Source organism: Streptomyces sp. NPDC001770 (assembly GCF_053596135.1).
In genome coordinates this window covers 111,177-205,137 of record NZ_JBSFFN010000011.1, presented here as the reverse complement: position 1 = coordinate 205,137, position 93,961 = coordinate 111,177, and the positions used below count along the sequence as shown (strand labels likewise).

72 protein-coding genes are annotated in these 93,961 nt (G+C 73.0%); 46 read left to right on the top strand and 26 right to left on the bottom strand.

Features of this window, described 5'->3' with window-relative positions:
* Nucleotides 1–142 precede the first annotated feature (142 nt).
* Nucleotides 143–898 (bottom strand): hypothetical protein, encoded by a 756-nt coding sequence (locus ACWCSV_RS13095; RefSeq protein ID WP_451141498.1) that lies wholly within the window; start codon nucleotides 896–898, stop codon nucleotides 143–145.
* Nucleotides 899–1,055: 157 nt separating this feature from the next.
* The gene (locus ACWCSV_RS13090) at nucleotides 1,056–2,318 is read right to left on the bottom strand and encodes a nucleotide sugar dehydrogenase (RefSeq protein WP_451141496.1); all 1,263 of its coding nucleotides are present in this window, start codon (nucleotides 2,316–2,318) and stop codon (nucleotides 1,056–1,058) included.
* 277 nt (nucleotides 2,319–2,595) lie between these two features.
* Here ACWCSV_RS13090 and ACWCSV_RS13085 point away from each other — a divergent pair, with 277 nt between their 5' ends.
* The 6 genes from ACWCSV_RS13085 (at nucleotide 2,596) to ACWCSV_RS13060 (ending at nucleotide 15,803) form a co-directional block, all read left to right on the top strand.
* On the top strand, nucleotides 2,596–4,302 hold the full coding sequence (locus ACWCSV_RS13085) for a glycerol-3-phosphate dehydrogenase/oxidase (RefSeq protein ID WP_451141494.1): 1,707 nt from the start codon (nucleotides 2,596–2,598) through the stop codon (nucleotides 4,300–4,302).
* A gap of 226 nt (nucleotides 4,303–4,528) precedes the next feature.
* The gene (locus ACWCSV_RS13080; RefSeq protein ID WP_451141492.1) at nucleotides 4,529–6,595 is read left to right on the top strand and encodes a protein kinase domain-containing protein; all 2,067 of its coding nucleotides are present in this window, start codon (nucleotides 4,529–4,531) and stop codon (nucleotides 6,593–6,595) included.
* A 281-nt stretch (nucleotides 6,596–6,876) separates the two neighbouring features.
* Nucleotides 6,877–9,912 (top strand): protein kinase, encoded by a 3,036-nt coding sequence (locus ACWCSV_RS13075; RefSeq protein WP_451141490.1) that lies wholly within the window; start codon nucleotides 6,877–6,879, stop codon nucleotides 9,910–9,912.
* Between the two features lie 238 nt (nucleotides 9,913–10,150).
* Nucleotides 10,151–11,974: a protein kinase domain-containing protein gene (locus ACWCSV_RS13070; protein ID WP_451141524.1), complete on the top strand. Its 1,824-nt coding sequence runs from the start codon at nucleotides 10,151–10,153 to the stop codon at nucleotides 11,972–11,974.
* A 182-nt stretch (nucleotides 11,975–12,156) separates the two neighbouring features.
* A complete protein-coding gene (locus ACWCSV_RS13065) occupies nucleotides 12,157–13,863 on the top strand; it encodes a succinic semialdehyde dehydrogenase (protein WP_451141488.1) in 1,707 nt (568 codons plus the stop codon).
* 86 nt (nucleotides 13,864–13,949) lie between these two features.
* Nucleotides 13,950–15,803 (top strand): GMC oxidoreductase, encoded by a 1,854-nt coding sequence (locus tag ACWCSV_RS13060; protein WP_451141486.1) that lies wholly within the window; start codon nucleotides 13,950–13,952, stop codon nucleotides 15,801–15,803.
* Nucleotides 15,804–16,168: 365 nt separating this feature from the next.
* Here ACWCSV_RS13060 and ACWCSV_RS13055 read toward each other — a convergent pair whose 3' ends face one another.
* A complete protein-coding gene (locus ACWCSV_RS13055) occupies nucleotides 16,169–16,498 on the bottom strand; it encodes a chorismate mutase (protein WP_451141484.1) in 330 nt (109 codons plus the stop codon).
* Nucleotides 16,499–16,822: 324 nt separating this feature from the next.
* On the opposite strand from ACWCSV_RS13055, the gene guaA reads away from it, so the two are divergent.
* Both guaA and ACWCSV_RS13045 read left to right on the top strand, forming a co-directional pair.
* Nucleotides 16,823–18,418 (top strand): glutamine-hydrolyzing GMP synthase, encoded by a 1,596-nt coding sequence (gene guaA, locus ACWCSV_RS13050; RefSeq protein WP_327177538.1) that lies wholly within the window; start codon nucleotides 16,823–16,825, stop codon nucleotides 18,416–18,418.
* Nucleotides 18,419–18,634: 216 nt separating this feature from the next.
* Nucleotides 18,635–19,903 carry a hypothetical protein gene (locus ACWCSV_RS13045; protein WP_451141482.1) on the top strand — a complete coding sequence of 423 codons (1,269 nt, stop codon included), beginning with the start codon at nucleotides 18,635–18,637 and terminating at the stop codon, nucleotides 19,901–19,903.
* 35 nt (nucleotides 19,904–19,938) lie between these two features.
* On the opposite strand, the gene ACWCSV_RS13040 is transcribed toward ACWCSV_RS13045, so the two are convergent.
* Nucleotides 19,939–20,412 (bottom strand): hypothetical protein, encoded by a 474-nt coding sequence (locus tag ACWCSV_RS13040; protein WP_451141480.1) that lies wholly within the window; start codon nucleotides 20,410–20,412, stop codon nucleotides 19,939–19,941.
* Nucleotides 20,413–20,624: 212 nt separating this feature from the next.
* On the opposite strand from ACWCSV_RS13040, the gene ACWCSV_RS13035 reads away from it, so the two are divergent.
* Nucleotides 20,625–21,140, top strand: a complete 516-nt coding sequence (locus ACWCSV_RS13035; protein WP_451141478.1) for a DoxX family protein — start codon at nucleotides 20,625–20,627, stop codon at nucleotides 21,138–21,140.
* Here ACWCSV_RS13035 and ACWCSV_RS13030 read toward each other — a convergent pair.
* Both ACWCSV_RS13030 and ACWCSV_RS13025 read right to left on the bottom strand, forming a co-directional pair.
* On the bottom strand, nucleotides 21,047–21,310 hold the full coding sequence (locus tag ACWCSV_RS13030) for a hypothetical protein (protein ID WP_451141476.1): 264 nt from the start codon (nucleotides 21,308–21,310) through the stop codon (nucleotides 21,047–21,049). The two genes, ACWCSV_RS13035 and ACWCSV_RS13030, sit on opposite strands and share 94 nt — an antisense overlap.
* Nucleotides 21,297–22,751 (bottom strand): PspC domain-containing protein, encoded by a 1,455-nt coding sequence (locus tag ACWCSV_RS13025; RefSeq protein ID WP_451141474.1) that lies wholly within the window; start codon nucleotides 22,749–22,751, stop codon nucleotides 21,297–21,299. Before ACWCSV_RS13025 ends, ACWCSV_RS13030 begins: the two co-directional genes overlap by 14 nt.
* A gap of 121 nt (nucleotides 22,752–22,872) precedes the next feature.
* On the opposite strand from ACWCSV_RS13025, the gene ACWCSV_RS13020 reads away from it, so the two are divergent.
* Nucleotides 22,873–24,159: a PspC domain-containing protein gene (locus tag ACWCSV_RS13020; RefSeq protein ID WP_451141472.1), complete on the top strand. Its 1,287-nt coding sequence runs from the start codon at nucleotides 22,873–22,875 to the stop codon at nucleotides 24,157–24,159.
* Complete coding sequence (locus ACWCSV_RS13015; RefSeq protein WP_451141470.1) at nucleotides 24,156–24,854, top strand: LuxR C-terminal-related transcriptional regulator; 699 nt, start codon at nucleotides 24,156–24,158, stop codon at nucleotides 24,852–24,854. The genes ACWCSV_RS13020 and ACWCSV_RS13015 overlap by 4 nt, the downstream gene beginning before the upstream one ends.
* 64 nt (nucleotides 24,855–24,918) lie before the next feature.
* Here ACWCSV_RS13015 and ACWCSV_RS13010 read toward each other — a convergent pair whose 3' ends face one another.
* Nucleotides 24,919–26,001 (bottom strand): NlpC/P60 family protein, encoded by a 1,083-nt coding sequence (locus ACWCSV_RS13010; RefSeq protein ID WP_451141468.1) that lies wholly within the window; start codon nucleotides 25,999–26,001, stop codon nucleotides 24,919–24,921.
* A 369-nt stretch (nucleotides 26,002–26,370) separates the two neighbouring features.
* Between ACWCSV_RS13010 and ACWCSV_RS13005 the strand changes: the two genes are divergently transcribed.
* Nucleotides 26,371–26,724, top strand: a complete 354-nt coding sequence (locus ACWCSV_RS13005) for a hypothetical protein (protein WP_451141466.1) — start codon at nucleotides 26,371–26,373, stop codon at nucleotides 26,722–26,724.
* A 49-nt stretch (nucleotides 26,725–26,773) separates the two neighbouring features.
* Here ACWCSV_RS13005 and ACWCSV_RS13000 read toward each other — a convergent pair whose 3' ends face one another.
* A complete protein-coding gene (locus ACWCSV_RS13000) occupies nucleotides 26,774–27,937 on the bottom strand; it encodes an NlpC/P60 family protein (protein WP_451141464.1) in 1,164 nt (387 codons plus the stop codon).
* A 321-nt stretch (nucleotides 27,938–28,258) separates the two neighbouring features.
* Here ACWCSV_RS13000 and ACWCSV_RS12995 point away from each other — a divergent pair, with 321 nt between their 5' ends.
* Nucleotides 28,259–30,793: an ATP-dependent DNA helicase gene (locus ACWCSV_RS12995; RefSeq protein ID WP_451141462.1), complete on the top strand. Its 2,535-nt coding sequence runs from the start codon at nucleotides 28,259–28,261 to the stop codon at nucleotides 30,791–30,793.
* A 69-nt stretch (nucleotides 30,794–30,862) separates the two neighbouring features.
* Here ACWCSV_RS12995 and ACWCSV_RS12990 read toward each other — a convergent pair whose 3' ends face one another.
* Nucleotides 30,863–32,803: a peptidoglycan DD-metalloendopeptidase family protein gene (locus tag ACWCSV_RS12990; protein WP_451141460.1), complete on the bottom strand. Its 1,941-nt coding sequence runs from the start codon at nucleotides 32,801–32,803 to the stop codon at nucleotides 30,863–30,865.
* A 292-nt stretch (nucleotides 32,804–33,095) separates the two neighbouring features.
* Here ACWCSV_RS12990 and ACWCSV_RS12985 point away from each other — a divergent pair, with 292 nt between their 5' ends.
* Nucleotides 33,096–33,935, top strand: coding sequence for a barstar family protein (locus tag ACWCSV_RS12985; RefSeq protein WP_451141458.1), 840 nt, complete (start codon nucleotides 33,096–33,098; stop codon nucleotides 33,933–33,935).
* Nucleotides 33,936–34,086: 151 nt separating this feature from the next.
* Here ACWCSV_RS12985 and ACWCSV_RS12980 read toward each other — a convergent pair whose 3' ends face one another.
* Nucleotides 34,087–35,004, bottom strand: coding sequence for a lipase family alpha/beta hydrolase (locus ACWCSV_RS12980; protein ID WP_451141456.1), 918 nt, complete (start codon nucleotides 35,002–35,004; stop codon nucleotides 34,087–34,089).
* A 651-nt stretch (nucleotides 35,005–35,655) separates the two neighbouring features.
* Between ACWCSV_RS12980 and ACWCSV_RS12975 the strand changes: the two genes are divergently transcribed.
* Entirely contained in the window at nucleotides 35,656–36,069 is a 414-nt protein-coding gene (locus ACWCSV_RS12975; protein ID WP_451141454.1) for a cobalamin B12-binding domain-containing protein, read from the top strand.
* Nucleotides 36,070–36,249: 180 nt separating this feature from the next.
* Here the strand turns inward: ACWCSV_RS12975 and ACWCSV_RS12970 are convergent, their stop codons facing one another.
* Together ACWCSV_RS12970 and ACWCSV_RS12965 are read right to left on the bottom strand one after the other, a co-directional pair.
* Nucleotides 36,250–38,097, bottom strand: coding sequence for a DUF5691 domain-containing protein (locus ACWCSV_RS12970; RefSeq protein ID WP_451141452.1), 1,848 nt, complete (start codon nucleotides 38,095–38,097; stop codon nucleotides 36,250–36,252).
* A gap of 164 nt (nucleotides 38,098–38,261) precedes the next feature.
* Nucleotides 38,262–39,290, bottom strand: coding sequence for an SWIM zinc finger family protein (locus ACWCSV_RS12965; RefSeq protein ID WP_451141450.1), 1,029 nt, complete (start codon nucleotides 39,288–39,290; stop codon nucleotides 38,262–38,264).
* 128 nt (nucleotides 39,291–39,418) lie between these two features.
* On the opposite strand from ACWCSV_RS12965, the gene ACWCSV_RS12960 reads away from it, so the two are divergent.
* From ACWCSV_RS12960 to sucD, 5 genes are all read left to right on the top strand, one after another.
* On the top strand, nucleotides 39,419–40,726 hold the full coding sequence (locus ACWCSV_RS12960) for an AAA family ATPase (protein ID WP_451141448.1): 1,308 nt from the start codon (nucleotides 39,419–39,421) through the stop codon (nucleotides 40,724–40,726).
* On the top strand, nucleotides 40,723–43,188 hold the full coding sequence (locus ACWCSV_RS12955) for a DUF5682 family protein (protein WP_451141446.1): 2,466 nt from the start codon (nucleotides 40,723–40,725) through the stop codon (nucleotides 43,186–43,188). The genes ACWCSV_RS12960 and ACWCSV_RS12955 overlap by 4 nt, the downstream gene beginning before the upstream one ends.
* Nucleotides 43,189–43,290: 102 nt before the next feature.
* Nucleotides 43,291–44,511, top strand: coding sequence for a VWA domain-containing protein (locus ACWCSV_RS12950; RefSeq protein ID WP_451141522.1), 1,221 nt, complete (start codon nucleotides 43,291–43,293; stop codon nucleotides 44,509–44,511).
* Nucleotides 44,512–44,925: 414 nt separating this feature from the next.
* A complete protein-coding gene (sucC, locus tag ACWCSV_RS12945) occupies nucleotides 44,926–46,107 on the top strand; it encodes an ADP-forming succinate--CoA ligase subunit beta (RefSeq protein WP_266708215.1) in 1,182 nt (393 codons plus the stop codon).
* Between the two features lie 19 nt (nucleotides 46,108–46,126).
* Nucleotides 46,127–47,011 (top strand): succinate--CoA ligase subunit alpha, encoded by an 885-nt coding sequence (gene sucD, locus ACWCSV_RS12940; protein WP_266708217.1) that lies wholly within the window; start codon nucleotides 46,127–46,129, stop codon nucleotides 47,009–47,011.
* Nucleotides 47,012–47,148: 137 nt separating this feature from the next.
* On the opposite strand, the gene ACWCSV_RS12935 is transcribed toward sucD, so the two are convergent.
* Nucleotides 47,149–48,456, bottom strand: coding sequence for a helix-turn-helix domain-containing protein (locus ACWCSV_RS12935; RefSeq protein ID WP_451141444.1), 1,308 nt, complete (start codon nucleotides 48,454–48,456; stop codon nucleotides 47,149–47,151).
* A gap of 108 nt (nucleotides 48,457–48,564) precedes the next feature.
* Between ACWCSV_RS12935 and ACWCSV_RS12930 the strand changes: the two genes are divergently transcribed.
* Nucleotides 48,565–50,454, top strand: a complete 1,890-nt coding sequence (locus ACWCSV_RS12930; RefSeq protein ID WP_451141442.1) for a cell division protein PerM — start codon at nucleotides 48,565–48,567, stop codon at nucleotides 50,452–50,454.
* A gap of 132 nt (nucleotides 50,455–50,586) precedes the next feature.
* Here ACWCSV_RS12930 and ACWCSV_RS12925 read toward each other — a convergent pair whose 3' ends face one another.
* Both ACWCSV_RS12925 and ACWCSV_RS12920 read right to left on the bottom strand, forming a co-directional pair.
* Nucleotides 50,587–51,597: a glycoside hydrolase family 11 protein gene (locus ACWCSV_RS12925; protein ID WP_451141440.1), complete on the bottom strand. Its 1,011-nt coding sequence runs from the start codon at nucleotides 51,595–51,597 to the stop codon at nucleotides 50,587–50,589.
* A gap of 653 nt (nucleotides 51,598–52,250) precedes the next feature.
* Nucleotides 52,251–53,369: a hypothetical protein gene (locus ACWCSV_RS12920; protein ID WP_451141439.1), complete on the bottom strand. Its 1,119-nt coding sequence runs from the start codon at nucleotides 53,367–53,369 to the stop codon at nucleotides 52,251–52,253.
* Nucleotides 53,370–53,625: 256 nt separating this feature from the next.
* Here ACWCSV_RS12920 and purN point away from each other — a divergent pair, with 256 nt between their 5' ends.
* From purN to ACWCSV_RS12905, 3 genes are all read left to right on the top strand, one after another.
* Nucleotides 53,626–54,297 carry a phosphoribosylglycinamide formyltransferase gene (purN, locus tag ACWCSV_RS12915; RefSeq protein WP_451141437.1) on the top strand — a complete coding sequence of 224 codons (672 nt, stop codon included), beginning with the start codon at nucleotides 53,626–53,628 and terminating at the stop codon, nucleotides 54,295–54,297.
* Entirely contained in the window at nucleotides 54,284–55,837 is a 1,554-nt protein-coding gene (gene purH, locus ACWCSV_RS12910) for a bifunctional phosphoribosylaminoimidazolecarboxamide formyltransferase/IMP cyclohydrolase (RefSeq protein WP_451141435.1), read from the top strand. The genes purN and purH overlap by 14 nt, the downstream gene beginning before the upstream one ends.
* 244 nt (nucleotides 55,838–56,081) lie before the next feature.
* A complete protein-coding gene (locus tag ACWCSV_RS12905) occupies nucleotides 56,082–57,698 on the top strand; it encodes a DUF2079 domain-containing protein (protein ID WP_451141433.1) in 1,617 nt (538 codons plus the stop codon).
* A 116-nt stretch (nucleotides 57,699–57,814) separates the two neighbouring features.
* On the opposite strand, the gene ACWCSV_RS12900 is transcribed toward ACWCSV_RS12905, so the two are convergent.
* Nucleotides 57,815–58,453: an RDD family protein gene (locus tag ACWCSV_RS12900; RefSeq protein WP_451141431.1), complete on the bottom strand. Its 639-nt coding sequence runs from the start codon at nucleotides 58,451–58,453 to the stop codon at nucleotides 57,815–57,817.
* A gap of 229 nt (nucleotides 58,454–58,682) precedes the next feature.
* On the opposite strand from ACWCSV_RS12900, the gene ACWCSV_RS12895 reads away from it, so the two are divergent.
* From ACWCSV_RS12895 to ACWCSV_RS12865, 7 genes are all read left to right on the top strand, one after another.
* The gene (locus ACWCSV_RS12895; RefSeq protein ID WP_451141429.1) at nucleotides 58,683–59,561 is read left to right on the top strand and encodes a bifunctional methylenetetrahydrofolate dehydrogenase/methenyltetrahydrofolate cyclohydrolase; all 879 of its coding nucleotides are present in this window, start codon (nucleotides 58,683–58,685) and stop codon (nucleotides 59,559–59,561) included.
* 36 nt (nucleotides 59,562–59,597) lie between these two features.
* Nucleotides 59,598–60,200, top strand: coding sequence for a DUF3017 domain-containing protein (locus ACWCSV_RS12890; RefSeq protein ID WP_451141427.1), 603 nt, complete (start codon nucleotides 59,598–59,600; stop codon nucleotides 60,198–60,200).
* A gap of 421 nt (nucleotides 60,201–60,621) precedes the next feature.
* Nucleotides 60,622–61,140: a hypothetical protein gene (locus ACWCSV_RS12885; protein ID WP_451141425.1), complete on the top strand. Its 519-nt coding sequence runs from the start codon at nucleotides 60,622–60,624 to the stop codon at nucleotides 61,138–61,140.
* Nucleotides 61,141–61,445: 305 nt separating this feature from the next.
* Nucleotides 61,446–62,435, top strand: coding sequence for a malate dehydrogenase (locus tag ACWCSV_RS12880; RefSeq protein ID WP_451141423.1), 990 nt, complete (start codon nucleotides 61,446–61,448; stop codon nucleotides 62,433–62,435).
* A 306-nt stretch (nucleotides 62,436–62,741) separates the two neighbouring features.
* Nucleotides 62,742–64,658: a hypothetical protein gene (locus tag ACWCSV_RS12875; RefSeq protein WP_451141421.1), complete on the top strand. Its 1,917-nt coding sequence runs from the start codon at nucleotides 62,742–62,744 to the stop codon at nucleotides 64,656–64,658.
* Between the two features lie 32 nt (nucleotides 64,659–64,690).
* Complete coding sequence (locus tag ACWCSV_RS12870; RefSeq protein ID WP_451141419.1) at nucleotides 64,691–65,071, top strand: hypothetical protein; 381 nt, start codon at nucleotides 64,691–64,693, stop codon at nucleotides 65,069–65,071.
* A 3-nt stretch (nucleotides 65,072–65,074) separates the two neighbouring features.
* Nucleotides 65,075–66,106, top strand: a complete 1,032-nt coding sequence (locus ACWCSV_RS12865; RefSeq protein WP_451141417.1) for a serine/arginine repetitive matrix protein 2 — start codon at nucleotides 65,075–65,077, stop codon at nucleotides 66,104–66,106.
* 73 nt (nucleotides 66,107–66,179) lie between these two features.
* On the opposite strand, the gene ACWCSV_RS12860 is transcribed toward ACWCSV_RS12865, so the two are convergent.
* On the bottom strand, nucleotides 66,180–66,686 hold the full coding sequence (locus ACWCSV_RS12860) for a carboxymuconolactone decarboxylase family protein (protein WP_451141415.1): 507 nt from the start codon (nucleotides 66,684–66,686) through the stop codon (nucleotides 66,180–66,182).
* A gap of 47 nt (nucleotides 66,687–66,733) precedes the next feature.
* On the opposite strand from ACWCSV_RS12860, the gene pdxR reads away from it, so the two are divergent.
* Nucleotides 66,734–68,134 carry a MocR-like pyridoxine biosynthesis transcription factor PdxR gene (gene pdxR, locus ACWCSV_RS12855; RefSeq protein ID WP_451141413.1) on the top strand — a complete coding sequence of 467 codons (1,401 nt, stop codon included), beginning with the start codon at nucleotides 66,734–66,736 and terminating at the stop codon, nucleotides 68,132–68,134.
* A gap of 42 nt (nucleotides 68,135–68,176) precedes the next feature.
* Here pdxR and ACWCSV_RS12850 read toward each other — a convergent pair whose 3' ends face one another.
* The 3 genes from ACWCSV_RS12850 to ACWCSV_RS12840 form a co-directional block, all read right to left on the bottom strand.
* Nucleotides 68,177–68,803, bottom strand: coding sequence for an SMI1/KNR4 family protein (locus ACWCSV_RS12850; RefSeq protein WP_451141411.1), 627 nt, complete (start codon nucleotides 68,801–68,803; stop codon nucleotides 68,177–68,179).
* A gap of 201 nt (nucleotides 68,804–69,004) precedes the next feature.
* The gene (locus ACWCSV_RS12845; RefSeq protein WP_451141409.1) at nucleotides 69,005–69,199 is read right to left on the bottom strand and encodes a hypothetical protein; all 195 of its coding nucleotides are present in this window, start codon (nucleotides 69,197–69,199) and stop codon (nucleotides 69,005–69,007) included.
* Nucleotides 69,200–69,213: 14 nt separating this feature from the next.
* On the bottom strand, nucleotides 69,214–69,471 hold the full coding sequence (locus ACWCSV_RS12840; protein WP_451141407.1) for a hypothetical protein: 258 nt from the start codon (nucleotides 69,469–69,471) through the stop codon (nucleotides 69,214–69,216).
* Nucleotides 69,472–69,563: 92 nt separating this feature from the next.
* Between ACWCSV_RS12840 and ACWCSV_RS12835 the strand changes: the two genes are divergently transcribed.
* The 3 genes from ACWCSV_RS12835 to ACWCSV_RS12825 all read left to right on the top strand — a co-directional run bounded on the left by ACWCSV_RS12835 (nucleotide 69,564) and on the right by ACWCSV_RS12825 (nucleotide 71,282).
* Nucleotides 69,564–70,403, top strand: a complete 840-nt coding sequence (locus tag ACWCSV_RS12835; protein WP_451141405.1) for a helix-turn-helix domain-containing protein — start codon at nucleotides 69,564–69,566, stop codon at nucleotides 70,401–70,403.
* Nucleotides 70,403–70,612, top strand: coding sequence for a DUF397 domain-containing protein (locus tag ACWCSV_RS12830; protein ID WP_451141403.1), 210 nt, complete (start codon nucleotides 70,403–70,405; stop codon nucleotides 70,610–70,612). The genes ACWCSV_RS12835 and ACWCSV_RS12830 overlap by 1 nt, the downstream gene beginning before the upstream one ends.
* Before the next feature lie 229 nt (nucleotides 70,613–70,841).
* Nucleotides 70,842–71,282 carry a hypothetical protein gene (locus tag ACWCSV_RS12825; protein ID WP_451141401.1) on the top strand — a complete coding sequence of 147 codons (441 nt, stop codon included), beginning with the start codon at nucleotides 70,842–70,844 and terminating at the stop codon, nucleotides 71,280–71,282.
* A 28-nt stretch (nucleotides 71,283–71,310) separates the two neighbouring features.
* Here the strand turns inward: ACWCSV_RS12825 and ACWCSV_RS12820 are convergent, their stop codons facing one another.
* Nucleotides 71,311–72,135: an alpha/beta fold hydrolase gene (locus tag ACWCSV_RS12820; RefSeq protein WP_451141399.1), complete on the bottom strand. Its 825-nt coding sequence runs from the start codon at nucleotides 72,133–72,135 to the stop codon at nucleotides 71,311–71,313.
* Nucleotides 72,136–72,422: 287 nt separating this feature from the next.
* On the opposite strand from ACWCSV_RS12820, the gene ACWCSV_RS12815 reads away from it, so the two are divergent.
* On the top strand, nucleotides 72,423–72,800 hold the full coding sequence (locus ACWCSV_RS12815) for a VOC family protein (protein WP_451141397.1): 378 nt from the start codon (nucleotides 72,423–72,425) through the stop codon (nucleotides 72,798–72,800).
* 119 nt (nucleotides 72,801–72,919) lie between these two features.
* Here the strand turns inward: ACWCSV_RS12815 and ACWCSV_RS12810 are convergent, their stop codons facing one another.
* The 4 genes from ACWCSV_RS12810 to ACWCSV_RS12795 all read right to left on the bottom strand — a co-directional run bounded on the left by ACWCSV_RS12810 (nucleotide 72,920) and on the right by ACWCSV_RS12795 (nucleotide 77,089).
* Nucleotides 72,920–73,633 (bottom strand): GNAT family N-acetyltransferase, encoded by a 714-nt coding sequence (locus ACWCSV_RS12810; RefSeq protein WP_451141395.1) that lies wholly within the window; start codon nucleotides 73,631–73,633, stop codon nucleotides 72,920–72,922.
* Between the two features lie 189 nt (nucleotides 73,634–73,822).
* Nucleotides 73,823–74,785, bottom strand: a complete 963-nt coding sequence (locus ACWCSV_RS12805) for a RimK family alpha-L-glutamate ligase (RefSeq protein WP_451141393.1) — start codon at nucleotides 74,783–74,785, stop codon at nucleotides 73,823–73,825.
* A 222-nt stretch (nucleotides 74,786–75,007) separates the two neighbouring features.
* Nucleotides 75,008–75,241 carry a hypothetical protein gene (locus ACWCSV_RS12800; RefSeq protein WP_451141391.1) on the bottom strand — a complete coding sequence of 78 codons (234 nt, stop codon included), beginning with the start codon at nucleotides 75,239–75,241 and terminating at the stop codon, nucleotides 75,008–75,010.
* Nucleotides 75,242–75,559: 318 nt separating this feature from the next.
* Nucleotides 75,560–77,089: a sulfatase-like hydrolase/transferase gene (locus ACWCSV_RS12795; RefSeq protein ID WP_451141389.1), complete on the bottom strand. Its 1,530-nt coding sequence runs from the start codon at nucleotides 77,087–77,089 to the stop codon at nucleotides 75,560–75,562.
* A 489-nt stretch (nucleotides 77,090–77,578) separates the two neighbouring features.
* Here ACWCSV_RS12795 and ACWCSV_RS12790 point away from each other — a divergent pair, with 489 nt between their 5' ends.
* The 9 genes from ACWCSV_RS12790 (at nucleotide 77,579) to ACWCSV_RS12750 (ending at nucleotide 91,378) form a co-directional block, all read left to right on the top strand.
* Entirely contained in the window at nucleotides 77,579–78,913 is a 1,335-nt protein-coding gene (locus ACWCSV_RS12790; protein WP_451141387.1) for an ABC transporter substrate-binding protein, read from the top strand.
* The gene (locus ACWCSV_RS12785; protein WP_451141385.1) at nucleotides 78,910–79,995 is read left to right on the top strand and encodes a carbohydrate ABC transporter permease; all 1,086 of its coding nucleotides are present in this window, start codon (nucleotides 78,910–78,912) and stop codon (nucleotides 79,993–79,995) included. Before ACWCSV_RS12790 ends, ACWCSV_RS12785 begins: the two co-directional genes overlap by 4 nt.
* Nucleotides 79,996–80,155: 160 nt before the next feature.
* On the top strand, nucleotides 80,156–81,037 hold the full coding sequence (locus tag ACWCSV_RS12780; RefSeq protein WP_451141383.1) for a carbohydrate ABC transporter permease: 882 nt from the start codon (nucleotides 80,156–80,158) through the stop codon (nucleotides 81,035–81,037).
* 17 nt (nucleotides 81,038–81,054) lie between these two features.
* Nucleotides 81,055–82,368, top strand: a complete 1,314-nt coding sequence (locus ACWCSV_RS12775) for a GntR family transcriptional regulator (RefSeq protein WP_451141381.1) — start codon at nucleotides 81,055–81,057, stop codon at nucleotides 82,366–82,368.
* Nucleotides 82,365–83,393, top strand: coding sequence for a Gfo/Idh/MocA family protein (locus ACWCSV_RS12770; RefSeq protein WP_451141379.1), 1,029 nt, complete (start codon nucleotides 82,365–82,367; stop codon nucleotides 83,391–83,393). Before ACWCSV_RS12775 ends, ACWCSV_RS12770 begins: the two co-directional genes overlap by 4 nt.
* A 135-nt stretch (nucleotides 83,394–83,528) precedes the next feature.
* A complete protein-coding gene (locus ACWCSV_RS12765; protein WP_451141377.1) occupies nucleotides 83,529–86,429 on the top strand; it encodes a polysaccharide lyase family 8 super-sandwich domain-containing protein in 2,901 nt (966 codons plus the stop codon).
* Nucleotides 86,430–86,632: 203 nt separating this feature from the next.
* A complete protein-coding gene (locus ACWCSV_RS12760; protein WP_451141375.1) occupies nucleotides 86,633–87,109 on the top strand; it encodes a hypothetical protein in 477 nt (158 codons plus the stop codon).
* Nucleotides 87,109–88,395, top strand: a complete 1,287-nt coding sequence (locus ACWCSV_RS12755) for a WXG100-like domain-containing protein (protein ID WP_451141373.1) — start codon at nucleotides 87,109–87,111, stop codon at nucleotides 88,393–88,395. Before ACWCSV_RS12760 ends, ACWCSV_RS12755 begins: the two co-directional genes overlap by 1 nt.
* 391 nt (nucleotides 88,396–88,786) lie before the next feature.
* Nucleotides 88,787–91,378 (top strand): glycoside hydrolase family 9 protein, encoded by a 2,592-nt coding sequence (locus tag ACWCSV_RS12750; RefSeq protein WP_451141520.1) that lies wholly within the window; start codon nucleotides 88,787–88,789, stop codon nucleotides 91,376–91,378.
* A 48-nt stretch (nucleotides 91,379–91,426) separates the two neighbouring features.
* On the opposite strand, the gene rocD is transcribed toward ACWCSV_RS12750, so the two are convergent.
* A complete protein-coding gene (rocD, locus tag ACWCSV_RS12745) occupies nucleotides 91,427–92,635 on the bottom strand; it encodes an ornithine--oxo-acid transaminase (protein WP_451141371.1) in 1,209 nt (402 codons plus the stop codon).
* A gap of 310 nt (nucleotides 92,636–92,945) precedes the next feature.
* Here rocD and trpS point away from each other — a divergent pair, with 310 nt between their 5' ends.
* Nucleotides 92,946–93,959, top strand: a complete 1,014-nt coding sequence (gene trpS, locus ACWCSV_RS12740; RefSeq protein ID WP_451141369.1) for a tryptophan--tRNA ligase — start codon at nucleotides 92,946–92,948, stop codon at nucleotides 93,957–93,959.
* Nucleotides 93,960–93,961: the final 2 nt, after the last annotated feature.

Genomic DNA, 93,961 nt, shown 5'->3' with positions numbered 1-93,961 from the left:
GGTCGGCGGCGACGGCGGCGATGGCCTCGCCGTGGTGGCGCACCAGGTCGGAGGCGAAGACCGGGCCGGGGCCCTTCTCCGTAGGCCCGGACCACCAGGTGTGGTCGGGGCCCTTCTCCGTAGGCCCGGAGGCCGGCGCAGGTCAGTCGGAGATCTTCTTGGCGGCGGAGAACGACGCGAACGCGGCGATCGCGAAGAAGACGACGCTGAGGAAGTCGGAGTCGGCCTTCCACGCCTCCTGGAGCACACCGAAGTGCTCGAAGAACATCTCCGAGACGGAGACCGGGAGGTGCTTGGAGGCGATGATCGCCTCGCCGAGCAGCTGACCGAAGTAGACCGAGCCCAGGGAGAACAGGGCGGCGGCGAACGGCAGCACGGGGTTGCGGCCGCCGGCCTTGCCGGCGGCCCAGCCGGTGACGAGGCCGACGACCACCGCCGCGTAACCGAACTCGCGCTCGCTGGCCCCGATGATCGCGCCGTAGATCGCCCCGATCACGGCGGCGGCGCCGAGCGACGCGAGCAGCCCGAGGGCCAGGTTGTTGCGGACCGGGCCGGTGACCGGCGCGAACGGAACCCCGGGGAACTGGCCCGGCTGGCCCGGCTGCGCGGGCCAGGGGGTGCCGGGTGCGGGCGGCCCCGGCTGACCGGGCTGCGCGCCCGCGAAGGGGTTGCCGGTGGGCGCGCCCGGCGCGGGGGCGACCGGGGCTCCGACCGGCGGACCGGCCTGGGGCACGGGTGCTCCGGCGGGCGGGGCGACGGGCGCTCCGGCCGGGGGCGCCACGGGCGGTGCGGCCGGAGCCGGCGCCCCGGGCGCCTCGGCCGCGTACGGGTTGCCGGCGACGGGCCGGCCGTCCTCGGGCTGCTGGGGCCGGCTGGGCGGCGGCACGGGCTGGCTCATGGTGGAAATCCCCCCTGGGACGAATGCGCACGACGGTGCGACGGATACGCACGGCAGTGCGAAGGTGACGCCGCAGGCTAGCAGCCGCCTGTGACAGCGCCCACCGGGATTCCCGGACCGGGGACCGCCCCGCTCTCCGCACGGTTCCGGCCCCCGGTCACAGCCGGTGCGCGGCCCCCGCCGGGGTGGCCCCCCGGGTGTCGAGCAGCAGCTGCGCCTTCACCGCGAGGCCCTGGAGGTCGTACGTGCGGTGGTGCTGGAGGAGGAGCGTCAGATCGGCGGCGGCCGCCGCCTCGTACAGCGAGTCGGCGCGGGGGACCGGAACGTCGCGGACGCGCCAGTCCAGGACGTGCGGGTCGTGGTAGCCGATCTGGGCTCCCAGGTCCATCAGCCGGCTCGCGATCTCACGGGCCGGGGCCGCCTCCTGGTCGGCGCTGTCCGGCTTGTAGGTGACGCCGAGGAGGAGGATGCGGGCACCGCGCACCGACTTGCCGTGCTCGTTCAGCAGGGTGGCGCTGCGCCGGATCACATAGCTCGGCATGCGGTCGTTGATCTCCTGCGCCATCGAGACCAGACGCAGCGGCGGGCCGGGCGCGTGCCCGGCGTACGGGGCGCTGCCCGGGTCCAGGGCGACGCCGTGGCCGCCGACGCCGGGGCCGGGGCGGAACGCCTGGAAGCCGAAGGGCTTGGTCTCCGCGCACCGGATGACGTCCCAGAGGTCCACGCCGAGCTCGTGGCAGAGCACCGCCATCTCGTTGACGAGGGCGATGTTCACGTGCCGGAAGTTGGTCTCCAGTACCTTGGTCATCTCGGCCTCGCGCGGGCCCCTGGCGCGCACCACCTTGTCCGTGAGCCGGCCGTAGAACGCGGCGGCGGACTCGGTGCAGGCGGGGGTGAGGCCGCCGATGACCTTGGGGGTGTTGGCGTAGGTGTGGGTGCGGTTGCCGGGGTCCAGACGGCCGGGGGAGCAGGCCAGGTGGAAGTCGCGGCCCGCGCGCAGCCCGGACCCCTCTTCGAGCAGCCCGCGCAGGAAGTTCTCGGTGGTGCCGGGGGGTACGGGCGATTCCAGCAGCACGGTGGTGTGCGGGCGGAGCCGGGCGGCCAGTGCGCGCGCGGCGTCGCCGAGGGCGGTGAGGTCGACGGTGCGGTCGGGCCCGAGGGGGGTGGGGGAGCAGATCACCGCGGTGCGCACCCGGCCGAGTTCGGTGGCGTTGGTGGTGGGGCGGAAACCCCGGGAGAGCATCCTGCGGACCTCGGACGCGGTGAGCGAGCCTTCGACCGGGGTGCGCCCCGCGCCGAGATCCGCGTACGGACGCGGATCGGTGTCGTAACCGATGGTGTCGATACCGGCGGCGACCGCTGCCTGGGCGAGGGGCAGGCCGAGGTGACCGAGGCCGATGACCGCGAGGTCTGCGGGCATGCGAGGGCCGTCCTTCCCATAGGACCATGAGGACCGAAAGCGCAACTGCTGTGGACCGCGCGATGTCAGACTAGGCGTAAATATGACCTGTATGTCGCATTTATGTCGCACGGAATGATCGCTGTCATCTGTGGCGATCGGGAGCGTTGTCCACAGGCGGTGGCTGAAGTCGCGTTGCGCGGACAGAATCGGGAACGTGGGCACGGCCGCTCCGGCCGTACGGAACCCGGACAGATCGCCCGGTAGCCCGCCCACCCCGATCCACCGGGAGGCAGAGTTGAGGACATCGACACTGGGACCCGCCGAGCGCGCCGAGGCGCTCGCCGCGATGGCCGAGCGCGAACTGGACGTACTGGTCGTCGGCGCGGGCGTGGTCGGCGCGGGGACGGCGCTGGACGCCGCCACCAGAGGGCTCTCCACCGGACTCGTCGAGGCGCGCGACTGGGCCTCCGGCACCTCCAGCCGGTCCAGCAAGCTCATCCACGGAGGCCTGCGCTATCTGGAGATGCTCGACTTCGCCCTGGTCCGCGAGGCGCTCAAGGAGCGCGGCCTGCTGCTGGAACGCCTCGCCCCCCACCTGGTCAAGCCGGTGCCGTTCCTCTACCCCTTGCAGCACAAGGGCTGGGAGCGGCTGTACGCGGGCTCCGGCGTCGCGCTCTACGACGCGATGTCCCTCTCCTCCGGACACGGCCGGGGCCTCCCGGTCCACCGCCACCTCTCCCGCCGCCGCGCCCTGCGCGTGGCCCCCGCGCTCCGCAAGGACGCCCTGGTCGGGGCCCTCCAGTACTACGACGCCCAGATGGACGACGCCCGCTTCGTCGCCACCCTGGTGCGCACCGCCGTGAGCTACGGCGCGTACGCGGCGAACCGCGCGCGGGTCTCCGGATTCCTCCGGGAGGGCGAACGCGTCGTCGGCGCCCTGGTCGAGGACGTCGAGACCGGCGGCCGGTACGAGGTCAGGGCCAGACAGGTGGTGAACGCGACCGGCGTGTGGACCGACGACACCCAGGCGCTGATCGCCGAACGCGGACAGTTCCACGTCCGCGCCTCCAAGGGCATCCACCTCGTCGTACCCAAGGACCGCATCCACTCCTCGACCGGGCTGATCCTGCGCACCGAGAAGTCCGTCCTCTTCGTCATCCCGTGGGGGCGCCACTGGATCGTCGGCACCACCGACACCGACTGGAGCCTCGACAAGGCCCATCCGGCCGCCTCCAGCGCCGACATCGACTATCTCCTCGAACACGTCAACACCGTGCTCGCCACCCCGCTGACCAGGGACGACGTCGAAGGCGTCTACGCCGGGCTGCGCCCGCTGCTGGCCGGCGAGTCGGACGCGACCAGCAAGCTCTCCCGCGAGCACACGGTGGCGCACCCGGTGCCCGGCCTCGTCGTGGTCGCGGGCGGCAAGTACACGACCTACCGGGTGATGGCGAAGGACGCCGTGGACGAGGCGGTGCACGGGCTCGACCAGCGGGTCGCCGAGTGCGTCACGGAGGACGTGCCGCTGCTCGGCGCCGAGGGGTACCGCGCCCTGTGGAACGCCCGCGCCCGGATCGCCGCCGCCACCGGACTGCACGTCGTCCGGGTGGAGCACCTGCTCAACCGGTACGGCTCCCTCGCCGAGGAACTCCTCGCACTGATCGCCGAGAACCCCGCACTGGGCGAGCCGCTGCCCGCCGCCGACGACTACCTCGCCGCCGAGATCGTCTACGCCGCCTCGCACGAGGGCGCCCGCCACCTCGACGACGTCCTCACCCGGCGGACCCGCATCTCCATCGAGACCTTCGACAGGGGCACCCTCAGCGCCCGCGTATGCGCGGAGCTGATGGCCCCCGTACTGGACTGGGACGCGGACCGGGTCGACCGCGAGGTGGAGCACTACGAGAAGCGGGTCCAGGCCGAGCGGGAGTCGCAGCGCCAGCCCGACGACCTCACGGCCGACGCGGCCCGGCTCGGCGCACCGGACATCGTGCCGATCTGACGGCGTGTCGCGCGACTCCGGCGGCCGGGCATGGGAGGGCGAGGAAGGGGCACCCGCTCGTACACGGTGGGGGTGCCCGGCACCGGGGCGGAGGAGCCGTGCCTCACGCCCCGTAAGCCCTCTCCCCGGCCCCGCCGGGGCCGAGCGCGGACCCGGCACCAGAACCGGTCCCGGGGTGAGGGACAATGAACGCTCTGCCAGGGCGGGTTGATCGCAGAGGGGACGCATGTCGGAGGCGGAGCAGGCAAACGGGCCCCAACGGGACACCGAGGGACGTCTTCTCGCGGGACGGTACCGGCTCGGGAAGGTGCTCGGCCGGGGCGGTATGGGTACCGTCTGGCGCGCCGAGGACGAGACCCTGGGCCGTACGGTGGCGGTGAAGGAACTCCGGTTCCCCACGGCCATCGACGACGAGGAGAAGCGCCGGCTGATCACGCGCACCCTGCGCGAGGCCAAGGCGATCGCGCGCATCCGCAACACCAGCGCCGTCACCGTGTTCGACGTGGTCGACGAGGACGACCGGCCGTGGATCGTCATGGAGCTCGTCGAGGGCAAGTCCCTCGCCGAAGTGATCCGTGAGGACGGCACGCTGACGCCCCGACGGGCGGCCGAGGTCGGCCTCGCCGTCCTCGACGTGCTGCGCTCCGCGCACCGCGAGGGCATCCTGCACCGGGACGTGAAGCCGTCCAACGTGCTGATATCGCAGGAAGGCAGGGTGGTCCTCACCGACTTCGGCATCGCCCAGGTCGAGGGTGACCCGTCGGTGACCTCCACCGGCATGCTGGTCGGCGCCCCCTCGTACATCTCGCCGGAGCGCGCCCGAGGCCACAAGCCCGGACCGCCCGCCGACCTCTGGTCGCTCGGCGGTCTGCTCTACGCGAGCGTGGAAGGCAGCCCGCCGTACGACAAGGGCTCGGCCATCGCCACGCTGACGGCCGTGATGACCGAACCGCTGGACCCGCCGAAGAACGCGGGCCCGCTGAAGGACGTCATCTACGGCCTCCTCACCCGCGACCCCGAGCAGCGACTCGACGACGCCGGTGCGCGCGCCCTGCTCACCGCGATCGTCAACGCCCCGGAGAAGCCGCCCGCGGACGCCACCCAGGTGATGGCCGTACCCACCGGGGTGGGCCCGGCCCCCTCGGACGGCAGGAGCGGGCCCGCCGACGCACGGACGCCCGTCTCCTCCGGGACCGGCGAGGGAACCCGGGACCGGCTGCGCGGTGCCCTGCGCTCCGTACGGAACTCGAAGGCCGCGGCGGCCGGGGCAGCGGGAGCGGCCGGTGCGGCCGGTGCTTCGAGCGCCTCCGCCGCGACCCCGACGGGCACGCCCGCTGGCGGTCCTGCCGCGGGCGGTTCCACCGCCGCCCGACCCGCCGTTTCCACCGGAAAGGCCGCAAAGGCCGCACAGGCCGGCGCCCCGGGCACTGCCACGGCCTCGGCCTCCGGCGGAGTTCCGCCGCGCACCCCCGGCCCGTCCACCCGCGCCTCGCTCACCGATGTGGTGCCGCGCCGGACCCTCGCGGTCATCGCGGGGGTCGTGGTGCTCGCCGTCATCGGCACCGTGCTCGCGCTCAGCCTCGGCGGCGGGGACGACCAGGACGGCAAGGGCGCGGCCACCCAGGGCACCTCGGCCGGGTCCACCGGTGGGGCCGACGCCTCCGGCAAGGGCGACGACCGTACGGAGGGGCAGGGCAAGTCCGGCGACTCCGCGGCTCCGTCCACGGCCGGCACCCCGTCCGGCTCCGGCACTCCCTCGGCCTCCTCGTCCGGCAAGGGCAACGACGACAAGGACGACAAGGACGGCAAGGGCGGCAAGGACGACGGCGCGCTCCCGGCCGGGTACAAGACGGTCACCGACAGCCGTTTCCACTTCACCATGGCGATGCCCGCCGCCTACCGGCTCACCGCCATCGCGGGGTCCAGCTCGGGCGGCATCTACAACGCGTCGAAGGGCAGCTTCCCGCGCGTCCAGGTCGACTACAACAGCTCGCCCGGCAAGGACGCCGCCGCGGCCTGGTCGGCGGCGGTCGCGGGAGTGAGCGCCGCGAGCAACGGCTACAAGCACATCGGCATCAGGAAGGTCGAGTACAACGGCTACCCGACCGTCGCGGACTGGGAGTTCGAGCGGAACCAGAACGGCGAGCGGGTGCACGTCCTCAACCGGGGCTTCCGGGCCGACCCGACACACGGCTACTCGATCATGGTGAGCTGCCCGGCCGCCCAGTGGAACGAGGACGAGTGCCGCACCCTGCGGGAGACGGCGTTCGCCACCTTCGCGCCGAAGGACTGAGAAGGACTGACGTGACGACCGGCTGGACGGCCGGCGAAGGACCGGCGCAGGGCTGACGGTGACCGGGCGACCGCCCTCCGGGGCGGTCGCCCCACCGCTCCCGGCGGTCCGGTCCGCCCGGGTTGGCGCGACCCGGACACGCCGCCGCGTCCCGCCACGTATCGTAAGAGGTCGAGAACCGTTCGCAGCCGTGATGGCGCGTCATATGTACGGCAAAGTCCGTGACGTGACGGATCGTCCGGATCTCGTGACCGGGGGACCGTGCGCTCTGGGGAGGCGTCGTGGACGACTATGCGGGTCGGGTGCTTGCCGACCGCTACCGCCTTCCGCTGCCGCCGTCCGACGCCTACGAACTGGTCGAGACGCGCGCCTTCGACACCTACAGCGGCCAGGAGGTCCTGGTCCGGCAGGTTCCGCTGCCCGAGGTGGTCGACGCCGAGGTGCTCGACGGCGACGGCCGGCCGTCACCGGTGCGCCGGACCACCGGCCGGGCCGTCCGCCGCTCCTCGGACCCGGCGGTACGCCGGGCGATAGAGGCCGCGCAGGCCGCCGCCCAGGTTCCGGACCACCCGCGCCTCGACCAGGTCTTCGACGTGTTCGCCGAGGCGGGCTCACTCTGGATCGTCAGCGAACTGGTTCCCGCCCGCCCGCTCGCCGCACTCCTGGCCGAACGCCCCCTCAACCCCTACCGCGCCGCCGAGATCGGCTCCGACGTGCTCACCGCGCTGCGGGTGCTGCACGCGCACGGCTGGACCCACCGCAACATCACCGTGCGGACGGTGCTCGTCTGCGACGACGGCCGGGTCATGCTGACCGGCCTCGCGGCGGGCGCCGCCGAGGAGGCTCTCTGCGGGTACGTCACCGTGCCCCGCCCCGACCTGGACGAACCCGACGCCCCGCCCCGGCGCCACGAGCCCGCGAGCGACCAGGCGCAGGAGCATGCGCAGGAACACGCGTACGAGCACGGGGACGGACCCGACGGCGGCCACGGTGACGGCTACGACGAGCAGCGCGCGGGGTACACCCCCGAGCTGCCTGCCCTGCCCCCCGCCCCCGCCCCGCACACCCCGTGGGGCGAGCCCCGCGACCCGTACGCCGACCGGGAGCGGTACGCCGACCGGGAGGCGTACACCGGCCACGCCGACCGGGACTCCGCCGCGGTGCCGCTCCCGGCCGCTCCCGCGGCCCCGGCCCTCCCTCCCGTCCCGCAGCACCGGCCGCCGGCCCAGGAGGCGCCCCCGGGCGCGGACCTGCCGCCCGCCGACCCCGGCGCGGCGACCGCCGCCCAGCTGCGGGCCGCCCGGGCCGGAGCGATAGCCGCCTACCGTGCGGGTGCCCTCGCCGCCTCGGCCCGCGTCACCGAGGAGCAGCAGCGCGCGGAGGAGCAGCGCCTCGCGGAGGAGCAGCACAGGGCCGAGGAGCAGCGCAGGACCGAGGAGCAGCAGCGGTCGGACGAACAGCGCCGGGAAGAGCAGCGCCTCGCGGACGAACAGCGCCGCGCCGAGGAGCAGCAGCGCGCCGGGACTGCCGACGGGCCGGGGCTGCTGCCGCCGCCGCGCCCCGCGGCCGGGGCGCTGCCGCCGCTGCCCAGCGGCTGGGGCCGTTCCTCCGCCGATCTCTACCCCGACCTCTACGACGAGGAGGACGACGAGGAGGACGACGACCCGGACGACCCGGGCCCGGCCGCTCCCGGCCGCCGCGTCCACCTCGCCGGTTCCTGGGAGGACGGCCACTCCGGCCGTCCCGTGCCCGCCGGGGGCTCCGGCGCCGACGCCCTGCGGGCCGACTCCCGCCGGGAGACGCTGCCCGCCGCCCGTTCGGGCGCGGCCGTCGAACGGGTGCCCGCCGGCAGCTGGGACGCCGTCGTGGCCGCGGGCGACCAGGGACCCGTCTACCGGGGGCCCGCCACCCCGCTCGCCGCCGAACGCGCCCGACAGGCCCGTATCGCCGTCGTCGGTGCCGTCACCGAGCGGTGGGCGCCCGAACAGGCCGGGCCGGTCCACGAGAACTGGCAGCTCGCCCCGCCCATCGGCCCCGCCACCGACCTCTGGGCGCTGGGTGCGCTGCTCTACCGCGCGGTCCAGGGGCACGCCCCCTACCCGGAGGAGAACGCCGCCGAGCTCGTCCAGATGGTGTGCGGGGAGCCGCCCGCCTTCGCGGAGGAGTGCGGTCCGCTGCGGCCCGTCGTGGAGTCCCTGCTGCGCCAGGACCCCGCCGAGCGGCCCGACTTCGAGGAGCTGCGCGGCTGGCTGCGCTCCCTGATCCGGTCCGCCCCGGAGCCGGAGGCGGGTTCGGACGTCGTACCGCTCCCCGCCGACGACGCCGCCAAGCTGCCCATCGTCCGCCGCAAGGGCGAACTCGTCCGCAGGCGCCGCCGGTTCCGCTCCGCCTCGCAGGGCCGGCACCGCCAGGGCACGGCCGCCGGCCAGAGCGGCCGGGACGGCCAGGAGGCAGCAGGGCTGGAGGCCCTGGGGCTGCGCTCCTACCCGGAGGCCGACGAGCGGGAGTACCAGGAGCCCGCGTACGAGCCCCGGACCGCGCAGGAGCGCAGGCCGCCGCGCGGCCCGCGCGAGCCCAAGGTGCTGCGGGAGAACGGCAACCGGCCGCCGCGCCGCCTCGGCCGGCTGCTTCTGCTGCTCGTCCTGCTGGCGCTGGCCGGTGCGGTGGTCTACGCCCTGCTGTTCATGCCGAAGGACGACGCCGGTACGCGCACGGGCTCGGCCGCCACTCCGGCGGCCACCGACTCCGCCGCACCCGCAGGCTCCGAGCCGCCCGCCGAGAAGCCCTCCCCGTCCGCCTCCGGCAAGGCCTCGTCGGCGCCCGGGACCCAGGACCCGCAGACGAGCGGGTCCGCCGTGGCGCTTCCGCCCGGGTACACGCTCCGCAAGGACCCGGAGGGGTTCGAGGTGGGCGTGCTGAAGGACTGGCAGCGCAGCCCCGCCAACGCGGACCGCCAGATCCGTTACGGCAGCGACGGGTTCAGCCTGCTGATCGTGCCGGGCCGGGACACCGTGCAGGCCAACGGGGCCGATCCGCTGGCCTACCAGCGCGACAAGGAACCCGAGTTGCAGCCGTTCCGCGACTCCTCCTGGTCCACCGCGACCGGGCTCCGCCGGGTCGACGTCGGCCGGCAGGCCATGGCCGAGGGGCAGTACACCTGGCAGGACGTCAACGGCCGTGAGGTGTACGTACGCAACCTCGCGATGGTCGTCGACGGCCGCTACCACATCATCCAGGTCATCGGCCCGGTCAACGAGCGCGACCAGGTCACCAGCATCTACCAGCAGGTCATCTCTTCGTACCGGGTGACGTCCTGACGGTCCGGAATGTTCGGGTACGTCGCCGTCCGGGGTCATCACAGTGCGGTCTCATGGGCGGTGCGAGGTTCCCCGTCTCCGAGCCCCTCCGTAATCTGGCACCCGAGCAACGGGGCGGGGACGACACGTGGATCACTCATCGAACAGCGGCAGGCGCACCGACAGGGCCGCCGGAACGGCGCCCGGACTGGTACTCGCGGGCCGGTACCGGCTGGTGGACGTGCTGGGCCGGGGCGGCATGGGCAAGGTGTGGCGGGCAGAGGACGAGGTGCTCCACCGCACGGTCGCCGTCAAGGAACTGACCGCAGGCCTCTACGTCGCCGAGGCCGACCGGGTCGTGCTGCACGCCCGTACCCGCAAGGAGGCGCGGGCCGCAGCCCGGATCAGCCACCCCGGCGTCGTCACGGTCCACGACGTGCTCGACCACGACGACCGCCCGTGGATCGTCATGCAGTACGTCGACGGGCCGTCGCTCGCCGACTCCGCCAAGGAGAACGGCGAGGTCACCCCGCACGAGGCGGCCCGCATCGGGCTCGGCGTCCTCAGCGCGCTGCGCGCCGCGCACGCGGCGGGGGTGCTGCACCGGGACGTCAAGCCGGGCAACGTCCTGCTCGCCCGCGACGGGCAGATCCTCCTCACCGACTTCGGCATCGCCGCCATCGAGGGCGACTCGACGATCACCCGGACCGGTGAACTCATCGGCTCCATCGACTACCTGGCGCCCGAGCGGGTGCAGGGCCACGACCCCGGCCCGGCGTCCGACCTCTGGTCGCTCGGCGCCACGCTCTACGCGGCGATCGACGGCCGGTCGCCGTTCCGGCGTTCCTCGCCCATCGCGACCATGCAGGCGGTCGTCACGGACGAACCGTCGATACCTCCGGGGGCCGGCACCCTCGGCCCGGTGATCGCCGCCCTGCTGTGCAAGGACCCGGCCGGCCGTCCCTCGACGGCCGAGACCGAGCGGATGCTGCGGTCCGTGCTGACCGGCCGCGAACCGCGCACCGCGCAGGTGTACGTGGACACGCGCCACTACGCGGGCGAGACCCGGAGCGAGCCGGCCCCGCCGTACGGGCAGGAGGTACCGGTGAACCGGGCAGGGGCGACCGGACCCACCGTCGCCCGGGCGGCGGCCCCGGCGGCCGGACCGGATTCCGCGACGCCCGGGTACGGCACCCAGGCCGGGCAGGGCTCCCCCGCGCCGGGGTACGGCACCCAGACGGGGCAGGCCGCCACCCCGGCGCCCGGGTACGGCGCCCCCACGCCGCCGGTCGGGTTCCCGTACGGAACCCCGCCCGGCCACACCACCGCAGCGACCCCCACGGCCCCCCGGACGAAATCCGGGTCGCGGCGGCGCAACACCGTGGTGGCCGTGGTGGTCGCGGCGGTGCTCGGCACCGGGGCCGGACTGGGCGCGATGCACTACGCGGGCAGCGGTTCGGACGACGGGAACGGGCGCCCCTCGCCCACGGCCACCGCGCAGCGGCCCACCGCCACCGCGGAGCCCTCGGCGGGCGCCGCCGGCGGCACCTCGGACACCGGCGCCACCACCGGACCCTCCGACGCCGCCGCCCCGCCGACCGCGGGCTCGGCCGACTCCTCGATACCGGCCGGCTGGAAACGGGTGGAGGACCCGGCCGGCTTCAGCCTCGCCGTACCGGAGGGATGGGAACGCCGGACGGAGGGCACCCAGATCGACTACACCCCGGACGAGGGCGGTCACCGCCTCCGCATCAGCGTCGACGACGCGCCCGACTTCGACACCGCCTACGCCCACATGCAGTCCATGGAGGAGACCCTCAGGGACCGGCTCCCGGGCTACTCGCGCATCTCGCTGGACGAGAACACCTTCCGCGACCACTCCGGCTCGCTCTGGGAGTTCACCTGGACGGAGACCCAGGACCATCCGGGGGAGCGGCGCGGGATCGACCAGATGTACTTCGCCGGCACCGGTGGGCCGGAGTACGCGCTCTATCTGACCGCCCCGGTGGACGACTGGGAGGACACCCGGGAGCTGTTCGACACGATGCTCAGGAGCTGGCGCCCGCCCGCCCGGACGGAGTGAGCCGGCGGCGGTACGGGGGGCGGTGCCCAGGGCGGGCAGCCGCCCCGCATTCCCTCTGCCGCACCGGGAACCGCCCTGATCAGCGGTTATTCAGCCAGTGATCACTGGCTGAGTGTGGGGAGTGTGAAAAGGGTGTTACCCACGGGTACCCAAAGTCGCCCGGTGGACTTACTCTCGCCCTCATGACGGACTCGCAGGCAGCGGACTCGACGGCAGCGGCCCCCCAGGCATCGGACCCCGAGGCGGCGGACCCGCAGGCACCGGATCCGCACGCCCCCGACGCGCGGGCGGCGACGGCCGCCCCGGGCACCAACCCGGTGGCGGCGGCCCCCGCCGGTGTGCGTACGGCGGCCGACGTGGTCACCCCCGACCTCGTGGCCCGGCTGGTCCGCGGGGTCGTCGGCTCCGGGCGTACCGCCAACCACACCCCCCTCACCGGCGAGAAGCTGGCCGACCTGCCGGAGTCCACCCCCGAGGACGTGGCCACCGCCTTCGAACGGGCCCGCGCCGCCCAGCCCGCCTGGGCCGCCACCCCCGTACGCACCCGGGCCGCCGTGCTGCTCCGCTTCCACGACCTCGTCCTCCAGCGCCAGGCCGAGGTCCTCGACCTCATCCAGCTGGAGACCGGCAAGGCCCGGCTGCACGCCCACGAGGAGGTGCAGGCGGTCGCCGTCGCCTCCCGCCACTACGGGCGCAAGGCCCCCGCGTACCTGCGCCCGAAGCGGCACACCGGAGTCGTACCGACCCTCACCAAGGTCACCGAGCTGCGCCAGCCGCGCGGGGTCGTCGGCCAGATCGCCCCGTGGAACTACCCGCTGGAACTCTCCGTCGGCGACGCGCTGCCCGCCTTCGTCTCCGGCAACGCCGTCGTGATGAAGCCCGACACCGAGACCGCGCTGACCGCGCTCTGGGCCCGCGACCTGCTGATCGAGGCCGGACTGCCCGCCGAGGTCTTCCAGGTCGTGCTCGGCGAGGGCCCGGTCGTCGGCCCCGAGGTCGTCCAGCGCGCGGACTACGTCTCCTTCACCGGCTCCACCCGCACCGGCCGCGAGGTCGCCCAGGGCGCGGCTGCCCGGCTCGTCGGCGTCTCGCTGGAGCTCGGCGGCAAGAACGCCATGCTGGTGCTCGCCGACGCCGACGTGGAGAAGGCCGCCGCCGGAGCCGTCCGCGCCTGCTTCTCCTCGGCCGGCCAGCTCTGCATCTCCATCGAGCGGCTCTACGTCCACGCGTCCGTCGCCGACGACTTCGTGGCCCGCTTCGCCGCCCGCACCAAGGCGATGCGGCTCGGCGGCTCCCTCGCGTACGGCGCCGACATGGGCTCGCTCGCCGGGGAACGCCAGCTGGAGGCCGTCGTCCGGCACGTCGACGAGGCGGTCGCGAAGGGCGCCACCCTCGTCGCGGGCGGGAAGGCGCGCCCCGACATCGGCCCGCTCTTCTACGAGCCGACCATCCTCGAAGGCGTCGAGGCGCCCATGGAGGTCTGCGCCCAGGAGACCTTCGGACCGGTCGTCTCGGTCTACCGCTTCACCGACGAGGACGAGGCGATCGCCCTCGCCAACGCCACCCCGTACGGCCTCAACGCCAGTGTCTGGACCAAGGACGCCCGGCGCGGCCACCGGGTCGCCGCCCGGCTGCGCACCGGCACCGTCAACATCAACGAGGGGTACGCCCCCGCCTACGGCAGCGTGCAGTCCCCGATGGGCGGCATGAAGGACTCCGGGCTCGGCCGCCGGCACGGCTCCGAGGGCATCCTCAAGTACACCGAGGCGCAGACCGTCGCCCAGCAGCGGCTGATCCCGCTCGCCCCGGCCTTCGGGATGGACGACGAGAAGTACGCGGAGTTCATGAGCCGCAGCCTCAAGGCGATGAAGGCGTTCCGGCTGCGCTGATCCATCCGGCACGGGCCGGTCCGTGACCGCTGACGTTCGTACGTACAGATCAGAAGGTTCCACCGAGGTTCGCGACGAGGAGAGCCATGCCCGAGGACAGCCCTGCCCGCAACCAGGCCGCCAGCGGTGGCACCGCCTCCGAGACCGGCTCCGGCACTGCCTCCGAGACCGCCTTCGACTACGACGTCCTCGTCGTCGGCTCGGGGTTCGGCGGCGCCGTCTCCGCGCTCCGGCTGACGGAGAAGGGGTACCGGGTCGGCGTGCTGGAGGCGGGCCGCCGCTTCACCCCGGGGACGCTGCCCAAGAACTCCTGGGACCTGAAGAACTACCTCTGGGCCCCCGCCCTCGGCCTCTACGGCATCCAGCGGGTGCACCTCCTCGGCAAGGTCATGGTGCTGGCCGGAGCCGGGGTCGGCGGCGGCTCGCTGAACTACGCGAACACGCTGTACGTCCCGCCCGCCGCGTTCTTCGAGGACCGCCAGTGGGCCGCCATCACCGACTGGCAGGACGAGCTGCGGCCCTACTACGACCAGGCCACCCGGATGCTCGGGGTCCGGCTCAACCCGACGACGACCCCTTCCGACGTGCACCTGAAGGCGACCGCCGAGGCGATGGGCGTCGGCGACACCTTCCACCTGGCACCGGTCGGGGTGTTCTTCGGCGACGGCAGGGACGCCGACGGCACGGCGAAGGCGGAGCCCGGCGGCACGGTCGCCGACCCGTACTTCGGCGGCGCGGGGCCCGCCCGCAAGGCCTGCACCGAGTGCGGCGAGTGCATGACCGGCTGCCGCCACGGGGCGAAGAACACCCTCACCGAGAACTACCTCCACCTCGCCGAGAAGGCCGGCGCCGTCATCCACCCCATGACCACCGTGCTCGCCGTCACCGAGGACCCGGCCGGCGGCCACCGGGTCGAGACCGTGCCCACCGACCGCCGCCGCAAGGCCGCGCCCCGCACGCTCCGGGCCCGCCACGTGATCGTCGCGGCGGGCACGTACGGCACCCAGACCCTGCTGCACCGGATGAAGGACGAGGGGCGGCTGCCCCGGCTCTCGGACCGGCTCGGCGAGCTCACCCGTACCAACTCCGAGGGGCTGGTCGGCGCGCAGACCAGCGACCGCCGCTACCGCCGCAAGCACGGCGCGAAGCCCGACTTCACCAAGGGCGTCGCCATCACCTCGTCGATCCACCCGGACGCCAGCACCCACATCGAACCGGTCCGCTACGGCAAGGGCTCCAACGCCATGGGTGGCCTCACCATCCTCCAGGTGCCGTACGCGAAGCGGCGGGTGCGCGCCTGGCTCGCCGGCGTGGTCAGGCACCCCACCATCGCGGCCCGCTCGCTCTCCAACCGGAAGTGGTCCGAGCGGACCATCATCGGGCTCGTCATGCAGTCGCTCGACAACTCGCTGACCGCCTACCGCAAGCCGAGCGGCATCGGAAAGGGCCTGCTCACCGCCCGGCAGGGCCACGGGGCACCCAACCCGACGCAGATCGCCGAGGCGACGCGGAGCGCCACGCTGCTCGCCGAGGAGATCAACGGCTTCGCCGGTTCCAACATCGGCGAGCTGATGGGCACCCCGCTCACCGCGCACTTCCTCGGCGGCTGCCCCATCGGGGCGAGCGCGGCCGAGGGCGTCATCGACCCGTACCACCGGCTCCACGGCCACCCCGGCATCTCGGTCGTCGACGGCTCGGCGGTCTCCGCCAACCTGGGCGTCAACCCGTCGCTCACGATCACCGCGCAGGCCGAACGCGCCATGTCGTTCTGGCCCAACAAGGGCGAGCCCGACCCGCGACCGGCGCAGGGCGAGGCGTACCAGCGGCTGACACCGGTGAAGCCGGCTGCCCCGGCTGTGCCGGAGGAGGCGTTCGGCGCGCTGAAGCTGCCGTTCCTGGGCATCCCGGCCGTACCGCCGAAGCCGGCGCCGAAGGCCTGAGGGCCAGCCCTACGCGAAACACGGCCCGGGACAGACCAGTGGGGGCCGGCCCCGGGCGTCCCCGGAGCCGGCCCCCACACGGGTGACCGGGCTGCTGTCCCCTGCCGACCGGTCACATACGCCGGGACGCGGTCCCACGACGCACCTGAGATACGTCACACGTCCGAGCGGAGCCACGCGCTTCTTCCTGCCGATGCCGCCCCTGGCCGGTGCGGACACCCCGAACAACGAAGGCCGCTCCGGACCGGTCACGCTCCGTACGGGTGAGACCGGGACCGAACGGGGGTGCGGCCGTACAGCCCTGCGCGCAGGGGCACGCCGCCCGTACTCACCGCACTCCGCCCGTACACCGGGGTGCGCCGGGTTCACACCTGGCCGCGGCAGAGCTCCAGCAGCGTCATCGCGAGCGGGGTGCCGGGCTTCCCGAGCGCGTCCCGGAAGTGGCTGAGCACCTCCATCTCACGGGCGAGGTTCACCCGGCGGCCCCCGGAGGTGATCCTCGCCTCCTGGATGACCGCCGACACCGCCATCCGCTCCTGGACGAGGCCGATGATCCGGTCGTCCAGCGCGTCGATCCGCTCCCGGGCGCCGCCGATCAGCGCGGCGGCCTCCTCGGTGTGCGCACCGGTCGCCTCGGTCGCGGTCTTCGAGGGCTTCGCGGCAGACGTGGTGGCGGGGGTGGTGATGATGCTCATGGTCGGACTCCCGATCGGGGTACGGGCCCCGGCCCGACGGCCCCCGAACGCCAAGACGCCCCGGGCCTGTCGGCCCGGGGCGTCTGGAAGGTCGCTCGTCAGTTGCTCAAGCAGCACGACCATGACACCCGGCGGGCCGGATGCCATAGGTAAAGACGGAGATCGTGTACTGACGCATGGCAGCCAGTATGGACCCGCCCCCGCCCGGTACCCAACGGGGGGTCCGGATGGTGGGACGGCGGCGGGAACGGGACGCGGGAGGCCGCTTCGCCGCGGCCGGTAACATTGAAGGACCGACACCCCTCACCGCCGGAAGGCCGCCTCGTGCCAGCAGCACCCCCCGCCGCCCCCGACATGACCACCGACGTGGTTCTCGTCGTCGACTTCGGCGCGCAGTACGCCCAGCTCATCGCCCGTCGCGTCCGTGAGGCCCGGGTCTACAGCGAGATCGTCCCGTCCACCATGCCGGTGGCCGAGATGCTGGCGAAGAACCCCCGCGCGATCATCCTGTCCGGCGGCCCGTCCTCGGTGTACGCGGAAGGGGCGCCCTCGCTCGACCGCTCGCTGTTCGAGGCCGGGGTTCCGGTCTTCGGCATGTGCTACGGCTTCCAGCTGATGGCGACCACGCTCGGCGGCACCGTCGACGACAACGGGGCCCGCGAGTACGGCCGTACCCCGCTCAAGGTCACCAAGTCGGGCTCCACCCTCTTCGAGGGCACCCCCGACGACCAGGCCGTCTGGATGTCGCACGGCGACGCCTGCTCCGCCGCCCCCGAGGGCTTCACCGTGACCGCGTCCACCGACGTCGTCCCGGTCGCCGCCTTCGAGAACGACGAGAAGCGCCTCTACGGCGTCCAGTACCACCCCGAGGTCATGCACTCGACCCACGGGCAGCAGATCCTGGAGCACTTCCTCTACCGCGGCGCGGGCATCGAGCCGACCTGGACGACCACCAACGTGGTCGAGGAGCAGGTCGCGCTCATCCGCGAGCAGGTCGGCACCAAGCGCGCCATCTGCGGCCTCTCCGGCGGCGTGGACTCCGCGGTCGCCGCGGCCCTCGTGCAGAAGGCCATCGGTTCCCAGCTGACCTGCGTGTACGTCGACCACGGCCTGATGCGCAAGGGCGAGACCGAGCAGGTCGAGAAGGACTTCGTGGCCGCCACCGGCGTCCAGCTGAAGGTCGTCGACGCCGAGAAGCGCTTCCTCGACGCGCTCGCCGGGGTCTCCGACCCGGAGCAGAAGCGGAAGATCATCGGCCGCGAGTTCATCCGCGTCTTCGAGCAGGCCCAGGCCGAGATCATCGCCGAGGGTGCCGCCGACGGCGAGCAGGTCGCCTTCCTCGTGCAGGGCACCCTCTACCCGGACGTCGTCGAGTCCGGCGGCGGTACCGGCACCGCCAACATCAAGTCGCACCACAACGTCGGCGGCCTCCCCGACGACATCGAGTTCGAGCTCATCGAGCCGCTGCGCCAGCTGTTCAAGGACGAGGTCCGGATGGTCGGCCAGGAGCTCGGCCTGCCCGAGGAGATCGTCCAGCGCCAGCCGTTCCCCGGCCCCGGCCTGGGCATCCGCATCGTCGGTGACGTCACCAAGGAGCGCCTCGACCTGCTCCGCGAGGCAGACGCCATCGCCCGCGAGGAGCTGACGGCCGCCGGTCTCGACCGCGAGATCTGGCAGTGCCCGGTGGTCCTCCTCGCCGACGTCCGCTCGGTCGGCGTCCAGGGCGACGGCCGCACCTACGGCCACCCGATCGTGCTGCGCCCGGTGTCCTCCGAGGACGCCATGACGGCCGACTGGTCGCGCCTGCCGTACGAGACGCTGGCGAAGATCTCCACCCGCATCACCAACGAGGTCGCCGACGTCAACCGCGTCGTCCTCGACGTGACGAGCAAGCCGCCGGGGACCATCGAGTGGGAGTAATCCTCCCCACGACCCCCTGACGATGCCGCCGCTTCCCCCGTGGGAGCGGCGGCATCGCCGCGTCCGGGCCCCTTCGCCGCCCCTACGGGGGCACAGGTGCGCGAAACCGGGGTGCCGGGCCCGCCCCGATGCGGCCCGAAGGCGTCCGGTACGGCACAATTCACAAAAAACGTAAGTGAGTTGGCTGTACCGGGGCGGGAAAGGGCGGCACGGGTCGTGGCGTTGGACGAGGCGAGGGCAAGCAGGGCGCACGGCGGGGGCTGTACGTGCGGCGACTGCCCGCACGGAGCACGCGAAGGACACCGGCGCGCGGTCGCCGCCTTCCTCGCCAAACGGGACGAGTTCGCCGCCGGGAAGGGGCTGCCCCCCGGGGTGGCGCAGTCGCCCTCGGCCTCCCGGCAGTGGGTCTCCGACGAGCTGACCGGCGCCGCCCGGGCCGTCTCCGACCGCAGCCGGGAAGCCGGTGACGCCTGGCTCCACGACGTACGGCTGCGCACCCTCGCCGTCATCGCGGTCGCACTCGTCGCCCTCGTCCTCGGCGAGACCGCCACCGCGATCGGCCCGGGCTGGTCCACCGCCCGTACCGCCGGGCTGATCGCCGGACTGGTCACCGCCGCGCTGCTGGCCGCCGCCGCCTCGTACCACCGGGCACGCGGAGGCCTGCTCGCCCCGCTCATCGGCGAGGACAACCGGCTCTCCACCTCGCGGGCCGTCGCCGCCGCCTGGGTGCTGCTCGCCGTCTTCGCCGTCCTGGTGCTCTCCCTCCAGCTCGCGGGGGCCTCCGACCACAGCGAGCGCGACGCGCTCATCGAGGGGCTGGACCTGATGCGTTCGGCGGGGGTGCTCACGGTGCTCGCGCTGGTCTGCGCCGTCGCCGTCGTCGTCCGCCGGGTCGTCTCCGTACGCGTACTGGCGCAGCGGCTGCAGAAGATCCGGGCCGACCGGCCGCGCGCCGCCGACCTGCTGACCGACGACTCCGGCCGCGGCAGCTTCACGGACGTGCAGTACGTGCTGGTGAACGGCGTCGCGGTGCTCTTCGCGGCGGTCCGCCTCGCCCGCCGCCCCGAGCAGCTCCCGGACCTGCCGTGGGGGCTCGCGCTGCTGGTGGCGGTCTCGGCGGCGACCTACTTCGCGGGGAAGTACGCGGAGGGCGGCCGGCCGGTGGTCCTGTCGGTCGTCCGGGCCCGGGAGGCCGGCGACCTGGACGCTCCGATCCGTACGGGCGACGACATCGAGATCCGGGGCGCCGGATTCGTACCGCCCGGCGCGGGCGGCCCGGCCGGGCTGGCCCGGCTCGTCGTACGGATAGGGACGGTCCACGTCCACGTCCCGCTGATCCCGGTCCCCGGAGGCTTCGCCAATCCGACCGACACGGTCCTCACCGTGCCCGTCCCGGTGGAGGTCGAACCCGGCTCGGTCGACGTCCAGGTGGTCACGGCGGCCGGGGTGGAGACCAACAGCTGCCGGATCGACGTGACGGACTGACACCCGGGGGCGGACCGACACCCCGGGTGCCGCGCTCAGAACTCGGGCGCCGCCATGAACGTCGTGTAGAGGTAAGCGCCGAGGACCAGCCAGAGCAGGACCGCACCGGTCAGCAGGGCGCGCGCGACGGGCACGGCGGCGGGGCGGTCCCGGAGCGAGGCGACGATCCACCCGCACGCGGCGCAGAGGACCGGCACCCCGACGAGCACCAGCGCGTCGCGTTGCAGCCGGAGCTTCGTCTCGTGGTTGCCCTGCCAGTCGCTGATGCTCTTGTTCCGGATCGCCTCCTCTGCGGTGTACCAGAACCCGAGGACCAGCGGGACCAGGAGTACGGCGGTCACCACGAGGAGGACGAGGAGCGTGCGGCGTCGGGGCGGCCGGTCCGTGCCGTCCGAGTGGTCCGCGTCCTCGGGTGAGCCCGTGTCTTCCGCGTAAGCCGAGTCCACCAGGGCAGCCGCGTCCTCCGCGGCGTTCCGGGAGCGCTCCGGGGGGTGCTGGGCATCCGTCATGCGGGCATCCTCGGCGAGAAGTCCGGTGTTCCGCCACCCGTATCGCGTACGGCGACGGACGGGTTCGTGGCACGGACTCGACGCAGGTGTCCGGTCCGTCGCGTGTGTGCCGATGCGCACGCCCCCGTGCGCCGGAAGCCGCCCCCTTCCCCCACGTACGTGTGTTCTTACGTATGGTCTGTTGACGGGGCAACGGAGAGGTGGGGCAGTTCATGCAGGGCCACGGAAGCAACGGTTACGGACGCGTTCCCGGCGAACCGAAGGGGCTGAGGGAGCAGGCGCGCACCTACGCGCTGCTGCCGCTGCGGGTCTTCCTCGGCGTCACCTTCATCTACGCCGGGCTCGACAAGCTGACGGACAGCGCCTTCCTGTCGTCGAGCGGGGCCGGTTCGATCGGCGACCAGATGCGCGGGGTCCGCGACTCCGCCGGTGCCCCCTGGCTCGTCGACCTGGCACTGCACAGCCCGGTCGGCTTCGGGTACGCCATCGCGCTCGGCGAGCTCGCCGTCGGCATCGGCACCCTGTTCGGGCTCTGGGGCCGGCTCGCCGCGCTCGGCGGTGCGCTGATCTCGCTGAGCCTCTGGCTCACCGTGAGCTGGCAGGCGACCCCGTACTACTACGGCAACGACCTCGTCTACCTCATGGCCTGGCTGCCGCTGCTGCTCGCCGGATCGGGGCCCTTCTCGCTGGGCACGCTCCTGCCGCCGCGCCGCCGCCGGAGCCTGTAGGCGACCCAGGCGGCCACCGCGGCGAGGAACAGACCCCCACCGAGCACCGCGGCGAAGAACACCCAGGGCGCCTCCCAGGCACCGGCCCAGTCGGCCGCGTACCCGGCCGACAGGGCCAGCAGGGTCAGGCCGGCCAGCGCGCGGCCCGGCCGGAACTCATGAAGCAGCACGGGTGACCTCCACCTGTCCGAGACCGACTTCCAGGCGCAGCTCGATCGTGCCGGCCGGGTCCGCGCCCTTCGGGGGCGCGAGCGTGCGGGTGGTCTTCCGGTCCGGGGCGATGTCGACGTCCTGGCCGGCCGGGTCGCCGGGCAGGGTCACGTCCCCGAGCCCCACCTCCGCCCGTACCCGGACCGTCGCGTCCTGCGGGACGACCACCACCACGCGCCCGGCCCCCGCCTCCACCCGGGTGGAGAGGGAGGTCCCCAGCGGGACCGGCAGCCCGGACAGGTCGAGCCGCGCGGTACCGGCCCCGATGTCGTAGGACGGCCGCAGCTCGGCGGTGGTGACGGGACGCCATTCGGTCCGCGCCCACGTCGTCCCGATGTCCCTCGGCAGTACGGTCGACGCCGCGAGCACCCCCGTGACGATCAGCGCGAAGACCAGGGTGCCGAAACCGGTCCGGCCGAAGAACGAGGCGACCAGCATCCCCACCCCGAGGACGGCGAGCGCCGCGACCGCCCCGATCTGGAGGCTCTCGCCGAGCGGGTGCCTGCCCCAGCCGGGCCAGGCGGCGGCCACCCCGGCGACGATCGCCAGGAACCGCACCAGGCCCCCGATCGAGTGCGGCCCGTGCGTCTTCTCCCGCGGGTCGGTGGCGACCGGCGGTACGGACCCCGCGCGCACCCCGTGGTGCCCTGTGCCGTGGTGCGGTGCCCCGTGGTGCCCGCCGCGTGCCTTGCCCGGACCGGACGCGCCGTCCGCCGCGCCCGGCACCGCGTCCGCCGGGCCCCACAGGTAGCCCGCGCCCACCGGCCCCGTCGTGCCGTCCTTGACGATCGGGTCCCGCCACCACGACGGCCCGGCCGGCGCCGGGGGCGCCTGGACCTCCGGCGGCACCGAGCCCCGTCCGGAGGGCGCCGGCGCCGGGGCGGTACGGGGCGCGGACGGTACGGAGTCCCCGGCGGCCCGGTCGTCCCGGCCGTCCCGGTCCTGATCCTCGTCCGGGGCGGCGGGCCTGCCGTGCCGCGTCCACACCGCGAACCCGGCGACCGCCAGCACCAGCATCGCGGCGAACGCGAGGACCCCGCCGTTGTTGATCATCGAGAGGAAAAGCCCGCAGCCCACCAGCGCGAAGAGCAGCGCCACCAGCGGCGGCCCCTCCACCCGGCCGGAGAGCAGCCCGCGGAACTCGTTCTCCTCCTCGCCCTCCACCGGGAGCAGCAGCCACGCGAAGCCGTAGAGGATCAGCCCGGTGCCGCCCGCGACGGCGAGCACCCCGAGGACCACCCGGAAGATGACCGGGTCCACGTCGAAGTACCGGCCGAGGCCGCCGCACACCCCCGCCACCACCTTCTGCCGGGGACTCCGCCTCAGCTGCGGTTTCGGTGCGCTCTTCGGTGCGCCGGGGGGCGCCTCGCCGGGGGGCGCGGCGGACGGGGAAGCGGTCATGGCTCCATGGTGACGGCCCGGAGGCCCCCGCGGGACCCGCGGCGACCCTGGTCGTTCCCTGATATGGGAGTAGGGGCCGTCCCTGATGTCCCGGCCCACCCCGACGTGTGACGATCGGACCATGCCAACCGCCACGACCCGAGCCGCCGGTGCCCCGGCCACCGATCCGGAGGAGCCACCGGCGCGCAAGCTGTACCGCAGCGCCGAGGGGCGCATGCTGGGCGGCGTCGCGCGCGGCCTCGCCGGACACCTCGGGCTGCCGGTCGCCTGGGTGCGGCTCGTCTTCCTCGGCCTCTTCCTGGCGGACGGCCTCGGCGCGGTGCTCTACGCGGTGTTCTGGATCGTGGTGCCCCTCGGCGTCGGCGGCGTCGAGGCCTCGCGCTCCCTGTTCATCACGGCTCCGGACGGCAGCCGCCGGCTCCGCAAGCCCGACCGGGGGCAGGTCTTCGCGCTCGTCGGGCTCTTCGTCGGCGCCCTCGTCTTCCTCGCCAACGTGAACATGGGCAGCGGCGCCGACCGCTACATCTGGCCCATCCTCCTCATCGGAGCCGGCTCCGTGCTGGTCTGGCGGCAGGCCGACAACGCCCGCCGCGCCCAGTGGATGGAGGTGGGCCGCCGCCGGAGCATGCTGCACCTGGCGCGCGGCCTCGCCGGGGTCGCGCTCGTCGGCCTCGGGCTCGCCGCCTTCCTGGTGGTGCGCGGCTCGGCCGCCCAGCTCGGGAACGTCCTCACCGCAGCCATCGCGGTGCTCACCGGCATCGCGCTGCTCGCCGGCCCCTACCTCGTACGCATGACCCAGGACCTCTCCGAGGAACGCCTGATGCGCATCCGCGCCCAGGAGCGCGCCGAGGTCGCGGCCCACGTCCACGACTCGGTGCTGCACACCCTCACCCTGATCCAGCGCAACGCCGAGGACGCCGGAGAGGTCCGCAGGCTGGCTCGCGCCCAGGAACGAGAACTGCGGAACTGGCTGTACGACCCCGGCGGCACCGGCAAGGACGCAGGCGACGAGCCGGCCACCCTCGCCGAGGCCGTGAAGCGCGCCGCCGCCGAGGTCGAGGACAAGCACGGCGTCCCTCTGGAGGTCGTCGTGGTCGGCGACTGCCCCCTGGACGAGAAGCTCACCGCCCAGCTCCAGGCCGCGCGCGAGGCGATGGTGAACGCCGCCAAGTACGGTGGCGAGGGCGGCGCGGTCCAGGTCTACGCGGAGGTCGAGGGCCGGACGGTCTTCATCTCCGTACGCGACCGGGGGCCCGGGTTCGACCTGGATTCGGTCCCCGAGGACCGCATGGGCGTACGAGAATCGATCGTCGGCCGGATGCGGCGCAACGGCGGTACGGCCCGGCTCCGGTCGGTGCCCGGCGGCGGCACGGAAGTCGAGCTGGAGATGGAGAGGGCGGGCGAATGACCGAGAACACCGAGGCGACGACCCAGGAACCGGAGCGCCGGGTACGGGTGGTCCTCGTGGACGACCACCGGATGTTCCGCACCGGCGTCCAGGCCGAGATCGGCCGCACCGAGGAGACCGGGGTCGAGGTCGTCGGCGAGGCCGCCGACGTCGACCAGGCCGTCACCGTCATCACGGCGACCCGCCCCGAGGTCGTTCTCCTCGACGTCCACCTCCCCGGCGGCGGCGGCGTCGAGGTACTGCGCCGCTGCGCGCCGCTGATGTCGGCCGCCGAGAATCCGGTCCGCTTCCTCGCGCTCTCCGTCTCCGACGCGGCCGAGGACGTCATCGGGGTCATCCGGGGCGGCGCCCGCGGCTACGTCACCAAGACGATCACCGGCGACGACCTCGTCAACTCCGTCTTCCGGGTCCAGGAGGGCGACGCCGTCTTCTCGCCCCGCCTGGCCGGCTTCGTGCTCGATGCCTTCGCCTCCACCGACGCCCCGCCCGTCGACGAGGACCTGGACCGGCTCACCCAGCGCGAGCGCGAGGTGCTGCGGCTGATCGCCCGGGGATACGCGTACAAGGAGATCGCCAAGCAGCTCTTCATCTCGGTGAAGACGGTGGAGTCGCACGTCTCCGCGGTGCTCCGCAAGCTCCAGCTCTCCAACCGCCACGAGCTGACCCGCTGGGCGACGGCGCGCCGCCTGGTCTGACGGCCGTCATGCCCGCCGGGCCCGTCACGGTCGCGGCCGTCGTGGCCGGCGGCCCGATGGTTCGTCACGCCACCCGGGTCGCCCCCGCGAACGGCATCTCGTCGATCGGGGCGATCCGGATCGGCGCGCCCGGGTGCGGTGCGTGGATCATCTTGCCGTCGCCGACGTACAGGCCGACATGGCTGATCCCGGAGTAGAAGAACACAAGGTCACCGGGGGCGAGCTGGGAGCGGGAGACCCGCCGGCCGGCGTTGATCTGGGTGTAGGTGGTGCGCGGCAGCGAGACGCCCGCCGCCCGCCAGGCGGCCTGGGTGAGGCCGGAGCAGTCGTACGCGGACGGGCCGGTCGCCCCCCAGACGTACGGCTTGCCGATCGCCCCGTACGCGAAGGCGACCGCCTCGGCGGCGCGGGAGTCCGGGGCGGCGGCGGTACCTGAGGGGGCGCTGGTGCCGGACGTGCCGGTCGTGCTGTCGGTGCCGCTCGTACCGCCGGTGCCGTGCTCGGCCTCGTAGCGGGCGCGTTCGGCGGCGGTGAGGGTGTGCAGCAGCCGCCGGGCGTCGGTGAGGCTGGTGGTGATCTTCTTCTTGTGCCGTGCGAGTTCCGCCTCGCGGGTGGCGAGCACCGCCGACTCGTCCTCGGCGCGGGCCCGGACCTGGTCGATCCCGGTGATCTGGCGCTTGATGCCGCTGATGGTCCCGGCCTGGATGTCGCCCGCCTTCGCCACGTACGAGGCGCGCTCCAGGTACTCGTCGGGGTCGGAGGTGAGCAGCAACTGGAGCGCGGGGTCCAGTCCGCCCGAGCGGTACTGGGCGGTGGCGAGAGAACCCAGGGCGTGCCGGGAGTCGTTGAGGAGGCCGGTGCGGCGGGCGGCCTCGTCGCGCAGCGCTTCCACGGAGCGGGCGGCGTCGGCGGCCTTCTCCTTGGCCCCGTTGTACTGCTCGGTGGCGACCTCGGCGTCCTGGTAGAGCTGGTCCACCTTGGACTTGACCTGGGCCGCGGTGAGCGGGGGCTCCGCCTGGGCGGAACCGGTCGCGGCGGTCGCGGTGGCCGCCCCGGCGAGTGCCAGGGCGGCGGCGGAGCGGGCAGCAGAGCCGGTGAACAGGCGCTGCTTGGGCTTGCGGTGAGCTGCTTTCCGGTGCGCGGCCACGAGGGCTGCATCCTTCCTGTCGGCTGCCCGCCCGGCATACCGGCGGGCCCGGCGGACCCCGGCGGCGCGCGCCTCATGGGGGAGGGCGGGCACCACCGGGATCGTTCGGCCAGGTGACCGGTGCCACCCGTCAGGGGCGGCAAGGCGGGCCGATCACCTGGGAGGGACGCTAGCCCCGGGGCGGACCGAGAAGGCGCCATGATCGAAATTGACCTCCCGTGACGTTTCGCCTTCGGAGTGCGATCAGGACTACAGGGAGGTATCCGGTCACTTTCGGGCAGCTTCGGGAAAAGGGCGCCAGGGCGCAGCGGTAGGGGTAAGCCCCACCTGACCGGAGAGGGGTGGTGCAGCCATCGTTAGGCTGCGGACATGTCTGTACTCATCCATGTCTTCGTCGCCCTGCACATCATCGGCATCGCCTCCCTGCTGGGCGGCTTCCTGACGCAGATGAAGGCGATGGGTGCCGGCACCGCCCGGTTCGTCCCCGCGATGCTGCACGGCGCGCTCACCATGCTCGTCACCGGGATCGCCCTCGTCGGCTTCCACCAGGCCGACGACAACCCGGTCAACAACGTCAAGATCGGCATCAAGCTGCTGATCCTCGTCGTGATCCTGGCCCTCATCTATCTCAAGCGCGACGAGGAGAAGGTGTCCAAGGGCGCCTTCGCGGGGGTGGGCGGCCTGACCGTCGCCAACATCTTCATCGCCACGCTCTGGACCTGACCGGGCCGGGCGGGCGTTCCGGGGTGCGCCCGCCCGTCGACCTCACGCCTCAGCCCGGCCGGACGCTGCCGTAGATGGGCATGTAGTAGATCGACTCCTCGCGGACGTACGCACCCGGCTTCGGCGCGTGGACCATCATCCCGTCGCCCTTGTAGATGCCCACGTGGCTGATGTCGTCGTAGAAGAAGATCAGGTCCCCCGGCCGGAGGTCCGCCGTCGCGACCCTCGTCCCCACGTCGACCTGGTCCCAGGTGGTACGCGGCAGGTCGACGCCCGCCTCCCGCCAGGCCGCCTGGGTCAGGCCGGAGCAGTCGTACGACGCGGGGCCGGTGGCTCCCCACACGTACGGCTTGCCGATCTGGGACTCGGCGAACGCCAGCGCCTGCGCGCCCTTGGTGGACGCGGACGTGGTCGAGCCGGTGGCGGTGCCGGTGCCGGTGCTGCCGGAGGCCGCCGAGTCCGAGCCCGCGACGGCCTTGTCGGCGGCCTCCTTCTCGGCCGCCTCCTTCGCCGCGGCGGCCTGCTCGGCGGCGAGCTTCTCCGCCTTCTTCTTCGCCTCGGCTTCCTTCTTCCGCTCCAGCTCCGCCAGGCGCGCCTTCTCCTCGGCGGTCAGCTCCGACAGCAGCGTGCGCGCCTCGGACAGCTTGTTCTGCACGGTCTGCTTGCTGGTGCGCAGATCCGCCTGCGACTCGGTGAGCGCCTGCAGGTTCTCGGTGGCCTCGGTGCGCTTCTCGGCGGCGGCCAGCTGCTCGGTGCGGAAGTCGGCGACCGCCTTCTCCTGCCGGCCGGTGCGCCGCTCCATCAGATGGTCCTGGTCGAAGTACGACTGCGGGTCGTCAGCCAGGAAGAACGTCATCGTGGACGCCAGCCCGCCGCTGCGGTACTGGGCCGCCGCGTAGCTCCCCAGCGCGCGACGGGCCTCGTTGACCTTGTCCGCCCGCCTGGCCGCCTCCTCCAGCAGGGCGTCCACCTTGCCCTGCTGCTCGGCCGCGGCGTCCTTCGCGCGGTTGTACTCCTGCGTCGCGGAGCCCGCCTGGCGGTAGAGGTCGTCGACCTTCTTCCGTACGTCCTCGATGCTCGGCCTGGGCGCCGAGGGGGCGGCCGTCGCGCTCTGCGTGGAGAGCAGCGTCGCGGTGGCGAGCGCCACCGTGGTGAAGCCGACGGCCTGCGACGAGACACGCACCGGGGTGCGGGGTTTGCGATGCGATGCCACGACGGCATCTCCTTCCGTGGACCGCCCACCGGCCGGCCGGGCCGAGGTCGTCCGGCCTGCCGAGGTGGACGGGTCGTCCGGCTGAGCACGGTAGCCAAGCGGCGGGACGGCTGGGAAGGGCGATGAGCGATATGCCCGATACATTTTCGTGACCTTGGTCGCAGAGGTGCGCACCGGGGCCCCGGGAGGTGTCCGTACCGGGGCCGCGCCGGGAATTCCTTCGCGCGCCGCGCACGGTCCTTGACAGCCAGTGACGGCCGTCTGCCGACTCCGGCGAAGCCCGCCCGGACTGTCGGCCGGACACCCTAAACTCGACTAGCGATGAGCAGCCTCTTTGACGACAGCTTCCTGACCGGCCTCCAGCCCGTGGACGAGGGGCCCCCGCCGCCCCCCGAGGACCACGCGCCCGAGGAGGTGCCCGAGGGCCTCTTCGAAGGGCTCTTCGACGCGCCCCCGCCGCCCAGGGACGGCTACTACCGCGACGGCGCCCCGCGCCCGGTCCTCGACTCCGCCGCACTGCTCGACGGACTCAACACCGAGCAGCGCGCCGCCGTCGTGCACGCCGGATCCCCGCTGCTCATCGTCGCGGGCGCCGGCTCCGGCAAGACCCGGGTGCTCACCCACCGCATCGCCCACCTGCTCGCCGAGCGCGGCGTGCACCCCGGGCAGATCCTGGCGATCACCTTCACCAACAAGGCCGCCGGCGAGATGAAGGAGCGGGTCGAGCAGCTCGTCGGCCCCCGCGCCAACGCCATGTGGGTCATGACCTTCCACAGCGCGTGTGTCCGCATCCTGCGCCGCGAGTCGAAGCGGCTCGGCTTCACCTCGTCGTTCTCGATCTACGACGCGGCCGACTCCAAGCGGCTGATGGCCCTGGTCTGCCGCGACCTGGACCTCGACCCCAAGCGCTACCCGCCGAAGTCCTTCACCGCCAAGGTCTCCAACCTCAAGAACGAGCTCATCGACGAGGAGACCTTCGCCGGGCAGGCCGCCGACGGCTTCGAGAAGACCCTCGCCCAGGCGTACGCGCTCTACCAGGCGCGGCTGCGCGAGGCCAACGCCCTCGACTTCGACGACATCATCATGACGACGGTCCACCTGCTCCAGGCGTTCCCCGACGTCGCCGAGCACTACCGCCGCCGCTTCCGGCACGTGCTGGTCGACGAGTACCAGGACACCAACCACGCCCAGTACACCCTCGTGCGCGAGCTGGTCGGACCGGCGGGCGAGCAGGACGCACCCGGCGAGCTCTGCGTCGTCGGTGACGCGGACCAGTCGATCTACGCCTTCCGGGGCGCGACGATCCGCAACATCCTCCAGTTCGAGGAGGACTACCCGGACGCCACCACGATCCTGCTGGAGCAGAACTACCGCTCCACGCAGACGATCCTCTCGGCCGCCAACGCCGTCATCGAACGCAACGAGAGCCGCCGCCCCAAGAACCTCTGGACCAACGCCGGAACGGGCACCCGCATCACCGGGTACGTCGCCGACACCGAGCACGACGAGGCGCAGTTCGTCGCCGACGAGATCGACCGGCTCACCGACGCGGGGGACGCCAAGGCCGGTGACGTCGCGGTCTTCTACCGCACCAACGCGCAGTCCCGCGTCTTCGAAGAGATCTTCATCCGTGTCGGCCTGCCCTACAAGGTCGTCGGCGGTGTCCGCTTCTACGAGCGCAAGGAGGTCCGGGACATCCTGGCCTACCTCCGGGTGCTCGCCAACCCCGAGGACTCCGTACCGCTGCGCCGCATCCTCAACGTGCCCAAGCGCGGCATCGGCGACCGCGCCGAAGCGATGATCGACGCCCTCTCGCAGCGCGAGAGGATCTCCTTCGGGCAGGCGCTGCGCCGCGTCGACGAGGCGTACGGCATGGCGGCCCGCTCCACCAACGCCGTCAAGCGGTTCAACACGCTGATGGAGGAGCTGCGCACCGTCGTGGAGTCCGGCGCGGGCCCCGCGGTCGTGCTGGAAGCCGTCATGGAACGCACCGGCTACCTCGCCGAACTCCAGGCGTCCACCGACCCGCAGGACGAGACCCGCATCGAGAACCTCCAGGAACTCGCCGCCGTCGCCCTTGAGTTCGAGCAGGACCGGGCCCGCGCCGCGGCCGAGCAGGACGGGGGCGAGCAGGGCGGTGGCGAGGCGGGCGGGGGTGAGGGCGACGCCGATGCCCTTGTCGATGCCGAGGCCGAGGCGGCCGGGCCGTCCGGGACGCTCGCGGAGTTCCTGGAGAAGGTGGCCCTGGTCGCCGACTCCGACCAGATCCCCGACGAGGACGAGGACGGTTCCGGCGTCATCACGCTGATGACGCTGCACACCGCCAAGGGGCTCGAGTTCCCCGTCGTCTTCCTCACCGGCATGGAGGACGGCGTCTTCCCGCACATGCGGGCACTGGGCCAGGTCAAGGAGCTGGAGGAGGAGCGCCGCCTCGCGTACGTCGGGATCACCCGCGCCCGCGAACGCCTCTACCTCACCCGCGCCTCCATGCGGAGCGCCTGGGGCCAGCCCTCGTACAACCCGCCGTCGCGGTTCCTGGAGGAGATCCCGGACCAGCACCTGGAGTGGAAGCGGAAGGGGCCGATGGCGGCTTCGGCCGGACCCACCTCGGGGATCACCTCGTCGCTCTCCTCCTCCCGCGCCCGCTCCGGCCCCTCCGGCTTCGCGACCCGGCGCACCGGCGACAAGCCGGTGGTCACGCTGGTGGTCGGGGACCGGGTCACGCACGACCAGTTCGGCCTGGGCACGGTGACCGCCGTCGAGGGCTTCGGCGACCAGGCGAAGGCCACCGTCGACTTCGGCGACGAGCGGCCCAAGAAGCTGCTGCTGCGGTACGCCCCCGTCGAGAAGCTGTAGCAACCGGTCGGCCTGAACATGCGCAAGGCCGGGCCTCCTTGGCCCGGCCTTCCGTGAAAACCGCTGAATCTACTGCGGGTTGAGTCCGTGGCTCGCCAGCCAGGGCAGCGGATTGATCGCGGAGCCACCGCCGGGGCGCACCTCGAAGTGCAGGTGCGGGCCGGTGGAGTTGCCGGAGCTGCCGGAGTACGCGATCACGTCACCGGCCTTCACCGAACCCGAGCGGATCCTGGTGCTGCTGAGGTGGCAGTACCAGGTCTCGGTACCGTCCTCCATGGTCACGATCGCCATGTTGCCGTAGGCACTGTTCCACTGGGTGCGTACGGTGCCGTCGGTCGCGGCCATCACCGGAGTCCCGTACTGCACGGGGAAGTCGATCCCGGTATGCACGGACATCCAGTTGACCCCGGCCTGGCCGAAGTACGCGCTCAGTCCGTGTTGCGCCACCGGCAGCAGGTACTTGGGGCGGGCCGCCTCCTTGCGGGCGGCCTCCTCCTCGCGCTTCTTCTTCTCGGCGGCCTGCCGCTCCTTGAGGTCGATGCGCTCCTGCGTACGGCTGGCCCGGTCCCGGAAGTCCGCCCCTGCCGCGTCGACCCCGGCCAGCTGGGTGTCCAGCTTGGTGTTGGACGCGAGCGCCTTCACGACGGACGTGTCGGCGGCGGCCATCGTCGTCGTGTCGTCCTTGGACTCCTCGCCGCCACCGAGCCCTCCGACCGAAGCCGCCGCGATCCCCGCGACGCCCATCACGCACGCGGACGGAACCGCGATCGTCAGCAGCGCGGACCGCTTGGCGGGCGTACGGCGGCGGGCCCGGTTCCGGGCGGCGGAACGGCCCTCGGGCCGCCCCTCGGACCGCACGGCGGGGGTGTACGGGTCGGGCCAGGTGTCCGGGAGGCCGGCGGCCGGGTCCTCGGACTCCGGGTCGGGCTCCTGTACGGCGCCGGCAGCGGCGTTCCGCTCGGCATCGGGCGCGTGCGGGGCGTCGTTCCGTGCGGACCCGTGCTGTTCGGGCGCCCGGTGTTCGGGTGCCGCGTGTTCGGGTGCCGCGTGTTCGGAGGTCGGGTGTTCGGAGTCCGTCCGGTGCCGCTCGTCGGACCGGTAGGACATCTGTTCCGGGACGTACGCGGTCGTCCCGGGCGTGGCGTCCGGGTTGTCCGACGCGGTGTTCCAGGCCGTCGCATCGTAGGCACCGCTGTCGTACGCGCCGGTGGCGAAGGCGGTGGCCGAGTAGGCCGGAGTGCCGGAGGCGGGGGTGTCGTAGACCGGGATGCCGGAGGCGGGAGTGTCGTGGACCGGGGTGCCGTAGGCGGTGGTCTCGTAGCCGCCCGCGCCGAAGGTCCGGCTGTCGTAGGTGCCCGTGTCGAAGGTGCCCGTGTCGTAGGCGCCGGTCGCGTAGGCGGTGGGCCCGAAGTGCGGGGCGCCGGTTCCATAGCCGGAGGGGGCGGTGGCGTATCCCGTGCCGTCGTACCCGCCGTGGTTCTCGCCGCCGTGGTCCTCGTACGTACCGGTGGCGGTGGCCGCCTGGTACGTCCCCGTCTCGTAGAGGGCCGACTCGAAGGTGGTGGTGGGGAAGGCCCCGGTGTCGGTGAAGGCCCACTGGCCGGTCGTGGTGTGGGTCGCGGCCTGCTGCCAGCCGCTGGAGTCCCACTGCCCGGTCTGGTCGGGCGAACCGGCCGGGCCGGTGGTGTCGTACGGATGGTGGTGCGCGGCCTGGGACTCGGCCGGGTAGCCGGCGTACGTGCCGGGGTGCGCGCTGGTGTGTGTGCCGGTGGGTCCGCCGTCGTGCGGGCCGCTCTCCCAGGAGGAGCCGGCGGCGTAGGAGGTGTCCTGGCCGGGATACGTGCCGTGCTGGGCGGGCATGGGGACCGCCGCGAAATCGCTGTCGTATCCGGAACCGGGAGCGACGCCCTGCTCGCCGGGATAGGTCCCGTAGAGCGGATCGGCAGGGTAACTGCCTGTCTGTGACGCGTCGTATCCGGCGTACCCGGCGTGGGTGTGCTGGTCGTTCACCAACTTCTCTCTCGCCTCGGCAGCAGGAGCCAGTCCGGAGTTCAGTGGGGTGAGCCCCGGGGAAGCAGTGGCCGCGACTGTACCTGGCGGTGTGTGACGGCCACAATCTTCGGAAGGGTTTGGTCTCGGGGGAACCGGGCATTCGGGCGCCTTTCGGCGCAGCCCAGACCCGTTGTTGGCGTTACGTTCGAGGAGTCCGTTCTGATTTCCGTCGGCCACGGTGACGGAACGTAATCGCAGTGGTCGGTGCGGTGGGGAATCGGTGTTCGATCGGCGTGGAGGGGGAGATTCGGTGGACGGGACAGTGCGGGGCGGCGGAGGCGAGGGCTATGCCCTCAGGTCGGCCGAGGACGAGGGCGACTTCTGGGGCTTCGCGCACGGCATCGAGGGGCTGTTCACGCCGGTCGGCGAGGGGGCCGAGGCGGGGGAGGACGACGCGGGGGAGCGACGGGTGCTTCTCACCGGCTGCCGTCCGGAGGGCAGCCTGCTGAAGGCCCTCGACCACATCGGTGGCCGAGGGGCCGGGGCGGGGAACGCCTGGCTCTCCTTCCTCGCCCCGGACGGCGCGGCCATCGGGAGCTACTTCGTCGGCCGTGTGACCGTCACGGACACCCGGCCCTCCGCATACGGTGCCGGACTGCTCGACCTGACGGTCGAGCTGTGGTGCGACGACGCCGTGCCCGGGTCGGAAGCGGTGTGGGACCTTGTCCGAGCCGGTGGACCGGACCGCCCGGGCCTCTGGCACGGGCGGTCCACCGCCGGGCAATGGGCCTGGCTGTCCGTGGCGTTGTGGTCCCACGAGTGGCGTCGGCAGGGGAAGCCGGACGCACCCGAGGGGCGGACGGTCACCCTGGACGGCCGGTACACCGTCGACCGGAACAGCTTCTGGTGCGCGATCGGCGAGGCCGTCAACGGGCCTGTCGGGTACTTCGGTTGGAATCTGGATGCTCTGGACGACTGCCTGTGCGGCGGCTGGGGCGCCGCCCCCGGATTCACCCTCGACTGGGTGAACTCGGCCGACGCGCGGGCGCGGTTGACGGAGCCGGTGCCCTCGGGCGACGGGGAGGTCACGCTCTTCGACGTGATCCTGGAGATCTTCGAAGGGCGGGGCGTCACCGTCGTGCTGCGGTGAGGGTCGTGCTGCGGTGAGGGTCGTGCTGCGGTGAGGGTCGTACCGCGGTGAGGGGCGTGCTGCGGTGATGGTCGTGCTGCGGTGAGGGTGGTACCGCGGTGAGGTGGGCGGGGCCCGGTCCTCCCGGGCCGCGCCCGCGCCACCTGCTCCCTCAGGCCACGGTGGCGCCACCCGTCGCGCCGCCCGTGATCCCGGTGATGCCGCCCGCTGTGGCGGTGGAGCCAGGGGAGTCGAGCACCTGGCGGATGCGGGCGGCGACGGCCGGGTGCACGGGGAGCGCGAGGTGGCCGATGCCCGTGACCCGTACGTTCTCCGCGTCGAGATCCGGATGGTCGATGCACGCGGTGCGTACGGGCACCATCACCCGGTCCAGCTCGCTCCAGAACGAGACGAAGTGCGTCCGGCACCCGGGCGCCGGGGTGCGCAGCTCCTCGATGAAGTCGGAACCGGCGCGCATCTGCCGCACGATCGGGTGGGCGCTCGCCAGCGGGGCGACGGCGGTGCCGCCGTGCGGGGTGCCGAGGGTGACCAGCACGCGGACCCGGTGGTCACCGCCCAGGCGCTGTACGTAATACCGGGCGATCAGGCCGCCCAGGCTGTGCCCCACGATGTCCACCCGCCGGTGGCCGGTGCGCTCGCAGATCTCGTCGACGTGCCGCCCGAGCAACTCGGCGGCCGCACGGATGTCACAGGTCAGCGGAGAGTAGTTGAGCGATTCCAGATGGTGCCTGCCGTGCCGGGCGAGCGAGCGGCGGAGCAGTACGAAGACGGAGCGGTTGTCGATGAACCCGTGCAGCAGCACCACCGGCGGCCGGTCGTCCTCCCGGGCCGGGGGCAGCGCGGCCACGCCCGAAGGCAGCGCGTCGAGGTCCTGCTCGATACCGGGGGTGGTCCTGCGGCGCTCCGGGGTGAGGCCGGTCGGGTAGAAGAGCACGTGTCCGGCGAGAATCGCCAGATCCAGCGCGGTGGCCCTGAGCAGCGCCGACGAGGAGCGCAGGCCCTGCGGTGACGGCAGGCGCAGCAGACGTGGCAGACGCGGCAGCAGGGTGAGCAAAGGCAACAGATTCATGGCCGACCTCCTGCACCGGCACGCGCGAACGGCTTCGGTCCCGCGCGCCTTCAGGGGGTGCCGTGGCGAGGTCGCGACCGGCCCGGTCGGCCGCCGGCGAAAGCTCGTGCCGGTCGGACCGCTCTTCCGGTGCCCGGATCGCCTGGTGGGGGCCCGGGCGGCCGTCTGTTCTCTCTCGTCGCTTTCTCTGCGTCGCTCCGGTGGCTGGCGCCGGTCCGGAGCGGTCCCGGCGGCCGGGATTTCCGGCCTGCTGCCGTCCGTTCCCCCGGCGGCCCTGGTCGGACGGCCGGGGGACCGGACGCTCGCGGGGGCCGCACCTCCGCGCCGTGCGGCTGACGGCGCGGGTGTGCGGCGACCTCTGGCGGCTCCCCTTACGGCCGTCCCCAGGTGGCGGGTGTGCGCCTCTCGGTGTAGGGGGCGGGCGTATGGCGAACATGTCCCACAAGGAGATTTCCCCCCTCACGTCCTTCACGAAACGGGAGGCGACGGGGAAGGATGCTGAGGATAACGTTCGTTCACATCCGTGGAGCGTCGGCGCGGGCATCGGTGAGGGCGTCGGCGCGGGCGTCGGCTCGGGAACAGTGCGTCACGGCTCAGGACGTGGAGCAGTACAGCGCGACCGGCGGTGCGGGAAACCAGATGGAGGCAGTGATGGGTGTGTCCGGTCCGATTCGTGTGGTGGTGGCCAAACCGGGGCTCGACGGCCACGACCGAGGGGCCAAGGTGATCGCGCGGGCACTGCGGGACGCCGGAATGGAGGTCATCTACACCGGCCTCCACCAGACCCCGGAACAGATCGTGGACACCGCCATCCAGGAGGACGCCGACGCGATCGGTCTGTCGATCCTCTCCGGCGCCCACAACACGCTGTTCGCCAAGGTGATCCAACTCCTGAAGGAGCGGGAGGCCGAGGACATCAAGGTCTTCGGCGGCGGGATCATCCCGGAGGAGGACATCGCGCCGCTCCGGGAGCTCGGGGTCGCCGCGATCTTCACCCCGGGCGCGACCACCACCGCGATCGTCGACTGGGTCAACGCGAATGTCCCCCACCCGGCGGACGCCTGACACCGGCGGGTGCGCGGCGGCGTCCCGGCTGCCCGGGGCGGTCGATGTCCGGTGGTCCGGGGCGGTCGATGTCCGGTGGTCCGGCCCTCCGGGGAGGGCCGGACCACCGGCTGCCCGAGGTGTCCGGCCCTCCCGGAGGGCAGCCCGCGCCCCGCGCCCCTCTCCGTTTCCCGCTGCATGTCAGGGTCCGGCCGGGGTCAGCTCGGCCTCCATGGCGGCCCGCAGCCGGAGGGTGGAGACCAGACGCTGGAAGGCCTCCGACCAGTAGCCGCCCGCCCCTGGTGAGGCGTCCTCGCGCTCGTCCTCCGGGGTGGTGAGCACCTCCAGCCGGTCGGCCTCGCCGGGGTCGAGACAGCGCTCGGCCAGGCCCATGACTCCGCTGAAGCTCCAGGGGTAGCTGCCCGCCTCACGGGCGATGTCGAGCGCGTCGACGACCGCGCGTCCCAGCGGCGCCGCCCAGGGCACGGCACACACGCCCAGCAGCTGGAACGCGTCGGAGAGGCCGTGGGCCGCTATGAAACCGGCCGCCCACGCGGCGCGTTCCTCCCGGGGCAGCGTCGCGAGGAGCTTGGACCGCTCGGCCGGCGAGTCGGTCCCGGTGGTGTCCGCCGGGGGCGCGGTGGGGACACCGAGCAGCGCCCGCGCCCACTCCTCGTCCCGCTGCCGTACGGCGGCACGGCACCAGGCGGCGTGCAGGTCGGCGGCCCAGTCGTCGGCCACCGGCAGCCCCACCAACTCCCGCGCCGTGCGCCCGCCGAGTCTGGCGGGCCAGGTGGCGAGCGGCGTCGATTCCACCAACTGGCCGAACCACCAGGACCGTTCACCCTTCCCGGCAGGGGGTGCCGGGATCACCCCGTCCCGTTGCATTCCGGCGTCGCACTCGTGCGGTGCCTCTATGAACAAGGACGGCCCCCCGGACGCGGAGGCGGTCCCGCCGGGGACGGGCGGCGCGGTACCGCCGGACCTGCGGTCCAGGCTGACGCAGGAGACCGCGCGGGCGGCCATCCGCCGGCCCAACGCGGTGTCGGGCAGGGTGGAGAGGAGCTCGGCGGCGGTGGCGCGGACGTTGCGGCTGCGGTCGCCGAGCGCCTCCTCCAGGAAATCCTCGTCCGCCCCGGAGAGCTTGGCGCGGAGCGTGTCCAGAAACATCAGCCGGTCCTCCGCGCGCTCACCGGACCAGCTCCCGGCGAGCAGGTCCCGGGCCGCGTCCGGATCGCGGAGCCGTACGGCACTGAGCAGCGCGATCCGCTCCGTGAACAGCCCCTCCTCCCACAGCTCGCGCACCGCGCCCGCGTCGGCACCGCCGCCGGGCCCGCCCCGGAGCGCGGCCTGCGGAGCACCGTCGCGCAGCGCGAACCGCCAGTCCGTGTTCAGGGCCGCCAGCCAACGGCCGCGCGAACCGGCGAAGGCCAATGCGTGCGGTCGCAGATCGGTACGCGCCCGCGCCGCGTCCAGCAGGGGCGGGAGCAGCGCCGCCGGGGCGCGGTACCCGTGGCGGTTGGCGGCGGCCAGCCACTGCGGGATCAGCTCCGTCAGATCGGGCGCCGTACCCCGCCTGCCGGTGTGGGGGCCGCCCGCCCGGTCCGCGAGTAGCTGCGCGAGCCTGCGGCGGGCCGCCGGGGGCAGCGGTGGGCGGGGGTCCTCGGGGGCCCGGCCGGGGAACGCCCCGGCCAGGGCGGGGCGCAGTCCCGCCCGGCGGCGGACGGCGTGCACCGCAGCCGCGTCCAGCAGGGCGGCCGGTCCGCCGGACGCGCCGTCCGGGGGGTGCGGCGGGCGTCGGTCCGTACCGAGCAAGGCGCGGGTGACCAGCTCGTCCCACTCCACTCCCTGCCAGTGGGGTGGGGAGCCGGCCGGGTGCGAGGTGGGTCGGTGCGGGGCGGCCGGGTGCTCCGTGCCGGTGGGGTGGTTCGAGGCGCCGGCGGGGTTCGGGGCGTGCGTGCGGTCGGGGGCGTGCGTGCGGTCCGGGGCTTGTGGGTGGTGGCGGTCCGGGCAACCGGGCCTGGACGGGGGCGGGTTCGTGGCGGTCATGGTTCACCTCCGGCGGACGGGCAACGGGCAACGGGCAACGGGCAATGGGCAACGGGCAATGGGCAACGGGAAATGGGCAACGGGCAATGGGCAACGGGCATCGGCATCGGGCCCGGGTACGGCTTCGGGGCGGGGCGGCGGGCCTCCGGCTGCGCGCCCGTCGATCAGGCCAGGGCGACGGTCTCGCCCGGCCCGTCGCCGTCGCCGACGGACCAGGCCGTCAGCGGGGCGAAGCCGCGTGGGCCCAGCTCGCCGAAGACCGTGACCGGACCGCCGCCCGAGAGTGCGGCCAGCCGCCAGAGCCCCGGCCTGGAGCGCGGGTCCCCCGCCACCGGCAGGGCGCTCCCGGTCTCCTCGTCGGCGAGCTGCCAGTGGCCGGAGGCGGGTATGGGTATCACCGCGCCCAGCACCACCGGATGCCGCTCCGCCCACGGGTCCTCGCCCAGCGCGCGGCCGTATCCGGCGAGGGCCTCGGTGGGGCACACCCCCGGAGGAGGCGTGCGGGCGGGCTCCGGGGTGCTGAACACCGCCCCCAGTTCCGCCCGTCGGGCCGCACCCGGATGCGGCGTCACCTCCGCGTCCAGAACCGTGCCCACCGGGAGGGACAGCTCAGGAGCGCGGCCCCCCGGGCCGTAGGAGAGCAGCACCGCCGTGCGGCCGGACCCCTGTCCGTACAACCAGATACGGCGGGTGACGAGCTTGCCGTCCGACGTGTCGTACCGGGCGAGCACCTGCCAGTGGTCGCGCACCGGCGGGCCGTCCGGCGCCGAGGGAAGCCCCACCCGGGTGCGGACCGTCGCCGACAGCGGTGCGGGCAGCCGATCCCGCCCCAGCCAGGCGGTGTTGAGCAGATGGAGCAGCCCGCACTCCTCCAGCATCCGTGCGGGCCATCCAGGCCCGGACGCAGCCAGCGCGCCCAACTCGCGCACTCGCGCGGCCAGTCCGGGGGCCTGCGCGTCGACCATCCGGGCGGCGGTCTCCTCCCAGCGGTCGTGGCCGGACTGCCCGGACACCGCGAGGCCGGTGCGCAGGAGGTCGGCGAGACGCTCCTCCAACTCCCGTGCACCGTCGGTGATCCGGGCGGCCCTCCGCTCGGCGCGCCTGCGCGCCGCCTCGGCGTCGGCCGGGACGGCAGGGGTGCGTCCCGCCGGTTCGGCGGTCCGCGCGGACTCTCCCTCATGAGACAGCAGCATGGCAACGACGGTAGGGCCCCCCACTGACAATCACCCTGACCTGCGGTGACGGTGAGTGAGGGGCCGATTGTCAGTGGGGTGGTGCACGGTGGTGACACACATCGGACCGAGCGATCTGGAGGGGGACCATGACCGTGTACGAACGAGCCGGGGAATCAGCGGCCACCGGGCACGCGCCCGCGTCGGGCGGCACGCCGGACGGTGGAAGTGGGGGCGCCGACGCTCCCGCGGGGGCGCTGCCGGACGGCGCGGCGGCGCGCGGTGGGCGGCCGGACGGCGCGGTGCCGGACAGCGCATTGCCGGACGGTGCGTCGCCGGACGGTGCGTCGCCGGACGGTGCGTCGCCCGGCGCGGGCGTGCGGGCGCTCCGGCCGCACGCCGAAGACGCCTTCGCCGACGAACTCAAGGCGCTGGCCGCCGCCGACGACCGCCCCCGACCTGCCCGTTGGCGTCTCTCGCCGTGGGCCGTCGCCACCTATCTCCTCGGCGGCACACTCCCGGACGGCACGGTGATCACCCCCAAGTACGTGGGTCCGCGCCGGCTCGTCGAGGTCGCCGTGACCACCCTCGCCACCGACCGCGCCCTGCTGCTCCTCGGGGTACCCGGGACCGCCAAGACCTGGGTCTCCGAGCACCTCGCGGCGGCCGTCAGCGGTGACTCGACGCTCCTCGTCCAGGGCACCGCGGGCACGCCCGAGGAAGCGATCCGGTACGGCTGGAACTACGCGCAGTTGCTCACCCACGGCCCGAGCCGGGCAGCCCTGGTGCCCGGCCCGGTGATGCGTGCCATGGCGGAGGGGCGTACCGCCCGGGTGGAGGAGCTGACCCGCATCCCGGCCGACGTGCAGGACTCGCTCATCACGATCCTCTCGGAGAAGACCCTGCCCGTCCCCGAACTGGGCCAGGAGGTCCAGGCGGTCAAGGGATTCAACCTCATCGCCACCGCCAACGACCGCGACCGGGGCGTCAACGAGCTGTCCAGCGCGCTCCGCCGCCGCTTCAACACCGTCGTGCTGCCGCTCCCGGCGACGCCCGAGGACGAGGTGGGCATCGTCTCGCGCCGCGTCGACCAGCTGGGCCGCGCCCTCGACCTGCCGGCCGCCCCCGAGGGGATGACCGAGATCCGGCGCGTCGTCACCGTCTTCCGGGAACTCCGCGACGGCGTCACCACGGACGGCCGCACCCGGGTCAAGTCCCCCTCGGGCACACTCTCCACCGCCGAGGCGATCTCCGTCGTCACCCACGGCCTCGCGCTCGCCGCCCACTTCGGCGACGGCACCCTGCGCCCGGGCGACGTGGCCGCCGGAATCCTCGGCGCGGTCGTCCGGGATCCGGCGGCGGACCGGGCCGTCTGGCAGGAATACCTGGAGACGGTCGTCCGCGAACGGGACGGCTGGAAGGACTTCTACCGCGCCTGCCGCGAGGTCGCGCCATGACCGCGACGCCGGTGACCCCCACGCCCGCAACCCCGGAGCCCACGCCACCGGCGCGCACCGCTCCGGCCCACGGGGCCCCCGGGCCGCTGCTGCTCGGGGTGCGGCACCACGGCCCGGGGTCGGCGCGGGCGGTGCTGGCCGCACTGGAGGCGGTGGAGCCGCGCGCCGTGCTGGTCGAAGGACCGCCGGAGGCGGACGCGTTGCTGGCCTTCGCCGCCGACCCGGAGATGCGGCCACCGGTGGCGCTGCTCGCGCACGCCGAGGACGATCCGGGGCTGGCCTCGTTCTGGCCGATGGCGGAGTTCTCACCGGAGTGGGTCGCGATCCGCTGGGCGCTCGCGCACGGGGCAGCCGTCCGCTTCGTCGACCTGCCCGCCGCCCACTCGCTGGCGCTCGCGGCGGCCACCCAGGGCGAAGGGGACTGGGAGACCTCGCCCGCCCCGCCCGACCCGGTCGCGCTGCTGGCCGAAGCAGCCGGTTACGACGACCCCGAGCAGTGGTGGGAGGACGTGGTCGAACACCGGTCCTCGGCACCCGGCGCCGACCCCGTCGCCCCGTTCGCCGCGCTGGCCGAGGCGATGTCGGCGCTGCGCGAGACGTACGGCGACGGCGGGCACCCCCGCGACGCCGTACGCGAGGCGTTCATGCGCATCCGGCTCCGGGCGGCGCGGAAGGAGTTCGGCGACGAGGTCGCGGTCGTCTGCGGCGCCTGGCACGTGCCCGCCCTCGCCGCCCGGACCACCCTCACCGCCGACCGCGCGCTGGTGAAGGGACTCCCCAAGGTGAAGACCGGCATGACCTGGGTGCCCTGGACGCACCGGCGGCTGGTCCGCCGCAGCGGATACGGCGCCGGTATCGAGGCACCCGGCTGGTACGCCCACCTCTTCCGCGCCCCGGACCGGCCCGTCGAGCGCTGGATGACGAAGGTCGCGGGGCTGCTGCGCGACGAGGACCGGTTCGTCTCCCCGGCCCATGTCATCGAGGCGGTACGCCTCGCCGAGACGCTCGCCGCCCTGCGCGGGCGCCCGCTCGCCGGTCTCGCCGAGGCCACCGACGCGGTCCGGGCCGTCATGTGCGACGGCTCCGACGTGCCCCTCGCGCTCGTCCACGCCGGACTCGTCGTCGGCACCGCGCTCGGCGAAGTCCCCGACGGCGCACCGGCCGTGCCGCTCCAGCGGGATCTGGCCCGGCAGCAGCGCACCCTGCGCCTGAAGCCGGAACCAGCCGACCGGGAGGTGGAGCTCGACCTCCGCCGGGAGAACGACGCCGCGCGGAGCCTGCTGCTGCACCGGCTGCGGCTCCTCGCCGTTGACTGGGGCGAGCCGGTGGCGGGCCGGGGGAGCACCGGCACCTTCCGGGAGACCTGGCGGCTGCGCTGGGAGCCGGAGCTCTCCGTCAGGATCGCGGAGGCGGGCACCTGGGGCACCACCGTGCTCAGCGCCGCCACCGCCAAGGCCGAGTCGGAGGCTTGCCTGGCGACCACCCTCGGCGAGGTCACCGCACTCGCCGAACACTGCCTCCTCGCCGGCCTGCCCGGCGCGCTGCCGGTGGTGATGCGGGTCCTGGCGGACCGGGCCGCGCTCGACGCGGACGTCTCCCATCTCGCCGAGGCCCTGCCCGCGTTGGCCCGCTCACTGCGGTACGGGGACGTACGCGCCACGGACACCGCCGCCCTCGGCGAGGTCGCCGCCGGACTGGCGGCACGGATCTGCGTCGGGCTGCCCGCCGCCTGCACGGGCCTGGACGCCGACGGCGCGGACGCGATGCGCCGCGCGGTGGACGAGGTGCACGGGGCGATCGCCCTCCTGGCACCCCCGGACGAACCCGCGTACGGGCTCCGGGACCGCTGGGCGGCGGTGCTCGGCAGACTGTCGGCCCGGAACACGGTCGCCGGGGTCGTACGGGGCCGCGCCACCCGGCTGCTGCTGGACGAGGGCCGGCTCGGGGACGGCGAGGCGGCGCGGCTCATGGGCCTCGCCCTCTCGCCCGGCACCCCGCCCCCGCACGCCGCCGCGTGGATCGACGGCTTCCTCGGAGGAGCCTCCGGCGGCGGGATGCTCCTCGTGCACGACGAGCGCTTGTTCGCCCTGGTGGACGGCTGGCTGACCGGCGTACCAGACGACGCCTTCACGGACGTGCTGCCGCTGCTCCGCCGTACGTTCTCCGCGTACGAACCGGGAGTCCGGCGCACCCTGGGGGAGCTGGCCCGCCGGGGCCCGGCCGGAACCGGGCGGGCCCGGGGACCCGGCACCGGGGCGGCGCTGCCCGGCTTCGGCCCGGAGCTGGACGGGCCCCGCGCCGACGCCGTACTCCCGCTGCTCCGCCTCGTCCTCGGTGCCGAACGCGTCCCGGCGCGCATCGAGCACACCGAGCCCGACCGGACCGACCGGCCCCGGCCGGCCGAGACCGGGCCGGGCCGAACCGGACCGGACCCGACCGGCCCTCCCGCGTACAGGAGTTGATCGACCGTGACGGAACACGTTCCCGTACCCGGACGGGGCCCGAGGTCCCAACAGCCCCGGCCCGCGCGGGCATCCGGCGACGAGCGGGTCAGGCGGTGGCGGCTGGTGCTGGGCTCCGACAGCGCGGAGTCCACCGGCCACGCCCCCGAGGGCCGGGACGCGGCGCTGGACCGCACCCTCACCGCGCTCTACGGCGGCGGGAAGGGCCCGGGCGCCCGGACGCCAGGCGAGCGCGGGGCCGGACTCGGTGCGTCCGCTCCCGCCGCCGCCCGGTGGCTCGGCGACATCCGTACGTACTTCCCCGCCCCCGTCGTCCAGGTCATGCAGCGGGACGCCATCGAGCGGCTCGGCCTCGCCGCCCTGCTGCTGGAACCCGAGATGCTCGACGCGGTCGAGGCCGACGTCCACCTCGTCGGCACCCTCCTCCAGCTCGGCGGGGCGATGCCGGAGACCACCCGGGAGACGGCCCGCGCCGTGGTGCGCAAGGTCGTCGCCGACCTGGAGAGGCGGCTGGCCGGACACACCCGGGCGACGCTCACCGGTGCCCTCGACCGGTCCGCGCGGACCCGCAGCCCCCGCCACCGCGACATCGACTGGAACCGCACCATCCGCGCCAACCTCAAGCACTGGGTGCCGCTCCCGGGCGCGGACGGCGCGGACGGATCAGCCGGATCAGCCGGATCAGCCGGATCAGCCGGATCAACCGGATCAACCGGATCGATCGGATCAACCGGATCGATCGGCGCGGGCACCGTCGTCCCGGAGCGGCTCATCGGTTACGGCCGGGCGGGCCGGGCCGTCCGCAAGGAGGTCGTCCTCTGCGTCGACCAGTCCGGTTCGATGGCCGCCTCCGTCGTCCACGCGGCCGTCTTCGGGGCGGTCCTCGCCTCCATGCGTTCGCTGGACACCCGGCTGATCGTGTTCGACACCGCCGTGGTCGACCTCACCGACCAGCTGGACGACCCCGTCGACGTGCTCTTCGGCACCCGGCTCGGCGGCGGTACGGACATCAACCGGGCTCTCACCTACTGCCAGGCGCGCCTCACCCGCCCCGCCGACACCGTCGTCGCCCTGATCAGCGACCTCTACGAAGGCGGGATGCGCGACGGGATGGTCCAGCGGGTCGCGGAGATGAAGCGGTCCGGAGTGGAGTTCGTGGCGTTGCTCGCGCTCTCGGACGACGGGGCGCCCGCCTACGACCGCGACCATGCGGCGGCACTGGCCGCCCTCGGGGTCCCCGCCTTCGCCTGCACCCCGGACCTCTTCCCCGAGGTGATGGCGGCCGCCCTGGAGAAGCGTCCCCTGCCGGTCCCGGCGCGGTGAGGGGGCGCCGGGGACGTCAGCCGCCCGAACCTGGTGGGTGGTCCTCGGGCGGTTCCAGGGGTGGTTCCTCGGGTGGTTCATCTCTCACCGCTCCGACGGTTGGCCCGGCGCCCGTCCGGTCGTCGCCCCGCCCGTTCCGCCGCAACCCCCGCTGACCAGCGCCCCCGCAGGGGCGGCGGCGTGCCGATTTGTCCCCTGCACCCCGGTCACCAGGGGTATCTGTGACCGTAATCACCGCTCGTGCGGGATCTCCGATTTATGGTCGGGCGGAGCGCGGGGATAACCTGCCGGATGGACATGCCGCGTACTGGACACCGTGTACGCATTCCTTGGTGACAGCGCAGTCACGTTTGCCCCTCGCGGCACGCCCACGCATCAAACCAACCGCGAGACCACTAAAAGGGACGGACGCGCGTGGACCTGTTCGAGTACCAGGCGAGGGACCTCTTCGCCAAGCACGGTGTACCGGTGCTGGCCGGTGAAGTCATCGACACGCCTGAGGCAGCCCGCGAGGCGACCGAGCGGCTGGGCGGCAAGTCCGTCGTCAAGGCGCAGGTGAAGGTCGGAGGCCGTGGCAAGGCCGGCGGCGTCAAGCTCGCCGCCGACCCGGACGAGGCAGTCGCCCGGGCGACCGACATCCTCGGCATGGACATCAAGGGCCACACGGTCCACAAGGTGATGATCGCCGAGCTGTCTCCGGAGATCGAGGCGGAGTACTACGTCTCCTACCTCCTCGACCGCACCAACCGCACCTTCCTGGCCATGGCCTCGGTGCAGGGCGGCATGGACATCGAGGAGGTCGCGGAGAAGACCCCCGAGGCCCTCGCGAAGGTCCCGGTCAACGCCGTCGACGGCGTCGACATCGTCAAGGCCCGCGAGATCGTGGCCCAGGCGAAGTTCCCGGCCGACGTGGCCGAGGGTGTCGCCGAGGCCCTGGTGACCCTGTGGGAGACCTTCGTCGCCGAGGACGCGCTCCTCGTCGAGGTCAACCCGCTGGTGAAGACCAAGGACGGCCGCATCCTGGCCCTGGACGGCAAGGTCTCGCTCGACGAGAACGCCGACTTCCGCCAGCCCGAGCACGAGGCCCTCGAGGACAAGGCCGCGGCCAACCCCCTCGAAGCCGCCGCGAAGGCCAAGAACCTCAACTACGTCAAGCTCGACGGCGAGGTCGGCATCATCGGTAACGGTGCCGGTCTGGTCATGTCGACCCTGGACGTCGTCGCGTACGCCGGTGAGAACCACGGCAACGTGAAGCCCGCCAACTTCCTCGACATCGGTGGCGGCGCCTCCGCCGAGGTCATGGCGAACGGCCTGGAGATCATCCTCGGCGACACCGACGTCAAGTCCGTGTTCGTCAACGTCTTCGGTGGCATCACCGCCTGCGACGAGGTCGCCAACGGCATCGTCCAGGCGCTCGCGCTGCTCGAGAGCAAGGGCGAGAAGGTCGAGAAGCCGCTCGTCGTGCGTCTCGACGGCAACAACGCGGAGCTGGGTCGCAAGATCCTTTCCGACGCCAACCACCCGCTGGTCCAGCGCGTGGACACCATGGACGGCGCGGCCGACAAGGCCGCCGAGCTCGCCGCGGCTGCGAAGTAAGGACGAGGGACTCCACACCATGGCTATCTTCCTCACCAAGGACAGCAAGGTCATCGTCCAGGGGATGACCGGCGCCACGGGCATGAAGCACACCAAGCTCATGCTGGCCGACGGCACCAACATCGTCGGTGGCGTGAACCCGCGCAAGGCCGGCACCACCGTCGACTTCGACGGCACCGAGGTCCCGGTCTTCGGTTCCGTCGCCGAGGCGATGGAGAAGACGGGCGCCGACGTGTCCGTCCTCTTCGTGCCGCCGGCCTTCGCGAAGGCCGCCGTCGTCGAGGCGATCGACGCCGAGATCCCCCTCGCCGTCGTCATCACCGAGGGCATCGCCGTCCACGACTCCGCCGCCTTCTGGGCGTACGCGGGCTCGAAGGGCAACAAGACCCGGATCATCGGCCCGAACTGCCCGGGTCTGATCACCCCCGGCCAGTCCAACGCCGGCATCATCCCGGGCGACATCACCAAGCCCGGCCGCATCGGTCTCGTGTCCAAGTCCGGCACGCTGACCTACCAGATGATGTACGAGCTCCGTGACATCGGCTTCTCCTCCGCCGTCGGCATCGGTGGCGACCCGGTCATCGGTACGACGCACATCGACGCCCTCGCGGCGTTCGAGGCGGACCCCGAGACCGACCTCATCGTCATGATCGGTGAGATCGGTGGCGACGCCGAGGAGCGTGCCGCCGACTTCATCGCGAAGAACGTCACGAAGCCGGTCGTCGGCTACGTCGCGGGCTTCACCGCGCCCGAGGGCAAGACCATGGGCCACGCGGGCGCCATCGTCTCCGGGTCCTCCGGCACCGCCGCCGCGAAGAAGGAGGCCCTCGAGGCCGCCGGCGTGAAGGTCGGCAAGACGCCGACCGAGACCGCCAAGCTGGCGCGCGAGATCCTCGGCGCCTGATCACGGGCACCACGGCGGCCCCGCCGCCGCACCCCGCGTGAACGCGTCACAACGGCGTGGGCCCGTACCCCTGGCACCAGGGGTACGGGCCCACGCCGTTCTCGTACGGCCGGTGGAGCCGGTGGACCGGCGAACCGTCAGTGGACCAGCGGCACCAGGCGTTCCGGGCCGTGGGTGAGCTCCCCGCGCAGTGACTGCTGGAGTTCCAGGTCCTGCTCGGTCAGGTGCGGCGGGCCGCCGCGCGGGGGTACGCCCCCGACGCGTTGGGCGGGGGAGAGAGGTTCCTCGTACTGGGTGGGCGCGGTGTGCAGGGTGAAGGCGGTCGCGCCGATGAGCAGGGCGGCGAAGGCGATGGCCGCCCTGGTCCAGAGCTGGGCCTTGCGCTCGCTCCCGGCGCGTACGGCCTTCGGGGCGGGCAGGGTGGGCGGAGGTTCGAGGGCGGCCAGGGAGTGGAGCCGCTCGCGCAACCGGTCGGAGAGCTCCGCGGGCGACGGGGCCTCGGCCAGTTCGGGCAGCCGCTCGGCGAGCGCGGCCCGCGCGTTCACCAGCCTCCCGGCGGCGGCCGGAGTGCTCGCCTCCGTCTCGGCCGCCGTCTCCGGCAGATCGAGCCCGACCCCGTCATAGAGCAGGACCGTGCGGCGGGAGGACGGCGGCAGCGCGAGAAACGCGTCCAGCAGCGCCCGCCGCTCCGGATCGGCGGGCGGCGCGTCCGGGTGGCGGTGGGCGCGGCGCACCCGGTGCCAGGGCGACAGCGCGTACTCGTGAGCGGCGGCCCGCACCCAGCCCCCCGGATCCCGGTCCACGGCGACTTCCGGCCACCGCTCCCACGCCGTGTGGAACGCGCGCTCCACGGACTCCTGGGAGAGGTTCCGGCGCCCCGTCAGCAGAAAGGCCTGGCCGACCAGTCCGGGGGCGGTCCGCTGGTAGAGCGCGTCGAACGCCCCCTCCGGAGTCGGCCCCGAAGGCGCGTCGGGCACGTCGGGCTCGTCGGGCTCGTCGGGCACGCTGGGCACGTCGGTCGCGGTCGCGTCGGGCTCGGGCGGATCGGGCTCGGGCGGATCGGGTACCGGCGCGACCCCGTCCGGAGCCGGAGCGGAAGTGTGAGCCGGAGCAGGAGCGGAATCCGGAGCCGGAGCGGCCTCGGCGGTGGCTTCGACCACAGTCGCCTCCGCGGTGGCCGGTTTCGGACGGCGGCCCCTCGACCGGGCGGAGGAGCCCCGGCGGGCGGGCCGTTGGTCGGCGCACCCGATGAGCTGGGCGTACGCCTCGCGTTTGTGTCCCTGCGGGGCCGTACGCCCCGACTCCCAGGACCGGACGGTGGCCTCGGTGACCCCGAGCGCGGAGGCCACCTGCTCCTCGCTCAGCGACTTCGCCTCACGCAGCCTGCGCCGCTCCTTGGGGGAGGGCAGCGGGACGTCGGCGGTGCCGGTCGTACTTCCCGTCACGGATGGGCCTCCGTAGCACTACACCGGGTGAAAAAGCACATAAACGTATATTGGGCGACACGGCGCCCGTTCGCCCGTTACACGGATTCAGCGCGTGTCGTTGGCAGCATGGCGGGCGTGACCCAAGTGACCGATCGCAGCCCGATGTTGTCCTCCGGACGCGGCAGGGCTGCCGCCCTGGCCTCCGCACTGCTGCGCGGAGCGATCGCGGCCGGACTCGGTCTCGGCACGCTCACCGTCCTGCTGATGGGACTGTGGATCAGCTCGCCGTACTCCGACGCCGGACCCGGCCGGGCGGTCCGCACGGCAGCGGCCCTGTGGCTGCTCTCGCACGGTGCCGAACTCGTCAGGACGGACACCCTCAGCCACATCCCCGCCCCGGTGGCGACGGTCCCCCTGCTGCTGACGGTGCTCCCCGTGTGGCTGCTGCACCGGGCCGCCCGCGACGCGCTGGATGCGGCGGACCCCGTGGGCCCGGCGGACGCGACGGAGGACCGGCCGCCGTCGGCCGCCGCCATCTGGTACGCGGTGGTGACCGGTTACCTGCTGGTGGTCGCGGGAGCCGTGGCTTTCGTACGGTCCGCTCCGCTCCGCGTGGACACCGGGGATTCGGCCACGCTCGCGTTCCCTCTGGTGGCCGTGGTGGCGGGCGCGGCGGCGGCCGGGGTGTGGACGGCATCCGGCCGGCCGGTGGGCGCCACCCCGTCCTGGGCGCCGCTTCGGGTCCAGGAGGCGGTGGCCCGTACCCTCTTCCGCGACCGGGCCGAGGCGGCGACCCGGTCGGCGGTGGCCGGGATCGCGGTGCTGCTCGGCGGCGGCGCGCTGCTCGTCGCGATTGGGCTGGTACGGAACAGGGTCGCGACGGAGGAATCGTTCCTGGCGCTCTCCGACGAGGTGTCCGGGCAGGTCGCCGTCCTGCTGCTGGCCCTGGCGCTGGTGCCGAACGCGGCGGTGTGGGCGGCGTCGTACGGACTCGGACCCGGCTTCTCGCTCGGTACGGCGGCCACGGTCGCCCCCCTCGGCTTCTACGGGGACCCCGCGCTGCCCGGGTTCCCGCTGCTGGCCGCCCTGCCGGACCCGGGCCCCGGAACGGCGGTGAACGGAGCGGCCGGAGTGGTCCCGCTGATGGCGGCCTTCGCCGTCGCCTGGTTCACCGTACGGAGAGCGGCACCGTCCTGCGGAACCCCCGAGGACGCCTGGAGTCCGGGGGAGACCGCGCTGGTCACGGCGTTCGCCGCGGTCGGCTGTGGCGCGGGCACCGCCGCCCTCGCCGCTCTCTCCGGCGGACCGATGGGCACCCGGGAGCTGGCCGAGTTCGGCCCGGTCTGGTGGCTGACCGGCGCCGCCGCCGCGATCTGGACCGTCGTGCTCGGGGTGCCCCTCGCCCTGCTGATGCGGACCTGGCGCCTGCGGGACCGGGCCTGGGGCTGGCGGTGGGAAACGGCCGAAGAAGCGCGGGCGGCAGCAGGTGCGGGGGGCGCCGGGACCGGTGCGGCGAGGGCGGTGCCCGAGGTGGCCGCGGTGCCGGAGCGGCCGGCGTGGCCGACGCGCGGCCTCGGCTCCTGGCGGACCGGGACGGCCTCGCCGGACGGTGGCGCCGGGGAATCCTCCGGGGCGTCGTACGCGCGGCCGTCCGCGAAGAAGGATGCCGGAGACGCGCGCCCCTGGTGGAGCCCGCGCCTTCCCTGGCGGAAGTCCGAGGTGCCGGACGCCGGGACGGCCCCGGCCCGGGTGACACCTGTTCCGCCGGATTCCGCGCCTTCGGCGGCGGTGACGGACGCCGCGGACGGGACGGGGACCGTGGCCCCCGGGCGCCCCGTGGACGCGACCGCCGCTCGGGCCGTTCCCGTCCCTCCCGTCGAACCGGGTTCCGAGCAGTACGACTTCCTGCCCAGGTCGGAGCCCGCGAGCCGTCCCGAGGCGGAAGCGCCCCGGCAGACGGAGGCGCCCCGGCCGACGGAGGACCCCCGGACGACAGCGGACGGCGCGGCAACCTGAGGCTGCCGCGCCATCGCGCTGGTCGGGTACTGCCGCTGTGCGGTGCTGCTGTCCGTACGGGGAGCGCTGTCCGCAGGGGACCGCCGTCCGCAGCGGGACCGCCGCCCGTACGGGGACTGCCGGCGGTACGGGTCAGCTCGCCGTGCAGGTGACCGTTGGCCAGGTCCAGGTGCCGTTGGTCTGGATCGTCATGCCCCAGTTGTTGCCGCTGCCGTTCGGTTTGGCGACGAGCTGTTGGGCGCTCGGGTAGGTGGCGCCGATGTTCCAGGTGGAGAGGACCTTCTCCGGCGAGGGCACGTTCATCGTCACGGTCCAGTTGCTGGAGCCGCTGACCGAGACGTTGAGGTTGTAGCGGTCGCTCCACTTGTCCCCGGCGGAGAGCGTCGCGGTGCAGCCACTGCTCGTACCGCCGCCCGTTCCGCCGCCCGTGCTGCCGCCGGAGCCGTCGAGCGTGATGTTGGAGTTGCCGCTGCTCTGGTAGCCCTCGGTGGCGAGCACCATGTAGTGGTTGAACGAACCCAGGGTCATGCCCTTGCTCGACCAGGCGTCGAAGTGGTTGCCGGTGGTGATGGCCCCACCGGTCCTCTTGGACTGCCGGACGCTCCAGTACTGCTTGAACGTCTTGTTGTCCCCCTCGATCGACGGGGCGTTGGTCCGGGTCGTCTCGTAGATGTCGTACGTGCCGCCGTCGGTGGTCACCGTGCCCTTGAAGGTCCCGGTGGGCCGGTAGGTGCCCCAGTTGTCGACGATGTAGTACTCGACGAGCGGGTTGCTGGTCCACCCGTAAAGGGACAGATAGGCATTGCCCGACGGGTTGAAGGTGCCGGTGTAGTTCACCGTGCGGCGTCCACCGTTGCTCCACCCCTTGCCGGCGACGAAGTTGCCGACGTTGCTCCAGTTGGTGCTGTAATTCCCGCCGGAACCGAGGTTCATGGAGACCGATCCGCCACCGTCGGACCAGTACGAGTAGTAATAGCCGTTGTTGGTGCCGGTCTGGTTCGTGGTGATGGTCGTGTCGGCGTTGGCGGTGCCCGGCAGGATCAGCGCGGTCGCCGCCGCGGCCAGGGCGAAGGCCCGCCCGAGGAGCCGGAAGCGGCCGAGGCCGCGGCTCCTCGCACGAGTGGTGCCGTCCTTCGTGAACATGCTTCCTCCTTGTGCGGACTGGCCGGAGGCCAGGTGGCGGAAGACCTCCCCGGTCCGGGTCTGTCATGGACGCGTCAGAAGGTGAGCCGTGTCGGAGCAGGGGCCGGCACGGCGGGGTGGTGCGTTCCTGGCGCGGCCGGAGCCGGTGGGGCGGGTCGTGCGGGTGCCTCACATCGACAGGCTTTGAGGTCTGTCAGCGACGTCAGTGTTGATTCGGCGCTCTGGGGTGTCAATGGTTTCGGCACGCATCGCGAAAAACTTTTTTGAATCGGGAGAGGGGGTGGAGGATGTTCTCCCAGCTCAGTGTGAGTGTTATCCGGGATGGCGTGGTCGAGATCGAGGGAATCCCTTGATACGCGAAGCGATAAAGGGTCGGGGAAGGGTCGCCAATTCGAAACATTTCGAAAGTTTTTCGGTCGCGCAAAGGTGTTTCGGTATATGTATCCGCAGGGGTATTGGAGTGGCGTCGGTGCGCGGGTCGCGGAGGTGCGCCCCGGCTCCATGCGGCCGGGGCTGGCCGAAATTCGCCCCCTGGTCCGCCCCATGCGAACGGCCCGGCTCCTGGGGGAGGAGCCGGGCCGTGATCCGTACGCGGAGTCGGTCGGTGCCGGTCGATCGGTCGGTCCGTCAGCGGTGAAGGCCGCTCCGTGACGTCAGTTCTTGACGCCGAAGACCGGTTCGAGGGGGTCCGGCAGGAGGTCGTTGCAGGCCAGTGCGCTGTCACGGGTCAGGGCGTCGTCCACGCAGGTGTAGTAGTCCCGGTAGACCAGCTCGACCGTGAACGTCCCGGCCACCATCACCAGCGCCAGCAGTGCGGTCACCAGTCCGCTGACCGCCGCCGTGGTCTGCGGCTTGCCGCCGGTCCCCGGTACGGGCCGTCCGGGTCGGCCACCCGGCGGTACGGAACCCGGCGCTACGGAACCGGGTGCGGGCTGCCCGGCGGGGGCGCCGCCGGGCGTCGGGGCTCCGGCGGCGGGGGTCGCTCCGGTCCGGCCGGAAGCTGTCGTACCGTCGGCCGGGGCAGGCGGCTTCGGGTCCGCGCGCAGCGAGCTGATCGCCCAGTAGGTGCCGAGCGCGCCGAGCAGCAGGGCGATCTCCGGGAAGCCGAACAGCACGAAGAAGAAGGCCCACATGCCGCTGAGCACCGCGTAGCGGGCACGGCGCTGGGCGGGGTCGGTGGGGTCCCACCGCATGCCGCCCCGGCCTCCCGAGGGCTGCTCCGGTCCGCCGCCCGCGCCGGGGCGCCGGCCGAACTCGCCGTTCTCCCGGCCGGGCTGCCGGTCGCTCCACTGGCTGCCCCAGACCGGACGCCCGTCCGAGGGGCCGGGGGTGTTCCCGCCACCCTGACCGTGGCCGTCGCCCTGGCCGGTGCCGCCGCCCCGGCCGCTGTGGGCCGAGGGGTGGCGCGGGCGCCAGGCCTGGTCGGGCCGCCCCTCCGGGGGTGCCGCGAACGGGTTGTCGTCGGTGGGCGCGGCAGCGCCGGGGGTGCCCTGCCCGCCGGACTCACCCGCGGAGCCAGGCGTACCCGGGGCGCCGGACGGGCCCGAGGAGCCCGGCGTACCCGAGCCGCCGGTCGAACCGGTCGAACCGGTCGAACCGGTCGAACCGGTCGAACCGGTCGAGCCGGGCTGCCGTTCCCGCAGCAGGAGCGCCGGCGGTGCGGGCGACGGCACCGGCGAGGCGCCCTCGGTCAGCGGTGAGAGGCGCGGGTGGCGCGAAAGGTGCGATGGCTGGAAGGGGCGGGAGTCGGTGCGGCGGCGTCGGTCCGGCATGTGGTGAACGTCTTCCCCATCTCGTCGTTTCCGCCCGTCGGACGGTTCGCGTCCCCTGACGCTACCTCCCGGCCACGCCCCCGTCCCGTGGGGGCCGCAGGGTGTGCCGGTATCGTTGCCGACGACCGGTCCGTTCGTAGGGTCCCCCGTACCCGAGGGCGATCCGCGTTCGTAGGACCGCACAAAGAGTCCGTCCAGCACCAAGAGATCCGCCCGCGCGTCGCAGGCGCGTCACCACGCGAGAAAGGGCCCGTCCGTGGCCTCGCCCACCTCCGCCGCTCCGGCCCGTTCCGCCGGTCCGGCCCGTCTGGTCGTACTGGTCTCCGGCTCCGGTACGAACCTCCAGGCCCTGCTCGACGCCATCGACGCCGACCCCGAGGGGTACGGCGCCCGCGTCGTCGCGGTCGGTGCCGACCGCGAGGGCATCGTCGGTCTGGAGCGTGCCGAGCGCGCCGGCATCCCCACCTTCGTGTGCAAGGTGAAGGACCACGCCACCCGCCAGGAGTGGGACGCCGCGCTGGCCGCCGCCACCGCCGCGCACCGGCCGGATCTCGTCGTCTCGGCCGGCTTCATGAAGATCGTGGGCAAGGAGTTCCTGGCCGCGTTCGGCGGCCGGTTCGTCAACACCCACCCCGCCCTGCTCCCCAGCTTCCCCGGCGCCCACGGAGTGCGTGACGCACTCGCGTACGGCGTGAAGGTCACGGGGTGCACCGTCCACTTCGTCGACGACGGTGTCGACACCGGTCCGATCATCGCGCAGGGCGTGGTCGAGGTGACCGAAGAGGACACCCCGGAGGGCGAAGCAGCTCTCCATGAACGCATCAAGGAAGTCGAGCGCAAGCTGCTCGTCGAGGCCGTGGGGCGGATCGCCCGTGACGGCCATCGCATTGAGGGACGAAAGGTTCATCTCGGTCATGTCGGTGAATAAGCCCATCCGTCGCGCCCTGGTCAGTGTCTACGACAAGACGGGGCTGGAAGACCTCGCCCGCGGTCTGCACGAGGCCGGCGTCGAGCTCGTCTCGACCGGCTCCACCGCCGGAAAGATCGCCGCCGCCGGAGTCCCGGTCACCAAGGTCGAGGAGCTCACCGGCTTCCCCGAGTGCCTCGACGGCCGTGTGAAGACCCTCCACCCGCGCGTGCACGCCGGCATCCTCGCCGACCTGCGCCTGGACGCCCACCGCGAGCAGCTCGCCGAGCTGGGCGTGGAGCCCTTCGACCTGGTGGTCGTCAACCTGTACCCGTTCAAGGAGACCGTCGCCTCCGGCGCCTCCGACGACGAGTGCGTCGAGCAGATCGACATCGGTGGCCCGTCGATGGTCCGCGCCGCGGCCAAGAACCACCCGTCCGTGGCCGTCGTCACCAGCCCCGAGCGGTACGCCGACGTCCTCGCCGCGGTGAAGGCCGGCGGCTTCGACCTGACCGCCCGCAAGCGGCTCGCAGCCGAGGCCTTCCAGCACACCGCCGCCTACGACGTGGCCGTGGCCTCCTGGTTCGCCGCCGACTACGCCGCCGCGGACGACTCCGGCTTCCCCGACTTCTTCGGTGCCACGTACGAGCGCTCCAACGTCCTGCGCTACGGCGAGAACCCGCACCAGCCCGCAGCCCTCTACACCTCCGGCGCCGGCGGTCTCGCCGAGGCGGAGCAGCTGCACGGCAAGGAGATGTCCTACAACAACTACACGGACACCGACGCCGCGCGCCGGGCCGCGTACGACCACGCCGAGCCGTGCGTCGCGATCATCAAGCACGCCAACCCGTGCGGCATCGCCATCGCCGACGACGTGGCCGAGGCGCACCGCAAGGCGCACGCCTGCGACCCGCTCTCCGCGTTCGGCGGCGTCATCGCCGTCAACCGCCCGGTGACCGTCGAGATGGCCGAGCAGGTCGCCGAGATCTTCACCGAGGTCATCGTCGCCCCGGCGTACGAGGAGGGCGCGGTCGAGGTCCTCGCCCGCAAGAAGAACATCCGCGTGCTGCGCTGCGAGGGCGCCCCGACCGCCCCGGTCGAGGTCAAGCCGATCGAAGGCGGCGCACTGCTCCAGGTCACCGACCGGCTCCAGGCCGACGGCGACGACCCGGCCAACTGGACCCTCGCCACCGGTGAGGCGCTCTCCGCCGACGAACTGAAGGACCTCGCCTTCGCCTGGAAGGCGAGCCGCGCGGTCAAGTCCAACGCGATCCTGCTCGCCAAGGACGGCGCCTCGGTCGGCGTCGGCATGGGCCAGGTCAACCGCGTCGACTCCGCCAAGCTCGCCGTCGAGCGCGCGGGCGCCGAGCGGGCCCAGGGCTCCTACGCCGCCTCCGACGCCTTCTTCCCCTTCCCCGACGGTCTGGAGATCCTGACCGCCGCGGGGATCAAGGCCGTGGCCCAGCCGGGCGGTTCGGTCCGCGACGAGCTGGTGGTCGAGGCCGCGAAGAAGGCCGGCGTGACCATGTACTTCACCGGTACGCGCCACTTCTTCCACTGATCACGCGGTAACGGCCAAGCGCTCCGGCACCCGGGCGTGACAGCCGTGCGGCCCGTCGGGACTTCCCGGCGGGCCGCACGCGTACCCGCCCGCGACCGCCGGTGAACGGGACGGAACCGGGGTCTCCCCGGGGCTCCGGCTCTCTGTTCTAATGGATCGCTTGTCCGAAGGGGTGCGCCGGGCCGCGCGATCCCGGCGTGCGCGTGCACGACTCGAAGCGAACCGGTGGGTGAATGCATTGCGGATGGGGAAAGCCGCGCTCGGTCCGGGCGGCAACGAGCGGCGCCGTACCGGAAGCAGCTGGTCCGTCCCGTCGCAGCAGTCGCGCGGCGCGGACCCCGGTCCGCACGGGGACGACCAGCCGCAGGCCGAAGAGCCGCAGGAGCCGCTGTCCGAAGAGCCGCTGCCCGAAGAGCCGACGCCCGACGGGGCGGCCCTCGAAGCGCCCGCCACCGAGGTGCCGCCGGGCCGCGTTCCGCTGCGCCCGTACCTGATCATCGGCGCGGTCCTCTGCGCCCTGTACTTCCTCTACTCCTACCTCCAGTACGCTCGCTTCGACTCGCCCTCCTGGGACCTCGGCATCTTCGAGCAGGAGGTACGGGCGTACGCCGGCTTCCACGCCCCGGTCGTCGACATCAAGGGCCCCGGCTACCTGATCCTCGGCGACCACTTCTCCCCGGCGCTGGCGCTGCTCGTCCCCGTCTACTGGATCTGGCCCTCCGCCGTCGCGCTGCTGCTGGCGCAGGCCGCCCTCTTCGCGCTCTCCGCCGTCATCGTCGGACGTACCGTCCAGCAGGTCCTCGGCGGGCGGTACGGCCCCTGGGTCGCGGTCGCGTACGGGCTCTCCTGGGGGCTCCAGGAGGCGGTGAAGTCCGACTTCCACGAGATCGCCCTCGCCGTCCCGCTGATCGCCCTCGTCTGCCGGGCGCTGCTCACCGAACGCTGGACCGCCGCCGTCCTCTGGGCCCTGCCGCTGGTCCTGGTCAAGGAGGACCTCGGCATCACGGTGGCCGCCGTCGGGCTCGTCCTCTTCGTCCTCGGACAGCGGTTCCAGGGCACCCTGCTCGCCGTCACCGGCGTCTGCGCCTTCGTCCTCACGGTGTTCGTCCTCATACCGGCGGCCAGCAGCGCGAGTTCGTACGACTACTGGAAGAAGATCGACACCGACGGCCAGCAGCACGTCTCCACGCTCGACGTGGTGCTCGGCGCGTTCAACTCCTCGGTGAAGATCGAGATGCTGGTCTTCCTCTTCGGCATCACCGCCTTCATGGCGCTCCGTTCACCGCTGGTGCTGCTCGTGCTGCCCACGCTCGGCTGGCGGCTGCTCTCCAGGGACGAGAACCACTGGGGCATGGTCTGGCACTACAGCGCCGTCCTCATGCCGATCGTCTTCCTCGCCATGGCGGACGGCATCCGCCGCAGCCGTACGTCACCGATGCCCTGGCTCGCCTCCTTCGCCGGCGTCGTCGTCCCGGTGACGGTGGGCATCGCCTTCGCGATGACCCAGCACCTGCCGCTGCGCGAACTGCTGCGCCCGGAGACCTACCGCGCCGACGCCGGGACCTACGCGGCGCGCGAGGCGATGGCGGCGATCCCGGCGGGTGTCCGCGTCGAGACCGACATCACCCTGATGGCGCATCTCACCGCCGACCGGACCGTCTACTGGATCGGTGGCGCCCCCGGCACCGCCCCCGACATCGTCGCCTTCGACGTGGATGCCGGCTGGGCCCGTTCGATCCAGGACCCGGCGGCGTACGCGGAACAGCTGCACCCGGAGGCGAAGTACCGGCTCAAGCTGCGCACGGGGGGCATCGTGGTGGTGGAACGGACCTCGCCGGCCCCGGCCCTCGCGGCCGGCTGAGTCCCGCGGCGGGAAAGCGCGTCGGGGGAACGCGCGGAGGCCGTGCCCCATGTGCGGGCACGGCCTCCGGAGCGTTCCGGTCACCGCGGCCGGGGCCGCGGCCGGTACTGCCAGGACTACTTCGCCTTGACGACGACCGTCGAGCAGACCTTGTCCGCGAACGTCTGCTTCTTCGAGTCCCAGAGCGGCCACAGCCACCCGAGGTAGCAGGCGAACGAGTCGAGCGCGTGGGCGATGCGACGCACGAAGGCCATGCCGAAGCCGAGCGGGCGGCCGTCCGCCTCGCGCAGGACCTTGATGCCCACGGCCCGCTTGCCGATGGTCGCGCCCGTGGAACCCTCCTGGATCAGCATCCAGATGATCACGCCGAGCACGCCGAGGAACCCGATGACGCTCAGGATTCCGCCGAGGGCGCTCGAGTCGCCGCTCGACAGTCCGGCGCCGACGATGACGAGGATGTACGGCACCAGGATGACCAGGCCGTCGACGAGGGTGGCGAGGAAACGCCAGCCCCAGTTGGCCAGTTCGGGGCCACCGCTGCCGGGGCCGTAACCGGGGCCCGGCGCGTAGCCGTACGGCTGCTGCGGGGGGACGCCGTAGGGCTGGCCCGGCTGCTGCGGGTAGCCGTAACCCTGCGGTCCGCCCTGTGGGGGGACGCCCTGCGGGGGCTGCTGCGGGTAGCCGTAGCCGGGCTGACCCTGCGGGTTCTGGCCGGGCTGCTGGCCGTAGGGGTTGGTCGGTTCGCCGAAACTCATGGGGTGTGTCCTTCAACCTGTGCGCAAGGGACGTTGCCACGACGGAAGAAGGAGGCAGTGCATCAGCGGTCCGCCCCCCAAACCCACCGCGGCACTGCCTGCTCATCGTTATAAGCGGATCATCCTTTTGTCCAGGGCGGGGCGCCAGGTGTTGTGCAAGTGCAACGTGTGCAGCCCGCCGCCGGACCCGAATTGGTACGCAGGAGGGTTCATCCGCGAGGATGGGGGCATGACTGCCCAGATTCTCGATGGCAAGGCCACCGCAGCCGCGATCAAGTCCGAACTGACCGTCCGCGTGGCGGCGCTCAAGGAGCGGGGCGTCACGCCCGGCCTCGGCACCCTGCTCGTCGGGGACGACCCGGGCAGCAGGTGGTACGTCAACGGCAAGCACCGCGACTGCGCACAGGTCGGCATCGGCTCGATCCAGCGCGAACTCCCCGACACCGCCACCCAGGAGGAGATCGAGGACGTCGTACGCGAGCTCAACGCCAACCCGGAGTGCACCGGTTACATCGTCCAGCTCCCGCTCCCCAAGGGCATCGACACCAACCGCGTGCTGGAGCTGATGGACCCGGCCAAGGACGCCGACGGGCTGCACCCCATGAACCTCGGCCGTCTCGTCCTGGGTGAGGCCGGCCCGCTGCCCTGCACCCCGCAGGGCGTCGTCCAGCTGCTCCGCCACCACGGCGTGGAGATCAGCGGGAAGCACGTCGTGGTCGTCGGACGCGGTGTCACGATCGGCCGCCCGATCCCGCTGCTGCTGACCCGCAAGTCCGAGAACGCCACGGTCACCCAGTGCCACACCGGCACCCGCGACCTCTCCGCCCACCTCAAGGAGGCCGACATCATCGTCGCCGCCGCCGGGGTGGCCCACATCATCAAGCCCGAGGACGTGAAGCCGGGCGCCGCCGTGCTCGACGTCGGCGTGAGCCGCGACGAGGACGGCAAGATCGTCGGAGACGTCCACCCGGGCGTGGCCGAGGTCGCCGACTGGATCTCCCCGAACCCGGGCGGTGTCGGCCCGATGACCCGCGCGCAGCTGCTGGTCAACGTCGTCGAGGCCGCCGAGCGCGACGCCGCCGCGGCGGACGCCCAGGCAGCAGGCTGACCCCGACGCAACCGACCAGCGCCCGGAAGGAAACCGATGGCTGCTGCTACCAGCCCGGCCGACCCCGCCCGCAGCGACGCGGGAGGCGGTGAACCGGCCGGGGGTCCCACCGGGAAACCCGCCGCCGAGCCCGCTGCGGAGGCCTCCGCGGAGCCGTCCGCGGAGGCCTCCGCCGAGCCCGCCGAGGGCACGGAACCACAGGATGCTTCCACGGCGCCCCAGGACGCCTCCGCGGAGACGCCCCAGCGGTCCTGGCGGTTCACGTTGACCCACGACACCGCCCGCCCCGAGGGCGGCGGCCGGGCGGCGTCGGGCGACGCCCCCGCACCGGCCCGCCAGTGGCCGCTGCTCACGGTGCTCGTGACGGCGGCCCTGGGGCTGCTGCTCGTGGCCACCGACCCGTTCGCCGAGGCGTTCCGGATCGGTTCCCTGCTGATCGGCGTGGCCCTGCTGGTCGGGGCCGTACTGCGCTGGGTGGTCCCCTCGGTGGGCATGCTGGCCGTACGGTCCCGGTTCACCGACCTGGTCACGTACGGGGTGATGGGCACGCTGATCGTGCTGCTCGCGCTGATGGCGCAGCCGAAGCCGTGGCTGGACATCCCGGTACTGGAGGACGCGGTCCACTTCACGATCCGCTGACGGACCGTGGGACGACCGGCGTGACGGTCTGCGCGTGTGCCCGTGAGGCAGGTGCCGCGTGGTGCCCCGCGAGCGTGCCCGTGAGGTGTCCGTCCCTTCCCCCGACAGGGACGGACACCGGGGCGGGCGCGGCGGGGCGGTGCGGCCCCGGCGGACGGCTGCGCGAGCGCCGTCCGCGGCCCGCTCCAAGAGTCATGGACACGACCAGGCGGGGCAAGGAAGGGCCTCCGCCTGTGGCACGGAAGTGACCATTCCGGCACCGTGTGACCGCCCTGCCACCGCCGTGCCACCGCTGGGTGACCGTCCGGTCGGCGCGTCGCCGGGTCCGCCGTCTTCGGGCTCGCGAGATCACCGCGTGCCGGGTGCTGGTACTCCGTCCCGTTCGGGGATCAGCGAGTGAGGGGATCGAGGGGGTCGGCAGGTGTCCGCTTCGGACTTCTACGCTCACGTCGCCGTTCGCGGTGAGGTCCTGGGAGCCGGTCTCGACGCCGACCCGGGAGCCTGGGAAGCCGCGCTGGGGGCGACATGCCTCGATGTTCCCGTCGGTGGCCAACTGCGGCGGGACTACGGGCTCGTGGAAGTCAACTTCACGCCGGACCGGCCGGGGCGGCAGGGGCGGATGTCGTGCTTCGGCTTCGGTGTGAGCATCCATCGCCTGCTGTACGACCAGTCCCCGAGGACCGTGCCGTCCCCGCTCTCGCGGGAGTACGGGGAATTCACGTCCAGAGTTCCCTTCGAGGGACTGCGGACCGCCATCCTGGCCCTGGGCCACACGACCGAACTCGACCGGGGCAACACGTCGAGCGACATGGAGTGCTACCGCGTTTCCGCGTCCACCGCCCGCATCCACGTCGTCACCGACCCCGACCCGTACGGGTCGGGCGACCCGGATCCCGACGGACACCAGAGGGGCGACGTCTGGTCGATCGACGTGTGGTGACCGGCGGGCGGCCTTCCGGCAGCGTCCGTGACACCTCTTCGCCACGAGGAACGCCGGGCGGTGATCACCTGCGCGGAGGGGACGATCCGAGGAGCGCGCACGCGGGCCCTCCTCCCCCCGGCCGTACCACCTCCCGCCGGCCACCGGTACGGGGAGTCTGTGGGCCGTGACACAGGGGGGTGGGCGGTCGCCACGGCCCGGGTCGGATAGCCTGACCGACGGATATCTCTTCACATCAAGATTCAGGGGATGTCCAGCTCCAGGGGCCATGAGCCCCCACCGCCAGCTGTCTAACGGAGATCGCCATGACCCGCACTCCCGTGAATGTCACCGTGACCGGCGCGGCCGGCCAGATCGGCTACGCGCTGCTCTTCCGCATCGCCTCCGGCCACCTGCTCGGCCCGGACGTGCCGGTCAACCTGCGTCTCCTGGAGATCCCGCAGGGTCTCAAGGCCGCCGAGGGCACCGCGATGGAGCTCGACGACTGCGCCTTCCCGCTGCTGCGCGGCATCGAGATCACGGACAACGCCGACGCCGCGTTCAACGGCGCCAACGTCGCGCTGCTCGTCGGCGCCCGTCCGCGTACCAAGGGCATGGAGCGCGGCGACCTGCTCTCCGCCAACGGTGGCATCTTCAAGCCCCAGGGCAAGGCCATCAACGACAACGCCGCGGACGACATCAAGGTCCTCGTCGTCGGCAACCCGGCCAACACCAACGCGCTCATCGCGCAGGCCGCCGCCCCGGACGTCCCGGCCGAGCGCTTCACCGCGATGACCCGCCTCGACCACAACCGCGCGATCTCGCAGCTGGCCGCCAAGACCGGTGCCGCCGTCTCCGACATCAAGAAGCTGACGATCTGGGGCAACCACTCGGCCACCCAGTACCCGGACATCTTCCACGCGGAGATCGCCGGCAAGAACGCCGCCGAGGTCGTCAACGACGAGGCGTGGCTGGCCGACACCTTCATCCCGACCGTCGCCAAGCGCGGCGCGGCGATCATCGAGGCCCGTGGCGCGTCCTCCGCCGCCTCGGCCGCCAACGCCGCCATCGACCACGTGTACACCTGGGTCAACGGCACCGCCGAGGGCAACTGGACCTCGATGGGCATCCCGTCGGACGGCTCCTACGGCGTCCCCGAGGGCATCATCTCCTCCTTCCCGGTCACCACGAAGAACGGGTCGTACGAGATCGTCCAGGGCCTGGACATCAACGAGTTTTCCCGCGCGCGCATCGACGCGTCGGTCAAGGAGCTCGTCGAGGAGCGCGACGCGGTCCGCGAGCTCGGCCTGATCTGACCGAGCTGATCCGATCTGACCGATCCGATCTGATCCGTCCGGTCGGATCTCCGGGGACTGTCCGCAGTCCGACCGGTCCGTCAGTCACCCCGGAGCGCCCGTACGGCACCAGCCGTGCGGGCGCTCCGGCGTGTGCGGGCGCGTTCCGGGGGAGGGCGGCACGGCGCGCGGCGTGAAGGTTGCGTGCGCGGCGCCGCCCCTGGCGCGCAATCGCCTCGCGCCACCGCCCCGTCGCCCGCTACATTGGCGTCCTTTCCCATGCAACTCCTGTGCGAACGAGCCGGGTTGCTCTCCGAAAGGGTGCCGGTGACCGTGACTTCCGTGCCGCCGCAGGAACCGCACGGCGGGGACGAACCGGGCGGCAGGCCGCCCGTTCACCCCGCGGGCAGTGAGGCGTGCCGACTGCTCTGTGCCGGAGTCCACCACCACGAGGGCTTCCGGAGCGCGGTGATCGACCACCTGTACGTCCAGGAGAACCGGATCGTCGCCCCCTCCGCGGGCTTCGACGCGGCCCGCGTCCTGGCCCACGCCCTCTGGGCCCGTAAGACCCAACTCCAGTGGGCAGCGGGCACACTGGCTTCCTGGGTGCTGGCCGTCGTCGTCACCCAGGGCTTCTTCGTCATCCTCGCCGGAGCGTCCTTCTGGCTCGGTGTCGCGCGGCTGATACGGGGCGCCGACGCCGAACCGCCCTTCTACCGGGTCGTCCCGGCCCTGCTGATCCGCTGGTACGCCCGTTTCATCCTGGGCCTGTTCGTGCTGGCCGTCCTCGTGACGGTGTTCGGCGGCACTCTCGGATTCCTCGACGGCGGCGACTCGTACGACCCCTACGACGGCTACGGCTCGGGCGGTTACGGCTCCAGCGGTTCGGGCGACGGCGTTCTCGACAGCCTCCCCGGCGTGTTCGCCCTGGGCCCGAACCTCGTGGGCAGTCTCTCCGGCGGGATGCCCACCTCCGTGCCCTGGCTCTGCCTGCTGGCCTTCGCCGGACTCGCCTTCCTGGTGGGACTCCAACGCGGCCAGTTCTCCCGGGTGATGGGCGCCGAACTCTCCCCGCAGCGCTTCGCCGACCTCGCCGCCGACCCGGCCGAACGGTACGCGGGCGGGCGGTTCCGGTGGCTCCGCGACCGCATCCGCGTGGAGCAGAGCTCCCCGTTGATCATGTACAACGAGGACGATCCGTTCTGCGGGAGCGGGGACACCCGCCGCGCCTGGAACCTCTCCGTCGAACTCCGGCCGCGCACCGACGCCAAGGCCGAGCCCATCGACAACGCGGCGATCCTCCGCCGGATCGTGCCCCTGCTGGAAGGGCTCCGGGTGCCGTCCCCGCACGGCTCGCCGCAGGCTGCCGCCGCCGTCCGCGACCGGCTGCGCGAACTCCAGGTGGACGAGTGCGTGTTCCTCCCCGTACGGGGGCTGCCGAGGCGCCAGGACGCGCCGTACGGGCCGGAAGGGTTCGAGGCGCACCGGCTGGCCGCCGTCGAGGAGGGCGGCGAGAGCCGCAGGCACTTCCTGCGGATCAGGGTCGGCGGCTGGGGCGAGGAGGTCGTCGTCACCGTCTTCGTCCGGGTCCACACCCAGGGCGGGATGCTGATGCTGGAGGTGGCCCCGCACATCCTGAAGCCGCTGCTGCCGTTCTTCCGGGAGCTGGACCAGATCGCGCACCAGCACCGCAACAACAGCTGGTTCGGCAAGGCGCACTGGGCGGTCACCCGGGTGCCGGGTTCACTGATGGGCTCGCTGATCACCCTCGGCAGGGGCGGGGCCGGCAGCGGGAAGCAGCTCACCGAAGGCCATGGCGGCGCGCTCCCCGAGGGGCCCGCGCTGTCGGTCCGGGAGCTGGCCTCGGACACCCGGGCCACGCTCTTCCAGGAGATGGACATCGACCGCTACCTCAAGAGCATCGAGGACCGGGTGACCGGCGGGGTGCGCCTGGCGCTGCGCGAAGCGGGCTGGCAGACCGACGAGTTCGAGCAGAAGATCGTCCACATCGGTGCGGGCGGAGTCTTCATCGAGTCCGCGACCGACAGCGCCATCGGCGTCGGCGACAACAACACCATCACCAGCAACCGGCTGCGCGCGGAGCGGCGCGGCGGCGGTACATCGGGTACCCCCGGCGCTCCGGGGCCCCGGGGCTCCTCGGGCACTCCGCCGCAGCGGGGGCCGGGCTCGGGGCCCTCGTCCCCGCCGTCCTCGCCGTTCGGCCCCGGCCCGAGAGACCAGTAGCAGTGACCCAGTACCACCGGAGGGACATCACCATGGGAAGCACGGACGGACAGCAGAAGCCGCCGCCCGGCGTGTACATCGGCTCCATGACGGGCAGCCCGATCGCCATCGGCGACAACAACCGGGTCACCCTGAACCACGGTTCGGTGCCGGTCTCCGACGAGCACGCCGAACTGCTGCGTACCGTAAGGGAGTTGCGTGCCGACCTCGCCCGCTTCGTCGCCACCGACGCCACCGGGGCACTCGACTCCGAACTCGCCGCCGTCGCCCAGGAGATCGAGACGGACGGCGTCGCCGCACCCGGACGGCTCGCCCGTCTCCGCGCGGCCATGGACGCGGCCGGCTCCTTCGTCGCCACCCTGGCGTCGGGTGTCGCGGTCGGCCACGAGCTGTCGGCACTGCTGGGAGGCTGACCGATGACGGGCGGCGGCGCACCGCGCTGGAACGACGAGACACAGAGGTGGGAGACGGGCGACCGGCCCCCGCCGGCCGTACTGCCCCCGCTCCCCGCCTCCCCGCCCGTGGCCCCGGCCCGGCCGGCGACCCCGCCGGGCCCGTACGTACCGCCACCGCCCGACGGCCCTCCGGACGGCGCATCCGGCGGATACGTCTACGGCCCGGACGGGCGCGGCGGGTTCGAGGGCGGGTCCGATCCCGGCCGGGACGGCGGGACGGGCGGTCACTTCGTCGGCGGGTTCATCGGCGAGGTCGAGCCCGGGGACGGCGTAAGGGAGGAAGGCGTCGGCACCCTGTGGCAGCGGTTCACCCCGCTGACCGCCGGACTCACCGTCGGCGTGCTCGCCGCGTGCACGGCCGCCCTCTGGTTCACGCTCGCGCAGGACGACGACCACCACCCGACGGCCCGGGGGGCGTCGGCCTCCGAGTCCGTCTCCCCGGTGGGCGTGGCCGGCGAGGAGAGCGCCGGTGAGGAGTCCGCCGCCGAACCGACCGGTGAGGGCCCTGCCCCCACGGACGAGGAGTCCGCCGCGGCGACGCCCGAACCCGGGTACGCGGCCGTCTCGGACCGGAGCGGCTTCACCGTCTTCGTGCCCGAGGAGTGGCAGAACCGCACCGAGGACGAGCACGGCGTCTACTACACCTCCGACGACGGCACCTCGCTGCTCCAGGTCTGGCAGGTCACCGGGGTCACCAGCGCCATGGACGCGGTGCACGCCGCCTCCGAGAGCCGCAGCGCCAGCCCCGGGTTCCAGGAGATCAGCGTCGAAGCGGTGGACTCCCCGGACGGCGGCGACGCCGCCGAGCTGGTCTACGCGTACGACCACGAGGCCACCGGCACCCGCCGCCAGGTGGTCGACCGGGTGTTCACCGCGTCGGACGGCAGGCTGTACGCCCTGCTGGTCGCCGCTCCCGAAACGGCGTGGCCGCTCCACGAGGAGATCCTCGCCCAGGCGCTGGCCGGCTTCGACCCGGAGGGCTCGGCGTTCTGACCGCCGCGTGCCCGCCGGGCCGGGTCGGCCGGGCGGGCACGCGGGTGGGTGCGCTGGTGGGCACGCGGGTGGGTCAGTGGGCGCCCGGGGTGTAGTGGCCCGGGACCATGCGTGTGCTCACGGCGAAGCGGTTCCAGCCGTTGATCACGTTGATCGCCGCGACCAGGTGCGCCAGCTCGGCCTCGTCGAAGTGCTTGGCGGCCTTCTCCCAGACCTCGTCCGGCACGAATCCGTCGGTCACCACGGTGATCGCCTCGGTCAGCTCGATCGCCGCGATCTCCTTCTCCGTGTAGAAGTGCTTCGACTCCTCCCAGGCGCTGAGCTGGACGATCCGCTGCACGGTCTCGCCCTGGGCGAGGGCGTCCTTGGTGTGCATGTCCAGGCAGAACGCGCAGTGGTTGAGCTGCGAGGAACGGATCTTCACCAGCTCGCCGATGACCGGGTCGAGTCCCTTACGGGCAGCCGCGTCGAGCCGGACCATGGCCTTGTAGACGTCGGGGGCGAGCTCCGCCCAGTTGAGGCGCGGGGTGTGCTCGGGGGCGAACTCGGACGTGGCGTGGGTGTGGGTCGGTGTCGTCATGGCCACCACGCTACGACGCGGGTGGCGCCCGGCTATGGTCCATTTCCATGACGGATTCCTGGGCCACTTTCGGGGCCGACCTGCACATCGAGCCGCACGCCGGCGGGCTCCGCGACGGGCTGATGGAGGCGCTGCGGGACGCCGTACGCACGGGAAGGCTGACGCCCGGCACCCGGCTGCCGTCCTCCCGGGCGCTCGCCGCGGACCTCGGGATCGCCCGGAACACGGTGGCGGACGCCTACGCGGAGCTGGTCGCCGAGGGCTGGCTCACCGCCCGCCAGGGCTCGGGGACCCGGGTCGCCCGGCGGTCGGAGCCGCGCGGCGGAACCCCGGCCGCCCGCAGGGCCCTGCCTGCCCGCCGCCTGCCCACGTACAGCCTGATGCCCGGCCAGCCGGACCTGGCCTCCTTCCCGCGCGCCGCCTGGCTCCGCGCCTCCCGCCGCGCACTCACCCGAGCCCCCAACGAGGCCTTCGGGTACGGAGACCCGCGCGGCCGTATCGAGCTGCGCACCGCCATCGCGGAGTACCTGGGCCGCGCGCGCGGGGTGTACGCCGACCCGGAACGGGTGGTGATCTGCTCGGGGTTCATCCACGGACTGCGCCTGCTGGGTGCGGTGTTGAGGAAACGGCGGGTACGCGAGGTCGCCGTCGAACCGTACGGACTCGACTTCCACCGGGGCGTCCTCGCCGATGCCGGACTGCGCACCCCCTGCCTTCCGCTCGACGAACAGGGCACGGTGACCGACGAGTTGATGGGCATGCGCGGGGTCGGCGCCGTACTGATGACACCGGCCCACCAGTTCCCGACGGGCGTCCCGCTGGACCCGGACCGGCGGGCGGCCGCCGTCGACTGGGCGCGCGCGACGGGCGGGGTGATCGTCGAGGACGATTACGACGGCGAGTTCCGGTACGACCGCCAACCGGTCGGCAGCCTCCAGGGACTCGACCCCGACCGGGTCGTCTACATCGGCACCGCGAGCAAGTCCCTCGCCCCGGGGCTGCGGTTGGGCTGGATGGTGCCGCCCGCCGGCATGGTCGAGGAGGTCGCCGCCGCCAAGGGCTTCTCCGACTGGACCACCGGCTCGCTGGAGCAGCTCGCCCTCGCGGAGTTCATCGCCTCGGGCGCGTACGACCGCCACGTACGCGCGATGCGGCTGCGCTACCGGCGCCGCCGCGACCAGCTCGTCGCCGCCCTCGCCGAACGCGCCCCGGACATCCGGATCAGCGGTATCGCGGCCGGTCTGCACGCCGTCCTCGAACTCCCCGAAGGCACCGAACGCTCGGTGATCTCCGCCGCCGCCTTCCAGGGACTGGCCCTGGAGGGCCTCTCCTACTTCCGCCACCCGGACGCCGAACGGGAGCGCGACGCGTTGGTCATCAGCTACGGCTCACCGCCCGACAGCGCGTGGAAGGGGACTCTGGACGCCCTCTGCCGGGTGCTGCCGTGAGGGGTGCGCCTGCCGTGAGGTGCCCCCCGAGCTCTCCCGCCCTCACCAGCCGAGCAGGTCCATGGACTCCCGGCCGAGCCACTCCAGGAACGACACCGGCCGGCCGTCCAGGGTCAGCGGAAGGATCCGGTCGCAGGTGGCCCGGCCGTCGAACCACAGGGAGCCCCGGAGCGGACCTGTGACGACGAGCAGCGTCGCGAAACCGCAGCCGTTGTCCTGGACGAACACGGCGCCGGAGGTCTTCCGCTCCTGGAGCACCTCGTACTCGGCATCCCACCGTGCCCACGCCTCCCCGTGGGCCCCGACGCCGGCGAAGTGCTCCGGCTCCGGTTCGCGGGCGTTCAGCGCGTCCTCATGGTCCCGGTAGGAGTCGGGATGGGGAAAAGGGGTGGAGAGCAAGGCGTAGTTGGTGGCGCCGTCCCCCTCCCAGCCCCAGCCGGCCCCGGTGCGCCGCAGGCGGTTCACCGCACCGCCCGCGCTCCTGCTCAGCAGGTACTCCCGGTACTGCTCCGGCAACGTGATGCCCAACTCCGCCTCCGCCTCGCGGACTTCCGCCTCGGAGAGCGGCGGCGGGCACGCGTCCCGTCCTGCTGCGGACGGGCGTCCGGGTTCGCGGGGGCGGCGGCCTCGGGCCAAGCGCTCGGCCTCCACCGGCCAGTCGGTCGTCATGCGGGTGAGGATAGGCGGTGGCCCACCCGGGGTGCGCCCGGCGGGGCGGTGGCCCACCCGGGGTGCGCCCGGCGCTCAGGTCCAGGTTCGGGACCCGGCCCCGTCCCGTACCCCGCCGGATCGTCGCGTGCGCGACAGAGCCGGAGGCCCGGGTGGCCACGGGGCCGGATGTGCCCGGGTGATCAGGCCGGGCCGCCGCTCTCAGCCGGAGGAGGAGACCTGGGGCGCCGCCCGCTCCGGATGGTCCGCTGTCACATGGCGCCTGCGCAGGACCCGCCAGTCCGTTGCCAGGCTCAGGTCACCCGTCAACTCGGCGTCCTCCTCCGCCCTGTCGAAATCCAGACAGACGGAACACGGGGCGCCGCCGGGCGGATCCTCACTTCCGGTGGAGGTCACTTCGGGGTTCTCCTTCACAGCACATCACCTCGGCTCCGCGCGTTGCAGCGCGCGTTCTCTGCCCGTAGCCGCTCCATCTGGGTTGCCGGGCGGGCGTGTTCGGGCGCCACGTCCCACTCGATTCCGCCGCCGACGGGGCGTATGGCCCAGTAGGGGCCGGCCATACCCCGGAACTCCCCGACGCGATCGCCCTGGCTGGTGTCCACCATGAGCGCGCCGGGAGCGGGAATCGCACGTCCTGATCCGTTCGGAAGGACGTTCTCTTCAGACATCGTCGCTCCTCTCCGTAGTGAATCGACTACCGAGGGGGCTCAGCGTGGCCTAGTGTCGAGCCGTCTTCAACGTTCCGCATGCGGAGGGCACATTGGTAAACCGCAAGGAGTTGAACCCTGAGGCGAGCCCGTTGGCGGCGTTCGGGGCTCGCTTACGCAGCGCACGCGAGGCGCGTGGCTGGACGCAGGATGAACTCGCCGACCGGGTCGGCTATTCGGGCAGACACGTCTCCGCCGTCGAAACCGGTCGCAAGCCGCCGACTCTCCGCTTTTCGCGGAGCCTGGACCTGGCGTTCGGCCTCGTCGGGACGGCCGAGTCGTTCGACCGGGCATGGGGCGAGCTCCGGAACGGCAGCCTGCTGGAGGGCTATCCCGAGTACCTGAGGCATGAAGCCCGCGCGGCGGAGATCCGATTGTTCGAGGTCGGAGTGATCCCCGGGCTGCTCCAGACGGAGGAGTACGCCGCGGCCATAGAGGCGAGCGCCGTCAGGCGGGGCATGATCACCGCCGAACAGGCCGCCGAGCGAGTCGAGTTCCTCGCCGAGCGGCAGGCTGCGCTGGTGCGGAGCGTCCCGCCCATCGTGATCGCGGTCCTGGACGAGAGCTGCATCCGGCGCACCATCGGGGGAAGCGGTGTCATGGACCGCCAGTTGGCGCACCTGGCCGATTTCGCGGAGCAGGCGAACACCGTTCTTCAGGTGGCTCCGTACGCCATGGGCGAGAGCCGCCCGTTCAACCACCTGTTGAACTTGCTGACCATGCCCGACCGTTCGGTCATGTCCTACGCTGAATCTCAAACGCATGGGCACCTGGACAGGGAGATGACTTCTGTCCTCCCGCTGGTGAGGGCCTACCATCTGTTGCAGGCCGAGGCGCTCTCGCAGGCGGCCTCCGTGGCCATGATCGATGAGGTACGAAAGGGCACCGCGTGATGACCGAAGCTCCCCTCCTCTGGTCCAAGTCCTCCTACAGCGGCAACGGCGGTTCGTGCGTCGAGTGGGCACCGGCCCACGCGTCCGCGACGGGCGTGGTCCCCGTCCGCGACTCAAAGAACCCGAACGGCCCCGTGCTGTCGGTCCCCGCCGACGCGTTCGCATCCTTCGTGGCGGGCGTCAAGGGCGGCGAGTTCGGCTCCCTCTGAGCATCTGCCCCTCCTTCTGGGGCGCGGTGGACCCCGCACCGCGCCCAGTGGGGCCCTTCGTCGACCGTGCGTCTCGGACGAAGGGCCCCACTTCCGCACCTGGAGTCGAGGAGAGCCTGATCAGGCTCCGTTCCACGGGGTCCTCGTCGGAGGCGCGTCGTTCGTCTGCCGTTCACCCCCGTCCCGCAGGCTGTCGCGGACGGCGGACGACGCGCAGCCGGAGAGGGCCATGGGAAAGATCGAAGAGCTCTGGAGAGTCGGCAACGTGCCGTCCCACGACGGCCTCTACCGTCCGGACGACACCGGCGTGGAGCTGTACGTCGAGGGACCGGGCGCGTATCACTACGACGCCGGTCAACCGGTTCCGTGGCGCCTCGGGGCGGCGCTGGACGTGGGCGGGCTCCTTGCGGAGCACGGGTGCGAAGAGGTGGACGTCAACTTCGAATGCCCGTTCCCGGACGCGTCAGGATGGATGGTCGGCGGGGGCGGCGGGATGGGCAACATCGGCTTCCTCGCCCGCCTCCACGCCGATCGCTCGCTGCGGTGGGTCGCCTACATGTGGCTCTCCAATCCGTTCGTCGAAGCACGGTTCGAGGGCCGTCGAGCGATCATCACCAATGACTGGCGCAACCTGCTGACGCTGGACCTGGACGACCCCGCGCTCGGCTGAGCCCCGTCGGCGACCTGAGCCGCTGTCCTCACGCCCTCGGCGGGAACCCGGCGGTGAGGTGGGCCACGAGCTGTCCCGGTGCGTCCTCCTGGAGGAGGTGGCCCGCGCCCTCGATCCAGTGCAGTTCGGCGTGCGGGACGTGCTCGTGCAGCCATCGCGCGTACTCGGGGGGAAGGATGCGGTCCTCCCGCCCCCAGACGATCCGTACCGGAATCGAGACGTCGCCCAGCAGCTCCTCGTACGCGGCGGTGTCGGTCTGCCGGATCTGGCGGTACTGCCGGTAGAACGCGGCCTGCCCCTCGGGTCCCCGCCACGGGGCGAGGTGCGCGTCGAGGACTCCCGGCCGGAAGCCGGCGTGCGTGGCGTGGCGCAGATGGGCGGCGACCAGGGCCTCGTGCGCGTACTCCGGGAGCTGCCCGAAGACGTCCGCGTGCTCAAGGACGAGCCGGAAGAGCCCACGCTCCCAGTCGCCCCCGCTCACCGCGTCGAAGAGGGTCAGGTCCCGGTACTCCCGCTCCTCCAGCAGCAGCGTCCGCAGGGCCACGGCGCCGCCGATGTCGTGCGCGACGACGCTGGGGCAGGCCAGCCCCCAGTGGTCGAGGAGCGCGGCGAAGTTCCGCGCGTGGGCGGCGAGGCCGAGGTCCTGGCCCTCGCGCTGGTCCGACCGGCCGAAGCCGAGGTGGTCGAAGACGTAGACCGTACGGGTACGGGCGAGGGCCGGTGCGACGTCCCGCCAGAGGTACGAGGAGTACGGGGTGCCGTGCACCAGGACGACGGGGTCCCCGCTGCCGAAGCGGTTCCACCGGATCGTCCCGCCGGGCGTCCCGAACTCCTCGTCCAGCCTCCACTCCACGGTGGACCTCCCTCTCTCCGGCCTGGCCGGCGCGATTCGCGAGCCGTCTGCCGGTATTCCCGGAGAGTGGGCTTCTGCCCCGAGAACGTCCCGGCACCACCCTCCCGTGGAGCGCGGTCAGCGCTCCGGGACCGGCGGTGCGGCCGGGCACCGGAGCGGCCACCGCACCGCTCACCGGACCGGTCGCCGGAAGGCCACGGAACCACCGCCGAAGCTCCCCGAACCACCCCCGGACCACGCCCACTTATTCACCGCCGGTATCCGTCGGTGCGCCCTATGATGCTCCGATGCTGAAGTTCACCGACGTCATCCTCGACTGCCCCGACCCCTGGAAGCTGGCCGAGTTCTACGCCAAGGTGCTGGACTGGGAGATCAACACCGAGATCAGCCAGAAGGACTGGGTCAACCTGCGCAACGACGGGATCGAGCTGTCGTTCCAGCGGGTGGAGCCCTACCAGCCGCCCGTCTGGCCGGGCCAGGAGCACCCGCAGCAGTTCCATCTCGACTTCGAGGTGGACGAGTTCGAGCCCGAGCACCAGCGGGTGGTCGAACTGGGTGCGACCTTCCTGAAGAGCTTCGTCGGCGAATCCGGGTACGGCTGGCAGGTCTACACCGACCCGGCCGGGCACCCGTTCTGCCTCTGCCGCAACCGCCCCCAGGACTGAGGGGCTACGCCGACGCCCTACGGCCGACGGCCGACGCCCTGCGACCGAGCGCCCCGACTTTGTGACGGAGCCGGGGCGCTCGTGCGTGCAGGCTTCGCCCCAGGACGAAAGACCCCAGGTCACACGTCCGTCGTGCACGGCAGGGCCGCGATGTCGTCGATCGGCAGCAGAGCGATGCCACCGGGCGGCATCGCGGCGAACAGGGCGGTGGTCGCGGGGTCGTCGGGTACGGAGCCCTCGGCCTCCTCGAAGTACTCCGTCATGTACCCCCGGACCGGCTCGGACGGCACGACCGCCGCGCCGTCCGCCGCGTCCGCGAGCTCCGGCGCGGTGGTGAGCAGCGCCAGCACCATGCCGGGCACCCTGGCGGCGCCGGGGCGCAGGGAGGGCTGGAAGTAGGGCACGTCCAGCACGCGCGCGCCGTGGCGGGCGTAGAAGCGGAGACGGGCGGTCTGGTCGCCGTGTTCACCGTCCGGGCGGTGCGCGGCGGGGTGTTCGACCTCGGCGAGGGTCAGCAGCGGGTGGACGCGGGCCTGCCAGCCGGTGCGGATCTCGCCCATCAGGGCGCCGCCGATGCCCGAGGACCTCAGGTCCCGGCGCACCGCCATGTACGAGAGCAGCAGCACCCGGCTGGCCGGTGACCACTCGGCGATCGCGACACCGTCGGGGCGGCCCTCGCGCACGACGGCCGAGATCCACTGCGCCCCCGACTTCAGGCCCGCACGCAGCTCCTCGCGGGTGACCAGCTCGTGAGCCGGGAAGTTGGGGACGAGGAGTTCGTCGTACACCACGTCCAGCAGCGGACTGTCCAGCCCGATGTCGGTCACCTGCATGTCGTCTGTCCTTCCTGCGCCTGTCCACGAGGCCACCCGCGGTGGGGCGGGGACCGCGGTGCGGCGTGCCGAGTGCTGACCGGGAGCCCCGGATGCATACCCGCCGGCCCCAGGGCCCAGCCTGGCAGACGGAAGCGCGCGGGCCGGCAGGGTGGCCCGCACGGTCCGCGCGTGTCACCTGCGGCCGGGTCAGGGGGCCGTGGGCTCGGGCCGGGGGCTTCCGGCGGACTCGTCGGCCGCCGTGAGACGGCTTCCGACGCAGGCGGTGATGGCGGGCAGGACCGCCGTCATCTGCGGGCGCCAGCCGGGCACCGCGTTGACCTCGCAGACGGTGAAGGTGCCCTCCGACGCGAAGAGGAGGTCCACCCCGGCGATGGCGAGCCCCATCGCCCCGGCCGCCCGTACGGCCAGCGCCTCCGCCTCCGGGTACTCGCCGGTGCAGACGGCGGCCGAGCCGCCCTGGCCGATGTTCGAGGCGAGGCCGCCGCCTCGGGAGGTACGTACGGCGGCACCCACGGTCTCCCCGTCGACCACGATCAGGCGCAGGTCCCGTCCGTGCGAGTGGGACACGTACTCCTGGAAGAGATGCGGGGTCTCCTGCGCCAGGGCACCCGCGACGCCGCGCAGCAGGTGGGTGTCGGGAGCGAGGAACACCTGCTTGCCCTTGTGGCCGGTGACCGACTTGACCACGCACGGGGTGTCGAGGCCGGTGGTGCGGACCACGCCTTCCAGCGGCGCCGTCCCGTACGAGAGGGTGTCGGGCACCGGAAGCCCGGCCAGGGCCAACTCCTGCATCTGCCACACCTTGTTGCGGCAGGCGAGGTGCGCGGCCAGCGGATTGACGAGGGTGGCCCCCATCCGCTCCAGGTGCCGCAGCAGGGTCACCTCGCGGTCGTAGTGCATGGACCCGGGGGTCTGGCGTATGAGGACGACCTTCGGGGCGGGTACCTCCGCGCCGCCCAGGGTCCGCAGGAACAGCCGCCCCTGGTGGACGCCGAACACGAACTCGTTGGTGTGCCAGACCGCGAACCCAGGCCCGTGGAGCGCCGCGAGGGCGTCCGCCAGCCTCTGCGTCGCGCCTTGCAGGGGTACGGGGAGCTCCCGTACCAGCAGCCACACGTCCGTGCGGGGCAGTAACTCCGTACGCCTCATCGTCTGTTCGCCTCTCCGGCTCGGCATCGGGACCGGCAGGAACCTAGCGCGGCACGTACGAATTCCTGAGGGGAACGGGGATGTTGAACACCAAAGAGCGCCCCGAGCCGGAGGGGAGCCGCAGCGCCCGGACGGGGAGGCGGGGCGGCGCGTAGCCTACCCGGCCCGCCCGGTGGGGTCGCGGGGCGCGGGCCCGTGAGGGGTGGGCCCGAGCCCGCGCGGTCACAGCCGTTCGCCCCGGCTCCGCGCGTTGCACCGCGCGTTCTCGGCGCGCAGCCGTTCGGCGGGGTCCGCGAACCGGACCTGCTCCGGATCGGCCTGCCACTCGACCCCTCCGGATACCGGCCGCAGCTGCCAGAAGGGGCCGGTGACGCTCCGGAACTCGCCGATCACGTCCGGCCTCGTCGCGTCCACCACCAGCGCCCCGACAGCGGGTTCGCTTCTCTTGGCGTTCACTCTTCTCGTCCTCTCCGCACCCTGGTGGTGCTCTTCGGGACACCTGGTGGGCGTCCCGGCACCCCTAGAGTGAGGCAGAAACGGCGCGGTTGGTATGGAAACCGGGGCCGACCTGCACGGGGGTCATCCGGGTGCATGCGTCCGGGCCCTACCGGCGTCGTCGCGGCGCCCGCTCCGGACGGCCGGACCACGGGTCGGGAGCGGGGGGATGAAAACCGGGAGGCAGGTTGACCGGTATGCGGTCGGCTCCTGCGGGCGCGGCGCGCGGGCCCGGCGGTAAGCGGTGCGAGCGTACCCGACGCGCCCCTCACCGCCGTCTCAGGAAGCGCTGCCCGGGGCCGGCTCGAAGGCCGTCGGCAGGGAGCCCGGGGTGACCGGGGTCCGCTGGCCGGAGCCGGTGACCGGCAGCCGGGCGCCGTCCTGGGCAGGGTCCACGTACCGCGCGAACCAGGCGTCCAGGCGGGCGGCGAGGTCGATGCGCTCGGCGGCGCGGGCCGGGTCGGCGACGAGGTTGTGCTCCTCACCGGGGTCGGCGGCCAGGTCGTAGAACTCGTGCGGGCCGTGCGGGTAGCGGTGGACGTACTTGAGGTCCCGGGTGCGGATCATGCGGACCGGGCCGTACTCGTCGTAGACGACGACGCGTTCACGGTCGGCGGCCTCGGCGGCCTCGGCGGCCTCGGGGGCCTCGGCGCCGGGTTCACCGATCCGTCGGGTGCCCGGTCCGGTGTCCGTGGGGGCCGGGCCCCCTCCCGTCAGGATGTCCGCTCCCGTCAGGATGTCCGCGAAGGAGCGGCCCGGGAGGGCGGGGTCGTGGCGGTGGCCGAGGCCGAGGTGGTCCACCAGCGTGGGCAGCACGTCGTACTGGGAGAGCAGCGCCTCGCTGTGCCGGCCGGCCGGGATGCGGCCTGGCTGTGCGATCAGGAAGGGCACCAGCACCGAGCTGTCGTACATGTTCTGCGGGAAGGTGCCGTTGCCCTTGCCCCAGATGCCGTGGTGCCCGGCGTTGAAGCCGTTGTCGCTCGTGAAGATCACCAGCGTGGATTCGCTGAGCCCGAGCGCGTCGAGCCGGTCGAGCACCCGGCCCACCGCGGCGTCCATCGCGGTCGTGGCCGCGAAGTAGCCGATGAGGGCCTCCCGGGTGTCGCTCTCGCCACCGACGGGGGCACCGTCCGCGTCCACGGGCTGCCAGGGGTGCGCGGGGCCCTGCGGGCAGCTGTCGAAGGCGCAGTCCTCGTACAACGCCGTGTACTCCGCCGGGTGCTGGCCCTTCCACGGCTTGTGCGGGGCGGTGAAGTGCAGGGAGAGGTGGAAGGGCTCGGGGCGCCCGGACTCGGCGGTGAGGAAGTCCTGCGCGTCCGCGGCGAGCGCGTCGGTGAGGTAGGCGGGCTCCTCGGTCCGCACGCCGTCACGGTAGAGCGGGGCGCCGTAGTAGGGGCCGCCGCCGCTCTCGTGCGCGTACCAGTGCACGAAGCCCTTGCGGGGCCGGTCGTTGGCGCCCAGGTGCCACTTGCCGCTGAGGCCGAGGCGGTAACCCGCGTCGGCGAGGACGTCGGTGAACAGGGTTCTTCCGGACAGGAAGTCGATGCCCGTCCGCCCCGCGTGATGGTACGAGAGCCAGTCGTGCACCCCGTGCTGGGACGGCAGTTCGCCGGTGAAGAGCGAGGCGCGGGCCGGCGAGCAGACCGGCGAGGTGCAGAAGAAGCGGCTGAAACGGACCCCGCGGTCCGCCAGCGCGTCGAGGTGCGGGGTGCGGATCTCGTCGTTGCCCGCACAGCCCATGGCCCACGGCCCCTGGTCGTCCGAGAGGATCAGCAGGACGTTGGGGCGGTACGGATCGCGGCTGGCCATGGGGGTCCTCCTCGGTTGGACCGGACGGGAGTCGGGCGGCCCGGACGGGAAAGCGGCCCGGTGCCGGAGTACGGGAGCCGGGCGCCGGAGCACTGAGCCGGGAGCCGAGCACGGGAGCGGGAGCACCGGGCCGGACACGGCGGGACGGGCGGCGGCGGGTGGTGTCACCGGCTCCCGCCAGTCGGCAGTTCGCCGGCACGCCCCGGTTGCGCCGGGCTGTGCAGAGCCTGGGGTCTGGTGGCCGGACAAGTCAACTGTTTCAGGCGAATGAATTGCTGATGTCTTGGGTTCGGGTTCGGCCGCTCGTTCCGCATCGGTCACCCACTACCACCTGCAGATGAGCCGGACTTGCGGCAGATCGACTGCCGACCGCCCCAAATTCATAGGCAATTCATGCGCTCAAAGAGCGATTGACCACTCTATGAATGGCTGGAAATCATTGGGCCACCTCGCACGCCCCGCCTCAGACCCCCGTCTCCGAGGAGAGCCATGCCTTCCGACCGATCCGCGCGCCTTTCGCGCCGCACCGTTCTCGCCGTCGCCCTGGCGGCGACCCTCGGCCTCACGGCATCCGCTTGTTCCTCCGGCGCCTCCTCGGCCGGCGGGGGCGGCGACTCCTTCACCTACTGGTCGATGTGGAAGCAGAACGAGCCGCAGGCCAAGGTGCTGCAGGCCGCGATCGACACGTTCACCAAGGACACCGGCATCAAGGTCCGCGTGCAGTGGAAGGGCCGTCAGGTCGTCCAGCAACTGGCCCCCACCCTGAACACCGCCAACGTCCCCGCCGACCTGGTCGACTCCGCGGACCGCTTCGCCTACGCGCAGCTCCAGGCCACCGGCCAGGCGCTCGACCTCACCCCCGTGCTCGACCAGGAGATACCCGGCGAGACCGGCAGCACCGTCGGCAGCGTCGTACCGGCCTCCTACCGTGACCTGAACACGGACAAGGGTGCCCTCTGGCAGATCCCCTACGAGGTGCTCACCACCCAGGTCTGGTACGACGGCAAGGCTCTGCCCGACGTGGCCGCCAAGCCGCCGGCCACCTGGCAAGAGTTCACCGCGCTGCTCGCGGACCGGAAGAAGGAGCGCGGCGACGGCCCGCTCGCGCTGGACGCCGACATCGCGGACTACTCCGCCTACTGGACGTACTACGCCGTCCTGCGCGCACTCGGCCCCGGCGCCTTCGGCAAGGCGGCCACCGACCCGACCGGGAAGGGCTTCGAGGCACCGGAGTTCGTCGCCGCCCTCAAGCGGGTCCAGGACCTGGTCGAGGCCGGTGACTTCACCGGGGGTTACGACGGCTCCAAGTGGCCCGCCGTGCAGCAGAAGTGGGCCAAGGGCAAGTCGGACTTCCTGCTGCTGGGCACCTTCGCTCCCAGCGAGACCGCCGAGTTCGCCTCACCCGGCTTCAGCTACCGCTCGTTCCCCGTACCGGCGGTGAACACGGACGGCGGGAAGCAGGCGCAGGACATCTCGCTCATCGGCTTCTCCATCCCGAAGAAGGCGAAGAACACCACCGCCGCGAGCAAGTTCATCGCCTACTTCTTCGCCAAGCGGCAGCTCGCCGGCATCTCCACCGAGGCCAAGAACATCACCCCCCGCGCGGACATCCCCGCCCCGGCCGAACTCGCCGACGCGCAGAAGGCCCTGGCCGCCGGTACGCCCGTCAAGACGCTCGACGGGGTGAAGGAGACGGCGGCCGAGTGGTACACCAAGGTCTTCCAGCCGCTCAACACCAGCTTCATCACGGGCAAGCTGAGCGCCGAGTCCTTCGCGGGGAAGCTCAAGTCCGGCACCGCGGACTACTGGAAGAACGCCTCGTGACGGCCACCGAGGTGACGGCCGGCGACGTGCGTCCCATCGACGGGAAGGCCGCCGACGGGAAGGCCGCCGACGTGAACCCGACCGACGTGAACCCGACCGGCGTGGGCCCGACCGACGTGAAGGCCGGCGGCGGGAGGGCGGGCGGAGCGCGTACCGGCAGGAAGCCGTCCGCCGTACGCGCCGCCACCCGCACCAGCCCGCTCGCCGCACGGCGCCGCAAGCTGTTCTGGCCGCTCCTCGCCCCGGCCGTCCTCGTCTACGTCGTCTTCTTCGCAGGCCCGTCGCTCTACACGGTGTGGCTCAGCTTCAACAAGTGGGCCGGGGCGGGCCCCATGACCTTCGTCGGCGTCGACAACTACCGCCGCCTGTTCGACGATCCGACCTTCCAGCAGTCCTTCACCAACACCCTGTGGATCATCCTCGGCGTCGGCGGGCTGACCTTCCTGGTCTCCTTCGGGCTGACGATGGTGCTCCGGGACATGAGGGGCCGCAAGGCCGCCCGCTCCATCCTCTTCTTCCCCAACATCGTCCCCAGCGTGGTGCTCTCGATCCTCTGGGGGTTCCTCTTCCAGCACGACGGACTCGCCGACGCGCTGATGGGCGCCCTGGGCATGGAGCACCCGCCGAACTGGCTCGGCCAGAGCAATATCTTCCGGGTCATCATGGTCGGCCTGGTCTGGACGTCGACCGGCTTCTACACCACCATCCTGATGGCCGCCGTGGACCAGATCCCGCCGGAGCTGTACGAGGACTGCGAGCTGGCCGGAGCCAACGCCTTCCAGAAGTTCCGCCACGTGACCCTGCCCCTGATGTGGGAGGTCGTCGGCGTCTGCGCGGTGCTCTGGACCATCAGTGCCGTCAAGGTCTTCGAGTTCATCTACGCCTTCGCCGGAGCGGCCGGACAGATGCCCGACGCCGGGGTGTGGAACACCGCGCTCTACACCTACGGGGAGGCGTTCGCCTCCGGTGGCGTGCCCCGCTACGGCTCCGCCGCGGCGAGTGCCGTCGTGATGGTGACCCTGGTCGGTGTCCTCGTCGTCCTGATCCGCCGCGTCATGCGGCGCGACACCGTGCAGTTCTGAGCGCGCGGCACCGTGCGGTTCTGAGCGCGCGGCACCGTGCGGTCATGGCCGCGCGGCCCTTGCCCGGCCGGATCGCGCCCGGGGACGCCGGTACTCCCGGAGCCGTCCCCCGTACTCCCGAGACACCCCGCACCCCCAGACCACAGGAGGCCCCGCCGCCATGGCCGTCACCACGTCCGGTCGTCCCCCCGGCCGCCTCGCCCGCATGAGGGGCCGGCTCACCACCACCCAGGTCCTCGGCGTCCCCCTGGTCTGGATCGTCGCAGGCTTCAACGTCCTCACCGGGCTGTGGCTGCTGCTCTCCTCGCTGAAGAGCGCCGACGAGATCTTCAGCTCCCCGTGGCACCTGCCGGGCTCCCTGCACTGGGACAATTACGCGCGGGCCTGGAGCGAGGGGAACTTCGGACCGGCGGCCCTCAACACCGTCGTGGTGGTGGCGGGCACCGCCGTGATCACCCTCGTGTTCGCCGCGCCCGCCGCGTACGTCCTCAGCCGGGTCACCACCCGGTTCAACGGCGGTTTCGTGCTCTTCTTCGCCCTCGGCCTCGGCATCCCCGCCCAGGTCGTGATGCTGCCGCTCTTCGTCGTCATGAACAAACTCCTCCTCGTCGACAGCCTGTTCGGCCTGATCGTGGTCTACGTCGCGACCTCGCTGCCGTTCGCCGTCTTCTTCCTCACCGGCTTCTTCTCCACCCTGCCGGTGGAGCTGGAGGAGGCCGCCGCGCTGGACGGGGCGTCCGCCTTCCGCACGTTCTGGCAGGTCATGCTGCCGCTGGCGCGCGGCGGCCTGGTCACCGTGCTGATCCTCAACGTCATCCAGCACTGGGGCGAGACCGTGTTCTCCCTCGTCTTCATCCAGAACACCGACCACCAGACGCTCTCCCTGGCACTCCTCGGCTTCCTCCAGCAGATGCAGTACAACGGCGCAGACTGGGGCGGCCTGTTCGCGGGCGTGGCCGTGGTCGTCCTGCCCGTCCTCGCCTGCTACGTATGGCTGGGCCGCCGGATCATCGAAGGCATGACCGTCGGCTCCGTCAAGTGACCTGCGAGGGAGACGACATGCCCGACGAGATGCCCGGCGACTTGCCCGACGGGATGCCCGAAGACATGCCCGACCACCTGCCCGACGGGATGCCCGGTGGCGCGCCCGAGGGGAAGCCAGGCCGCGCGGCCGGGCCGGCCGGCGCGGAGGGGCCGGCCGGCGCGGAGGGGCCCAAGGACCTCAAGTTCCGCAAGCTCGCCCAGGAGTTGCGTCAGCAAGTGCGGGACGGCGTCTGGCCGGCCGGCGGACGGCTGCCCACCGAGAAGCAACTCGCCCTCGGCAACGGGTCCTCGGTCTCCACCGTGCGGCGCGCGGTCGACGAGCTCATCGCCGAGGGACTCGTCGTGCGACGGCAGGGCTCGGGCACCTTCGTCCTGGCGCCCGGCGTCCCCCGGGCCGCCCGCGCCCTGATCGGCGTACTCGTCCCCGACACCACCTTCTACTACCCGCAGGTCCTCCAGGGCATCGAGGAGGGACTCTCCGCCGCGGGAGCCCGCCTGCTGCTCACCTGCTCCGGGTACGACCAGGAGCGCGAGGCCAGGGACGTGGCGGACCTCCTCGACGGCGGGGCGGACGGGCTGCTGCTGGTCCCCACCTTCAACGGACCGGAGCACCGCGAGAGTTACCTGGCGCGGATCGCCGCCCTGCCCGTACCCGTCGTACTGATCGAGCGGCGCGGCACCTCGCTCGGCGACACCAGCGAGTACGTCTGCACCCACCACGAGGCGGGCGCCTACGACGCCGTACGGCACCTCGCCGGACTCGGTCACCGCTCCATCGGCCTGGTGCTGCGCGCCCCCGCCCCGACCGCCCCGCCCCTGATCGACGGGTACCGGCAGGCTGCCGCCGAACTCGGCTGCGCCACGGTGGAGTTCGAGGCACCCCGGCAGGAGTGGAGCCCGGCCACCGCCGACCGGGCGCTCGCCGTGCTCCGCACGGCCGGAGCCACCGCCGCCGTCTGCTTCGGCGACCGGCAGGCCGCCCTCCTGGAGGGCGCCGCCCGCCGGGCCGGGCTCACCGTCCCCGGCGACCTCGCCCTCGTCGCGTACGACGACGAGATCGCCGACCTCGCCGACATCCCGCTCACCGCCGTGGCGCCCCCCAAGCACCTGCTGGGCCGCACCGCCGCCGAGACGCTGCTGCGGCGGCTGCGCGAGCCCGGATCGGCACGCCACCGCATCCTGCTGCGCCCCAGCATCACCGTCCGCCAGTCCTGCGGCGCGCGGCCCACCGGTCCCGAAGCGGCCACCCGCCCCGGCACCACCCCCACCCCCGCCTCGACCACCCCCACCCCCACCTCCGCACCCAAGCAACGGGAGATCACCTCGTGACGGACATTCGGCTCGGTCTGATCGGCGCCGGCGCGGTCGGCGTGCTGCACGCGCAGGCCGCCGCGACCACCCCCGGGGTACGCGTCACCGCCGTCTGCGACCTGGTGGAAGCCACCGCGCGCGGGGTCGCCGAGCCCCTGGGCGCCGCCGTGTTCACCGACCACCGCGCGCTGATCGCCTCGGGTACCGTCGACGCCGTCGTGGTCAACACCCCGCACGCGCTGCACACCGCGATCGTGACCGACAGCGCGGACGCCGGGCTGCACGTCCTGGTCGAGAAGCCGATGGCCACCAACTCCGCCGAGTGCACGGTCATGGAGCGCGCCTGCGCGGACGCCGGGGTGGTGCTCTTCGTGGGGCACATCCAGCACTTCCTGCCCCCGATGGCGGCGGCCCGCGCGGCCCTCGACGCGGGTGCCGTCGGCGAACTCCTCGCCGTCAGCGACTGGCGCTCCACCGACTACCGGCCGGGCAGCCGCCCCGCCTGGTTCTTCGACCCGGCCGTCTCCGGCGGCGGCGTCTTCGTCAACATCGGTACGCACTGCGTGGACCGGCTCGTCTGGCTGGCGGGCCGCCGGGTCCGCGCGGTCAGCGCCAACGCCGTGCACCGGGCCGGTGCGCTGCCCGGCATCGAGACCGACATGATGGCCCGGCTGGAACTGGAAGGCGGCCTCGTCGGGCACATCGGGGTCACCAGCACCGGGCTGCCCTCCCGCGACGAACTGCTGCTGATCGGCGAGCGCGGCGCGATCCGGGTGGCACGCGGCTCCGGCGCGACCCTGCACACCGAGCACGCGCCCGGCAGCGCCCCCGAGGTGCTCGCCGCCGAATCCCCCCAGGACGTGCCCCGGGCGTTCGCCGCGCAACTCGCCGCGTTCGGTGCGGCGGTACGCGGCGAACAGGCCCCGGCCGTCCCGGCGGACCACGGACGGCACGTCGTCGAGGTCGTCGAGGCCGTCTACCGCTCCAGCGCCACCGGCGAGCGCGCCGAGACCCCCGCCCCGGTCGGCGCCCCCGCCGCCTGAGACGACCGCCCGACGCCACCGCCCGACCCTCGCCGCCCGACCCTCGCCGCCCGACCCCTGTCACCGCTCTCCACGGCACCACCGAGGCCCCCGCACCACCGCACGTTCCGAAGCTCCGCCCCCGAGGAGGATTCAGTGCACGAGACCACCGCCGTACCGTTCGGCCGCCGCGGCTTCCTGTCCGCCCTGGCGCTGGCCGCGGCCGGCGCCGCGGGCGGCCTCCAGCTGCTGCCCGGCGCCACCCCGGCGGCAGCCGACGGCGACGCCTTCGACCTCCTGCGCGAGACCTGGGCCGCCCTGCTGACCGGCGGCGACATCGACGCCACCGACGCCGGCTACGCCCCCGCGCTCGCCGTGCTCTCGACCACCGCCACCGACCTGTGGAACACCATGGCCCCGGACACCGGGGCCGGCTCCCTCTGGCCCGGCAAACCGCTCACCGTCCCCGCCAACATCACCGCCGGATACAAGGCGCTCGCCTCGCTCGCCACCGCGTACGCCACCGAGGGCACCACGGCCACGGACGGTACCGGGCGCGCCCTGCACGGCTCCGCCGGGCTCGGCGCCGACATCGTGGCCGGGCTCGACTTCCTGCACGCCCGGGCGTACCACGCCACGGCCGTGGAGAGCGGCAACTGGTGGGAGTGGGAGATCGGCTGCCCCGTCGCCCTCACCAACGCCATGACCCTCGTGCACCCGCTGCTCACCGAGGACCGGATCGCCGACTGGACGGCGGCGATCGACCACTTCGTGCCCGACCCCACCCAGAACCGCTACGGCGCCGACCGCACCACCTCCACCGGCGCCAACCGGGTCGACCTCTGCCAGGTCGTCGCCCTGCGCGGTGTCCTCGGCCGCAGCGACGAACGCCTCGCCGCCGCCGTCGCGGGCCTCTCCGACGTGTTCCCGTACGTCACATCCGACGACGGGCTCTACGCCGACGGGTCCTTCGTCCAGCACTCGTACACTCCCTACACCGGTACGTACGGCATGGTGCTGCTGCGCGGGCTCACCAGCCTCTTCCAGCTGCTGCACGGCTCCTCGCACGAGGTGACCGACCCCGCCGCCGCGCACATCCACACCTCGGTCGACACCGCCTTCGCCCCCTGGATCTGGAACGGCCTCTGCATGGACGCGGTCCGGGGCCGGGCGGTCAGCCGTGCCGCCGAGACCGACTTCTACGACGGCAACCTCACCGCCCAGGCCGTGCTGCGCGCCGCGCTCTCCGCCCCGACAACCGCCCAGGCCACCCGCTTCAAGGGCCTGGCGAAGGGGTGGATCACCCGGGGCGAGGCGTACGCCCCCTACAGCGCCACCGCCGGGATCGCGGGGGTCGCCCTCGCCGCCCCCGTGCTGAACGACAGCGGCGTCGAGGCCCTCCCCGAACCGGTCGGGCACGTCCAGTTCCCGAACATGGACCGGGCCGTGCACCGGGGCAGGGGCTGGGCCCTCGCGCTCGCCCTCTCCTCCGCGCGCATCGCCCGGTACGAGTCGATGAACGGCGAGAACCTGCACGGCTGGCACACCGGCGACGGCATGGCCTACCTCTACCTCGCCGGCGACCCCGGCCACTTCACCGACGACTTCTGGCCCACCGCCGACCCGAAGCGCATGCCCGGCACCACCACCGACGCCCTCGCCCTCGCCGACGCCGCCGGTACGGGCACCCGGCCCGCCGCGACCTGGGCGGGCGGCGCGAGCCTCGGCGGTACGTACGGCAGCCTCGGCCTCGACTTCCGGAGCTACGGATCGACCCTCACCGCGAAGAAGTCCTGGTTCTGCCTGGACGACTCCGTCGTCTGCCTCGGCGCGGGCATCACCGGCGGCAGCGGGGCCGAGGTCACCACCACCGTCGAGCACCGCAACCTCGGCGCCCCCGGGGCCCGCACCCCGAAGTTCACCGTCGACGGCACCGCCCAGCCCTCCACCGCCGGCTGGTCCGCCGCCCTCGCCGTCACCGGCTGGGCACACCTCGCCGGGGTCGGCGGCTACCTCTTCCCCGGCGGCGCCACCGTCAAGGCCGACCGCACGGACCGCACCGGCTCCTGGCACGACATCAACACCGGCGGCACCACCACCGCCACCACCCGGCGCTACCTCACCCTCGGCCTCTCCCACGGCACCGCCCCGGCGACCGGCGCGTACGCCTACGTCCTGCTGCCGGGCGCCGACGCCTCCCGCACGGCGGCCCGCGCGGCCGCTCCCACTGTGGAGATCCTCGCCAACACCCCGGCCGTACAGGCGATCCGGGACAACGGCTCCGGAGTCGTCGCCGCCAACTTCTTCACGGCCGGAACGGCCGCGGGCATCACGGTCGGCGCGCCCTGCTCGGTGATCCTGCGCCGCACCGGGTCCACGCTGACCGTGGCGGTCTCCGACCCCACGCACACCGCCTCCTCGGTCACCGTACGGCTCGTCCACACCGGCACGCCGGTGCGCACCGACCCCCGGATCACCGTCGACACCGCCGCGCCCACCCTCGCCCTCACCGTGAACACGACGGGCGCCGCCGGAGCCACCGCCGAGGCCGTCTTCACGGTCACCGGCGCGGCCCTCGCTCCCGTCGCCGACGGGTACGTCCGGGACGGCGCGTACGCCGGCACCTCCTACGGCACCGCCACCACCCTGGTGGTGAAGAACGCCACCGGCAGCGGCTACAACCGCCAGTCGTACCTCCGCTTCGACACCTCGGCCCTCACCGGCCGGATCACCTCCGCCACCCTCTCGGCGCACGGCTTCGTCTCCGACTCCGGCGGCACCGACGCCGTCGTCACCGCGTACGGAGTGGCCGGCACCGACTGGACCGAACCCGCCCTCACCTGGAACACCCGCCCCGCCCTCGGCGCGGCCCGCGCGGACGCCGCGGCCACCGCCGTACCGTCCTGGCTCACCTTCGACGTCACCGCCCACGTCACGGCGGCGGCCCCCGGACCGGTCTCCCTCGCCCTGGCCCAGGCGGCGCCGGGACTCGCCGTGGTCCTCAACTCGCGTGAGAACAAGGCGTATCCGCCGGTGCTGACGGTGACGCTCGGCTGATCCAGGCACCGGGCCGCCCCGGCCGCCCCGGCCGCTCCGGTGGTACCGGTGGTGTCAGGGGTGCGTCAGGATGCGGCCGGTGACCGTTGGAAGGGTGTCAAGGCGCGCCCGACAGGGCCGGGCCGGTGATGCGGTGGGCGGGTGCTGCCGTACTCACCGCGCCGGACCGCCCGACGCGGCGGCAGGCGTCCGGAGGGGGTCGCGTGTCGCCCGGTCCTGGTCTGCCGAATCTGTCGGCCGAGGTGCCCGGTCCCGTCGGCGGTTACCGGAACGTCCCGGTCTCGGCCCCGTCGCCGGACCTGACGCTGCCCACGACGCCCGGGGCGGCGCCCGGTGGTACGGGGCTGCTGGTGGTGGACTTCGCGGCGCTGGCCGCCGCGGTCGAGGCGGCCCGGACCGCGGCCGACGCGGCAGGCCGCGCCGCCGCCGACGTCCGGGCCGCGGTGGAGCGGTCGGGCGCCGCGCCCTGGGGGGACGACCCCGGCCTCGGAGTGGGGTTCGGCGACGTGTTCGCCGGGCCGCGCGACGACCTGGTGCAGACGGTGCGGGAGTTGCCGGCCGTCCTGGCGGGTCTCGCGGACTCGCTGGACGCGGCGCGGCGCGGCTTCGTACGCGCCGAGGACGAGGCCGAGGCGACCGCCTCGGGCCTGACGTGGCCTGCGGACGGCGAGGCGGGCTGATGGACGCCCACCATGTGCCGCCGGAGCTGCAGAACCTGCTCCTCGTCGTCGTAGGGAACAAGTGGCCGACCGGCGACGAGACCGCTCTGCGCGCCGAGGCGGCGGTATGGCGCGCCTGCGCGGAAACGATGCGCTCCTGCGCCCAGGACGTGGCCGAGGTCCGCGCGCGGGTCGACGCGGGGCTCCAGGGGCAGACCCGCGAGGCCGTCGACGGGTTCCTCGACCGGCTGGCCGGTCCGGGCGAGGACGCCGTGCTGCCGCTGACCATCACCTGCTGCGAGGAGGCCGCCGAGGCGCTGGACACGCTGGCCAACGAGATCGAGACCCTCCGCATCGAGATCATCGGCGCGCTGGTCGTACTCGCCGTACAGCTGATGATCGACATGACCGTCCTGCTGCTGTGCGGCGGTCCCGCGGCGGCCGCCGGGGAGATCGCCGCCACCCGGGTGCTGTGCATGGCCTTCCTGCGGCGCGCGGTCACCCACGCTCTCGTCCGCGTCGCCGAATCGGTGGTGGCCCAGGTCGGGTTCGCCCTGCTGGCCCAGGTCATCGAACTGGGCCAGCACCACCGCACCTCCCTGGACGGCGACGAGTTGGCGGTTGCCGCGGTCAACGGTGCGGTCGGAGGCGCGGTCGGCTTCGGGGCGGGCCTGCTCGCAGGCGGAGCGACCCACGGCGTGACCAGGGGCGCCGGCCTGGCGGCACTGGGAGCCGCGGGGAGCCGCGCCGCCGGCGTGGTGTCGGGGATCGGCTTCTCCGCGCTGGCCGGTTCCGCCGAAGGGGCCGCGCAGGACGCGGTGTTCGGGCTCTCCGGCGACTGGATCGCGGGTGCGGCCAACGGGGCGTTCAACGGCGCCTGGGGCGCCCGCCACACCGGGATGAATCCGAAGAACATCGGATCCATCTCGCCGGCCGACCACCTGGAGAACCTGCTCGACGGCCTGCCGAAGAACCCGGCCGGGGCACCGGGCACCGCCGAATCTGAGGGGCCCCCGTCACCCGGAACGCCGTCGGAGGAGAGTTCGACGGAGAGTTCGGGGGAGACCGTCTCCCAGTTTTCGGTGGGCAGCGTGGGCAGTCGGCCGGCGACCGTCGCCGTAGAGCCGTCGGCCGCCGGACCGTACGCCGGGGAGCCCACTGGTGAGGAGGGCCACGAGGTCTGGCAGGACGTGCCCTGGGTGTTGCGGGGAGAGGATCCGCCCGGCGGATCCCCCACGACGGAGCCCTTCGACCCCGGCCCCAACCCCTGGGCGGACGTTGAGACGGACTCCGAGACGGTGCACTGACCGGCCGTTCCCTGGCCGTTTCCGGCCACCGGAATCGAAGGTCTGTCATGGCCCTGGCGAAACTGCATCGCTCGACCACACAATAGGCCCGCGTATGGGAGCGCTCCCATGTGCTGCCCCACGCTCGTGTCCGCCATGCGGCCGTGAGCCGTACCCTCGCACGCCTGCCCGCACCCCGCGCCGCCCGCACCACGCGCCCCGAGCCGCCCCGCACCCCGTACCCGTACCGCCCCGCACCCCGTGCCGACGAACGACGAAAGGTGTCCCGGTGAACGCCCCACCCCAGCGTCCCCGCCCCCCGCTCGCCCCGCGTGCGCGTTTCCCGCGTCGCGCGGCCCGGCCCTCCGCCCGGTCCGCCGCCCGTGCCTTCGGCGCCCCGGCCGCCGTCGCGCTGCTCGCCGCGCTGCTCGCCGCCCCCGGGGCGGCCGCCGTCGAGCGGGCGGCCGGCGACGAACCCGCCCCGGGCGCCGAGCAGATCACCAACGGCGACTTCTCCGCCGGTACCGCGCCCTGGTGGTGGACGGCGAACACCTCCGGGACGGTCGTCGACGGGCGCCTGTGCGCCGACGTCCCGGCCGGTACGGCCAACGCCTGGGACGTGATCGTCGGGCAGAACGACGTGCCCCTCGTGGCGGGGGAGACGTACCTCCTGAGCTACACCGCGACCTCCACCGCGCCGCTGACCGTGCAGACCCGCGTCCAGGAGGCCGTCGATCCCTGGACCACCGAGCTCGCCACCGCCGACCCGGTCGGCACCGAACCGGTCACGGTCACCCACGCGTTCACCGCCACGGCCGACCGGCCGGGCGCCCAGGTCGCCCTCCAGATCGGCGGCGGACGGGCCGCCACCTTCTGCTTCGACGACGTCTCCCTGCGCGGCGGCGCCGAACCGCCCGTCTACGTACCGGACACCGGCTCCCCGGTCCGCGTCAACCAGGTCGGCTACCTCCCGTACGGCACCAAGAGCGGCACCGTGGTGACGGACGCCGACGCACCGCTGACCTGGACGGTGAAGGCGGCCGACGGCACCGCCGCCGCCACCGGCACCACCGTCCCCGGCGGCGAGGACCCGACCTCCCGGCAGCGCGTCCACACCTTCGACTTCAGCGCCCTCACCACCGTCGGCGACGGCTACACCGTGGACGTGGACGGGCAGGTCAGCGAGCCCTTTTCGGTCCGCGCGGACCTCTACGACGGCCTCCGCTCCGACGCGCTGGCGTACTTCTACCACAACCGCAGCGGCATTCCGATCGAGGCGGACCTCGTCGGCGAGGAGTACGCGCGCCCCGCCGGACACGCCGGTACGGCCCCCAACCAGGGCGACACCGACGTGCCCTGCGTCCCCGGCGTCTGCGACTACCGCCTCGACGTCTCGGGCGGCTGGTACGACGCGGGCGACCACGGCAAGTACGTGGTCAACGGCGGTATTTCGGTGGCCCAGCTCATGTCCACGTACGAGCGGACCCTGACCGCCGACGACGCCGAGAGCGCCCAACTGGCAGACGGCGCCCTGCGCGTACCGGAACGCGGCAACGACGTGCCCGACATCCTCGACGAGGCCCGCTGGGAGCTGGACTTCCTGATCCGCATGCAGGTACCGGCCGGTGAGCCGCTCGCGGGCATGGTCCACCACAAGGTGCACGACGCCGCCTGGACCGGCATCCCCACCCGCCCGGACCAGGACCCCCAACCCCGCCAACTGCACGCCCCGTCGACCGCCGCGACCCTCAACCTCGCCGCGACCGGAGCCCAGTGCGCCCGGCTGTACGCACCGTACGACCAGGAGTTCGCCGACCGCTGCCTCCGGGCCGCCACCACCGCCTGGAAGGCGGCTCTGGCCCACCCCGCCGTCTACGCCGACCCGGCGGACGGCACCGGCGGCGGGACCTACAGCGACAACGACGTCAGCGACGAGTTCTACTGGGCCGCCGCCGAACTCTTCACCACCACCGGAGATTCGGCGTACCGCAACGCGCTGCTCGCCTCCCCGCTGCACGGCGACGCCGACAAGATCTTCAGCGCCGGCGGCGGCATCTCCTGGGGCTCCACCGCCGGGCTCGGCGTGCTCACCCTCGCGACCGTCCCCAACGACCTCACCGCCACCCAACTCGCCGGTGTCCGCTCGGTCGTGACCGCCGGAGCCGACCGCTACGCCGCACAGTCGGCGGCCGAGCTCTACGGGCTGCCCTACTCCCCGCCCGGCGAGGACTACGCCTGGGGCTCCAACAGCCAGGTGCTCAACAACATGGTGGTGCTGGCCGTCGCCCACGACCTCACCGGCGAACCCGCCTACCAGGAAGCCGTGTTGCGCGGCGCGGACTACCTCTTCGGCCGCAACCCGCTCAACCGGTCGTACGTCACCGGGTACGGCGAGCGGTACTCCGAGAACCAGCACCACCGCTTCTGGGCCCACCAGAGCAACCCCGACCTGCCCCACCCGCCCCCCGGCACCATCGCCGGCGGACCCAACCTGACCGCCGTCGCCGCCGGAGACCCGGCCGCCGCCGAGAAGCTCGGCGGCTGCGCCCCGGCCATGTGCTACCTCGACGACAACGGCTCCTGGGCCACCAACGAGGTCACCATCAACTGGAACGCGCCGCTCGCCTTCATCGCCTCCTACCTGGACGACGCGGGCGACGGCCGTACGGCGGCCGACCGCGCCGACCGCGTCTGCCAGGTGACCTACGCCTCGCACGCCTGGACCGGCGGCTCCACCGTCACCGTGCGGGTCCGCAACACCGGCTCCGCCCCGCTCCCCGCCTGGCAGCTGAGCTGGCTCTTCCCGGGCGGACAGCGGATCGGCCAGACCTGGAGCGCGGACCTCGCCCAGAGCGGCCGTACGGTCACGGCGAGGCCACTGGACTGGAACCGTGCCCTCGCCCCGGGCGCCACCGCCGACTTCGGGTTCAACACCACGGGAACGGCCGCCGGACCCGACCCGGCCGTGTTCAAGCTCGGCGGACACGCCTGCTCCACCGCGTAGTCCCGTGAGCGGGGGTGTCCGGCCGAACCGCCGGACACCCCCGCTTCCCTACTTCCCGCTCAGCACCGCGCGGAGCTGGTCCAGCCCCCAGTCCAGGTCCTCCCGCTCGATCACCAGCGGCGGCGCGATCCGGATCGTGGAGCCGTGGGTGTCCTTCACCAGCACGCCCCGCTCCATCAGCCGCTCCGAGATCTCCCGCCCGGTGCCCAGCGCCGGGGCGACGTCCACCCCCGCCCACAGCCCCCGGCCGCGCACCGCGTCCACCGCGCCGCCGCCCACCAGCCGGTCCAGCTCGCGGTGGAGATGGGCGCCCAACTCCGCCGCCCGCGCCTGGTACTCGCCGGTCCGCAGCATCGCGAGCACCTCCAGCGCCACCGCGCACGCCAGCGGGTTGCCGCCGAACGTCGAACCGTGCTCGCCGGGCCGGAACACCCCCAGCACCGCCGCCGAGGACACCACCGCCGACACCGGCACCACCCCGCCGCCGAGCGCCTTGCCCAGCACGTACATGTCCGGCACCACGCCCTCGTGCTCGCAGGCGAAGGTCCGCCCGGTGCGGCCCAGCCCCGACTGGATCTCGTCCGCGACGAAGAGCACGTTCCGCTCGCGGGTCAGCTCACGGACCCCGGCGAGATAGCCGGCCGGCGGCACCAGCACCCCGGCCTCGCCCTGGATCGGCTCCAGCAGCACCGCCACGGTGTTCTCCGTCATCGCGTCGCGCATCGCGGTGAGGTCGCCGTACGGCACGATCTCGAACCCGGGGGTGTACGGCCCGTAGTCGGCGCGCGCCTCCGGGTCCGTGGAGAAGCTGACGATCGTGGTGGTGCGGCCGTGGAAGTTGTCCGCCGCGACGATGATCTTGGCCATGCCGTCCGGCACGCCCTTGACGGTGTACCCCCACTTCCGCACGGTCTTCACGGCGGTCTCCACCGCCTCGGCGCCGGTGTTCATCGGCAGCACCATCTCCATGCCGCACAGCTCGGCGAGCTCCCTGCAGAACGCGGCGAAGCGGTCGTGGTGGAACGCCCGCGAGGTGAGCGTCACCCGGTCCAGCTGCGCCTTCGCCGCGTCGATCAGCCGGCGGTTGCGGTGGCCGAAGTTGAGCGCCGAGTACCCGGCCAGCAGGTCGAGGTAGCGGCGCCCCTCCACGTCGGTCATCCAGGCCCCGTCCGCCGTCGCGACGACGACGGGCAGCGGGTGGTAGTTGTGCGCGCTGTGGGCCTCGGTGGAGGCAAGGGTGTTCTCCGTGGTCGACACGGGGTCTCCGTTCGTCGTGCGGCGCGGGCGGGTGCGGTGCGGACCGGGCGGGTCGCGCCCGGGTCGAGGGCTGCGGGCGGGGTGTCGCCCACTTTGTATCGTTCCGTCGCGCTGCCGCCCGGGAAACCCGCGCCGCACCGGCGTGCCCGCCGCGCCCCGCACGCCGGGTCCGCCCCCGGCAACGTGTTTCTCCTCTCACCGCCCGCCCCGCCGGGCCCGCACACCGCTGAACAGGGCCGCCCCGGGGGGCCCAGGGGATTCCCGAGTACCGGCTGCCCGGGATCGGTTGCGCACCTGAGACAATGGGCACATGGCCTCTGACCGACCTCGCGTGCTCTCCGGAATCCAGCCCACCGCAGGCTCGTTCCACCTCGGCAACTACCTGGGCGCGGTGCGCCAGTGGGTGGCGTTGCAGGAGTCCCACGACGCCTTCTACATGGTGGTGGACCTGCACGCGATCACCGTGCCGCAGGACCCGAAGGAGCTGCGGGCCAACACCCGCCTCGCCGCGGCCCAGCTGCTGGCCGCCGGTCTCGACCCCGAGCGGTGCACGCTCTTCGTGCAGAGCCACGTCCCCGAGCACGCGCAGCTCGGCTGGCTGATGAACTGCCTGACCGGGTTCGGCGAGGCCTCCCGGATGACCCAGTTCAAGGACAAGGCGGCCAAGCAGGGCGCCGACCGGGCGACCGTGGGCCTCTTCACGTACCCGGTGCTCCAGGTCGCGGACATCCTGCTCTACCAGGCCAACCAGGTCCCGGTCGGTGAGGACCAGCGCCAGCACATCGAGCTCACCCGCGACCTCGCCGAGCGCTTCAACGGCCGCTTCGGCGACACCTTCACCATCCCGGCGCCGTACATCCTCAAGGAGACGGCGAAGATCTTCGACCTCCAGGACCCGTCGATCAAGATGAGCAAGTCGGCGTCCACGCCGAAGGGCCTCATCAACCTCCTGGACGACCCGAAGACCACCGCCAAGAAGGTGAAGAGCGCCGTCACCGACACCGACACGGTGATCCGGTACGACGCCGGGAACAAGCCGGGCGTCAGCAACCTCCTGACCATCTACTCCACCCTCACCGGTACCTCCGTCGAGGCGCTGGAGCAGAAGTACGAGGGGCAGATGTACGGCGCGCTGAAGACGGATCTCGCCGAAGTCATGGTGGAGTTCGTCACGCCGTTCCGTACCCGCACCCAGGAGTACCTGGACGACCCGGAGACGCTGGACTCCCTGCTGGCCAAGGGCGCGGAGAAGGCCCGGACGGTCGCCGCGGAGACGCTGGCGCAGGCGTACGACCGGATGGGCCTCCTGCCCGCCAAGCACTGAGT

Bases quoted from the DNA above. Each gene is read 5' to 3' on its own strand.
- ACWCSV_RS12865 (WP_451141417.1), top strand. From the start codon at position 65,075: ATGACGGGCGGCGGCGCACCGCGCTGGAACGACGAGACACAGAGGTGG.
- ACWCSV_RS12880 (WP_451141423.1), top strand. From the start codon at position 61,446: ATGACCCGCACTCCCGTGAATGTCACCGTGACCGGCGCGGCCGGCCAG.
- ACWCSV_RS12870 (WP_451141419.1), top strand. From the start codon at position 64,691: ATGGGAAGCACGGACGGACAGCAGAAGCCGCCGCCCGGCGTGTACATC.
- ACWCSV_RS12850 (WP_451141411.1), bottom strand. From the start codon at position 68,803: ATGACGACCGACTGGCCGGTGGAGGCCGAGCGCTTGGCCCGAGGCCGC.
- ACWCSV_RS12755 (WP_451141373.1), top strand. From the start codon at position 87,109: ATGGACGCCCACCATGTGCCGCCGGAGCTGCAGAACCTGCTCCTCGTC.
- ACWCSV_RS12930 (WP_451141442.1), top strand. From the start codon at position 48,565: ATGGCGGGCGTGACCCAAGTGACCGATCGCAGCCCGATGTTGTCCTCC.
- ACWCSV_RS13035 (WP_451141478.1), top strand. From the start codon at position 20,625: ATGCAGGGCCACGGAAGCAACGGTTACGGACGCGTTCCCGGCGAACCG.
- ACWCSV_RS12815 (WP_451141397.1), top strand. From the start codon at position 72,423: ATGCTGAAGTTCACCGACGTCATCCTCGACTGCCCCGACCCCTGGAAG.
- ACWCSV_RS12970 (WP_451141452.1), bottom strand. From the start codon at position 38,097: ATGACCGCCACGAACCCGCCCCCGTCCAGGCCCGGTTGCCCGGACCGC.
- pdxR (WP_451141413.1), top strand. From the start codon at position 66,734: ATGACGGATTCCTGGGCCACTTTCGGGGCCGACCTGCACATCGAGCCG.
- ACWCSV_RS13080 (WP_451141492.1), top strand. From the start codon at position 4,529: ATGTCGGAGGCGGAGCAGGCAAACGGGCCCCAACGGGACACCGAGGGA.
- sucD (WP_266708217.1), top strand. From the start codon at position 46,127: ATGGCTATCTTCCTCACCAAGGACAGCAAGGTCATCGTCCAGGGGATG.
- ACWCSV_RS12860 (WP_451141415.1), bottom strand. From the start codon at position 66,686: ATGACGACACCGACCCACACCCACGCCACGTCCGAGTTCGCCCCCGAG.
- ACWCSV_RS12840 (WP_451141407.1), bottom strand. From the start codon at position 69,471: ATGTCTGAAGAGAACGTCCTTCCGAACGGATCAGGACGTGCGATTCCC.
- ACWCSV_RS13095 (WP_451141498.1), bottom strand. From the start codon at position 898: ATGAGCCAGCCCGTGCCGCCGCCCAGCCGGCCCCAGCAGCCCGAGGAC.
- ACWCSV_RS12955 (WP_451141446.1), top strand. From the start codon at position 40,723: ATGACCGCGACGCCGGTGACCCCCACGCCCGCAACCCCGGAGCCCACG.
- ACWCSV_RS12830 (WP_451141403.1), top strand. From the start codon at position 70,403: ATGACCGAAGCTCCCCTCCTCTGGTCCAAGTCCTCCTACAGCGGCAAC.
- ACWCSV_RS13060 (WP_451141486.1), top strand. From the start codon at position 13,950: ATGCCCGAGGACAGCCCTGCCCGCAACCAGGCCGCCAGCGGTGGCACC.
- ACWCSV_RS12810 (WP_451141395.1), bottom strand. From the start codon at position 73,633: ATGCAGGTGACCGACATCGGGCTGGACAGTCCGCTGCTGGACGTGGTG.
- ACWCSV_RS12900 (WP_451141431.1), bottom strand. From the start codon at position 58,453: ATGAGTTTCGGCGAACCGACCAACCCCTACGGCCAGCAGCCCGGCCAG.
- ACWCSV_RS12965 (WP_451141450.1), bottom strand. From the start codon at position 39,290: ATGCTGCTGTCTCATGAGGGAGAGTCCGCGCGGACCGCCGAACCGGCG.
- ACWCSV_RS13090 (WP_451141496.1), bottom strand. From the start codon at position 2,318: ATGCCCGCAGACCTCGCGGTCATCGGCCTCGGTCACCTCGGCCTGCCC.
- ACWCSV_RS12895 (WP_451141429.1), top strand. From the start codon at position 58,683: ATGACTGCCCAGATTCTCGATGGCAAGGCCACCGCAGCCGCGATCAAG.
- ACWCSV_RS13015 (WP_451141470.1), top strand. From the start codon at position 24,156: ATGACCGAGAACACCGAGGCGACGACCCAGGAACCGGAGCGCCGGGTA.
- ACWCSV_RS12925 (WP_451141440.1), bottom strand. From the start codon at position 51,597: ATGTTCACGAAGGACGGCACCACTCGTGCGAGGAGCCGCGGCCTCGGC.
- trpS (WP_451141369.1), top strand. From the start codon at position 92,946: ATGGCCTCTGACCGACCTCGCGTGCTCTCCGGAATCCAGCCCACCGCA.
- ACWCSV_RS13065 (WP_451141488.1), top strand. From the start codon at position 12,157: ATGACGGACTCGCAGGCAGCGGACTCGACGGCAGCGGCCCCCCAGGCA.
- ACWCSV_RS12905 (WP_451141433.1), top strand. From the start codon at position 56,082: ATGGGGAAAGCCGCGCTCGGTCCGGGCGGCAACGAGCGGCGCCGTACC.
- ACWCSV_RS13025 (WP_451141474.1), bottom strand. From the start codon at position 22,751: ATGACCGCTTCCCCGTCCGCCGCGCCCCCCGGCGAGGCGCCCCCCGGC.
- ACWCSV_RS13070 (WP_451141524.1), top strand. From the start codon at position 10,151: ATGGGCAAGGTGTGGCGGGCAGAGGACGAGGTGCTCCACCGCACGGTC.
- ACWCSV_RS13005 (WP_451141466.1), top strand. From the start codon at position 26,371: ATGTCTGTACTCATCCATGTCTTCGTCGCCCTGCACATCATCGGCATC.
- ACWCSV_RS12825 (WP_451141401.1), top strand. From the start codon at position 70,842: ATGGGAAAGATCGAAGAGCTCTGGAGAGTCGGCAACGTGCCGTCCCAC.
- purH (WP_451141435.1), top strand. From the start codon at position 54,284: ATGTCGGTGAATAAGCCCATCCGTCGCGCCCTGGTCAGTGTCTACGAC.
- ACWCSV_RS13040 (WP_451141480.1), bottom strand. From the start codon at position 20,412: ATGACGGATGCCCAGCACCCCCCGGAGCGCTCCCGGAACGCCGCGGAG.
- ACWCSV_RS12805 (WP_451141393.1), bottom strand. From the start codon at position 74,785: ATGAGGCGTACGGAGTTACTGCCCCGCACGGACGTGTGGCTGCTGGTA.
- ACWCSV_RS12775 (WP_451141381.1), top strand. From the start codon at position 81,055: ATGCCCGACGAGATGCCCGGCGACTTGCCCGACGGGATGCCCGAAGAC.
- ACWCSV_RS12795 (WP_451141389.1), bottom strand. From the start codon at position 77,089: ATGGCCAGCCGCGATCCGTACCGCCCCAACGTCCTGCTGATCCTCTCG.
- ACWCSV_RS12790 (WP_451141387.1), top strand. From the start codon at position 77,579: ATGCCTTCCGACCGATCCGCGCGCCTTTCGCGCCGCACCGTTCTCGCC.
- ACWCSV_RS13055 (WP_451141484.1), bottom strand. From the start codon at position 16,498: ATGAGCATCATCACCACCCCCGCCACCACGTCTGCCGCGAAGCCCTCG.
- ACWCSV_RS12980 (WP_451141456.1), bottom strand. From the start codon at position 35,004: ATGAATCTGTTGCCTTTGCTCACCCTGCTGCCGCGTCTGCCACGTCTG.
- ACWCSV_RS13020 (WP_451141472.1), top strand. From the start codon at position 22,873: ATGCCAACCGCCACGACCCGAGCCGCCGGTGCCCCGGCCACCGATCCG.
- ACWCSV_RS12890 (WP_451141427.1), top strand. From the start codon at position 59,598: ATGGCTGCTGCTACCAGCCCGGCCGACCCCGCCCGCAGCGACGCGGGA.
- ACWCSV_RS12960 (WP_451141448.1), top strand. From the start codon at position 39,419: ATGACCGTGTACGAACGAGCCGGGGAATCAGCGGCCACCGGGCACGCG.
- ACWCSV_RS12920 (WP_451141439.1), bottom strand. From the start codon at position 53,369: ATGCCGGACCGACGCCGCCGCACCGACTCCCGCCCCTTCCAGCCATCG.
- ACWCSV_RS12780 (WP_451141383.1), top strand. From the start codon at position 80,156: ATGGCCGTCACCACGTCCGGTCGTCCCCCCGGCCGCCTCGCCCGCATG.
- ACWCSV_RS12975 (WP_451141454.1), top strand. From the start codon at position 35,656: ATGGGTGTGTCCGGTCCGATTCGTGTGGTGGTGGCCAAACCGGGGCTC.
- ACWCSV_RS12995 (WP_451141462.1), top strand. From the start codon at position 28,259: ATGAGCAGCCTCTTTGACGACAGCTTCCTGACCGGCCTCCAGCCCGTG.